General features: G+C 66.0%; 106 protein-coding genes and 1 pseudogene (1 of these 107 running past the window's edge). 81 read left to right on the top strand and 26 right to left on the bottom strand.

Annotated features, from left to right (window positions below; translation table 11 throughout):
• The 26 genes from ACYVGS_RS09685 to ACYVGS_RS09560 all read left to right on the top strand — a co-directional run.
• Positions 1–418: the 3' portion of a hypothetical protein gene (locus ACYVGS_RS09685; RefSeq protein ID WP_460588479.1), read on the top strand. It extends 11 nt beyond the left edge of the window; only the last 418 of its 429 coding nucleotides appear in the window; its start codon lies beyond the left edge, outside the window; its stop codon occupies positions 416–418.
• Between the two features lie 141 nt (positions 419–559).
• Positions 560–1,096 carry a DUF2238 domain-containing protein gene (locus ACYVGS_RS09680; protein ID WP_460588478.1) on the top strand — a complete coding sequence of 179 codons (537 nt, stop codon included), beginning with the start codon at positions 560–562 and terminating at the stop codon, positions 1,094–1,096.
• 12 nt (positions 1,097–1,108) lie between these two features.
• Positions 1,109–1,549, top strand: a complete 441-nt coding sequence (locus ACYVGS_RS09675; protein WP_460588477.1) for a YqaA family protein — start codon at positions 1,109–1,111, stop codon at positions 1,547–1,549.
• A 45-nt stretch (positions 1,550–1,594) separates the two neighbouring features.
• Complete coding sequence (locus tag ACYVGS_RS09670) at positions 1,595–1,972, top strand: hypothetical protein (RefSeq protein ID WP_460588476.1); 378 nt, start codon at positions 1,595–1,597, stop codon at positions 1,970–1,972.
• A gap of 39 nt (positions 1,973–2,011) precedes the next feature.
• Positions 2,012–2,416 carry a DUF2784 domain-containing protein gene (locus ACYVGS_RS09665; protein ID WP_460588475.1) on the top strand — a complete coding sequence of 135 codons (405 nt, stop codon included), beginning with the start codon at positions 2,012–2,014 and terminating at the stop codon, positions 2,414–2,416.
• 26 nt (positions 2,417–2,442) lie between these two features.
• A complete protein-coding gene (locus ACYVGS_RS09660) occupies positions 2,443–2,760 on the top strand; it encodes a Dabb family protein (protein ID WP_460588474.1) in 318 nt (105 codons plus the stop codon).
• Positions 2,761–2,839: 79 nt separating this feature from the next.
• The gene (locus ACYVGS_RS09655; RefSeq protein ID WP_460588473.1) at positions 2,840–3,502 is read left to right on the top strand and encodes a hypothetical protein; all 663 of its coding nucleotides are present in this window, start codon (positions 2,840–2,842) and stop codon (positions 3,500–3,502) included.
• A gap of 67 nt (positions 3,503–3,569) precedes the next feature.
• Positions 3,570–3,740 carry a hypothetical protein gene (locus tag ACYVGS_RS09650; protein ID WP_460588472.1) on the top strand — a complete coding sequence of 57 codons (171 nt, stop codon included), beginning with the start codon at positions 3,570–3,572 and terminating at the stop codon, positions 3,738–3,740.
• Between the two features lie 43 nt (positions 3,741–3,783).
• Complete coding sequence (locus ACYVGS_RS09645) at positions 3,784–4,197, top strand: cupin domain-containing protein (RefSeq protein WP_460588471.1); 414 nt, start codon at positions 3,784–3,786, stop codon at positions 4,195–4,197.
• 47 nt (positions 4,198–4,244) lie between these two features.
• Positions 4,245–4,970, top strand: coding sequence for an MBL fold metallo-hydrolase (gene bla, locus ACYVGS_RS09640; protein ID WP_460588470.1), 726 nt, complete (start codon positions 4,245–4,247; stop codon positions 4,968–4,970).
• 9 nt (positions 4,971–4,979) lie between these two features.
• Entirely contained in the window at positions 4,980–6,239 is a 1,260-nt protein-coding gene (locus ACYVGS_RS09635) for an MFS transporter (protein ID WP_460588469.1), read from the top strand.
• An 81-nt stretch (positions 6,240–6,320) separates the two neighbouring features.
• Positions 6,321–7,085 carry an exodeoxyribonuclease III gene (locus ACYVGS_RS09630; RefSeq protein ID WP_460588468.1) on the top strand — a complete coding sequence of 255 codons (765 nt, stop codon included), beginning with the start codon at positions 6,321–6,323 and terminating at the stop codon, positions 7,083–7,085.
• 27 nt (positions 7,086–7,112) lie between these two features.
• A complete protein-coding gene (locus tag ACYVGS_RS09625; protein WP_460588467.1) occupies positions 7,113–7,631 on the top strand; it encodes a P-loop NTPase family protein in 519 nt (172 codons plus the stop codon).
• Between the two features lie 4 nt (positions 7,632–7,635).
• Positions 7,636–8,100, top strand: a complete 465-nt coding sequence (locus ACYVGS_RS09620) for a YaiI/YqxD family protein (protein ID WP_460588466.1) — start codon at positions 7,636–7,638, stop codon at positions 8,098–8,100.
• Positions 8,085–9,104 carry a sodium:calcium antiporter gene (locus ACYVGS_RS09615; RefSeq protein WP_460588465.1) on the top strand — a complete coding sequence of 340 codons (1,020 nt, stop codon included), beginning with the start codon at positions 8,085–8,087 and terminating at the stop codon, positions 9,102–9,104. The genes ACYVGS_RS09620 and ACYVGS_RS09615 overlap by 16 nt, the downstream gene beginning before the upstream one ends.
• Positions 9,105–9,130: 26 nt before the next feature.
• A complete protein-coding gene (locus ACYVGS_RS09610) occupies positions 9,131–9,535 on the top strand; it encodes a YkvA family protein (RefSeq protein ID WP_460588464.1) in 405 nt (134 codons plus the stop codon).
• Positions 9,532–10,239 carry a ZIP family metal transporter gene (locus tag ACYVGS_RS09605; RefSeq protein WP_460588463.1) on the top strand — a complete coding sequence of 236 codons (708 nt, stop codon included), beginning with the start codon at positions 9,532–9,534 and terminating at the stop codon, positions 10,237–10,239. The genes ACYVGS_RS09610 and ACYVGS_RS09605 overlap by 4 nt, the downstream gene beginning before the upstream one ends.
• 5 nt (positions 10,240–10,244) lie before the next feature.
• A complete protein-coding gene (locus ACYVGS_RS09600; RefSeq protein ID WP_460588462.1) occupies positions 10,245–10,484 on the top strand; it encodes a hypothetical protein in 240 nt (79 codons plus the stop codon).
• Positions 10,485–10,514: 30 nt separating this feature from the next.
• Complete coding sequence (locus ACYVGS_RS09595) at positions 10,515–10,793, top strand: acylphosphatase (protein WP_460588461.1); 279 nt, start codon at positions 10,515–10,517, stop codon at positions 10,791–10,793.
• Positions 10,794–10,808: 15 nt separating this feature from the next.
• Positions 10,809–11,696 carry a beta-keto acid cleavage family enzyme gene (locus ACYVGS_RS09590; RefSeq protein ID WP_460588460.1) on the top strand — a complete coding sequence of 296 codons (888 nt, stop codon included), beginning with the start codon at positions 10,809–10,811 and terminating at the stop codon, positions 11,694–11,696.
• Positions 11,697–11,748: 52 nt separating this feature from the next.
• Entirely contained in the window at positions 11,749–11,946 is a 198-nt protein-coding gene (locus ACYVGS_RS09585; protein WP_460588489.1) for a CPXCG motif-containing cysteine-rich protein, read from the top strand.
• Positions 11,947–11,979: 33 nt separating this feature from the next.
• Positions 11,980–12,636: a beta-class carbonic anhydrase gene (locus ACYVGS_RS09580; RefSeq protein WP_460588459.1), complete on the top strand. Its 657-nt coding sequence runs from the start codon at positions 11,980–11,982 to the stop codon at positions 12,634–12,636.
• A 114-nt stretch (positions 12,637–12,750) separates the two neighbouring features.
• Complete coding sequence (locus ACYVGS_RS09575) at positions 12,751–14,055, top strand: ferredoxin reductase family protein (protein ID WP_460588458.1); 1,305 nt, start codon at positions 12,751–12,753, stop codon at positions 14,053–14,055.
• Positions 14,052–14,423, top strand: coding sequence for a cytochrome b5 domain-containing protein (locus ACYVGS_RS09570; RefSeq protein ID WP_460588457.1), 372 nt, complete (start codon positions 14,052–14,054; stop codon positions 14,421–14,423). The genes ACYVGS_RS09575 and ACYVGS_RS09570 overlap by 4 nt, the downstream gene beginning before the upstream one ends.
• A gap of 23 nt (positions 14,424–14,446) precedes the next feature.
• The gene (locus ACYVGS_RS09565) at positions 14,447–15,319 is read left to right on the top strand and encodes a DmsE family decaheme c-type cytochrome (protein ID WP_460588456.1); all 873 of its coding nucleotides are present in this window, start codon (positions 14,447–14,449) and stop codon (positions 15,317–15,319) included.
• A 12-nt stretch (positions 15,320–15,331) separates the two neighbouring features.
• Positions 15,332–17,362, top strand: coding sequence for a porin family protein (locus ACYVGS_RS09560; RefSeq protein WP_460588455.1), 2,031 nt, complete (start codon positions 15,332–15,334; stop codon positions 17,360–17,362).
• Positions 17,363–17,371: 9 nt separating this feature from the next.
• Here the strand turns inward: ACYVGS_RS09560 and ACYVGS_RS09555 are convergent, their stop codons facing one another.
• Entirely contained in the window at positions 17,372–18,130 is a 759-nt protein-coding gene (locus ACYVGS_RS09555; RefSeq protein ID WP_460588454.1) for an alpha/beta hydrolase, read from the bottom strand.
• A gap of 231 nt (positions 18,131–18,361) precedes the next feature.
• Here ACYVGS_RS09555 and ACYVGS_RS09550 point away from each other — a divergent pair, with 231 nt between their 5' ends.
• The 14 genes and pseudogenes from ACYVGS_RS09550 to ACYVGS_RS09485 all read left to right on the top strand — a co-directional run bounded on the left by ACYVGS_RS09550 (position 18,362) and on the right by ACYVGS_RS09485 (position 33,889).
• Entirely contained in the window at positions 18,362–20,365 is a 2,004-nt protein-coding gene (locus ACYVGS_RS09550; RefSeq protein WP_460588453.1) for an alkaline phosphatase D family protein, read from the top strand.
• A 142-nt stretch (positions 20,366–20,507) separates the two neighbouring features.
• Positions 20,508–21,386 carry a methylated-DNA--[protein]-cysteine S-methyltransferase gene (locus ACYVGS_RS09545; protein ID WP_460588452.1) on the top strand — a complete coding sequence of 293 codons (879 nt, stop codon included), beginning with the start codon at positions 20,508–20,510 and terminating at the stop codon, positions 21,384–21,386.
• Positions 21,387–21,446: 60 nt separating this feature from the next.
• Positions 21,447–22,478 carry a diguanylate cyclase domain-containing protein gene (locus ACYVGS_RS09540; RefSeq protein WP_460588451.1) on the top strand — a complete coding sequence of 344 codons (1,032 nt, stop codon included), beginning with the start codon at positions 21,447–21,449 and terminating at the stop codon, positions 22,476–22,478.
• 139 nt (positions 22,479–22,617) lie between these two features.
• Positions 22,618–24,051, top strand: a complete 1,434-nt coding sequence (locus ACYVGS_RS09535) for an amidohydrolase family protein (RefSeq protein WP_460588450.1) — start codon at positions 22,618–22,620, stop codon at positions 24,049–24,051.
• A gap of 55 nt (positions 24,052–24,106) precedes the next feature.
• Positions 24,107–26,023 (top strand): propionyl-CoA synthetase, encoded by a 1,917-nt coding sequence (locus ACYVGS_RS09530; RefSeq protein ID WP_460588488.1) that lies wholly within the window; start codon positions 24,107–24,109, stop codon positions 26,021–26,023.
• On the top strand, positions 26,016–26,816 hold the full coding sequence (locus ACYVGS_RS09525) for a DODA-type extradiol aromatic ring-opening family dioxygenase (RefSeq protein WP_460588449.1): 801 nt from the start codon (positions 26,016–26,018) through the stop codon (positions 26,814–26,816). The genes ACYVGS_RS09530 and ACYVGS_RS09525 overlap by 8 nt, the downstream gene beginning before the upstream one ends.
• A gap of 85 nt (positions 26,817–26,901) precedes the next feature.
• Positions 26,902–27,774 (top strand): phosphonate/selenate family ABC transporter substrate-binding protein, encoded by an 873-nt coding sequence (locus tag ACYVGS_RS09520; RefSeq protein ID WP_460588448.1) that lies wholly within the window; start codon positions 26,902–26,904, stop codon positions 27,772–27,774.
• An 81-nt stretch (positions 27,775–27,855) separates the two neighbouring features.
• Positions 27,856–28,590, top strand: a pseudogene (locus ACYVGS_RS09515) (phosphonate ABC transporter ATP-binding protein); the annotation flags it as partial.
• Positions 28,591–28,592: 2 nt separating this feature from the next.
• Positions 28,593–29,414, top strand: coding sequence for a PhnE/PtxC family ABC transporter permease (locus ACYVGS_RS09510; protein ID WP_460588487.1), 822 nt, complete (start codon positions 28,593–28,595; stop codon positions 29,412–29,414).
• The gene (gene phnE / locus ACYVGS_RS09505) at positions 29,411–30,178 is read left to right on the top strand and encodes an ABC transporter permease family protein (protein ID WP_460588447.1); all 768 of its coding nucleotides are present in this window, start codon (positions 29,411–29,413) and stop codon (positions 30,176–30,178) included. Before ACYVGS_RS09510 ends, phnE begins: the two co-directional genes overlap by 4 nt.
• 59 nt (positions 30,179–30,237) lie before the next feature.
• Complete coding sequence (locus ACYVGS_RS09500; RefSeq protein ID WP_460588446.1) at positions 30,238–30,594, top strand: DUF1622 domain-containing protein; 357 nt, start codon at positions 30,238–30,240, stop codon at positions 30,592–30,594.
• 64 nt (positions 30,595–30,658) lie between these two features.
• Positions 30,659–31,732: a radical SAM family protein gene (locus tag ACYVGS_RS09495; RefSeq protein ID WP_460588445.1), complete on the top strand. Its 1,074-nt coding sequence runs from the start codon at positions 30,659–30,661 to the stop codon at positions 31,730–31,732.
• Complete coding sequence (locus tag ACYVGS_RS09490; RefSeq protein ID WP_460588444.1) at positions 31,729–32,652, top strand: 2-keto-4-pentenoate hydratase; 924 nt, start codon at positions 31,729–31,731, stop codon at positions 32,650–32,652. Before ACYVGS_RS09495 ends, ACYVGS_RS09490 begins: the two co-directional genes overlap by 4 nt.
• Positions 32,653–32,791: 139 nt before the next feature.
• The gene (locus ACYVGS_RS09485) at positions 32,792–33,889 is read left to right on the top strand and encodes an alkene reductase (RefSeq protein WP_460588443.1); all 1,098 of its coding nucleotides are present in this window, start codon (positions 32,792–32,794) and stop codon (positions 33,887–33,889) included.
• 4 nt (positions 33,890–33,893) lie between these two features.
• Here ACYVGS_RS09485 and ACYVGS_RS09480 read toward each other — a convergent pair whose 3' ends face one another.
• On the bottom strand, positions 33,894–34,379 hold the full coding sequence (locus tag ACYVGS_RS09480; protein ID WP_460588442.1) for a DUF2165 family protein: 486 nt from the start codon (positions 34,377–34,379) through the stop codon (positions 33,894–33,896).
• A gap of 207 nt (positions 34,380–34,586) precedes the next feature.
• On the opposite strand from ACYVGS_RS09480, the gene ACYVGS_RS09475 reads away from it, so the two are divergent.
• The 4 genes from ACYVGS_RS09475 (at position 34,587) to ACYVGS_RS09460 (ending at position 37,666) form a co-directional block, all read left to right on the top strand.
• Positions 34,587–36,383, top strand: a complete 1,797-nt coding sequence (locus ACYVGS_RS09475; protein ID WP_460588441.1) for an SLC13 family permease — start codon at positions 34,587–34,589, stop codon at positions 36,381–36,383.
• 112 nt (positions 36,384–36,495) lie between these two features.
• The gene (locus ACYVGS_RS09470; protein WP_460588440.1) at positions 36,496–36,744 is read left to right on the top strand and encodes a GlsB/YeaQ/YmgE family stress response membrane protein; all 249 of its coding nucleotides are present in this window, start codon (positions 36,496–36,498) and stop codon (positions 36,742–36,744) included.
• 69 nt (positions 36,745–36,813) lie between these two features.
• On the top strand, positions 36,814–37,101 hold the full coding sequence (locus ACYVGS_RS09465) for an encapsulin-associated ferritin-like protein (protein WP_460588439.1): 288 nt from the start codon (positions 36,814–36,816) through the stop codon (positions 37,099–37,101).
• A complete protein-coding gene (locus ACYVGS_RS09460; protein ID WP_460588438.1) occupies positions 37,094–37,666 on the top strand; it encodes a lipocalin family protein in 573 nt (190 codons plus the stop codon). The genes ACYVGS_RS09465 and ACYVGS_RS09460 overlap by 8 nt, the downstream gene beginning before the upstream one ends.
• Positions 37,667–37,671: 5 nt before the next feature.
• Here ACYVGS_RS09460 and ACYVGS_RS09455 read toward each other — a convergent pair whose 3' ends face one another.
• On the bottom strand, positions 37,672–38,013 hold the full coding sequence (locus ACYVGS_RS09455) for a hypothetical protein (RefSeq protein WP_460588437.1): 342 nt from the start codon (positions 38,011–38,013) through the stop codon (positions 37,672–37,674).
• Between the two features lie 195 nt (positions 38,014–38,208).
• Entirely contained in the window at positions 38,209–39,636 is a 1,428-nt protein-coding gene (locus ACYVGS_RS09450; protein WP_460588436.1) for a Y-family DNA polymerase, read from the bottom strand.
• 168 nt (positions 39,637–39,804) lie between these two features.
• Here ACYVGS_RS09450 and ACYVGS_RS09445 point away from each other — a divergent pair, with 168 nt between their 5' ends.
• Entirely contained in the window at positions 39,805–41,706 is a 1,902-nt protein-coding gene (locus ACYVGS_RS09445) for a DUF885 domain-containing protein (protein WP_460588435.1), read from the top strand.
• Between the two features lie 83 nt (positions 41,707–41,789).
• On the opposite strand, the gene ACYVGS_RS09440 is transcribed toward ACYVGS_RS09445, so the two are convergent.
• Positions 41,790–43,766 (bottom strand): winged helix-turn-helix domain-containing protein, encoded by a 1,977-nt coding sequence (locus tag ACYVGS_RS09440; protein ID WP_460588434.1) that lies wholly within the window; start codon positions 43,764–43,766, stop codon positions 41,790–41,792.
• Between the two features lie 419 nt (positions 43,767–44,185).
• Between ACYVGS_RS09440 and ACYVGS_RS09435 the strand changes: the two genes are divergently transcribed.
• From ACYVGS_RS09435 to ACYVGS_RS09400, 8 genes are all read left to right on the top strand, one after another.
• A complete protein-coding gene (locus ACYVGS_RS09435) occupies positions 44,186–46,822 on the top strand; it encodes a TonB-dependent receptor plug domain-containing protein (RefSeq protein ID WP_460588433.1) in 2,637 nt (878 codons plus the stop codon).
• Positions 46,823–46,895: 73 nt separating this feature from the next.
• Positions 46,896–48,482 (top strand): flavin monoamine oxidase family protein, encoded by a 1,587-nt coding sequence (locus ACYVGS_RS09430; RefSeq protein WP_460588432.1) that lies wholly within the window; start codon positions 46,896–46,898, stop codon positions 48,480–48,482.
• Positions 48,479–49,168 carry a c-type cytochrome gene (locus ACYVGS_RS09425; RefSeq protein ID WP_460588431.1) on the top strand — a complete coding sequence of 230 codons (690 nt, stop codon included), beginning with the start codon at positions 48,479–48,481 and terminating at the stop codon, positions 49,166–49,168. Before ACYVGS_RS09430 ends, ACYVGS_RS09425 begins: the two co-directional genes overlap by 4 nt.
• A gap of 2 nt (positions 49,169–49,170) precedes the next feature.
• Positions 49,171–49,638, top strand: coding sequence for a RidA family protein (locus ACYVGS_RS09420; RefSeq protein WP_460588430.1), 468 nt, complete (start codon positions 49,171–49,173; stop codon positions 49,636–49,638).
• Positions 49,639–49,672: 34 nt separating this feature from the next.
• Positions 49,673–50,500 (top strand): sulfite exporter TauE/SafE family protein, encoded by an 828-nt coding sequence (locus ACYVGS_RS09415; protein WP_460588429.1) that lies wholly within the window; start codon positions 49,673–49,675, stop codon positions 50,498–50,500.
• A gap of 42 nt (positions 50,501–50,542) precedes the next feature.
• Entirely contained in the window at positions 50,543–51,697 is a 1,155-nt protein-coding gene (locus ACYVGS_RS09410; RefSeq protein WP_460588428.1) for a pyridoxal phosphate-dependent aminotransferase, read from the top strand.
• A 53-nt stretch (positions 51,698–51,750) separates the two neighbouring features.
• Complete coding sequence (locus tag ACYVGS_RS09405) at positions 51,751–52,812, top strand: efflux RND transporter periplasmic adaptor subunit (RefSeq protein ID WP_460588427.1); 1,062 nt, start codon at positions 51,751–51,753, stop codon at positions 52,810–52,812.
• Positions 52,809–55,901, top strand: a complete 3,093-nt coding sequence (locus ACYVGS_RS09400) for an efflux RND transporter permease subunit (RefSeq protein ID WP_460588426.1) — start codon at positions 52,809–52,811, stop codon at positions 55,899–55,901. The genes ACYVGS_RS09405 and ACYVGS_RS09400 overlap by 4 nt, the downstream gene beginning before the upstream one ends.
• A gap of 85 nt (positions 55,902–55,986) precedes the next feature.
• On the opposite strand, the gene ACYVGS_RS09395 is transcribed toward ACYVGS_RS09400, so the two are convergent.
• Both ACYVGS_RS09395 and ACYVGS_RS09390 read right to left on the bottom strand, forming a co-directional pair.
• On the bottom strand, positions 55,987–56,193 hold the full coding sequence (locus ACYVGS_RS09395; protein WP_460588425.1) for a DUF2788 domain-containing protein: 207 nt from the start codon (positions 56,191–56,193) through the stop codon (positions 55,987–55,989).
• 5 nt (positions 56,194–56,198) lie between these two features.
• Positions 56,199–56,633, bottom strand: a complete 435-nt coding sequence (locus ACYVGS_RS09390; RefSeq protein ID WP_460588424.1) for an OsmC family protein — start codon at positions 56,631–56,633, stop codon at positions 56,199–56,201.
• Positions 56,634–56,779: 146 nt separating this feature from the next.
• Here ACYVGS_RS09390 and ACYVGS_RS09385 point away from each other — a divergent pair, with 146 nt between their 5' ends.
• The 9 genes from ACYVGS_RS09385 to ACYVGS_RS09345 all read left to right on the top strand — a co-directional run bounded on the left by ACYVGS_RS09385 (position 56,780) and on the right by ACYVGS_RS09345 (position 69,725).
• On the top strand, positions 56,780–58,024 hold the full coding sequence (locus ACYVGS_RS09385) for a nitrate- and nitrite sensing domain-containing protein (protein ID WP_460588423.1): 1,245 nt from the start codon (positions 56,780–56,782) through the stop codon (positions 58,022–58,024).
• Positions 58,025–58,307: 283 nt separating this feature from the next.
• Positions 58,308–59,672 (top strand): CmpA/NrtA family ABC transporter substrate-binding protein, encoded by a 1,365-nt coding sequence (locus ACYVGS_RS09380; RefSeq protein WP_460588422.1) that lies wholly within the window; start codon positions 58,308–58,310, stop codon positions 59,670–59,672.
• 27 nt (positions 59,673–59,699) lie between these two features.
• Positions 59,700–60,692 (top strand): ABC transporter permease, encoded by a 993-nt coding sequence (locus ACYVGS_RS09375; protein WP_460588421.1) that lies wholly within the window; start codon positions 59,700–59,702, stop codon positions 60,690–60,692.
• A gap of 1 nt (position 60,693) precedes the next feature.
• Entirely contained in the window at positions 60,694–61,569 is an 876-nt protein-coding gene (locus tag ACYVGS_RS09370; protein WP_460588420.1) for an ABC transporter ATP-binding protein, read from the top strand.
• A gap of 11 nt (positions 61,570–61,580) precedes the next feature.
• Entirely contained in the window at positions 61,581–64,127 is a 2,547-nt protein-coding gene (gene nirB, locus ACYVGS_RS09365; RefSeq protein ID WP_460588419.1) for a nitrite reductase large subunit, read from the top strand.
• Complete coding sequence (gene nirD, locus ACYVGS_RS09360; RefSeq protein WP_460588418.1) at positions 64,127–64,510, top strand: nitrite reductase (NAD(P)H) small subunit family protein; 384 nt, start codon at positions 64,127–64,129, stop codon at positions 64,508–64,510. Before nirB ends, nirD begins: the two co-directional genes overlap by 1 nt.
• A 1-nt stretch (position 64,511) precedes the next feature.
• Positions 64,512–65,717: an NAD(P)/FAD-dependent oxidoreductase gene (locus ACYVGS_RS09355; protein WP_460588417.1), complete on the top strand. Its 1,206-nt coding sequence runs from the start codon at positions 64,512–64,514 to the stop codon at positions 65,715–65,717.
• The gene (locus ACYVGS_RS09350) at positions 65,714–68,434 is read left to right on the top strand and encodes a nitrate reductase (RefSeq protein WP_460588416.1); all 2,721 of its coding nucleotides are present in this window, start codon (positions 65,714–65,716) and stop codon (positions 68,432–68,434) included. The genes ACYVGS_RS09355 and ACYVGS_RS09350 overlap by 4 nt, the downstream gene beginning before the upstream one ends.
• 49 nt (positions 68,435–68,483) lie before the next feature.
• The gene (locus ACYVGS_RS09345) at positions 68,484–69,725 is read left to right on the top strand and encodes a hypothetical protein (RefSeq protein ID WP_460588415.1); all 1,242 of its coding nucleotides are present in this window, start codon (positions 68,484–68,486) and stop codon (positions 69,723–69,725) included.
• An 8-nt stretch (positions 69,726–69,733) separates the two neighbouring features.
• Here the strand turns inward: ACYVGS_RS09345 and ACYVGS_RS09340 are convergent, their stop codons facing one another.
• From ACYVGS_RS09340 to miaB, 10 genes are all read right to left on the bottom strand, one after another.
• On the bottom strand, positions 69,734–71,575 hold the full coding sequence (locus ACYVGS_RS09340; protein ID WP_460588414.1) for a GGDEF domain-containing protein: 1,842 nt from the start codon (positions 71,573–71,575) through the stop codon (positions 69,734–69,736).
• 136 nt (positions 71,576–71,711) lie between these two features.
• On the bottom strand, positions 71,712–72,500 hold the full coding sequence (gene imuA / locus ACYVGS_RS09335) for a translesion DNA synthesis-associated protein ImuA (protein ID WP_460588413.1): 789 nt from the start codon (positions 72,498–72,500) through the stop codon (positions 71,712–71,714).
• A gap of 199 nt (positions 72,501–72,699) precedes the next feature.
• Complete coding sequence (gene holA, locus ACYVGS_RS09330) at positions 72,700–73,734, bottom strand: DNA polymerase III subunit delta (protein WP_460588412.1); 1,035 nt, start codon at positions 73,732–73,734, stop codon at positions 72,700–72,702.
• Positions 73,734–74,234 carry an LPS-assembly lipoprotein LptE gene (locus ACYVGS_RS09325; protein WP_460588411.1) on the bottom strand — a complete coding sequence of 167 codons (501 nt, stop codon included), beginning with the start codon at positions 74,232–74,234 and terminating at the stop codon, positions 73,734–73,736. Before ACYVGS_RS09325 ends, holA begins: the two co-directional genes overlap by 1 nt.
• Before the next feature lie 17 nt (positions 74,235–74,251).
• Positions 74,252–76,699: a leucine--tRNA ligase gene (leuS, locus tag ACYVGS_RS09320; protein ID WP_460588410.1), complete on the bottom strand. Its 2,448-nt coding sequence runs from the start codon at positions 76,697–76,699 to the stop codon at positions 74,252–74,254.
• Positions 76,700–76,783: 84 nt separating this feature from the next.
• Positions 76,784–78,295 carry an apolipoprotein N-acyltransferase gene (gene lnt, locus ACYVGS_RS09315; RefSeq protein ID WP_460588409.1) on the bottom strand — a complete coding sequence of 504 codons (1,512 nt, stop codon included), beginning with the start codon at positions 78,293–78,295 and terminating at the stop codon, positions 76,784–76,786.
• A gap of 2 nt (positions 78,296–78,297) precedes the next feature.
• Positions 78,298–79,143, bottom strand: a complete 846-nt coding sequence (locus ACYVGS_RS09310) for an HlyC/CorC family transporter (RefSeq protein ID WP_460588408.1) — start codon at positions 79,141–79,143, stop codon at positions 78,298–78,300.
• Positions 79,140–79,610 carry an rRNA maturation RNAse YbeY gene (ybeY, locus tag ACYVGS_RS09305; RefSeq protein WP_460588407.1) on the bottom strand — a complete coding sequence of 157 codons (471 nt, stop codon included), beginning with the start codon at positions 79,608–79,610 and terminating at the stop codon, positions 79,140–79,142. The genes ACYVGS_RS09310 and ybeY overlap by 4 nt, the downstream gene beginning before the upstream one ends.
• Positions 79,607–80,656, bottom strand: a complete 1,050-nt coding sequence (locus ACYVGS_RS09300) for a PhoH family protein (RefSeq protein WP_460588406.1) — start codon at positions 80,654–80,656, stop codon at positions 79,607–79,609. The genes ybeY and ACYVGS_RS09300 overlap by 4 nt, the downstream gene beginning before the upstream one ends.
• Positions 80,657–80,688: 32 nt before the next feature.
• The gene (gene miaB / locus ACYVGS_RS09295) at positions 80,689–82,050 is read right to left on the bottom strand and encodes a MiaB/RimO family radical SAM methylthiotransferase (RefSeq protein ID WP_460588405.1); all 1,362 of its coding nucleotides are present in this window, start codon (positions 82,048–82,050) and stop codon (positions 80,689–80,691) included.
• A gap of 175 nt (positions 82,051–82,225) precedes the next feature.
• Here miaB and ACYVGS_RS09290 point away from each other — a divergent pair, with 175 nt between their 5' ends.
• Positions 82,226–82,573: a DUF1820 family protein gene (locus tag ACYVGS_RS09290; protein WP_460588404.1), complete on the top strand. Its 348-nt coding sequence runs from the start codon at positions 82,226–82,228 to the stop codon at positions 82,571–82,573.
• Between the two features lie 66 nt (positions 82,574–82,639).
• On the opposite strand, the gene ACYVGS_RS09285 is transcribed toward ACYVGS_RS09290, so the two are convergent.
• The gene (locus tag ACYVGS_RS09285) at positions 82,640–83,917 is read right to left on the bottom strand and encodes a PLP-dependent aminotransferase family protein (RefSeq protein ID WP_460588403.1); all 1,278 of its coding nucleotides are present in this window, start codon (positions 83,915–83,917) and stop codon (positions 82,640–82,642) included.
• Positions 83,918–84,060: 143 nt separating this feature from the next.
• Between ACYVGS_RS09285 and lon the strand changes: the two genes are divergently transcribed.
• Positions 84,061–86,472 (top strand): endopeptidase La, encoded by a 2,412-nt coding sequence (gene lon / locus ACYVGS_RS09280; RefSeq protein WP_460588402.1) that lies wholly within the window; start codon positions 84,061–84,063, stop codon positions 86,470–86,472.
• Positions 86,473–86,482: 10 nt separating this feature from the next.
• Here lon and ACYVGS_RS09275 read toward each other — a convergent pair whose 3' ends face one another.
• The 3 genes from ACYVGS_RS09275 to cmoA form a co-directional block, all read right to left on the bottom strand.
• Complete coding sequence (locus ACYVGS_RS09275) at positions 86,483–87,328, bottom strand: cupin domain-containing protein (protein ID WP_460588401.1); 846 nt, start codon at positions 87,326–87,328, stop codon at positions 86,483–86,485.
• Between the two features lie 150 nt (positions 87,329–87,478).
• Positions 87,479–88,456, bottom strand: coding sequence for a tRNA 5-methoxyuridine(34)/uridine 5-oxyacetic acid(34) synthase CmoB (cmoB, locus tag ACYVGS_RS09270; protein ID WP_460588400.1), 978 nt, complete (start codon positions 88,454–88,456; stop codon positions 87,479–87,481).
• Positions 88,457–88,507: 51 nt separating this feature from the next.
• Positions 88,508–89,239 carry a class I SAM-dependent methyltransferase gene (cmoA, locus tag ACYVGS_RS09265; protein WP_460588399.1) on the bottom strand — a complete coding sequence of 244 codons (732 nt, stop codon included), beginning with the start codon at positions 89,237–89,239 and terminating at the stop codon, positions 88,508–88,510.
• Positions 89,240–89,296: 57 nt separating this feature from the next.
• On the opposite strand from cmoA, the gene ACYVGS_RS09260 reads away from it, so the two are divergent.
• Positions 89,297–90,235 carry an aminotransferase class IV gene (locus tag ACYVGS_RS09260; protein WP_460588398.1) on the top strand — a complete coding sequence of 313 codons (939 nt, stop codon included), beginning with the start codon at positions 89,297–89,299 and terminating at the stop codon, positions 90,233–90,235.
• Positions 90,236–90,238: 3 nt separating this feature from the next.
• Complete coding sequence (locus ACYVGS_RS09255) at positions 90,239–90,988, top strand: sulfotransferase-like domain-containing protein (protein WP_460588397.1); 750 nt, start codon at positions 90,239–90,241, stop codon at positions 90,986–90,988.
• A gap of 8 nt (positions 90,989–90,996) precedes the next feature.
• On the opposite strand, the gene ACYVGS_RS09250 is transcribed toward ACYVGS_RS09255, so the two are convergent.
• The 3 genes from ACYVGS_RS09250 to ACYVGS_RS09240 all read right to left on the bottom strand — a co-directional run bounded on the left by ACYVGS_RS09250 (position 90,997) and on the right by ACYVGS_RS09240 (position 92,287).
• Positions 90,997–91,392, bottom strand: a complete 396-nt coding sequence (locus ACYVGS_RS09250; RefSeq protein ID WP_460588396.1) for a type II toxin-antitoxin system VapC family toxin — start codon at positions 91,390–91,392, stop codon at positions 90,997–90,999.
• A 14-nt stretch (positions 91,393–91,406) separates the two neighbouring features.
• Positions 91,407–91,637, bottom strand: a complete 231-nt coding sequence (locus ACYVGS_RS09245; RefSeq protein WP_460588395.1) for an antitoxin — start codon at positions 91,635–91,637, stop codon at positions 91,407–91,409.
• A gap of 86 nt (positions 91,638–91,723) precedes the next feature.
• Positions 91,724–92,287: a phosphoribosyltransferase gene (locus tag ACYVGS_RS09240; RefSeq protein WP_460588394.1), complete on the bottom strand. Its 564-nt coding sequence runs from the start codon at positions 92,285–92,287 to the stop codon at positions 91,724–91,726.
• Between the two features lie 188 nt (positions 92,288–92,475).
• Here ACYVGS_RS09240 and ACYVGS_RS09235 point away from each other — a divergent pair, with 188 nt between their 5' ends.
• The gene (locus ACYVGS_RS09235) at positions 92,476–93,672 is read left to right on the top strand and encodes an amino acid aminotransferase (protein WP_460588393.1); all 1,197 of its coding nucleotides are present in this window, start codon (positions 92,476–92,478) and stop codon (positions 93,670–93,672) included.
• Between the two features lie 30 nt (positions 93,673–93,702).
• On the opposite strand, the gene ACYVGS_RS09230 is transcribed toward ACYVGS_RS09235, so the two are convergent.
• The gene (locus tag ACYVGS_RS09230) at positions 93,703–95,634 is read right to left on the bottom strand and encodes an ATP-binding cassette domain-containing protein (protein WP_460588392.1); all 1,932 of its coding nucleotides are present in this window, start codon (positions 95,632–95,634) and stop codon (positions 93,703–93,705) included.
• Between the two features lie 97 nt (positions 95,635–95,731).
• On the opposite strand from ACYVGS_RS09230, the gene ACYVGS_RS09225 reads away from it, so the two are divergent.
• From ACYVGS_RS09225 to ACYVGS_RS09215, 3 genes are all read left to right on the top strand, one after another.
• Complete coding sequence (locus ACYVGS_RS09225; RefSeq protein WP_460588391.1) at positions 95,732–96,772, top strand: COX15/CtaA family protein; 1,041 nt, start codon at positions 95,732–95,734, stop codon at positions 96,770–96,772.
• Between the two features lie 79 nt (positions 96,773–96,851).
• Positions 96,852–97,880: an L-threonine 3-dehydrogenase gene (gene tdh, locus ACYVGS_RS09220; protein WP_460588390.1), complete on the top strand. Its 1,029-nt coding sequence runs from the start codon at positions 96,852–96,854 to the stop codon at positions 97,878–97,880.
• Between the two features lies 1 nt (position 97,881).
• The gene (locus tag ACYVGS_RS09215) at positions 97,882–99,069 is read left to right on the top strand and encodes a PLP-dependent aspartate aminotransferase family protein (protein ID WP_460588389.1); all 1,188 of its coding nucleotides are present in this window, start codon (positions 97,882–97,884) and stop codon (positions 99,067–99,069) included.
• Between the two features lie 10 nt (positions 99,070–99,079).
• Here ACYVGS_RS09215 and ACYVGS_RS09210 read toward each other — a convergent pair whose 3' ends face one another.
• The gene (locus ACYVGS_RS09210) at positions 99,080–99,298 is read right to left on the bottom strand and encodes a hypothetical protein (protein WP_460588388.1); all 219 of its coding nucleotides are present in this window, start codon (positions 99,296–99,298) and stop codon (positions 99,080–99,082) included.
• Positions 99,299–99,535: 237 nt separating this feature from the next.
• On the opposite strand from ACYVGS_RS09210, the gene ACYVGS_RS09205 reads away from it, so the two are divergent.
• From ACYVGS_RS09205 to ACYVGS_RS09155, 11 genes are all read left to right on the top strand, one after another.
• Positions 99,536–101,665, top strand: a complete 2,130-nt coding sequence (locus tag ACYVGS_RS09205; protein ID WP_460588387.1) for a type I secretion system permease/ATPase — start codon at positions 99,536–99,538, stop codon at positions 101,663–101,665.
• Complete coding sequence (locus tag ACYVGS_RS09200; protein WP_460588385.1) at positions 101,662–103,080, top strand: HlyD family type I secretion periplasmic adaptor subunit; 1,419 nt, start codon at positions 101,662–101,664, stop codon at positions 103,078–103,080. The genes ACYVGS_RS09205 and ACYVGS_RS09200 overlap by 4 nt, the downstream gene beginning before the upstream one ends.
• On the top strand, positions 103,080–103,709 hold the full coding sequence (locus ACYVGS_RS09195) for a response regulator transcription factor (RefSeq protein ID WP_460588383.1): 630 nt from the start codon (positions 103,080–103,082) through the stop codon (positions 103,707–103,709). The genes ACYVGS_RS09200 and ACYVGS_RS09195 overlap by 1 nt, the downstream gene beginning before the upstream one ends.
• Before the next feature lie 163 nt (positions 103,710–103,872).
• Complete coding sequence (locus ACYVGS_RS09190) at positions 103,873–104,481, top strand: GspH/FimT family pseudopilin (RefSeq protein WP_460588382.1); 609 nt, start codon at positions 103,873–103,875, stop codon at positions 104,479–104,481.
• Complete coding sequence (gene pilV / locus ACYVGS_RS09185; RefSeq protein ID WP_460588381.1) at positions 104,432–105,202, top strand: type IV pilus modification protein PilV; 771 nt, start codon at positions 104,432–104,434, stop codon at positions 105,200–105,202. Before ACYVGS_RS09190 ends, pilV begins: the two co-directional genes overlap by 50 nt.
• A 36-nt stretch (positions 105,203–105,238) precedes the next feature.
• Positions 105,239–106,264 carry a PilW family protein gene (locus ACYVGS_RS09180; RefSeq protein WP_460588380.1) on the top strand — a complete coding sequence of 342 codons (1,026 nt, stop codon included), beginning with the start codon at positions 105,239–105,241 and terminating at the stop codon, positions 106,262–106,264.
• Positions 106,264–106,764 (top strand): PilX N-terminal domain-containing pilus assembly protein, encoded by a 501-nt coding sequence (locus ACYVGS_RS09175; RefSeq protein WP_460588379.1) that lies wholly within the window; start codon positions 106,264–106,266, stop codon positions 106,762–106,764. The genes ACYVGS_RS09180 and ACYVGS_RS09175 overlap by 1 nt, the downstream gene beginning before the upstream one ends.
• A 58-nt stretch (positions 106,765–106,822) precedes the next feature.
• The gene (locus ACYVGS_RS09170) at positions 106,823–110,629 is read left to right on the top strand and encodes a pilus assembly protein (protein WP_460588378.1); all 3,807 of its coding nucleotides are present in this window, start codon (positions 106,823–106,825) and stop codon (positions 110,627–110,629) included.
• Positions 110,626–111,072 carry a type IV pilin protein gene (locus ACYVGS_RS09165; protein WP_460588377.1) on the top strand — a complete coding sequence of 149 codons (447 nt, stop codon included), beginning with the start codon at positions 110,626–110,628 and terminating at the stop codon, positions 111,070–111,072. Before ACYVGS_RS09170 ends, ACYVGS_RS09165 begins: the two co-directional genes overlap by 4 nt.
• A 25-nt stretch (positions 111,073–111,097) precedes the next feature.
• Positions 111,098–111,412 (top strand): hypothetical protein, encoded by a 315-nt coding sequence (locus tag ACYVGS_RS09160; RefSeq protein ID WP_460588376.1) that lies wholly within the window; start codon positions 111,098–111,100, stop codon positions 111,410–111,412.
• Between the two features lie 163 nt (positions 111,413–111,575).
• The coding region (locus ACYVGS_RS09155) for a retention module-containing protein (protein ID WP_460588375.1) at positions 111,576–113,420 on the top strand (1,845 nt) is incomplete at its 3' end.

Here is a 113,420-nt window from a genome sequence, read left to right as displayed (position 1 = left end):
CCGGCGGATCGAGACACACAGTGACTGGCTGGACGACGATGGCCTGAAGATCTACTGCATCTCGCAGAACGGAGACCCGGTGGAACAGGGCCCGTTCAGGCAGAGGCTTTGTGCCGTGAAGCAGGCGAGGGCGCTGTCCTGGGCCGAGAGGCCGGGCTTTGTCATCTTCCACGAGGGGGCCACCGCGCGTTATCTGGTCCTGGTCTATTGGGGCAATGACAACGAGCTTTTTCCGATTGTCTCCGTCGAGACAGAAACAGGCTGGGTTGAAGCGCCTGAGCGCTATTCCTTCTGCCTGTGGGATCTCGAGGTCATGTGGCAGGAGCGACAGCTGTATATTGAGCACTGCTACAGTGGCGCAAAGGATCTGGCTGCCTACCGCCGGGCAAGGCCGGCTATCTGGGTACACAGTAGTTAGAATGACAATCTATCGGCGCCTTGGTCTTGGCGCGTTTGTCAGGAGTACGCCGTCATCAAGCTTTTATGGATCGCGATTTTTCTGCTGACCCTGATCTGGTCCGGCATCAACCCGAAGGATCAGTTCACCTGGTTCCTGGAGGTGCTGCCCGCCATCATCGGCGGGGTGCTGTTGGCGTTCACTTACAAGACCTTCAGGCTTACCCCCCTTCTCTATGGCTTGATACTGTTGCACTGTGTCGTGCTCATGGTCGGTGGCCACTACACCTATGCCGAAGTCCCGCTGTTTGATGGCCTCTTCGGCTCGGAGAGGAACAACTACGACAAGGTGGGGCATTTTTTTCAGGGCTTCGTGCCGGCCCTGTTGGCCAGGGAGATCCTGATCCGGAAAGCGGTGGTCAACGGGCGTCTCTGGCGTGACCTTTTTGTCGTGTCGGTATGCCTGGCATTCAGTGCCTTCTACGAGCTGATCGAGTGGTGGGTTGCCCTCGCCAGTGGGCAGGGTGCGGAGGCCTTCCTGGGTACGCAAGGTTATGTCTGGGATACCCAGTCGGACATGGGCTGGGCTTTGGTCGGGGCGATCGGCTCACTGCTGTTGCTCTCCAGGCTGCACGACCGTCAGCTGGCAAATCTGCCGGCGGGCAGTGCGGTCCCCCGCGAAACGCGCTCTGCACCATAGGTCCCGGAATCCATGGAGTATCTTTCCGAATTCGGGTATCTGGGCCTCTTCACGGCTGCATTCCTGGCGGCGACGATCTTGCCCCTGAGCTCCGAAGTCGTGTTGACCGCCTTGCTCCTGAGTGGTTTATCCCCGGCAGCACTGGTGATCACGGCCACGGCCGGCAATGTCCTGGGCTCACTGGTCAATTATGCCCTGGGCTACTGGGGTGGTCTGCTGGTGGTAAAAAAGTGGCTGGGGATCTCCGAGGACGCGTTTGAACGCGCGGAGCAGCGCTTCGTTAAGTACGGCCTGTTTTCCCTGCTTTTTGCCTGGGTTCCCATTATTGGCGACCCGCTGACGGTTGTGGCCGGCGTTTTGCGGGTGCGGCTGTGCTGGTTTATTGCCCTGGTGGCCGTGGGTAAATGGCTGCGGTATGTTGTGATCAGCGATATGGTGTTGCGTGTCGCGTGAGGGGCTTGCCCTCGAACATTCCTGCCACGTCATGGAGGCCGCGCAATGCGAAAGACCGACAGGAAGACGGAAAACCTGATCATCAGGGCCCTGACCGAGGCCTGTGAGATCGCCCTGGAACGCTTTGATGGCTTCCGCTGGCTGACCCACTTCGTCGACTATCAACGTTTCCCGGCCTCGCTGACGATCGTCTGCGTGTATGACACCAATGCACAGCTCGCCCATGCCGACCGGGAGGCGATGTGTGAGCTGATCAAGGCGGAGCTGGCCGCTGTCGGGATACCCATCAAGGATATCCGGCGACAGGTGCGCTTCGACACCGAAGAGAACTGCCGGGACGAGAACCATGGCAAGTGGCGCGAGCGCTTCCGCGATGGTCACGGTGCGCCCCACGACGTTAGCGTCTCGTTGACCGATCCGTGAGCAGCGCCGGCCGTGCCCTTTAGCGCGAGGTGAAATGGCGTGTCGATACCGCTATTGTTGCTTCTGCTGGCAGATGCCATCCTGGTCCTGCACCTGCTATTTGTGCTCTTTGTCGTGCTGGGGCTCGCGGCCATCTACCTGGGTTACCTGTTCCGGTGGCAATGGATCAGGCAGCGGACGTTTCGCTTGCTGCATTTGCTGGCAATCGGCGTTGTGGTCCTGCAGTCCTGGCTCGGGATGATTTGCCCTTTGACACGCTGGGAAATGGCGCTGCGGGCCGAGGCGGGGGCCGAGGTCTACGCCGGCTCGTTCATCCAGCATTGGGTGCAGGCCCTGCTGTATTACCGCGCGCCCGACTGGGTGTTTGTGGCACTGTATACCGGTTTCGGCGCTCTGGTGCTTGCCAGCTGGTTTCTGGTGCGGCCTCAAGGCCGCCCGCGTTAACTGACTCACTGACGGTGTCATATTCCATGATCAAACATGTCGTCCTTCTGAACTGGAAAGCGGATGTCACGCCCTCCCAGGTCGAGGCCGTCAGCGCGGCTTTCGACGGACTTCGGCAGGAGATACCGGAAATCGTCAGCTACACCTTTGGACCGGATGCCGGTATCTACCGCGGCAATGCGGACTATGCCCTGATCGCCGAGTTTCGTACCGAGGCGGATCTGCAGGCCTACGTCAAACACCCCCGTCATCAGGCACTGATGGCCGAGGTGACCGGGCCGATCATGGCGTCGTTCCAGTCGATCCAGTTCAGGGACGCGAGCCAGGTGGCTGGTGACGCCTGACACAGAATAAATCGAGGCGCTGTCGTGAGCCTGAGAAGGTGTTCAGCGTTGCCAAAAGCGAGAGGGGGAGTAGGGGAAGATGAACAAACTGTCGTTATTGCTGGTTTTGGTGTTGCTGGCGGTGGTGGGGGCCGCGGGGTTCGGCTACGCGGAGATGCGTCACCGGGTGCAAGTTGCGGAGGAAACTGCCGAGCGCGAGATTTCTCTCAGGCAGATTAACGTCAGGAATTCGATCCCGTCGCAGGAAAGTGAATTCATTTTCTCCAGGGTTACTAATCACTACACGCACTACTACAACAAGGTGTTCACTGCCGCCGTGGTGAGTAGGGACACGGTCAAGATTGTCTACGAGTGGCCCTACACTTTCAGCTTTGGTATCAAGGTTCCGGACGGCTGGGACTGGTGCATTCAGCATGTCGAGGGGGAGCCGGGCTATGTGCAGGTAAATTCGCCGTTTCCCACCTTCATCAGTTCCAATCCACCCCGGCCGAAGGAAAAGGACATCATCAATGGCTCTGCCTATGCCGTAAACGACCAGACCCGGGCCGACGAGATGGAACAGTTGTCCTTGCAACGGGTCGAGGAGGATGCACAACAGTACCTCGCCGACGAGCATGTGCAGAAAAATATTCGGCTGGCCTTTTCCAAGCACCTGCAGGATGTCATGAACCTCAGTCACCCGGACTCTAATCCGGTCGCCGGGGTGACGCTGAACTACGTGGCGGAATCCGCGTGTTTGTGAGGGTATGCCTGGCTCCCCTCCCTCTTTCTGCGGTATTGTCGCCATCGCAAATTCCTGGAGAGTGACCGTGATGCAGAAATGGTTGTTGGCTGTGTGCTGTGTGTGCCTGCCCGTGCTGGGCGGCTGTGCCCTGCACGAGGTGAAGGGCGAAGTCGGTGGTGTGGAAGTCGAGGCTCGCACCAAATCCGGCAATGGTGATTTCTGCCCGCCCGGGCAGGAGAAAAAAGGCAATTGCTGAGCGCTGACAGGCGCTAATCGCGACGTAACAGGGAGGTTCAAGCGTGCGCACACTGGTGACCGGTATTCGCGATGGCAAGTCCTGTGTCGTCAGGGAGATTGACTGCAGGGTCCAGGGCGAGGGGCTTTCCATGATCCAGCTGCTCGACCTGGATCTCGCGGCGCTGCCGCCGCGACCGCCGGGCCGGGGCAACTTTGTCGATCTGGGCGTGCCCCCGGGCACCTTTCGCTGGTCGCGCCTTCGCTTCCAGGCGGGGCAGTCCTGGGCCATGCACCACACCGACACCATCGACTGCCACACGATCCTCTCGGGCACCATCGACCTGCTGTTGGACGACGGCCGCCACACCCTGGTGGCCGGGGATTGCGCGGTCGTGGCGGGGGTGGATCACGGCTGGCAGGTGGGGCCCAAGGGCTGCGAAACCTCGATCATCCTGCTGGGTACGCCAGCCCCCTAGTTTCTTCCCATCACAAGCGTTCCGTCCCATCACCAGGAGGACAGTGCATGAAGGTATTGATCGCCCTGTTGTGGCTTGCGCTGCTGCCGGTCGCCGGGGCTGCCGAGCCGTCCACCCTGCAGGTGGAGCCCCTGGGCGAGGGCCTGTACCGGCACATTTCCTACCACCAGGTCGCGGGTTACGGCCGGGTGGACAGCAACGGGCTGGTCGCGGTGTCGGCCGGGCGGGCGTTGATCGTCGATACGCCCTGGTCTGCTGCGGATACCGAGGCGCTACTCGACTGGATTGAGGCGCAGGACTACGAGCCGGCGGGCGCCCTGGCGACCCACTTTCACGACGACAGTGCGGTGGGTTTGGGCGTGCTGAATGCGCGGGGCGTTCCCACCTATGCCTCGCGGCAGACCAACGCGCTGCTGCTTGCCCAGGGCAGTGCCGTCGCCACGCAGGTGTTCGATGGCGAGTCCTTCACGCTGGGGCAGGGACTGCTGGAGGTATTCTTCCCGGGGCCGGGCCACTCGCGGGACAACCTGGTGGTCTGGCTACCGCGGCACCAGCTGCTGTTTGGCGGCTGTTTCGTCAAGGGCCTGGCCTGGAACAACCTGGGTTTCGTGGGCGACGCCGCCGTTGATCGCTGGGACGCCTCACTCGCCCGGGTGCAGGCTCGCTATCCCGAGGTTCAGCGCGTGGTGCCCGGGCATGGCGACGTCGGCGATGGCGGCCTCCTTGCGCATACCCGGACCCTGGTCCAGACTGCGGAGAAGGCTTCGAGGTAACCGGCGACTATGATGGCGCTCTCCAGCACCGGGTTTGCCGTATTCGGCGCCGCGCTGGTCGCCATCAGCTATGGCATTGCGCGTTTCGCCTTTGGTCTCTTTGTGCCCGCCATCCGCACCGACCTGGCCCTCACTCCATTCGAGATCGGCGTGGTTGGTGCCCTGCCGCTGATCAGTTTCCTTTTCGCCACGCTGGTGGCGCCCCTGGTCGCGGATCGCCTCGGCGCCCGCAATGCCGCCGTGCTCTCCAGCGCCTTCGGCGTTGCGGGGCTGGTCCTGATCAGTCAGGCGAGGGGGGCGACGTCCCTGGGCGCCGGCGTGATTGCCTGCGGCATCTGCACCGGCCTGATGATGCCGGCCCTCACCGCGGCCATGCAGGCCCTGGTGCGGCGCTCCCTGCACGGGCGGGTGAGTGCGGTGATGAATGCGGGCACCAGTGTCGGGGTGATGCTCGCGGTGCCGGCTGTGCTGTTCCTGGTGGGGGCCTGGCGCTTTGCCTACCTGTCCTTTGCCGTATTCGCTGCCCTCGGGCTGCTCGCCGCCTGGCTGCTGATCCCCTCGGTGTCGCGGGTCACACCGGCGGAGGCCAGCCCGCCGCCGCGCATCGCCGCGCTGCAGTGGTGGCGCCTGTTGCGGCTCGCGCTGTTTGCCGGGGTGATGGGTTTTATTTCCTCCGCCTACTGGATCTTCGCGCCGGACCTGGTGGTGCGCCACGGCGTGCTGGCCCCGAGCGCCACCGGCTGGCTGTGGCTGGCGGTGGGTCTGGCCGGCCTGGGTGGCGCGGTGGTGGCGGATCTGGCCGACCGCAACAACCCGCCGATTACCCACGCCCTGATGCTGACCATGCTGGCAGCGAGTCTGGCCCTGCTGGCCGCGAGCCCGGGGCAGCTGCCGCTGGCGGTGTTCTCCGCGCTGGTCTTTGGCCTGGCCTACATGAGCCTGACCGGGCTCTACCTGGTGACTAGCCTGCGCCTGTTGCCCGGGCGTCTGTCGATGGGCCCGGTGCTGCCGTTCATGGCGGTGTCCCTGGGGCAGGCGGTGGGTTCCCCGGTGGTCGGTGCCCTGGTGAACAGCTTTGGCTACGCCAATACCTTTGCCCTGTTCGCGGCGGTGGGCATCCTGGTGGCGGTCCTCTCGCCGCTCTACCCGCGCTATCTCGAGCAGCCCGTGGACGAGGAGCTGCAGGAGCAGACCGGCCTGCAGGCGGCCTGGGATAACCAGCTGCAGGTTGTGGAGGAGGAGCTGCCGGCGCCGCACCCCGATACCTGAGGCCCGTCGCGGCCGCGGATTTTTGAGTCCCGCCCGCGGGCGTGCTATACAGGGCGCCTTTCCCGACACCGGATGGAAACCATGCGAATTGCCTCCTGGAACGTCAACGGCATCCGCGCCGTGATGAAAAAGGATTTTGCCCAGTCACTGCACACCCTGGATGCGGACATCCTCTGCCTGCAGGAAACCAAGGCCCAGGACGACCAGGTGGTGACCGCGCTGGAGGGCGTAGAGGGCTACCACGTGCACAGCAACTCCGCGGAGCGCAAGGGCTACTCCGGGGTGGCGATCCTCACGCGCCGGGCGCCGATGCGGGTGTTTCCCGACATCGGCCTGCCCGAGCACGACGCCGAGGGGCGGGTGCTCACCGCGGAGTTCGACGATTTCTACCTGGTCACCGTCTACACCCCCAACTCCGGCAACGAGCTGGTGCGCCTGCCTTACCGGGAAACCTGGGACCGGGCCTTCCTCGAATTCGTGCAGGGCTTGCAGCGGGACAAGCCGGTCCTGATGTGCGGCGACTTCAACGTGGCGCACCGGGATATCGACATTGCGCGTCCCAAGCCCAACTACAACAAGAGCGCCGGTTACACCCAGAAGGAAATCGACGGCATGGACAGCATCGTCGCCGCCGGTTTCGTGGACACCTTCCGCCACTTCCACCCGGACACCGTCAAGTACAGCTGGTGGAGCTACCGCGCCGGCGCCCGGGCCAAGAATGTCGGCTGGCGCATCGACTACTTTCTCGGCAGCCGCGCGCTGGTCGAGGAGCGGGTGAAGGCGGCGGAGATCTGGAACGACATCCACGGCTCCGACCACTGTCCGGTTAGTGTGGATCTTGCCTGAGTGGGTGTCGCCAGGGCAGGGAGCAAGGTGAACCGCATTATCGTCTTCGGCAACTCCGGCTCGGGCAAGTCCACCCTGGCTGCGCGGCTGTGCCGTGAGCACGGCCTGGCCCACCTCGACCTGGATCCGTTGGCCTGGCTGCCCACTGAACCCCCGCAGCGCCGCCCCCTGGAAGACTGTGATGCCGCGCTGGAGCAGTTCCTGGCGGGGCACGCGAGCTGGGTGATCGAGGGCTGCTACGCCGACCTGCTGGCGCGGGTGGTGCCGCAGGCCACCCAGGCAATCTTTCTCAACCTGCCGGTGGCAGCTTGCCAGGACAACGCCCGGCGCCGGCCCTGGGAGCCGCACAAATATGCCTCCCGGGAGGCCCAGGATGCCAACCTGCCCATGTTGCTGGCATGGATCGCGGACTACACGCAGCGGGATGACGTCTTGTCCCTGCGCGCCCACCGGGCGCTGTTCGAGGCCTTTCCCGGGCGCAAGCGGGAAATCACCGACAATGATGCGCTCTGGGGTCTGAGCGACGATGAGCCGACAGGGAGATAAGGGCATGAGGATCTGGGTGGACGCGGACGCCTGTCCAGTGGTGATCAAGGAGATTCTCTACCGGGCGGCCAACCGCACCGGTACGCCGCTGGTGCTGGTGGCCAACCAGTCCCTGCAGACGCCGTCCTCGCCGCATATCTCCAGCCTGCAGGTGCCCAAGGGCTTCGACGTCGCCGACAACGAGATCGTGCAGCGCTGTGAGGCGGGCGACCTGGTGATCACCAGCGATATTCCCCTGGCGGATGAGGTGGTGAGCAAGGGGGCCCAGGCCCTGAGCCCCCGGGGGGAGCTGTTTACCCGGGAGAACATCAAGGCGCGCCTGAACATGCGTGACTTTCTCGACACCCTGCGCAGCAGCGGCATCCAGAGCGGCGGGCCCTCGGCCCTGTCGGCCAGTGAAAAGCAGGCCTTTGCCAATCGCCTGGACCGCTGGTTGAGCCAACGGGCCCGGCAATGTTCGACACCCTGACCGCCAGCGTCGTTGCCTTTGCTGCCGCGGCCCTGGTCATTACCCTGGCCGGCAGTCAGCTGGCCCGGGTCGCCGACGAGCTGGCGGATCGCACCGGCCTCGGCGAGGCGATGTTCGGCGTCCTGCTGCTCGCCGGCGCCACCTCCCTGCCGGACTTTGCCGCCACCCTGAGCGCGGCGCTGGATGCGCGCCCGGAGCTGGCCATGAGCAACATTATGGGCAGCATGGCGGTCAACCTGGTGTTCCTGGGGATTGCCGACATGCTCTACCGCCAGGCCAATCTCGAACACGCGGCGGCGTCCCCGGCCATTCTCATGCTCGCCGCCCTGTTGATCGTGCTGCTGAGCCTGCCCCTGCTGGCGATGGCCATGCCCCCGGTCAGTGCCTTTGGCGTCCACCCGGTGACGCCCTTGATTACCTTGGGCTATCTCTACGGCCTGCACCTGGTGCGGGGTACCCAGGAAAAGCCCATGTGGTTTCCGCGCCCCACTCGGCAAACCGTGCGCGACCGCCCGGCGCCCTATGCGCGGGAGGGGCTGGCGGCGGCCTGGGGCCGCTTTGTCGTCCTGGCGGCTCTCACCGCCCTGGCCGGCTGGATACTGATGGAGGCGGCCAAGGGCATCAGCGACCAGGCCGGGCTCTCCGATACCCTGGTGGGGGGGCTGCTGACTGCCCTGGCTACCTCCTCCCCGGAACTGGTCACCACCATCGCCGCCATCCGCCACGGCTCGCTGACGTTGGGCGTCAGCAATATCTTCGGGACCAACTGTTTCAACATGCTGGTGGTGGCGACCGCCGACATCGCTTATCCCGGCGGCTCGATCTACCACGACATCGCGCCCCTGCAGATGACCTGGGCCCTGGTCTGTATCCTGATGACCGCCATCCTGTTGATGGGTATGCTGAAACGCGAGGTATTCGGTATCGGTCGCATCGGCTTCGAGAGTGCGCTGATGCTGGCGGTCTACGCGCTGGCCGTCGCCGTGGTGGTGGCGGCCGCCTGATGGTCGAAGAGCCAGGGAGGCAAGGGATGCGCCCGGAGGTGAGGAAGGGCCTGTTTTTCCGCCGCGCCCGGCAGCGGGCGGAGCGCTATCTGCAGGAGCCCGAAAAGCTGCGCGGCCTGGTGGAACGGGCCTCGCGCAAGGCGAGCGAGCGGGTCTCGGCGCTGGACCCGCTGCGCGAGCGCCTGGCCGCCTGCTTCCGGCTGATCAAGGCCTACGGCCAGGGGCGCTACCGCACCATCCCGTGGAATTCCGTGCTGATCCTGGTCGCCGCGGTGGTGTATTTCGTGATGCCCATCGATGCCGTGCCGGACTTTATTCTCGGCCTGGGCCTGCTGGATGACGCGGCACTGTTGGGCTGGGCCCTGAAGACCTTCCAGTCGGATATCGACGTGTTTCTCGCCTGGGAGCGCGAGCAGGAGGAGCAGCCGTGAGCCCGCTGTTGATGATTGGCCTGGTGTCCTGGCTGGCGGGTATCGCCGCCTTCGTCGGCGGTTTTGGGGCGCAGCTGGAGGGCAGCGCCGAGAGCGAAGGCAAGCGCGAGCTGATCCACGGCATTGTCGCCTTCGGCGGCGGGATCCTGATCGCCGCGGTGGCCTTTGCCCTGGTACCGGAGGGGGTGGCGGCGCTGCCCCTGTGGGCGCTGGCCCTGGCCTTCTGCGGTGGCGGCTTACTCTTCTGTGCCCTGGATGCCCTGATTACCCGCCACGCGGGCAACCGTGCCCAGTTCCTGGCCATGCTGCTGGACTTCGTGCCCGAGGCCCTGGCCCTGGGGGCACTGTTCGGGCACGGGGGCGGCGGCATGCTGCTGGCGCTGTTTATCGGTGCCCAGAATCTCCCCGAAGGATTCAATGCCCACCGGGAGAACCTCGGCTCGGGTGTCGCCCCGCGCACCTCGCTGCTGGGGCTGCTAGGGGTGAGCCTATTGGGCCCGCTTGCGGCCTGCTGCGGTTACCTGTTCCTGCGCGACCAGCCCCTGCTCACCGGCACGATTCTGAGTGCCGCGGCGGGGGGCATCCTCTACCTGGTCTTCCAGGACATTGCGCCCCAGGCGCAAATGCGTCGACACTGGTCGCCGACCCTGGGGGCGGTGCTCGGCTTCGCTTTCGGCATGGTGGGCAAGGAACTGTTGGGGTAAGGACGATGCGACTGATTGCTGTGCTATTGAGTCTGCTGATATTCGGCCTGCTGATCTACCGGCAGTTGCAAAGTAATCCCGGCGCGGACTCAGCGGTGGACCCTGAAGCCGAACGCACAGCGGCACCCCGGGTGCCGACTGCGCCCAAGCAGTTGCCGGCCTTCGAGCAGCAGATGCAGGATTATGTGAAGGAGGCGGCGGCGCAGCGGGCCGCGGCCATGGACGCCGCCGAGCGTGGCGACTAGGGTGATGCCTTGCACAAGGATGGAGATGCCATGACAGAGAGCCGTTATTTTCGCGTGACCGGGCGCGTCCAGGGCGTGTTCTATCGGGCCAGCACCCAGGCGCGGGCAGAGGAGCTGGGGCTGACCGGCTGGGTGCGCAACTGTGCCGATGGCAGCGTCGAGCTCGAGGCGAGCGGCGACGCCGAGGCGTTGCGGCAGCTGGAAAGCTGGCTCTGGCAGGGCCCGGAGCGGGCGCAGGTGAGCGCAGTGGACGTAGCCGAGGGCGCGGGGGAGCCAGTGTCCGGCTTTGAAGTGCGACGAGACCAATAACAAGGGAGCAGCAGCATGGCGAAGGCAACCGGCCCGGTGATCATCGAGGCGGCCATCAACGGGGTGACGACCCGGGAGCAGAACCCGCGGGTGCCCATTACCCCCGAGGAGGTCGGGGCCGAGGCCCTGGCCTGTATCGAGGCCGGGGCGGCGGTGATTCACAACCACACCACGGTGTTCGGCCAGGGACCGGAGGCTTCCGCGGATGCCTACCAGGCCGGCTGGGAATCCGTCCTGGCGGCCCGTCCCGACGCGCTGCTCTACCCCACGGTGGACTACGACGAGAACGGTGTCAGCTACGAGCACCTGGCGGCACTGGCGCGGCGCGGTTGCCTGCGCATCGGCATCTGCGACCCCGGCTCCATCAATCTCGGCAGCATGGGCGAGCGCGGCCCCGAGGGCATTGTCTACGCCAACAGCTACGAGGCGATCGGCCGCTGCCTGGATATCCAGACAGAGCACGGCCTGGGCCCCAGCTTCGCCATCTACGAGCCGGGCTTCCTGCGCACGGTGCTGGCCTTCCAGCGCAAGGGGCGGGTGCCGCCGGGAGGCATGCTCAAGTTCTACTTCTCCACCGAGCGCGGTCTGTTCGGAGCGCCCTTCGGCCTGCCGCCCACCCTGCAGGCACTCGACATGTACCTGGATATCCTGGGTGACTGCCCGATGCCCTGGGCGGTCTCGGTGGTGGGCGGCGATGCCGGGCGCTCCGAGGTGGCAGCCGCGGCGCTGGAGCGGGGCGGCCATTTGCACGTGGGGCTGGAGTTTTTCCACGGCGAGCGACAGCCTTCCAATGTCGAGTTGGTGCGCGAGGCGGTGGCCCTGTGCGAGCAGCACGGCCGCCCGGTCGCCACCCCGGCGCAGGCGGCGGAGATCCTCGGCCTGCCGTCGCGGCCCCGAGGGTAATCGCGCGAGTGCCTGAGAAAAGGCGGCGACAAAGGCACAGGAGGAATCCGTGATGCATGAACTGGAAGAAAGCACGATTCACTGTCCATACTGTGGCGAACCGATCACGGTGCTGGTGGAGGACATCGGCGAGGACCAGGAATACATCGAGGATTGTCAGGTGTGCTGCCGGCCCATCGTGATCGGGGTGTCCGTCGCGCCGAATGGCGAGGCGAGCCTCTCGGCGCGCGCCGAGGACGACACCTTCTGAAGCGCCATTCGCAACCCGACAGGAGTGCTCTCCATGACAGATTCGATTATCGATCAATGCCTTGAATACAACCGGCGCTATGCCGCCGGTGAGGCTCCACATGTGGCGGCCTACCCCGGCAAGCAGCCGATCCGCCCGGCGCGGCAACTGGCGGTGGTGGCCTGCATGGATGCGCGCCTCGACGTGGAAGACCTGTTGGGCCTGCAGACCGGCGAGGCACATATCATCCGCAATGCGGGGGGCGTGGTGACCGAGGACGCGCTGCGCAGCCTGGTGATCTCGCATCACCTGCTGGATACCCGCGAGATCATGCTGATCCACCACACCCGCTGCGGCATGCTCGCCTTCACCGACGACCTCCTGCGTGCTGGGCTCGAGGGCGACGCCGGCGCGGAAAAACTGCTCGGTGACGCCACCGGCCGCAAGTTCACCAGCTGCGGTGCCGCGGCGAGCAGTCCGGCGGCCTTTCACGCCTTTCGCGGCGAGCTGGAGCCGCTGGACGCGGTCCCGAGCGAGCAGAGCCGCGAACGCCTGCGCTGGGATGTGCGCCGGGGCATGTCAGCCCTGTGCAATCACCCCTGGTTGCCGACCGAGGGTCCGGACGCGGTCAGTGTGCGCGGCTTTGTCTACGACGTGGACACGGGCGCGCTGGAGGAAGTGAACTATCCCGGGGCCATGGGCGGGGCCTGAGTTTGCAGTCCATCCGGGCGCGGCGAGAAGCCTGCCATCGACCGGGCCGGAAGCAGATGTAACCGCCCCGGGAAGCAGGTACTATGGCCTTACGGATTGTAGGAGTTTGCGGTCATGCCTGTGGGTCTTGCACATGGAGTGCTCTGGGCCGTCGGTCTGCTACCGGCTGCCATCGCCGTTCTGGCGCTGCCCGGAGAGAGTCTCGCCGGTACCTCGGCGGTGCTCAATGCGCTGGGGCGCGTGAGTGGTATCGCCGGGCTCGGCCTGATGCTGGTGGCGGCCATCTTCAGTGTGCGCATACCGGGCATCGACCGGCTCTTTGGCGGGCTGACCAGCCTCTGGCGCACCCATCACCTGATGGGGGGCGTGTCCTTCCTCCTGCTGCTGGCGCACCCCCTGTTGCTGTCGCTGGCCGCGGCCGAGGTTTCCATCGGCGCGGCGGTGACCGTACTGTTTCCCGCGACCGGGGGCCTGGCAACCTGGCTGGGCTGGGTGGCACTGTTGCTGATGATGATCTTCCTGGCGCCCAGCTTTGCCTTCTTTGGTCCCCCCCGCTACCAGCGCTGGAAGCACCTGCACAAGCTCTCGGGCGTGGCGGCGGTCCTGGCCCTGGTTCACACCTGGTGGCTGGCCCGCAGCATCCCGGCGCCCTGGTTCACGGTGATCTGGAGCACCCTGGCCCTGGCCGCGGTGATTGCCCTGGCCTATGCGCTGCTGCTGGCCCGTCGCGCCCACCGCTACCCCTACCAGGTGGTGGCGGTGGCCCACCCGGCCAACAACGTGGTGGAGCTGAGCCTGCGTCCCCTGGCTGAGCCCCTGCGCTACCAGGCGGGTCAGTTCGTCTACCTGACACCCCGCGACCGCACCCTGTCCGCCGGCCAGGGGGAGGAGCACCCCTACACGATCTCCTCCGCGCCGGAAGAAGCCAACCTGCGCATCGCGATCAAGGACCTGGGCGACGCCAGTCGCGCGATACAGTCGATCAGCGAAGGCAGCAGCGTCGACGTGATGGGGCCCTACGGCGCCTTCTTCCCCGCCCACGGCAATGAAGCCGAGCTGTGGATTGCCGGGGGCATCGGCGTCACGCCCTTCCTGGGGCGCGCCCGTCACCTGGCCTCGGCGGGTCATCCGGTCGACATACAGATGATCTACTGTGTGCAGGACGAGAGCCGCGCGCTGTTCGCCGAGGAGCTGCGCGCCTTGAGTGAACAGATTCCCGGCTTCCGTCTGACCATGCACTATTTTTATCAGGAGGGACCGCTGTCGGTCGACTTTGTCCGCGTCCACTGCGAGGACTGCGGCGAGCGCCAGGCCTACGTTTGCGGCCCCGGCCCCCTGAATGGCCTGGCGCGCCAGGTGTTGCTGGAAAGCGGCTTGCCGCGCCACCGTTACCACAGTGAGGAGTTCAATCTGCTATGAAAAAGCTCTGCTACTCGGCCTTTGTGGCCTTCTGGTCCAGTATTGCCACCTTGCTGGCGCTGCAGGCCGTGGCGACCGACAAGGCGCCGGATACGCAAGCGGGCGCCGCGGTGATCAGCCTGGAGGAGCTGGCGGTGCACAACAGCGAGGCCGACTGCTGGATGGCCATCGAGGGCAAGGTCTACAACCTCAGCGATTACCTGCCCAAGCACCCGACGCCGGCCAGCATGCTGGTGCCCTGGTGTGGCAAGGAGGCGACCGAGGGCATGCGCACCAAGGGCTACGGGCGCGATCACAGCCCGATGGCCTGGGAGATGCTGCAGGCCTATGAGGTCGGCACCCTGGCGGACGGGGCGTCCGCGGACTGACAGAGCGAACGGGGGGCAGGGGGATGCACAGTACATGGAGAGGGATCGTCGCCGGCCTGCTGGCACTCGCGGCCCTGGCGGCGACGCCCGCGCTGCAGGCGGATGACAGCAACTGCCTGATGTGCCACCGGGACCAGGCTGCCAAGGGCTTTGGCCTGCGCGCCCATGGTCTGGGGGCCGATCCCAGGGGGGAACAGGCGGCCATTGGCTGCACCGACTGCCACGGTGCCAGTGAGGCCCACGCCGCGAGCCCGGGCGCGGCACCGGACTTCACCTTCCACGGCGAGCAGGCGGGTGCCGGCGATGAAGCCTGCCTGAGCTGCCACAGCGATGCCGGCCTCGGCCACTGGGCCTTCAGTGAGCATGCCGGCAGCGACAGCGGCTGTGTGGCCTGCCACAGCCTGCATACCCCCACTGACCCGATCCAGGAGGCCGGCGGCGAGTTCGCGGTCTGTACCAGCTGTCACCAGCAGGAAAAGCACGGCCAGATGAAGTTTTCCCGCCACCCGATGCAGGAGGGCCTGGTGAAGTGCAGTGACTGCCATGCCCCCCACGGCGGCGCGGCGATGAATGGCCTGGTGCAGCCGACGGTCAACGAGACCTGTTACCAGTGCCACGCCGAAAAGCGCGGCCCCTTTCTGTTCGAGCACGAGCCGGTGCAGGACGACTGCACCCACTGCCACGACCCCCACGCCTCGGTGAATGACCAGCTGCTCACCGCGCGCCAGCCCTTCCTCTGCCAGCAGTGCCATATCGCCTCGCGGCACCCGGGCACGCTCTACGACGATGATCGCCTGGGTGGGCGGGACATCAATATCATCGGGCAGTCCTGCACCAACTGTCACAGCCAGGTGCACGGCGGCAACCAGCCCGTCAACAGCGCCTTTCGGCGCTAGGAGGGCAGATCCATGAGAGCCTTTCATCTGTTGTGTTGCCTGCCGGTCTGGGTTGCGGTGGCGAATGCCGAGGCGCCCCGGGAGGACCTGACCCAGCGCTGGATGAGCCTGGGCATCGGTGTCAGCGAAAATGCCAACGGCCGCTTTGGCGAGTACTCGCAGCTGTTGCAGACGGACCGCCTGTTTGGCCTCGGTGAACTGGGATACCGTTGGCGCAGCGGCGAGGACCCCTACCAGTCCGCACGCCTGGAGGCGCGCTCCACCCTGGAGCAACTGGGCGCCAGTGCCGAGCTGGCCCGCCAGGGGGATTACCGTATCGGCCTCGACTACCGTCAGTTCGAGTCGATCTCCCGGGAGGGCTACGATTCGGTCTACCGCGGGGACACCCTGCAGCAGTCGTTGCCGCCGGGCTACAGCGGGCCGGAAACGGCGACCGCCTTTCGCGCCGACGCCGGGCTGCAGCGCCAGCAGGGGGAGCTGAGCCTGATGCGACAGCTGGGGCCCTGGCAACTCTCCGCGGCGGTGGCCAGCGAGGACAAGTCCGGTCGCAAGGTGAACGGCTTTAGCGAGCGTTTTGGTGACGCCGCCCTGGTGGCGGTGCCCGTCGACCAGCGCCACGATACCCTGGAACTCACCGCGGCCCATGCCGCCGGGCCCTGGTCGAGCAACCTGGCCTGGTATTACTCGGCCCTGAGCAATGATGCCCGCGAGTTTGGCTTTGCCAACCCGGTCAATCTCGAGGCACCCCGGCGCGCGGTTGACCTGGGGCCGGACAACACCTTCCAGCGCCTGAGCGCCGATGGCCTCTACCGCGTGGCCGACAACCGCCATCTCTCCTGGTTCGCCAGCTACGCCGATGCCCGGCAGGACGAAGACTTCCTCGAGCCGGTGCTGTTGGAGGGGCAGGCGGTGCTGGACAGCCTGGATGCGCGGCGCGTGGACACCGACCTGCGCCTGGGCTTCCGTCACCAGCTGAATTCGCGCCTGGGCTACCGCCTGAAGGCGGACTATCGCGATCGCGACAATCGCACCGACGTCATCCAGCTCTCCGCGGAGGACTACAGCCACCTCTACGACCGCCGCCGCTACCGCGCCCAGGCGGACGCCCGCTACCGCCTCGGCGCGGGGATGAGCGTGAGCAGTGGCCTGGAATGGCAGCGCGTGGAGCGCACCACCCGCTCCCGGGAGTCCTACACCGATGACCGCGATACCACGCGCGTCTGGGCCGCGCTGCGCCTGCCGTCCCTGGGGCGGCTGAATACCTCCCTGCGGGTCGAGGGGGAGACCCGGAACAGCGATTTGTCGGCGGAGCGCCTGGCGCGGCTGGATGTCGCCGCACCCTCGGAGGCGCTGCCCCAGTACCTGCTCGAGGGGCGCAGCTGGAGCTACCAGTTGCGCGGGGACCTGCCGTTGACGGCGTCGCTGAGCCTGGCAGCGGACTACCGCCACACCCGTGACAGCTACGACAATGATTACTACGGCCTGCGCGGGCGCGACCGCGACGACGTCTCGGTCAACCTGAGCTGGCAGGCCAGCCGCGACCTGGCCCTGAGTGCCTGGGGCCAGTACCAGCACGATCGCCTGGATCAGCAGGGCTTCGAGTTCGGGCCGCCCGGGCGCACCACTTATGCCAATGCCCCCTGGCGCCAGCAGGTGCGCGACACCAATGCCGCGCTTGGCCTCAACCTGCGCTGGCAGGCGAGCGCGGCGCTGGAGGCCACCCTGGATATCAGCCACAGCGACAACGACAGCAGCTACCGCAGCCGCTGGCTGGACGACGCCGACAGCGGCGAGGCGGCCAACAGCGTGGACAGCCTGCCCGGCTACGGTGTCGATGTGCAGCGGGTGCGGGGCGAGCTGGAATATGCCTGGTCCCCGCAAACGGATATCACCCTGCAGTACCGTTACGAGCGCCTGGACGCGGGTGACTGGGCCTGGCAGCGCAGCGACTTCGCCGTGCTGGCCTTTGGCTGGGCTTCACCCGGCTACGAGGCCCACGCCCTGCTGCTCAGCGTGCATCACCGCTTCCCCGACCGGCCCTAGCGGGAGGGGCTATACGCCGGCGAGGTCTTCCGCCAATGCCTCGCAGAGTTGCAGCAGACGGCGGATGTCCGCGGGGCGGGACAGGCGGTGGTCGCCGTCGCGCACCAGGCTCAGGACCACGTCCTCGCTGGCGAGCTGCTCCACCAGGCGCAGGGCGTGGGTCCAGGGCACATCCGGGTCGCGCATGCCCTGGAGTATCCGCACCGGGACGTCGATGGCTATTGGCGCGTCCAGCAGCAGCCACGCTCGCGCATCCTCGAACAGCGCGCGGGTCAGGGGGTAGGGCGGGCCGTAGTCGGAGGCCATCAGCGTCACGCCCTGTTGCTGCACCTCCGCCTGTGCGGCCGGGGCGAGGTCCGGCCAGATCAGCCGCTCGGTGAAGTCGGGCGCCGGGGCCACCAGGACCAGCCCGGCGACGCGCCCGGGGCGGGCGAGGGCGGCCAGCAGCGCCAGCCAGCCGCCCATGCTCGAGCCAACCAGGACCAGGGGGCCCTCGGTCAGGTGATCGATGGCGTCCAGCGCGTCCTGCCGCCAGTCGCCGAGGGTGCCCTCGGCAAACGCTCCACCGGAGCTGCCGTGCCCGGAGTAGTCGAAGGCCAGGCAGCCGTGGCCCGCGTCCCGGGCCCAGTGCTCCAGTGCCTGCACCTTGCTGCCGCTGATGTCGGAATTGAAACCACAGAGCCAGACGTAGGTCATGCCGGGGCGAGCCGGCGGCGTGTAACGGTAGGCCAGGCGGCGCTGGTGGGGAGAGAGAAATTCCGAGCTCACGACGGGGCGGCTCCAGTGGCGGGTGGGTCGCTATTCTGGCACAGCCTGGGCGGGATTCCCGCGTGAAACCGGCTGCCCGCGAGCGGGGTCGCAAGCCCGAAGGGCGCCGGGACACCGTGGTATAGTGCCCGCGCACCCGCATGCGGGGGCGACAGACACGATGGCAATCGGGAGGCGAGGTGAGCGGCGGGTCCTGCAGGTGTGGAATTCTCGACGGGCGTACCGGCCGCCGTGTCGTCTGAGCAAGCGGATAGCAGCCTGACGGACCTGCCGCTGGTACTGGCCGGGCCGCTGTTGCGGCGGACGCAGGCCACGGAAATGACCCTGTGGCTGGCGGTCACTCAGCCGGTCGACTGGCAGTTGCAGATCGAGCGCGAGGAGGGCGCCTGGCATCCGCTTGCGGCGGATGACCCGGCGGGCAGCGCGCAACTGCTCACGGTCAGCCCGCGGCTGCACTACCTGCTCCTGCACCTGCCGCTCGACCCCGCCCTGCCCGAGGCGCGCTGGATCGGCTACCGCCTGGCCCTGCGCCCGCGCGGTGCGGCCGCGGCGGCCTGGTGCTACCTGGACGACCGCGTGCCGGGGCTGTGCTACCCCGGGAAACGCTCCCCGGGGGTGATACTGTCCTCCCGCGTGGCCAGCGTGCTGCACGGTTCCTGCCGCAAGCCCCATCATCCGGGCGGCGACGGCCTGGCCAGGGCGGACGCCTGGTTGCAGGACTGCCTCGATGCCACCTCTGGGCGCGATGCTGCGGTGACCGGGGAAGATGAGTTGGGCGCCTGGCCCTCACTGCTGGCCCTGACCGGCGACCAGGTCTATGTCGACGACGTTGCCGGCCCGATGTTGCACGCGATTCACCAGGTCGTGGCACTCCTCGGGCTGCCCGACGAAGCCCTGGACGGGGTCGAGACCAGCGGGGTGGACAGCGCCGCGAACCTCTACCGGCACCCGGCGAACTATTACCAGCGCGAGTCGCTGCTGCCCCAGCGCAGGGCCAATCGGGCCCTGCTCGAAGTGCTTTTCGGCGGGGTGGAGAAGCCGATCTTCACCACCGCCAACGCGCAGAATCACCTGATCACCCTGGGTGAGATGCTGGCCGCCTACCTGCTGTCCTGGTCGCCGGTGCTGTGGGACTGGGTGGACCTCGCGCCCCCCGAAGGTCTGAACGCCGAGCTGCGGGCCCGCTATGTGCGGGAACGGGAGGCGATGGAGGATTTCGTGTCCAGCCTGCCGGCGGTGCGGCGGCTGTTGGCCCATATGCCAGTGGCGATGATCTTTGACGATCACGACATCACCGACGACTGGAACCTGAGCCGGGAGTGGGAGGAGGTCGCCTATGGCCACCCCTTCTCGCGACGGGTCATCGGCAACGCCCTGCTGGCCTACCTGGTCCACCAGGGCTGGGGCAACGCCCCGGAGGCCTTTCCCGCCGACCTGATGGCGCAGGTCACTGACAGTCTGCGCGCCCCCGGCTCGGCGGTGCACGAGCAGACCCTGGACCGCCTGTTTGCCTTTGACCGCTGGCACTACAGCTGGCCTACCCAGCCGCCCCTGGTGGTGGTCGACACGCGCACCCACCGCTGGCGGGCGGAGCGCACCGCGAGTCGGCCCTCGGGCTTGCTGGACTGGGAGGCGCTGACCGATCTGCAGCAGAGCCTGCGCGGGCTGCCCGCGGTCCTGCTGGTGTCGCCGACACCGATCTTCGGGGTCAAGCTGATCGAGACGATCCAGCGTATCTTCACCTGGCTGGGGCAGCCGCTCATGGTGGATGCCGAGAACTGGATGGCCCACCCGGGCTCCGCCCACGCCATCCTCAATATCTTTCGTCACTCGGGCACTCCGGAGCACTTTGTGGTGCTGTCGGGGGATGTGCACTATTCCTTTGTCTACGATGTCGAGTTGCGCGGCCGGGTGCGTGGGCCCGACATCTGGCAGGTCTGCAGCAGCGGCGTGCGCAATGCCTTCCCCGGGCGCCTGCTGGCGGTTCTCGATCACGCCAACCGCTGGCTGTACTCGCCGCGCTCGCCCCTGAACTGGTTTACCCGCCGCCGTCACCTGCGCATTACACCGCGCAAGCCCGAGGGCACCCCTTCCGGGCGCCGCCTGCTCAACGGCAGCGGTGTCGGCCTGGTGGAGCTGACCCCAGAGGGCGTCCCCTGGCGCATTCGCCAGTTGCTGACGGATGGCGATACGGTTGTTTTCCAGCGCCGCGAGGCGGAGAGCCGCTGGGATTGAGGCCGCCCCCGGTGCGGGCTGGCAGCTGATGGGCCGGTGCCCCTCGCCGCAAAATTTTGCGCAAGATTCGGGTCGCGCCGGCACGGGCACTGGGCCAGACTGGGCGCATGGCATTTCAGCGGGCCCCTGCAGGATAAAGGCTGTGGAAACGACCGACTACAAGCGCATTGAAACGGCGATTGCCTACCTGGCGGCGCATGTCCGCGAGCAGCCGACCCTGGAGGTGCTGGCGGCCCAGGTGCACCTGAGTCCCTGGCATTTCCAGCGCCTGTTCTGCCGCTGGGCCGGCATCAGTCCCAAGCGCTTTTTGCAGGCATTGACGCTGGAGCAGAGCAAGGGACTGTTACAGACACCGCAGCCCCTCGAGGCCATTGCCGACGAACTGGGCTTGAGTGGCAGCTCGCGGCTCCACGACCATTTTGTGCAATTGGAGGCCCTCAGCCCGGGGGAGTATCGCAGGCAGGGCGAGGGCGTCGCGGTTGCCTGGGGTACGGCGATGACCCCCTATGGCGAGATGTTTCTGGCCAGCACGGCGCGCGGGATCTGTCGGGCCGGTTTTACCGAGGCGGTACCGCTGGACGAGCAACTGTCGGCCCTGCGCGGAACCTGGCCCCAGTGTCGCCTGGAACGGCGCCCCGCGATGGCCAGGGACCTGGTGTCAGCCCTGTTCGCCGCGGACGACGCGCGCGATACATCGCTGCCGGTCTCCCTGCACGTCTCCGGCACCAACTTCCAGATCGCCGTCTGGCGCGCCCTGTTGCAGGTCCCCGCAGGCAGGGCCGTAAGCTATGGCGAGCTGGCACGGGCGGTGGGACGCCCGGGAGCGTCCCGGGCCGTGGGCAGCGCCGTGGGCGCCAACCCGGTGGCCCTGTTGATTCCCTGTCACCGGGTGATCCAGCAGAGCGGGGCGCTGGGGGGTTACCGCTGGGGCGTGGCGCGCAAACGCGCTATCCGCGTCCGGGAGTGGTTGCGCGGTGGCGCGCACGATCCCGGCGCCCTGCGGGAAAGCGCCGAGATTTGACAGGGATTCTCCTGCTTACCAGTATGAGAATTGAAGTGTCACGAGCGGAGGCAATCGGCCGTGCCAGGTACCGGAGACGAGGCGTTGAACGACGAGCGGGAACTGGATGTCAGTCTGCTGAAACGCGTGATCGCGGTGCAGACCGGGGTGGCCCGCCTGGGCGTCGACTTCGAGGCGATTGCGACTCTCGTGGCCAGGGAGATTCTGGGCATGACCTCCGCGGATGCCGCCATCGTCGAGATGCTGGAGGGCGACGAGCTGGTCTATCTGGCCGCTTCCGGTTCGGCGGCGAGCAGCGTTGGCCTGCGCCTGTCTCTGGCCACCAGCCTGTCCGGCGTCTGTGTGACCCAGGCGCGCACCCTCTACTGTGAAGATGCCCACAGCGATCCCCGGGTGGACCGGGAGGCCTGCGATCGGGTCGGTCTGCGCTCCATGGTGGTGGCGCCGCTGTTCCATCGCGGCGCGGCGGTCGGCGTCCTCAAGATCCTTTCATCCCGCCCCTCGGCTTTCGGTTGGCGTGACCGCAAGGTGCTCACCTACATGGCGGAGGTGATTGCCGCCTCCATCCACACCGCCTCGCGCTATGCCGAGGACGCGCTCTTCCGCAAGGCCACCCGGGATCATCTGACCGGACTGGCCAACCGGGCCCTGTTCCACGACCGCCTGGAACATGGGCTGGAGCAGGCGGCGCGACATGGCGACCACCTGGGCCTGGTGTATGTGGATATGGATGAACTCAAGGCACTGAATGACCGGCACGGCCACCAGGCGGGGGACATTGCCCTGAGAACCCTTGGGGCGCGCCTGGTCTCCTGTGCGCGTCGCTCGGATACCGTGGCCCGGCTGGGTGGCGACGAATTTGCCGTCGTGCTGTCCCCGCTGCAGGACCGGAGCGCGGGCGAGGAGGTGGTGGCGCGGATGCAGGCCTCGCTGGAAGAGCGCATGCTGATCGGCGGTGAGCCGCGTCGCTTGCGCGCCAGCTTCGGCCTGGCGCTCTACCCCGAGGACGGTATCAGTCCCGATCAGTTGCTCGAGGCTGCCGACCGCGCCATGTACCGGGCCAAGCGCAAGCGTGTGCGTGAGTCGCAATGACCCTGCGCTATTTGCGCCGTATCCCGCGGGCCCCGCGGGGGCCTGTTCCCTTTCCGGCGCCTGTTTTTTGTCGCCTCGCGCCCGGACAGTGGCTGAATAGCGGGGTATGATCCCGTGGACAGCGGAAAAGGGCGCGACCATGACAAGTAGATTGCGACGCATGCTGACGGCAATGCTCTGGCTTTCTCTGGCCGGCCCCTGGGCAGCACTACAGGCGGCCGACGAAAGGGCGCCGACGCTGGTTATCGAGCATGTCGATGTCATCAGCATGGTGCAGGGCGCGCCACCAGTGTTGCGGGACCAGACGGTGGTGATTGCCGGTGGCCGCATCCAGGCGGTTGAAGCGAGCGCCTCACCGACGCCGGTGAAGGGCGCACAGCGTATCGATGGCCGCGGGCGCTATCTGCTGCCCGGGCTTGTGGACATGCATGTGCATGTCTGGGACGAGGCGGAGTTGCCGGCTTACCTGGCGTACGGGGTGACCACGGTCCGCAATGCGTCCGGCATGCCCTTTCTGCTGGCGTTCGCCGACGCCATCCAGGCGGGGCGCTTGACCGGCCCGGAGCTGATCACCACCGGGCCGATACTCAACGGCCGGGGCCACAATACCCAGGCCAATCATCAGATCGTGGAGACCGCGGCGGAAGCCCGCGAGGCGGTATTCGCCCACCATGCCCGGGGCTACCGCCATCTCAAGGTCTATTCGAACCTGAATCCCGAAGCCTACCGGGCCATTCGGCTTGCCGCGCGTGAGCTGGGCATGTCGATCATGGGTCACACCCCGGAGGGCGCCCGTCAGGTGGACGCCGCTGGCGTGCCGACCTTCGAGATTGCTTTCCGCGATATCCTGCGGGATGGCTGGCTCAGCATCGAGCATGTCGAAAGCATTGTCTGGCATGCCCTGGGCGACCGGCTTGACCCGCAGGCAATGTGCGCACTGGCGGCGGAGATTGCAGCATCGGGGGTGCCGGTGACACCGACGCTGCTGGCCCACCACAACCTGGTGCGGGTGGCGCGCAGCCAGGGGGCCTTCCTGCGGCGCCCCGGCGTGGAGACCATGAACCCCTTTATCGCCCAGCTGGAACAGCCGGTCTACCAGCACTGGGCGTCGCAGCCCCCGACCAGCCGCGATGCCCACGACGCCTTTTACGCCGAGGCCACGCGCTGCCTCCACGAGCAGGGTGTGACGCTGCTGGCGGGCTCGGACGCGGGCATCTTCGTCAATATCCCCGGCCTGTCCCTGCTGGAGGAGCTAGAGCTGCTGGGCGGGGCGGGTATTTCCCCTTGGGAGGTCCTCGCCACCGCAACGCGCAACCCGGCGCGGGTGCTCGGTCGCGCGGCACGAGCGGGGCAGATCGCGCCGGGATTTGACGCGGATCTCCTGCTGCTGGCTGGCAACCCGCTGGAAGACCTCGGTGCACTGCGGCAGCTGGAAGGGCTGGTGGTAGCCGGCGCGTGGCACGACCGGCAGGGTGTCGAGGCGCTGCACCGGCAGTCGCGGCAGGCATCCCTGGAGCGCAGTCAGCAGCGAATTCTCGCGGCCATGGCGGCTCAGGGTACGCCTGTTGAGTAGGCCCGCGCCGCCCGCATGTTGGCGGTGAGTACCGGGCTTCCGGTATCCTGAGGCGATACTAAGGAGGGCCGACATGAGCAGCAAGCGCGACTACCCCCAGGAGTACCAGCGATCCCTGGCGGACCCGGAGGGTTTCTGGGCCGAGCAGGCGGCAGCGCTGCCCTGGTATACAGCACCGCGCGACATCCTTTGCCGAAATGGCGACGGCACGGCGCGCTGGTTCGCCGACGGCGAGATGAATACCGCCCACATGGCCCTCGATCACCACGTCGAGACCGGGCGGGGTGAGCAGCTTGCCCTGATTTACGACTCGCCGGTCACCGGGCGCCAGCAGCGCTACAGCTACCGGGAATTGCGCGAGGCCGTGGCGCGCTTCGCCGGGGTGCTGCGCGACCAGGGCGTGGGCAAGGGCGACCGGGTAGTTATCTACATGCCCATGGTGCCGGAAGCAGTGATAGCCATGCTGGCAGTTGCCCGTCTCGGCGCCGTGCACTCGGTGGTCTTCGGTGGCTTTGCCGCCCACGAGCTGGCGGTGCGCATCGACGATGCGCGCCCGGCGGTACTGGTGACGGCCTCCTGCGGTATCGAGGTGGAGCGGGTCATTCCCTACAAACCCCTGGTGGACAAGGCGCTGCAGCTGTCGGCGCACCCGCCGTCCCGCTGTATTGTGCTGCAGCGGCCAGAGTGCCAGGCCGAGCTGAGCGCCGGACGGGACCTGGACTGGGAGCAGGCGGTGGCCGCGGCGGCCCCGGCGGACTGCGTGCCGGTACTGGCGACCGACCCCCTGTACATCCTGTATACCTCGGGTACCACGGGCAAGCCCAAGGGCGTAGTGCGCGACAACGGCGGCCACGCGGTGGCCCTGCGCTATTCCATGGCGGCGGTTTACGACATGGCGCCGGGGGAGGTGTTCTGGGCCGCCTCGGATGTCGGCTGGGTGGTCGGCCATTCCTACATTGTCTACGGCCCGCTGCTGGCGGGTTGCACCACCTTGCTCTACGAGGGCAAGCCGGTACGCACGCCGGACGCCGGCGCCTTCTGGCGGGTGGCGGCGGAGCACCGGGTCAAGGCACTGTTTGCCGCGCCCACCGCCTTTCGGGCGATTCGCAAGGAGGACCCGGATGGCGCACACCTGCTGGACCACGATCTCGGCGGGCTGCAGACCCTGTTCGTGGCCGGGGAGCGCCTGGACCCGCCGACCTACGACTGGCTGCGCGAGCACAGCGGCAAGCCGGTGATCGATCACTGGTGGCAGACCGAGACCGGCTGGGCGATCTGCGGCAACCTGATGGGGATCGATCCGCGGCCGACCAAGCCGGGCTCCTCGACCCTGCCGGTACCGGGCTTTGATGTGCGCATCCTGGACGACAGCGGCCACGATCTGCCCGCCGGCCAGCAGGGGGCAATCGCCCTGCGTCTGCCCCTGCCGCCCGGCTGCCTGAGCACCATCTGGGGCAACCACGAGCGCTTTGTCGCCGGCTACCTCTCCACCTACCCCGGGCATTACGTCTCCGGGGACGGCGGCTACCGCGACGAGGACGGCTACGTCTTCATCATGGGCCGCACCGACGACGTGATCAACGTTGCCGGTCACCGCCTCTCTACCGGCGAAATGGAAGAGATCCTGGCGGCCCACGCGGCGGTGGCGGAGTGCGCTGTCATCGGCGTCGAGGATGAACTCAAGGGGCAGCTGCCGGTAGGGCTGGTGATCCTCAAGGATGGCGCGAGCATCGCACCGGAGGCGCTCGAGCAGGAGTTGGTGACCCTGATTCGCGAGGAGATCGGTGCCATTGCCTGCTTCCAGCGCGCCCTGGTGGTGCCGCGCCTGCCCAAGACCCGTTCCGGCAAGATCCTGCGCAAACTCTTGCGACAGGTAGCCAACGGCGAGGACTACAGCGTGCCGTCGACCATCGACGACCCGGCCAGCGTGGACGAGGTCGCTGAACAACTGCGGCGACTGCGCGATGTCTGAGCCGGTGTTGCGCAGTCTGTATATCTCCCACGGCGGCGGGCCCTTGCCCCTGCTGGGGGACCCGGCCCATGCCGAGCTGGTGCGCACCCTGGGTGAACTGGCGGATGTTGTGCCGCGACCCGAAGCGATCATCGTGGTCAGTGCCCACTGGGAAGCGCCGGTGGCGACGGTGACCACGGCGGCCAGGCCGGCGCTCTACTACGACTATTACGGCTTTCCCGAGGCTTCCTACCGGATACGCTATCCGGCGCCCGGGGCGCCGGGCTTGGCCGGTAGGGTCCGGGACTGCCTGGCGGCCCACGGTCTGGCCCAGGCCGGAGATGCAACGCGGGGTTTTGATCACGGCCTGTTTGTGCCGCTGAAATTGATGTATCCCGAGGCCGAGATTCCCTGCATCCAGCTCTCCCTGCTGCAGTCCATGGACCCGGCGGCCCACCTGCGCCTGGGTGAGGCCCTGGCGGACCTGTCCAGCGAGCGGTTGCTGGTGCTTGGCTCGGGGTCTTCCTTTCACAACCTGCAGGCCTTCTTCGGCCAGCCCGGCCCTGAACTCTACGCACGCAACCAGGCCTTCGAGAACTGGCTGGCGGAGACGCTGACCGACACCGCGCTGCCGGAGGCGCAGCGCCGGCAACGTCTGCTGGACTGGGAGCGCGCACCGCATGCCCGCTACTGTCATCCGCGGGAAGAGCACCTCCTGCCCCTGCACGTATGCTACGGGCTGTCGGCGGCGCCGGCGAGTCGGGCCTTCCGCTTTACCATGATGGGTATGCACGGCAGCTGCTACCTCTGGTGAGCGGGCACTCCGCAGGGGTGCCTGCCCGGCCATTCGCGGGTAACATGGAGGCTGTTTTTTTTCCGCTATTGAACCGGAGAAGCCCATGTCCCTGCGTCGTCCCGCGCTGGCCCTCGGCCTGTGCCTTGCTTTCTGCCTGAGTCTGTTCGCCACAGCTCCAGTTTCCGCCGAATCCGAGCCCGAGGTGTTGCGCGTCTCGGCGATCCCCGACGAGGCGCCCACCGAGTTGCTGCGCAAGTTCGAGCCCCTGGGCGCCTACCTGGAAGACGCGCTGGGCATGACAGTGAGCTTCGTGCCGGTTACCGACTACGCCGCAGTGGTCGAGGCCCTGGCGGCGGAGCGCATCGACCTGGCCTGGCTGGGGGGCTTCACCTTCGTGCAGGCGCACCGGCGCACGGGGGACGCGGTGCCGCTGGTGCAACGGGAGCAGGATCAGAGTTTCACCAGTACCTTCGTCACCGCGCGTACGGATGTTGCTACTCTGGCCGATCTGAAGGGAGCGGCGTTTGCCTTCGGTTCCGTCTCCTCCACCTCGGGACACCTGATGCCGCGCCACTTCATGCGGGAACAGGGTATCGAGCCGGAAGACTTTTTCAGCCGCATCGCCTTCTCCGGGGCCCACGATGCCACCGCCGCCTGGGTTGCCTCGGGGCGCGTTGACGCCGGGGTACTGAACAGCGCGGTGTGGCAGAAGCTGCGGGACAGCTCGCCGACCTTGACCGGCAAGCTGCGGGTGATCGAGGTGACCCCGGGCTACCACGACTACAACTGGACCGTGCGCGGCAGTCTGGATAGTGACCTCCAGACGCGCATCCGCGAGGCCTTCCTCGCCCTCGATCCCGCGCAGCCCGCCCACCGCGAGATACTCGAGCTGCAACGCGCTTCCCGCTTTATTCCCACCCGGGTGGAAAACTACCGGGCGATCGAGGCCGCGGCGCGCGACGCCGGCCTGCTGTAAATGAGTTCGGGCACGCCCGCCGCTGTCCTCGACGCCGTCAGTCTGGCCCATCGCAATGGCGCCCGGGCCCTGCGCTCGGTCTCCCTGCGGCTGGCGCCGGGGGAGCAGGTGGCGGTGATCGGCCCGTCGGGCGCCGGCAAGACCACCCTGCTGCGGGTGCTGTCGGCCACGCTGGCGCCGCAATCCGGGGCTGTCACGCTGCTGGGGCAGTCCCCCTGGCAGCTCTCCCCGCGCGCCCGTCAGCGCCTGCGCGCCCGACTGGGCCTGGTACACCAGGCACCGCCCCTGCCGCCCGTGCAACGGGTGATCACGGCGGTGAGCGCGGGGCGGCTCGGGCGCTGGTCAACGGGGCGCGCGCTACTCAATCTGGCCTGGCCGCTGGATGCGGCGGGGATCGGCGAGGTATTGCGCCGCCTGGACCTGGAGGATCGTCTCTACAGTCGCTGCGACAGCCTGTCCGGCGGTCAGCTGCAGCGGGTGGGCATTGCCCGCGCCCTGTACCAGCAGGCGGACCTGCTGCTGGCGGACGAGCCGGTGTCGGCCATGGATCCGCGGCTGGCCGCACACTGCCTGCAGATCCTGCAGGCCGATGCGGCGTCCCGCGGCGCGGCCCTGGTGGTCAGCCTGCACGCGGTCGAGCTGGCGCTGGAGGCCTTTCCGCGGATCATCGGCCTGCGGGAGGGGCAGGTCCTGTTCGACAAGCCGGCCGCCGAGGTGAGCCCGGCGGAACTCTCTGAGCTGTTTGACAACGCGCAGCTGTCCGCGCCCGAGGCGACGCGGGCGGCCGAGCCGGCGGGGGTGATTCCGCGTTGCTGAGGGTGAACGACCCACAGCGCTGGCCGCGGCTGGGTTGGACCCTGCTTCTGCTGGTCCTGCTCTGGCCGGCCCTGCGCCTGAGCGAGCTGAACCCCGCGGGGCTGGTGGCGGGGGACTCCGCCCGGGCCATGGCGGGCTTTCTCGCCGGCTTTTGGCCCCTGGCCCACGACCCCGCCTTTCTCGCCCTGGTAGGACGCTCCACCCTGGAAACCCTGGCCATCGCCACCGCGGGGATGGCCCTGGCCGTGCTGCTTGCCGCCCCGGCGGCACTGGTGATCAATCGTGCGCTGTCCCTCTCGGCGCTGGCGGCGGAGGGCCGGCCGGGCCCCTGGGGGGCGATGGTGCGCTGGCCCCTGCGCGGCCTGCTGATCGTGCTGCGCAGTATCCCCGAGCTGGTCTGGGCCCTGCTGCTGGTGCGGGCCCTGGGCCTGGGGCCGACCGCCGGCGTGCTGGCCATCGCCATCACCTACGCCGGCATGCTGGGGAAAGTGTACGCGGAGATCCTGGAGTCGGTGGACCCGGCACCCGCCCGGGCCATTCTGGCTGCAGGCGGGTCGCGCCTGGCGGCCTTCGCCTACGGACTCCTGCCCAACGCCCTGGGCGAACTGCTGTCCTACACCCTCTACCGCTGGGAGTGTGCCCTGCGCGCCTCGGTGGTGATGGGCTTTGTCGGCGCCGGGGGCCTGGGTCAGCAGGTCGAGCTGTCCCTGCGCATGCTGGCAGGGGGCGAGGTGGCCACGCTGCTGCTGGTCTTTGTGCTGTTGGTGACCGCTGTTGACGGGCTTTCGCGCATCCTGCGCCGCAGCCTGGGGGTGGGGGCGTGACGGTGCGTCGGGCGGGACTGTTGTGGCTGGGGCTGGCCGTGCTGGCGACTGGCTGGGCCTTCCACTACCTGGCCCTGGACTTCGGCGGCCTGCTGGCCGGCGCCGGCTGGGACGCGATGCGCGACTACGCCCGCGGCTTCCTGCAACCGGATCTGAGCCCGGCGCACCTGGGCCGGGCCGGGCAGGCCCTGCTGGAAACACTGGCGATGTCGGCGGTGGGCACGCTGCTGGCGGTTGTGCTCGGCCTCTTGCTGGCCCTGGTTGCCGCCGGGGCGCCCGCTTGGCGGGCGGTCCCGGCCCGGGGCCTGGCGAATATCCTGCGCGCGGTGCCCGAGCTGGTGTGGGCGGCCCTGATGGTACTGGCAGTGGGGCTTGGCCCCAATGCCGGGACGCTGGCGCTGGCCCTGCACACCACGGGGGTACTGGGGCGTCTCTATACCGAGGCCCTGGAAAACACCCCCGCGACAGCCGCGGAGGCCATCCGTGCCGGCGGCGGCGGGCGCCTGGCCGCCTTTTGCTATGGCACCCTGCCGGGCGTGTGGCCGCAGCTGCTGGCCTATGGCCTCTATCGCTGGGAGAACAACATCCGCATGGCCAGCATTCTCGGGCTGGTAGGCGCCGGCGGGCTGGGTCAGATGCTGCACATTCACCTGTCGCTGTTCCAGGAGGCGCGCGCCTCGACGGTGATCCTCGCCATGCTGGGTCTGGTGCTGCTGGTCGATGCGCTCAGCCAGGTGCTGCGTCTGCGCTGGGTGCGGCGCTGACTCTCACGCCGGGCGCCGGAAGGGTGTAGGATCACAGCAGGCGTCATTCGGGGGGCAATATGACCACACAGATAGAATCCCTGGCGGTCTGGTGTGCGGTGCTGATCGAGGCACTGGGTATCGTGGTGATTACCGGCGTGGCGGTGTTTGCCCTGGGGCGGGCGGGTTACCGGCACCTGCTGCGGGACGACCGTGAAGCCATTTTCCAGGAGCTGCGCCTGCGCATGGGGCGGGGCATCCTGCTGGGGCTGGAAATCCTGATTGCCGCGGACATCATCACCACGGTGGCGGTGGACCTCACTTTCGAGGGGGTCGGGGTGCTCGGCCTGATCGTGGCCATCCGCACCTTCCTCAGCTTCAGCCTGGAAATGGAGCTGACCGGGCGCTGGCCGTGGCAGTCCGGGCCCTCGGTCTGAGGCTGGCGGGTGGCCGCGAGGAAGGCTACACTGTACTGTACATAAATCCAGTAGTGTGATGCCCATGACCATTCAGGACGCCCCGCTGGCCCGGCGCGGTCGCGGCGCCACCTTCGACCCCGCCAACCGCTATGCCCCGCGCACCAGTGTGGCGGAGGCCGACGGCTGGTGGCAGGAATTTCCCCCCGCGCGCCTGGCGACCACGGTACAGGACGAGGCGGCCAAGTCCGCCCTCAGCTGGAACCGCTCCCCGGATCTCGGCTTCGATCGCTCCCTCAACCCTTACCGCGGTTGTGAGCACGGCTGTATCTACTGCTATGCGCGGCCGAGCCACGCCTACTGGGACTACTCCCCGGGGCTGGACTTCGAGACCCGGCTGATTGCCCGCAGTGGCCTGCTGGAGCAGCTGGAGATGGAGCTGTGCAAGCCCGGCTATGTCTGCCGGCCCATCAATCTCTCCGGCAATACCGACTGTTACCAGCCGCTGGAAGCGGAGCGGGGTACCACCCGGCGCATCCTCGAACTGCTGCTGGCCTGCGGGCACCCGGTGACCATTGTCACCAAGAGCGCCCTGATCCTGCGCGACCGGGATCTGCTGGCGGCGCTGGCGGCACGGCGCCTGGTGCAGGTGTTCATCAGCCTGACCACCCTGGACGACGCGTTGAAACGCCGACTGGAGCCGCGCACCGCCTCCCCCCGCGCACGCCTGCGGGTGATCCGCGACCTGAGCGCGGCGGGGGTACCGGTGGGCGTGCTGACCTCGCCGATGATTCCCGGCCTCAACGACCACGAGCTGGAAGCCCTGCTGGCAGCGGGCCGCGAGGCGGGGGCCGACAGTGCGGCCTGGATGCTGCTGCGCCTGCCCCTCGAGGTGGCCCCCTTGTTTCGCGACTGGCTGGCCGAGCACTATCCCGAGCGCGCCGACAAGTTGATGAACCGCGTCCGCGACACCCGCGGCGGCAAGGACTACGATGCCCGCTTCGGGCAGCGCATGCGCGGCGAGGGGGTGTTTGCCGACCTGCTGGCCCAGCGCTTTCGCAAGGCCTGCCGGCGCCTGGCTTATCGCCAGGATCACCGCGAGAGCCTGGACTGTTCCAGTTTCCGGCCGCCTCGGGCACAGGGGGATCTGTTCGCATGAACCTGCCTCACTGGCACCGGCGTTTGGCGGCCGCCTTTGCCGGCGTGATACTCGCTACGGCGGCCACGGCGGCCACGGCGGCGAACTGTCCCGAGCGTGCCGCGGTGGCGGCTCACGTTGCGGCCCTGGCGCAGGGGCGCCCGGGGCCGGGCTTTGGCTTGCAGCTCGAGGCTGGACAGGTCGACTGCGCCCGGGCGGCCCTGGTTCGGGCCCTGCCCGCGGTGCTGGGGCAGCCGGTGGGCTACAAGGCCGCGTTCACCGGCGAGGCGGTGCAGGGGCGTTTCGGCATGCAGGGACCCGCCTGGGGCGTGATGTTCGACCGCCACCTCTTGCCCAGTGGCGCCAGCCTGCCCGCGGACTTTGGCGCAGTGCCGCGCTACGAGCCCGATCTGTTGGTCGAGGTGGGCAGCGCGCGTCTGGCGGACGCTACCACACCTGCGGAGGCCCTGGACGCGCTGCGGGCGATTATCCCCTTCATCGAATTGCCCGACCTGGTGCTGGAGGGGCCGGCCAATGGCTACGCCATTGCCGCCATCAACACCGGTTTTCGCGGTGGTGTGCTGGGCGCCTCCATCGCGGTCGCCGAACATCGCGAGCCGCTGCTGGCGGCCCTGGCGGACATGCGGGTGGTGGTACGCGATGCCGCACGCGATCAAGCGCTTGGGCAAGCCGCGGGCGAGAGCCTGATGGGGCACCCGCTGAATGCCGCCATCTGGGTGGCGCGTGCCCTGCGGGAAGCCGGTATCGAATTGCGCCCGGGCGATCTGCTCAGTCTCGGGGGCTTCCTGCCCCCCGCCAGGCCGGAACCCGGCCTGCAGCTCGAGGTTCACTACCGTGGCTTGCCCGGGGACCCGCGCTTGGCGGTCCGCTTCACCGGGCGTGGAACGCCGGGGAGCGCGGGGCCCGGCCCGGAAAGTTGAACCGGGGCAAGTCGCCGATCGCGGGGCGCTGTCGCCGGCCCCGGGTAGCGGTAAGATGGCAGGCCGATTGAGGGCCTGCTGCCGGCTTCGCCGCGGCTGCCGGGCCCGCGTCATTCTTCGACAGCAATAAGGAATTCGCATGTCAGCCACGCTGTTCAGCCCGGTCTCACTGGGTGCCATTGAGTTGAAAAACCGGGTCGTCATGGCCCCCATGACCCGGGCCCGCTCGCCCGAGAATATTCCCACCCCGTCCAACGCCACCTACTACGCCCAGCGAGCCGGCGCCGGGCTGATCCTGACGGAAGCCACCCAGGTGTCTCGTCAGGGTACCGGCACCATCGCCACACCGGGCATCTACACCGAGGCGCAGATCGCCGGCTGGCGGCGCGTGACCGACGCCGTGCACGCCGCTGGCGGGCGCATCGTTTGCCAGTTGTGGCACTCCGGGCGGGTCTCCCACACCTGCTTCCAGGAAAATGGGCAGCCGCCGGTTTCCAGCTCCGCCGTACGCGGTGACATCCGCACGTTTACGCCCGACGGTTTCACGCCCACCTCCGAGCCCCGCGCCCTGGAGCTGGAGGAAATTCCCGGTGTGGTGGAGCAGTTCCGCCAGGGCGCGCTGAACGCTATCGCCGCGGGCTTTGATGGCGTCGAACTACACGCGGCGAACGGCTACCTGATCGACCAGTTCCTGCGCGACGGCGTCAACCAGCGGACCGATGCCTACGGTGGGTCGGTGGAAAACCGTTGCCGCTTCCTGCTGGAAGTTACCGATGCGGTCGTCGATGCGGTGGGTGCCGAGCGCACCGGGGTACGCCTGGCACCTTTCTCGAGTGTCTGGGACTGCCACGACAGCAACCCCCGCCCGCTGTTCCTGCACGCGGTGGCGGAGCTGGACCGCCGCAAGCTGGCCTTCCTGGAAATCGTCGAGCAGATCAACGAATCCGACGTCTCCAAGAGCCAGGCGGCCGCGGTGGCGGACTTCAGTATCGACGACCTGCGGGCGGTCTACCATGGTGACCTGGTACTCAACGGTGGCTACGACGCCGAGCGCGCTGAGGCGGTACTGGCCGCGGGCGGTGCCGCAGCCATTTCCATCGGTCGTCCCTTTATCTGCAACCCCGATCTGGCGGAGCGCTACGCAGCGGGCGCCGAACTCACGCCGATGGGCGACCCCTCGGTCATCTACGGTGGCGGCGACGCCGGCTACATCGACTTCCCGACCATGGGCCAGTAAGGCCTCAGCGGTCCTCGGCGCGCAGCATGAGCCAGAGCAGAGCCAGCTGCGCCGAGTACCAGAAGGCTCCCTCGAGGGCGGCATGGCCCAGTTGTGTCTGCCACATCTGGAAATAGGCGCCGCCCAGTGCCGAGAACAGCCCGAACCACAGCAGCACGCCAAGCCCCAGGCCCAGCAGGGCCCATTGCTTGGCCGCGTTGAAGGCGTCGGGGCTGGCCTTGCGTGCTCGCCACAGTGACCAGCTTCCCCAGGCGAGCAGCAGGCCCGCGATTAGCTCCAGGGCAATGATGATGGCCAGGGCCAGCCAGGTCATCCAGCCGGCGGCAATGGCTGGCCCGATGCCGGCCGGATAGGCCTCGTGGCCCTGCATGCCGAAGACATGCACCACGAAGCCGTGGGCGGCCTCCAGGTTGGCCAGGTTCTGCAGGGCGTAAAGCAGGCAGAACAGGCTGGCAAAGGCGGTCAGGGCAATTTTCAGGATGCGCGACATTTTTTATTCTCCTGCCTGCTCGTGGCTTGTATGAAGGAGCGATTACCCTGAAAGTAGCAAAATCGGCGGGGCTCGCGCATTGGCCCGGGGTGTGACCACCCGCGCAACGGACTCTGTTCCGGGGGCGCCATCGGCAGGGGGTATGATGAATGTCGTTCGTGGTGTTTCGTCACTGGCTGATAGCCGTTCCGGCGGCGCCCGCGTTGCATGAGCACTGACCAGGGGCTGGTATTCGCGGTGCTGGCCGCGACCCTCGGCCTGCTGGTCTGGAACCGCTGGCGCTACGACATCGTGGCCCTGGGGGCGCTGCTGGCGCTGGTGTTGGCGGGGGTGATCCCTGCTGCCGAGGCGTTTAGCGGACTGGGTCACCCCGCGGTCATTACCGTGGCGGCGGTGCTGGTGATCAGTCGCGGTCTGCTCAACGCCGGGGTGGTGGATGTGCTGGCGCGGCGGCTAATGCGTCTGGGCGATCACCCGGGTCTGCACGTTCTGCTGCTGACAGCGGTGGTTGCCCTGTGTTCGGGTTTCATGAACAACGTCGGCGCGCTGGCGCTGTTCCTTCCGGTCGCCGTGTGGATGTCCCGGCAGTCCGGCTATTCGCCCTCCCTGACCCTGATGCCCCTGGCCTTTGGCTCTCTCCTCGGGGGCATGCTGACCATGATCGGCACCCCGCCCAATATCATTATTGCCAGCTACCGGGCCGAGGTGGCCGGCGAGGCCTTCGGTCTGTTTGCCTTTTTGCCCGTCGGCCTCGCCGTGACCCTGGCGGGGGTGGCTTTCATCGGCTTGTTGGGCTGGCGCCTGACGCCCCGCCGGCAGCAGGAGGAAAGCCCGGACCAGCTGTTCAAGGTCAGCGCCTACCTCACCGAAGTGCGGATTCCCGAGGGCTGCAGTCTGGCGGGCCAGACCACCTACGACCTGATGGCGGCCGTCAAGGACGACGCCGACGTGATGGTGGTGGGCCTGGTGCGCGGGGAACAGCGCCAGCAGATGCCCTCGATTTACAAAGTGCTGCAGGCCGAGGACATCCTGCTGGTCGAGGCGGACTCCGACAGCCTCAAGACCCTGCTGGATGTCACCGGCCTGGAACTGGCGGGGCGGCGCAGCGAGACGGACGACGAGGCCTCCGGGCATCGGGAGGATTTCGGTGAGCTGACGCTGGTGGAGGCGGTGATCAGCCCGGGGTCGCTGCTGGTGGGTACCTCCGCCAGCGCGCTCTCCCTGCGCCAGCGTCACAGCGTGAACATTCTCGCGGTCGCCCGGCGCGGTGCACGGCTGAAGGAACGGCTGGGTCGCATCCGCTTCCTGGCGGGTGACATCCTCCTGTTACAGGCGCGCGAGGACGCACTGCCCGGTGCCCTGGAGAGCCTCGGCTGCCTGCCCCTGGCCTCCCGGGAGCTGGAAATCGGCCGTCCGCGCAAGATTCTCCAGGCCAGCGCCCTGTTCGTGGGTGCGCTGGCCGCCATCGCCCTGGGGCTGGTCGACGCCGCGACGGGCCTGGTGGTGGCGGCGCTGTTGATGGTGCTCTCGGGACTGGTGCCCGCGGGCAAGGTCTACGACAGTATCGACATGCCGGTCATTGTGCTCCTCGCCGCGCTGCTGCCGGTGGGGCAGGCCCTGGAAACCACCGGTGGCGCCGCGCTGATCGCCGGGCAGTTGCTGGCAGTGGCGGAGCAGGTGCCGGCGGCGCTTACCCTGGCCCTGCTGATGATGGTGGTGATGCTGCTGTCCAATATCATCAACAATGCCGCGGCGGCGATTCTCGCGGCGCCGGTGGCCATCGACCTGGCCGCGGGCATGCAGGTGGCGGCGGACCCGCTGCTGATGGCCGTCGCCATTGCCGCCTCGAGTGCCTTCCTGACCCCGGTGGGCCACCAGTCGAACACCCTGGTGATGGCCCCGGGGGGCTACCGCTTCGGCGATTACTGGCGCATGGGCCTGCCCCTGTCACTGCTGGTGGTCCTGGTCTCGGTGCCGGTCCTGCTGCTGGTCTGGCCTCTCTAGTGGGCGATGGCGGCGGTTGGGCGCGCGGCCGTGGTGGTATCCCGCACGCGGCTCGGGCTAACATGGTTTACAGCTGCCACTCCGGCAGTTCAGGCAGATAAGGAGAACGAGAATGGAAGGCATGGGAATCATTGCGTTTCTGGTCATCGGTGGGCTGGCGGGCTGGATCGCCGGCAAGCTGATGAAAGGGCGGGGGTTCGGCCTGCTCGGGAATATCGTGATCGGTATCGTGGGTTCGGTGATTGGCGGCTTCGTGTTCAACCTGCTGGGCCTGAGTGCCGGCGGTTTCATCGGCTCGCTGGTGATGGCCACGGTGGGTGCGGCCCTGCTCCTGTATATTGTCAGCCTGTTGCGAAAATAGCGGGCCGAACTCGGCCCATCCATGCCGGTGAAGTGCCGGCACCTTTCAACCCTGTAGAAGGACCTGTCTATGTCGAGTGAAGGTTACCACGAGCCGGTTGCGGAGCTCAGCGATGAAACCCGGGACATGCACCGCGCCATTGTGTCGCTGATGGAAGAGCTGGAGGCCGTGGACTGGTACAACCAGCGCATGGATGCCTGCAAGGATCCGGAGCTGAAAGCGATCCTGCGGCACAACCGCGATGAGGAGAAAGAGCACGCCGCCATGGTGCTGGAGTGGATCCGGCGCCGGGACAAGGTGCTCGACGAGGAAATGCGCGACTACCTCTTTACCGACAAGCGCATCGCCCATGACTGAACGCCTCGGGGCGTTGCTGCTGACTCTGCTGTTGATGGCCTGTACCGCAGTGCCGGAGGGGATCGCGCCGGTGCCGGAACTGGACACCGAGCGCTACCTCGGGACCTGGTACGAGATCGCCCGCCTGGACCACAGTTTCGAACGCGGGCTGGACAGCGTCACCGCGCGTTACAGCCGCCACCCCGATGGCGGCCTGCGGGTACTCAACCGCGGCTATGACAGCGAGGCGGGGGAGTGGCAGGAGGCCGAGGGCCGGGCCCGTTACGCCGGTGACCAGCCCAGTGGCCATCTGGAAGTGTCCTTTTTCGGACCGTTCTACAGCAGCTATGTCATCTTCGAGCTGGATCCGGACTACCAGTACGCCTTCGTCTCCGGCTACAACCGCGACTACCTGTGGCTGCTGTCGCGCACGCCCAAGGTAAGCGAGGCACTGCGGGAACGGTTTGTCGACGAGGCTCGGGCGCGGGGTTTTGCCGTGGAGGAGCTACAGTTCATCAGTCAGGCCCGACACCGCTGTGGGGCTGGCGAGGCGGCGGCACACTGCGGCACCGTCGCCCCGGAGTGAAGTGATCAGGGCATGGCGACGCCAATCAGTCGCCATTCGCCCTGCTGGTCATCCTTTTCCGTGTAGCGATAGCGCACCTTGGAACCGTCCGGTGCGTTCTCGATCATCGCGTTCTTGGGCTCCTTGAACTGGATGCGGTTGCGTCGCTGCAGGTTGCACTCGCTGCCCCGCTCCGCACGGGCGGCGGAGTGAAACTCCACATAGACATCCCGGCCCATCTGTTCGGCCTTGCCCTTGTCGACAGTGCCTTCGAGGATGCAATCCTGGGTGACTTCGGCCCGGGCGCCGAGGGCGACCAGGGGCAGGGTGGCCAGCAGCAGGCTGCGGCGGATCGTGTGCGTTATCATGATAGTGACCTCCTGGGTGGGCGTCTCGCGACGCGTTGTCCGGCTATGGGTCGATCCTAGACCAGGCTTCTCCCCGCCATCCATCGCTGTCACGCCGATGTCACAATAAATTCACATTGTTCGTGTATGGCGCTGGGCTAGCGCATTGCGCTCCAGAGCCTGTCGGCGCCTGTGTGCGAGGGCCTTACAGACCCTTCAGGCGAAGATACCGTGCAGATACCAGCCGCCGCCCAGGCGGTCGCGGAAGACCCAGTAATACTGGCCGGCGCTGCCCCGGGTCAGGTAATAGTCCCGGGAAACCGGTGTCTGCCACCAGCCGTCCTCGATGCGCTCCGCCACTCCCAGCAGCTGTAACGGGCCCTGCCAGTAGAGCCTGCCCCCGCGTAGCGCCAGTGGCCGGGGGGCGGGCAGCAACCAGAAGGGGCGCGGGCCCGCTTCGCCGGTCGCTTCCGGCAGTGGCCCGGGAGCCGCATGGCCGAGGTGCAGGGCCAGCTCCGGCAAGTGCTCATCGCGACAGGCAATGCGGCTGATCGCCTGTCGGCCGAGGCGGCTGCAAAGCCGGTCCAGCAGGTCCTCGAGAGCCTCCCGCTGGCCGGGGGCGCCGAACAGGTCCCGGGGGGCATGAGCGAGGCTTTCCAGCTCCTCGCAGCGCAGTGTCAACTGGTCGGCGCCGTGTTTCAGTTGTTCGCGCTCCAGTTGCAGGCGGGTCAGTGACAGCCAGTGGCCGGGGTCCCCCTGGGGGCTGCTGCTGCGCACGGTAAAGACCAGGGCGCTGCCCTGGCGGCTGTCCAGCTCCCAGCGAATGGCCCGGGTAGCCAGCTGACACTGCTGCAGGAAACGGCCCAGGGACTGCAGCAGTTGCCGCATGGCCGGCAGTAGCTCCTCATTGACCTGGACCTCGTAATCGAACTGGCAGCTGTCGCGGAACTCGGCCGGAGGCCGATAGTCAGGGTGACGCTCGGTGTCGCGGCCCAGGACGCGGCGCAGGGCGCCGACGAAGTCCCGGCCACAGCGGCGGGCCAGGGCGGCTTCGGGCAGCGTCAGCAGGTTGCCCAGGGTCGTGCAGCCGGTGCGCTGCAGCCCGGCCACCGCCGCCGGAAAGGCCTCCGCCAGGTGCTCCAGGGGCAGGGGTGACAGGCGCGTTTCCAGGGGCTCGGACAAGTCGTCCAGGCCATGGGGGGCATGGGACAGCAACCAGGCTGCCCCGGCCGTGGCCGCCAGGCCGCTCGCCACCAGCAGGCCCCGCCGGGCCAGCTCCCGATGAACCCCCTCCAGCAGGGCCGGCAGGCCGCCAAACAGCGCCAGGCAGCCGCCGATTTCCAGCAGCAGGCTGTCGGGGGGGCGGGGGTGCAGGTGGGGCGTGATGCCGTAGGCCCATTGACAGAGCTGCTCCAGGTCGCGCTGCTCCCGCTCGGTCTGTCGTTCGAGCAGGGTCAAGGCCTCCTCGCCGGCGAGGGCGCGGGCCGTGGCCACGCTGTTTCCCCGGCGGATGCCCAGCGCCGCGGCGCAATCGTTGTGGCAGAGCACCCGCTGGCGCTCGACCACCGCGACTGGCCGGGACTCCTCCCGGTTCAGGCATTGCAGCGGCAGGCATGGAAAGCGCAAACACAGCCAGAGGCTCACGATCGGGCTCCGAAGAAAGGCAAAAAACTGTACATATATACAGTATCGGGGCGATCTCCCGGCGTGTCCAGCGCTGGAAATCTGCAGCCAGCTGGGCGAATATGCAGCGCATACATTGGTCGCCGGCAGCGCGGCCTGCATTTGCATGTGCCAAATTTCGAGGTATCTATGTTGTCAGCAAACTTCAAGCGATTGAGCCTGGCCTGCCTGGCCGCCAGCCTGCTTCTGGCCGGCTGCTCCCGGGAGGACAGTCAGCCCGATACGGCGGTGGTGGAGGACACGGTGCCCGCGGCGCAGGACAGCGCCACTGCCGGCAGCGACGCCGCGACGTCCCCGGCGGACCCGGCGGTTACCGACGCCTTCCGCACCTTCCTGGAAGAAAACTACGCGGTGGACATGGCCCGTTTCCCCATGAGCGCCAGCTACCGGGGCATCAAGACCAACCAGGACCAGTGGGATCCGGTCAACGAGGATTTCCAGCAGGAGACCCGGGAGATTCTCGAGGCCCGCCTGGCCCAGTTGCAGGCAATCGACCGCAGCGCCCTGTCACCGCAGGACCAGCTGTCCTGGGATCTCTACAAGCTGGACCTGGAGCGGCAGCTGGCGGCGGACGATTTTCGCCACCACCACTATGTCATCCATCAGTTCCGCGGCCCCCACACTCTGGCGGCGAGTGGCCTGATCAACATTCATCGCGTGAATACACTGGCGGATGCCGAGGCCTATATCGGGCGGCTCAACAACCTGGGCGACTGGTTCGATGGTGTGGTCGAACAGGTCCGCATTCGCGGCGAGAAGAACCTGTTGCTGGCGGACTGGCAGTACCCGCAGATGATCGAGTCGGCCCGCAACGTGATCAGCGGTGCCCCCTTTGACGACAGTGGCAGTGACTCCACCCTGTCGGAGGACTTCCAGGGCAAGGTCGCCGACCTGGAGGTGGAGCCGGAAGTGCGCGAGCAGCTGCTGGCGGAGGCCCGCGAGGCCCTGCTCGAGGTAGTGCAGCCCGCCTACCAGGAACTGATTGGCGCCCTCGAGGCGCAGTCGGAGGATGCGCCGGATGCCGATGGTGTCTGGAAGTTCGAGGACGGCGACGATTTCTACGCCGAGCGCCTGCGCTGGTTCACCACCACCGACCTCAGTGCCGACGAGATTCACGACATCGGCCTGCGCGAGGTCGAGCGGATTCACGGCGAGATGCGCGAGATCATGCGCGAGGTCGAGTTCGAGGGCGACCTGCAGGCCTTCTTCACCTTCCTGCGCGAAGACCCGCAATTCCTCTACCCGGATACCCCGGAGGGCCGTGAGGCCTACCTGGCCGATGCCCGGGCAGCGATCGACAACATTCGCCAGATCCTGCCCGAGTGGTTCGGCCTGCTGCCCGAGGCGGAGCTGGTGGTCAAGCGCGTGGAGGCTTTCCGCGAGCGCTCCGCCGGCAAGGCCTTCTATCAGGGTCCGCCACCGGACGGTTCCCGCCCCGGCATCTACTACGCCAACCTCTACGACATGACCGCCATGCCCACTTACCAGCTGGAGGCGCTGGCCTACCACGAGGGCATTCCCGGACATCACATGCAGCGGGCGATCTCCGTGGAGCTGGAGGACATCCCCGAGTTCCAGCGCTACGCCAGCTTCACCGCCTTTACCGAGGGCTGGGGGCTGTACTCCGAGGAGCTGGCCAAGGACATGGGCATGTACGAGGATCCCTATTCAGACTTCGGCCGCCTGGCCCTGGAGCTCTGGCGGGCCTGCCGCCTGGTGGTGGATACCGGCATCCACAGCAAGCGCTGGACCCGGGAGCGCGCCATCGACTACCTGGTGGAGAACACCCCCAATTCGGTGGGTGATTCCACCAAGGCGATCGAGCGCTATATCGCCATGCCCGGCCAGGCCACGGCCTACCTGATCGGCAAGCTGAAGATCATGGAGTTGCGCGAGCGGGCCCGCGAGGAACTGGGCGAGGCCTTTGACGTCCGCGACTTCCACGACGAAGTCCTCAAGGACGGGCCGGTGCCCCTGTCGCTGCTGGAGCGCAAGATCGAGGCCCTGATCGCCCGCGGCGGGGAAGCCTGACCACCTGCTCTGACCCGGCGGCAGCTGCTTGACCGCCGCCGGGGTGGCGCCGGTCCACCTGGGTTCGGCGCCTTTCCAGCCAATCAGCCCAGGGGGCTGCCCGGGAGTGGCCAGGCGTTGTTGCGGCTGAGGAAGCGCTCCTGCCGGTAGGCCTCGCCGGCTTCCGGGCTCAGGCCGACGCCGGTGATTTCCCGCATTGCCATCACCCCCTCCATCAGGGTGCGTTGCCAGGACAGCCCCAGGTCCAGGTATTCCAGCAGCTGCTGGTAGCGGGGGTGGTCGATGATGTCCGCGGGGAAGTAGCGCTCGCTGACGTGGATCATGTTCAGGGCCTTGCGTTTCTGCAGGGGTTCCAGCCGGGCCCAGAAGCTGATCCCGCGGTCCAGGTCGCCGAGGGTGAAGGCGACAACGCCGTTGTTGAAGAAGTAGTCCTGACCCCGCTGGTAGATGGCCTCCAGCGCCGGCCCGTCGACGGGCAGCTTGCCGGACAGCGCGGCGATAATTTGTTCGCTGTAGTCCAGGGTCAGGCCCTCGCTGTCTTCTTCGCGCAGCCGCTCCAGGTACCACCGCGCCTCCTGGGTGCGCCCCGCCGCGAACAGGTCCCGCGCCAGCGGCCCCAGCATGCCGATGTGCTTGGGGCGCAGCATCAGCTGGTCCTTGCGCAGGCGGATGGCCTGCTGCGGCTCGGCGATGGTTACCCGGTAGTCCCAGCTCTCGTCGGGGGTCAGCTCGTAGGGGCGCGTTTCCCGGGCGGCATTCAGAAAGCCCTCGGCCTCCTCGTAGAGGCGCGCGCCGATGAGGAACAGCGCATAGTGTGCCAGGGCGTAGCCGGGGGCATCCCCGGACAGGATCTGGCGACGCAGTATCGATTCCTGTCGCCGGTACTCGGAGCCGGCCATGCGCATCTCGATGGCGCGGATGGATTCCAGTACTGCGTGTTCGGGCGCGATCGACGCGACATCGCGGTGGACCTCGGAGACGCGCCGGAGCAGGTGACGCTGTTTCTCCAGGCGGCTGAATACCGAGAGATTGTTGGCGGCAGTGGCGATCCCCAGGTGGGCATTGATGAAATGCGGGTCCAGCTCGGTGGCGTCCTGGTATAGCCCCATGGCGCGTTCGAAATCCCGTGGGTTGAACTGGTTGTAGTAGAAGTCGCCCTTCATGAAGCGTTCGTAGGCGACGGCATTGGTGGTGCCCCAGTCGTACATCCGCGCCCGCTGTTCCTCATCCAAGTGAATGCTCAGGGCCGTGACGATATTGGAGACGATGTGGTCCTGTACGCTGAACACCCCGTCCTGACCCAGCTCAAAGCGTTCCGAGTACTCGTGGATACCGTCCCCGCTGCGCACCAGCCGCACCAGCAGGCGCTGCTTGCCGTCGGCCTGTAGCAGGGTGCCGCCGAGAACGTGGTCGACGGTATCGGCGACGTCCCCGGACTGCCCCGCATCCAGGGCCACCACCCGCACCGCGCGCAGGCGTGCCAGCTGGTTGATCAGGCTGGTGCGCAGGCCGTGGTGCAGGAGGCTGGTCTGTTCTTGCCCGCCCCCGGGTACGCTGAAGGGCTCCACCCCGATAGTCACGACACCGCTGCGGCTGGGCGCAGGCCGGTGCTCCAGGGCCATTGCCAACAGACCGACCATGACCACCAGCGTGCCCAGACTGACTGCCAGTTTGCGCGGGTCCAGACCGGCAGTGAGCTGGCGCCAGAGGCTGCGCCAGCGCTCGCTGGCGGGGTGGCGATGTTCCCGGGTCGTGGGTGTCTGCAGCATCCGGTAACCGCGACGCGGCAGGGTCTTGATGAACTGCTGGCCGCGGACACTGTCGCCCAGCGCTCCGCGCAGCTCGGAGATGGCCTTGTGCACCGCGTGGTCCGAGGCCACCGGGCTCCAGAAGCGTTCCAGCAGCTCCTGACTGGTGACGACGCGGTCGGCATTCTCCGCCAGGTACACCAGCACGTCCATGTTGCGTGGCGTGAGCTTGGTTTCCTGGCCCTGGCAGCGGAGCAGGCAGGGCTCCGGCAGTACCTCGTAGGGGCCGAGATAAAACGGGTCTACTGACATGCTGTCCGTTCCCCCTGCACTGAAAACTGGCACGCCTGCCCCGTCAGAGCGTCTTTTCTGGTGCAGCGCCAGTCCGCTGGTGCTGCAAACCCGGTGCATCCGGTCATGTGTTTCCTATGTTCACAATCCCGTGATGTCTGCAGCAAATTTGATGCCATCGGGGCTCCCAAATGCCGATCGGAAACCTCCGGGAGGTTTCGGGAGGAAAAAGAATCAAGAAAACAGCCCCCCGGGAGGACTTTCAGGTTACCCGGTCGTTACAAATGTTCACGTCAGGCACGACATCCCGGCTGGCCGCTGCCAATCGGGACGCAAAGAACCTTCACTGTTCTGGTGCGTGCCTGGGATGGGTCCGGTGCCGGCATACAGCCCGCTTCCACCCCGATCTTTGATCTAGGCATCTCAGGGGGAGATTGATCGTGAAAAAGATTCCAGGTAGCACCCGTTTTAGTAAAAGCCTGTTGGCAGTGTCCGTCGGCATCGCGGTGGGGGCAGCGCCTCAGGTCATGGCCGCGGACGACGTCTCACTGGTGGGCGAGCTCGAGGAGGTGATTATCACTGGTGCCCGAGGCAAGCCGCGCTCGGTCACCGATTCGCCGGTACCGGTCGATGTGTTTACGGCCGAGACCATTGGGGAAGTTTCCTACACCGATACCAACGATGTTCTCAAGACATTGGTGCCTTCCTTTAATGTCTCGCGACAGCCGATCAGTGACGGCGGCACCTTTGTGCGCCCCGCCCAGCTGCGTGGCATGCCCACCGACAAGACCCTGGTGCTGGTGAACTCCAAGCGCCGGCACCGTTCCGCGCTGGTGACCATCGGCGGCTCCGGTACCCAGGGCCCGGATATCGCGACCATACCGACGTCGGCGCTGAAGAGCGTGGAGGTACTGCGCGACGGCGCCGCCGCCCAGTACGGTTCGGATGCGATTGCCGGGGTGATCAACTTCATCCTCAAGGACAACCGCGAGGGCGCCAGCCTGACGGTGGAAAGTGGCGAATACTCCGAGGGGGACGGATTCCAGAAAACCGTCCAGGGCAATATCGGCTTTCCGCTGGGGGCCAGCGGTTTCCTCAGCATCTCCGGGGAAATGAGCGAGGCGGATGCCACCGATCGCAGCGAACAGTACTGCGGTTCCTGGTTCTGTCTCGACCAGGACAACCCGGTCTATGACTCCAACGCCTGGTACACGGCGTTCACCGAGGATCCGGAGTTCATGGCGGCGGCGCGCTCGAGCGCCAATATCGGCCCGGGGGACAATGTGCAGCCCTGGGGTCAGCCGAACACCGAGGCGAAGCGTGTATTCTTCAATGCCGGTTATGACCTCAGCGGCGACATGTCGCTCTACGCCTTCGGTAACTACTCCGAGAGCGAGGCGGATGGCGGCTTCTACTACCGCTACCCCTACAACGGCACCATCGAGGACCTGCGCGAGCCGGACGGTTCCATCTACTCCCCCCTGGAAAAATTCCCGGGCGGTTTCACCCCGCGCTTCTTTGGCAAGGTCTCCGATTACTCCCTGGTGGGTGGCCTGAACGGCACCCTGGACAACGGCCTGGGCTATGACCTCAGCGCCCGGACCGGCCAGAGCAAGATCGAATATACCCTGCGCAACACCGTGAACCCCTCCATGGGCCCCGATTCTCCCACCGCCTTCCGGCCGGGGGATCTGATCAACGAAGAGTCTCAGCTGCAGGCGGATTTCTCCTACGAGATCGACACCGAGGCCGTTGGCCCGCTGCTGGTGAGCTTTGGTCTCAGCTACATGGACGAGTCCTATGAAGTGTCGGAGGGTGGCGAGGCGTCCTATGTGGCCGGCCCCTATGCGGTCCAGGACCCCTGGGGGCTGTGCAACGCGGACGGCAGTGCCAGCGGCGCCGGCCTGAATGCCATCGCCGGTGGCTCCAGCCTCGACTGCGCCGATCCGGACGACCCGGTTTACCAGGTGGTGGGTGTGGGCTCCAACGGCTTCCCCGGCTATTCACCGGAGTACTCGGACACCTACAGTCGCGACTCCTATGCAGCCTTTGTCGACCTCAGTGCCGACGTCACCGACCGGCTCTTTCTGCAGGCGGCGGTCCGCTTCGAGGACTATTCCGACTTCGACTCCGAGGTGGTGGGCAAACTTGCCGCGCAGTATGACGTGACCGAGAACTTTGGCATTCGCGGTTCATTTGGCACCGGCTTCCGGGCGCCGACGCCGGGGCAGCAGGGGACCATCAACGTCTCCACGCGCCTGCCCGATGGCTTCCCCGTTGCCACCGGGCTGTTCCCCGCCGGTAGCGATGTGGCCCAGGCTCTCGGCGCCTCGCCCCTGGAGCCGGAAACCTCGACCAACTATACCCTGGGCTTTACCTACACCCTGGGCAACCTGGACATGACGGTGGACTTCTACCGCATCGACGTAGCGGACCGCACCTACGCGGTATCGGCGATGGATGTGTCGACCGACCCGAGCAGCGGTGTCGCCTATGACAACTACCTGGCGCTGGCCGGCGCCGGGGTGTCCGGGGCCGAGACCATTGGCGGGGTCTTCTACTTTGCCAATGCCTTCGACACGGTGACCGAGGGCGTGGACATTGTCGCCACCTATCCGCTGGAGTGGGGCAACGGCGGGGTGACCACCCTCACGGCGTCCTTCAACTACAACACCTCCGAGTTCGATTCCGATCCGAGCGCCTTCCTCAACGACGAGGACCAGTTCGATTTCGAGAACTTCGATCCCGAGTGGCGCGGTGTGTTCACGCTGCGACATACCCAGGGCAACCTGAGCCTGATGGCGCGGGCCAACTACTACGGCTCCTACGAGAACGCCGAGGGCAACGGCGCCGATCAGACCATCCAGGAGTACGGCTCCGAGGTGCTGGTAGACCTGGAGGGCCGCTACTACTTCACCGACCATCTCTCCCTCGCCCTGGGCGGTCGCAATGTCTTCGACACCTACCCCGACAAGGACGAACTCGGCGACATGTGCTGCGGTGCGGTGTACATGTCGGACACCGTGGTGAGCTGGCAGGGCAGCTACTACTACGCCCGTCTCAACCTGGACTTCTGAACCGTCTGATCAATGCCCCCGCCGCCAGGGGCGGGGGCCATCCACTCACTGATCGTCTTGGGAAGGGATTCGCGTGACTTCAACCATCAGCCGCAGGGATTTGCTTCAGGCACTGGGACTTGCCGCTGGCAGCGGTGCTCTGATCGCCGCCGGCGGCAGTCTCGGCATGCTGCCGACGCCGGCTGCCGCAACGGTTCTCGACCACGCCCGTCTGGGGCGCCAACCACGCCGGATCGCGATTCTCGGCACCGGCATCTCCGGCCTGGTGGCCGCTTATGAACTGCAGCGCGCCGGGCACGAGGTTACGTTACTGGAAGCCTCCCACCGTCCCGGTGGACGCGTCTTTACGGTGCGCCACGGGGATCTGATCGACGAGATTGGCAACCGTCAGTACTGCGAGTTCGACGATGAGCCCCACCTGTATTTCAATGCCGGTGCGGCGCGGATTCCCAGTACTCACCACAACATCCTGCATTACTGCCGCGAGCTGGGCGTGGAGCTGGAGGTTTTTGTTAACGAGAGCAAGACGGCCTGGGTACAGGATGACCGTCTGTTGGGCGGCAAGCCGATACGCAATGTCGAGTACACCACGCATTTGCGCGGTTTCATGGCTGAACTGTTTGCCAAGTCGATGACCCGTGCCGAGCTCGAGGCGCCGGTCTCCCGCGAGGATACCGAGCAGCTGTTGCAGGTGCTGCGGCGATTCGGTGACCTCGACGAGGATCTCATCTATCGGGGCAGTGTGCGCGCCGGCTATGCCAGTGGCGGTTTCCTCGAGCACGGCAGCTCGCGCGAGACGATCGGGCTCCATGCGCTCCTGCGATCTCCCTATGCGTCGCAGCTTTTGCAGGCCAGCGAGGGGGAGACCGGGCCCATTCTGATGCAGCCGGTGGGCGGCATGGACCGGATTGTCTCGGGCTTCGTGCGCGCACTCGGTGACCGCATTCGCTACCGGGCGCCGGTCCAGGCAGTGCTGATGCGCGATGATGGTGTCGATGTGGCCTACGACCAGGGCGGTCGCCGCCACTGGCTGCGGGCAGACTATGTGTTCAACTGCATTCCCAGTCACCTGCTGACGGGCTTGCAGAACAACTTTTCCCGCCCCTACCGGCGCGCCCTCGGGCACATCCGTCGGGGCGAGGCCTTCAAGGGCGCCTTCCAGGCACGCACCCGCTTCTGGGAAGCGCAGGACATCTACGGCGGCATCACCTGGGTGAACGCGCCGATACGCCAGATCTGGTACCCCGCGCACGGGATTCACCGCGCCAAGGGCGTGATCCTTGGGGCCTACGACTTCGGTCACGGCATGCACTTCACCAACCTGACGCCCGCTCAACGTATTGAGGCCATGCTGGCTCAGGGGCAGAAAGTCCACCCGGACTATCGCCAGCAGGTGGAGAAGGGCATCACCGTCGCCTGGCACCGGATGAATCACATACTCGGTTGCGCTGCCCGCTGGACCGACAGCTACCGCGCCCTGAATGCCACCGAGGAGCGACTGATGCATACCCTGGTCGAGCCGGAGGGGGGGCGCCACTTCCTGATTGGTGACCAGGTCAGCCAGCACGTTGCCTGGCAGGAGAGTGCCGTTCTTTCGGCGCATCGCGCGCTGGAACGCTTTGCACGGGACCAGGACGCGGCCGCGGAGACACCGGCATGAAGACTCGGCCACGGCGCGCTTTGTCCCTTTTCCTCCTTTGCCTGGGACTTGCGGGCCTGTCGCTGGAGGCGCTCGGGGAAGACGCCCGGGAGCCCTATGACGATTTCTACTGCACCACCTGCCATGGGGCCGACGGTCGCGGCAATGTCGGGGTACAGGCGCCGCGACTGGCGGGCATGGAGCCCTGGTATCTGCGCCGCCAGCTGGAGAAGTTTCGCGATGGCCGGCGCGGTACCCATCCGCAGGATGTCGAGGGCCGTGCCATGCGTCCCATGGCCACGCCGCTGAGCGACGACAGCATCGACGCGCTGGTGAACTGGGTGGGCAGTTGGCCCCAGGCCGCGGTTGCGAAAACCGTCGCCGGGGATGTCGATGCCGGGCGCCGCTGGTACGCCGGCTGCAGTGCGTGTCACGGCGCGGACGCCAGCGGCAACCAGGCCCTGGGGGCTCCCGCCCTGGCGGGTCAGAACGACTGGTATCTGCTTACCCAGCTGCGCAACTTCCGCCTCGGTTATCGCGGTCGGCACCCCGCGGACAGCGAGGGCGCCGCCATGGCCGCGGCGGCGCAGACCCTGCCCGACGAACAGGCCCTGGTGGATGTCATTGCCTATCTCAATACGCTCGCGCCGCCGGACACCGTCGCCGCCGGAGCAGCGAATCGCCATACCCAACTGCAAGGAAACTGACCATGAAAATGCCCATCACTGCCTCCCTGCTCACTGCGCTGCTGTGTGCCGGGCCGCTCGCCGCCGCCGACGCGATCAAACGCGAGGGGGAGGGCAAGCTCTTCTACACCACGATCGAGATACCCGCGGGTGCGGAAACCCTCTATCTCAGCGGTTCCGGCGCCTCCCCCGACGCCGATGGCAACTGGGGCGACATGGAGGCCCAGGCCATCGATACGCTGGCGAAATTCAAGGAGACCCTCGAGAGCCGCGGCTGGTCGATGGCGGATGTCGTGCAGGTGCGTGTCTTCGCGGTCGCGGGTGAGGACGGGAAGCTCGATTTCGCCGGCTTCAATCGCGGTTATATGCAGTTCTTTGGCACCGAGGAAAACCCCTCCAAGCCGGTGCGCTCCTTCGTGCAGGTCGCCGATCTGGTGGTCGACGGCTGGCTGGTGGAGATCGAGGTGCGAGCGGCCCGGATGCCCCAGTGAGCGTGGGCTTATTCCCGATCAATCCTGTGAGTGAATGGAACAGACAATGGGTGTCGATGTGTTGACCTTTATAGCACTACTTTCCGGGGCCGGAATCATTGCCGGTCTCACTGCCGGGCTGTTCGGGGTAGGCGGCGGTTTTGTGGTGGTGCCGGCCCTGCTGGCGGTATTTCCCTTCCTGACCGACAACACCGAACATCTGATGCTGGTGGCCGTGGGTACTTCTCTGGCCACCATTGTGGTGTCTTCAGCGCGGGCCATGTTTGCCCACGCCAAGCGCGGTGCCGTGGATTTCCAGGTACTCAAGGACTGGGCGGTGTGGCTATTGGTCGGGGTTGCCGGTGGCTTGCTGGTGGCTTCGCTGATCGACGGCAACCGTCTGATCATGGTCTTCGCGGTCGGTGTGCTGCTGTATTCCGTCTACTTCCTGTTCCCGGACGCCTTCGAGCGCTTCAAGGGCAAGCTGGAAATGCCCCACGGGCCCGGGCGCGCCGTGCTGGCCAGCGTCCTCGGCGGTTTTTCCTCCCTGCTGGGTATCGGCGGCGGAACGGTCACGGTACTCACCATGGTCCTCTGCAACCGGCCGGTGCACCAGGCCGTGGCAACCGCTTCCGGGGTAGGGGTGTTGATCGCGATCCCAGGTGCCATTGGCTTCATGTTGCTGGGCCTGAATGCCGAGAACCTGCCCCAGGGTTCCATCGGCTACATCAACATTCCGGCGCTGATGGCGGTGGCCGCCTTTTCGCTGGTCACGGCGCCGATTGGCGCTCGCCTGGCCCATAGCCTCGACGAGCGTCAGCTCAAGCGGGCCTTCGGTATCTACCTGGTTCTGGTGGCGGCGGCGATGTATGCCAAGGCCTGATTTTTTCGACCTCTTTCAGAACGTCTCATCAAGGAGAACGCCATGTCTGTTTCCATGAATCGCCGACTGTTCCTGGGTGCCGCCGCGGGCGCTGCTTCCCTGCTTGCCGGGGGGCGTCTGGCGGGCGCGGCGGGGCCCGCCGCGGCTGCGCCACTGCGACCCAGCGTGAGTTACGGCCCCGCTGCGGGAGTGGCCAAGCTCAACGCCAACGAAAACCCCTTCGGGCCGAGCAAGGCGGCGCTCGCCGCGGTACAGGAGGCCAGTGCCCAGGGCGCCTACTACGTCAATGACAGTGCCCTCAAGCTGCGCGCGATGATCGCCGAGTACCACGGTCTCTCACCGGAGTACATCACCCTCAGTGCCGGCTCCAGTGGCGGCCTGGTCGCGGCGGCGGTGTTGGCCGGACAAAGCGGCAATATCCTGGGGCCGGACCTGTTCTGGGACACGACCTCCTTGAGTATCGAGAATCAGGGCCTGGGTAGCATCGAGCGTTTGCCGAAGCGCGCCGACATGGCGATTGATCTCGATGCCATGTATGCGGCGATCGACGACAGTATCGCCATGGTGCAGGTGACCAACCCCAATAACCCGACCGGCATGTTGCTGGACGCCGGCAAGCTGCGGAGCTTCTGCACCCGCGCGGCGCAAAAGACCCTGGTGCTGGTGGACGAGGCTTACAACGAGCTCACCGATATGCCGGCAGCCAACAGCATGGTGCCGCTGGTCAAGGACGGGCACCGGGTGATCGTCGCGCGGACCTTTTCCAAGATTTATGGTCTGGCGGGGCTGCGGGTAGGCTATCTGATTGCGCCGCCGGATATTATCGAGGCGATGGGACGCTACGGACTGGGCTGGTACGGGCTGAACCAGGCGGGCCTTGCGGCGGCCATTGCCAGCTATGAGGACCAGGCCTTCATGGATATGTCCCGCAGCAAGATCCGCGAGGGCCGCGAGATGGTGATGTCGGCGGTCAAGGCCAATGGCCTGAGTGCGCTCCCCTCGCAGACCAATTTCGTCTTCGTCAACCTCGGTGATCTCAATGCCGAGGCTTTCCGCGCTGCCATGGCCGAAGAGAAGGTGCTGATTCGCGGTATTTACCGCGACTATACCCAGTGGTCGCGGGTCAGCATGGGCCAGCTTGCGGACGTGCAACGTTACGTCGATGCGCTGCCCCGGGTGCTGGAGAAACTGTCCTGACAGGGGACTGTCCGAGAGGCCCGGTCCCGCAGGGGCCGGGCAAGTGGGGAGTGATGAGGAAATACCGAATTCTGGTCGCGCTGCTGTTCGCGCTGCTCTGCACTGGCTGTGAGCAGGCGCGGCATCCCGCAGCTGCAGGAGCGCCGCGGGAAGTTGCCGTCGAGCTGTGGCATGTGCAGCAGACGACGGTCGCCGAACATATCGAGTCCGTGGCCACTCTCGCCGCCCGCGAGTCGGTCGCGCTCAGCTTGCAGGTCAGTGGCAAGGTCAGCGCATTGCACTTCGAGGACGGTGACACGGTGGCCGCGGGGCAGATGTTGCTGGAGCTGGATGCTACCGAGGCGGCGGCGCGCGTGGCCGAGGTCGAGGCGGCCCTGGCGCAGGCGCGACTGGAACTGCAGCGTTTGAGCAGACTGGGCGCGGATATTTCCACGCGCGCGGCGATCGACATCGCGCGGGCGAGCGTGGCGGCGGAAGAAGCCCGGCTGGCGCAGGCGCGGGCCATTCTGGAGGAGCATCGTCTGCGGGCGCCCTTTGCCGGAGTTCTGGGCTTTCGTGAGGTCAGCGTTGGCGCCCTGATCACGCCGGGTACCGAGGTGACCCAGCTCGACGCCATCGACCGTCTGAAGCTGGATTTCACTGTGCCGGAAGTGCACCTTTCGCGCCTGCGAGTGGGCGACAGTGTGGAGGGACACAGCCCGGCCTGGCCGGACCAGGTATTTGTCGGCAGCGTGCGCAGTATCGGCAGTCGGGTCGATCCGGTGACGCGGGCGGTGACAGTGCGCGCCACCCTGGACAATGCCAGCGGCGAGCTGCGGCCGGGCATGCTGCTGACGGTCAATCTGCTGGCGGGAGAGCAGACGGCGCTGGTCGTGCCCGAGCAGGCCCTGTTGCAGCGGGGGGGCAGCAGTTTTGTCTACAGCGTCGATGACGCGGGCCGTGCCTTGAGCGTGCCGGTGCGTATAGAGCGTCGTGTGGAAGGCGGTGTGCTGATCGAGGGCGAGCTCGTGCCGGGGACGCCGGTTGTGCTGCGCGGGCACCTCAACCTGCGCGATGGCACGCCGGTGCGCGCAGTGGCGCCGGGCTCCCAGCTGGCCGAGGGGCCCGCCGCGTGAGGCTCTCGGATCTGTCGGTGCAGCGCCCGGTCTTCGCGACCGTGCTCGCGCTGTTGCTCGCCGCCTTTGGTGCCATGGCCTTCTCCCAGCTCTCGACCCGGGAGTACCCGGATGTCGCCGCCCCCCAGGTGTCGGTGAGCACCAGCTACCGGGGAGCCGCAGCCGACGTCGTCGAGACGCGCATCACCCAGGTGCTGGAGGAGGAGCTGGGGGGTATCGAGGGGGTGCGCAGTCTCCGCTCCAGCAGCATCGACGGGCGCTCCAGCATCAACATCGAGTTTGACCTGTCGAGGGACATTGATGCCGCCGCCAACGATGTTCGCGACAAGGTGGCGCGCGCGCTGGATCGCCTGCCCCAGGAGGCGGAGAGTCCGACGGTTTCCAAGGCCGACAGCGATGCCTCGCCGATCATCTATATCAGCCTGGAGGCAGCGGACCTGCCACTGGTCGAGGTTACCGATTACGCCGAGCGCTATATCAAGGACCGTTTTGCCGCCATCAATGGGGTGGCGTCGGTGAACACTTACGGCGGTGGTGCCCGCGCCATGCGCATCTGGATCGACCGCCACAAACTCAACGCACGGGGCCTGAGCGTCAGTGACGTGCTGGAAGCCCTGCGCCGTGAGAACATCGAACTGCCGGCGGGTCTGGTCGAGTCGACCCGTATGGAGTTTCCCCTGCGCCTGCAGCGCGCCTACCGCAGTGAGCGCGAATTCCGCGAGCTGGTGGTTACCCGCGGTACGGACGGGCACCTGGTACGCCTGGGCGAGCTGGCCCGGGTGGAGATCGGCAGTGAGGACAGCCGCCGCCTGTTTATCACTAACGGCCGGGAGAGCATGGCCCTGGGGGTGGTCAAGCAATCCAACTCCAATACCGTGGAAGTCCTGGCTGCCATCCGTGCGGAGATCGAGTCGGTCCGCGCGGACCTGCCCGACGGTATGGAAATCTCCGCATCCGGCGACGCCTCGGCCTTCATTCGCGCCGCCATCAGCGGTGTGTACTGGACCCTGGGGATCACCACGGCACTCGTGGCCGCGGTGATTTTTCTGTTCCTGGGCGCCTGGCGGGCGACCCTGATTCCGGTGGTCTGCATACCCTTGTCCCTGCTGTCGAGCTGTATCGCCCTGCTGGCGTTTGGTTACTCGGTCAATTTGATCACGCTGCTGGCGATGGTGCTGGCCATCGGTCTGGTGGTGGATGATGCCATCGTGGTGCTCGAGAATATCCACCGGCGTGTGGAAGAAGGCGAGCCGGCGCTGCTGGCGGCGTCCCGGGGGGCGCGCCAGGTGGGCTTCGCCGTGGTCGCTACCACCGCCGTACTGCTGGCGGTATTCACGCCGATTGTCTTCATGCAGGACATGACCGGGCGGATATTCGCCGAGCTGGCGGTGGCGATTTGTGTCGCGGTCATCGCCTCGTCGGTGCTGGCCCTCAGCCTGGTGCCGATGCTGTGCAGCAAGCTGCTGCGCCCCCAGGCGCGGCGCTCGCTGCTTGATCGCAGTGTCGGCAGTGCATTGCAGGGCCTGTCACGCGGCTACCGCAGCAGCCTGCAGTGGACCTTGCGGCGACCGCTGTTGATGCTGATTCTACTCTCGCTACTGGCACTGCTCGCCTTCCAGATGCGCGACCAGCTGCACCTGGAGCAGGTGCCGGTGGAAGACCAGGATACGGTGCTTGTTCTGGCTCGGGCGGAGCAGGGCACAGGCATTGACAGCATGCGCCAGGTGATCGAGGCCTTGCAGGCGCCGGCGCTGCAGCGAGCAGCTGATGGCACTATTCCCCGCGTGCTGTTCGTGTCGCCCTCGTTTGGCACCACGACCCCCGATGGTGCCTTTTCGCGAATCTCCATGGTCAGTCGCGACCAGCGCGACTACTCGGCCTTCGAGCTGCGCGATGCGCTGATGCGCGAGTGGCGCGAGATTCCGGGTGTCCGCGTCATGGCATTCCTGCCCTCGGGGCTGGGGCAGGGCGGCGCCAATACGCCGGTGGAGTTTGTGCTGCAGGGACCCGATTACCGCAGCCTGGCGCAGTGGCGCGATATTGTGCTGCGCGAGGCCGGTAGCAGTGGTCTGTTCGGCAACCTGGACAGCGATCTGCGCGAAACCCAGCAGCAGCTGCATCTGCATACCGACCTGGACCGCGCGGCGGCGCTGGGGGTCAGCGCACGCGCCCTGGCCGAGGCTCTGCAGGCACTGATGAGCGAGCAGGAGGTGTCGACCTTCAGTGAACGCGGTGAGGAATATCCGGTTATCGTTCAGCTGGAGCGAAGCCAGCGCAGCAGCCCGGATGACGTGCGCAATATCTTTGTCCGCAGCGACAGCGGCGAGTTGATTCAGCTGGCCAACCTGGTGAGCCTGGAAAGTCGCGCCGGTATCAGTGCCTTGCACCGCTACAACCGCATGCGTGCGGTAACCCTGAGTGGCAGCCTGGCGCCGGGCGTTAGCCTCGGCGAGGCCCTCACCTTTCTCGAGGAGGTGGTCGAGCGCAAGTTGCCCCCCATGGCGAAGGTGGATTATCGCGGCGAGTCTCTCAATTACAAGGAGTCCACCGGCGCGCTCTACGCAACCTTTGGCCTCGCCCTGCTGGTAACCTTCCTGGTCATGGCGGCACAGTTTGAAAGTTTCGTGCACCCCACGGTGATCATGATCACCGTGCCGCTGGCCGTGGTCGGGGGGCTGGGGGGGCTGGTGCTGACGGGCCAGTCCTTCAATATCTTCAGCCAGATCGGCCTGCTGATGCTGATCGGAATCGCGACCAAGAACGGCATTCTTCTGGTGGAGTTCATCAACCAGTTGCGCGATGCCGGGCGAGCCTTCGAGGACGCCATCCTGGAGGGCTGCCAATTGCGTCTGCGTCCGGTGTTGATGACCACGGTCTCGACCCTGGCGGGGGCTCTGCCGCTGATGCTGATGAGTGGACCGGGCTCGGCCAGTCGCAATGTGCTGGGCGCGGTCATTCTGTTTGGTGTGGCGCTCGCCACGCTGTTTACACTCTACCTGGTGCCCGGGCTGTACTACCTGCTGGCGCGTCGCACCGGATCCCCGGAAACCATTGCCCGGCAGATGGCCGCACTGGAGCGCGCTCAGTGATGGGTGGCATCACCGTGAGGGCGGTGATAACCCGCGGGAAGAGGATCGGTATCCTGGGGGCGCGGGGGCGAGCACTGCCCGCGGCTCAAAGCCCGCCGTGTTCCATCAGGTAGGTGATTGCCACCTTGATCAGGAAGCCGAAGATCCCGAGTGCCAGGGCGATATAGAGAATGAAGGTGCCAAAGCGGCCGGCGTCGCTCCGCCGCGCCAGGTCCCAGACGATAAAGATCATGAACAGGATCAGGGCACCCACGCCCAGGGTGACACCGTAGTCGGTCAGCCAGCGGTCCATGCTGCTCAGGCGACTGTCACGTCGGCCTCGAGGTGGACCTCCGCGTTCATGGAACTGGTGATCAGGCAGGCGGCCTCGGCCTTCTCCAGCACCCGCCGCGCCTTCTCCGGGTCGCTGCCCTCGGGGACGCTGAGACGCGCGGCGACGGTGACCGCGGTAAACCGGGTGACGCGCTCGACTCGGTCCAGGGTGCCGGTAGCGTCGCACTCGAGACTCGTCCACGTCAGGCGGGAAGCGCTGGCCACGGCACGGAAGGTCAGTATGAAGCAGTCCGCCACGGCACCGAGGAGCAGGCTCTCCGGGGACCAGTAACCCTCGGGGCCGCCGAACTCGGGGGGCGGCGTGGTCTCCAGAACCGGCAGCTTGTCGCCCTCAAGCCTGACCGGGCCGTCACTGCTGCCCCGGGCGTGGACGCGGTAGTGGTGTGGGAAATCCTGCATACTCTACTCCTGCTGCGTGTCGTCAGGCCTGGACCTGACGCCATGATAACGCCGGCAGCGAGTCCAGGCCATCGGCATTGCCGTGTCGGTGTGCTGGCCCGCTCCTTGCATCGTCAAGAATATGTCCACTGTTTTGCGATGCCTCCATGTCCCAGTCCGCCGCTGATTTCCTGATTGCTGCCCGCCAGAGTGAGATACGCACCCTGCAGCATTTGCTGCCGCGGGTGCGCCTGGTGGTGATTGTCAGTGGCCTGGTGCATGCCCTGCAGCGCGAGCGTGGCGCCTCGGGCATTTTTACCGGCTCGAGGGGGCAGCGTTTCCGCCAGCAGCGGCGGAACCTGGTGAGCGCCACGGACCAGCAGGTGCTGGCCTTCGATCAGCTGCTGGCGGACCTGGAGCGCGACGAGGCCCTGCAGCAGGCGGGCAGCCACCTGCTCAGCCGGCTGGCGCGAGTGCTCCACCAGCTCGGTCGACGCGATGCGATTTTGCGCGGCACCGCGCGCCTGGAAATGGACGAGGATCGGATCTACGACTTTTACACCGGACTGATCCAGGACCTGCTGGGCGTGGTGTTTGACATCGCGGATACCGCGACCGATTCCGCGGTGACGCGGGCGCTGGTCGCGCTGCTTCACTTCATGCAGGGGAAGGAGCTTGCCGGTCAGGAGCGCGCCCTGGGTGCCTTGCGCCTGGCCAGCGGCCGGCTGTGTGCCCAGCGCAGCGAGAAGCTGGTCGTCTTGCAGGAGGGCCAGCGCCGCAGCTTGGAGGTCTTCTCGCGCTTTGCCGACGCGGGCAGCCTGGCGGTCTGGCAGTCGTGGCTTGCCGACGTATCCAGCCAGCAGGCCCTGGACGACCTGCGCGCTCACGTCGTGGCGCGGCAGTCGGAATCCTCGTCGGACGCCGATCTCAGTGAGACCTGGTTTGCCGTCTGTACCGCGCGCATCGATGCCATGAAGGCGGTGGAGGATCAACTGTCGCTGCATCTGCGCCACGCCGCGGAGGAGAGTCTGGCGGCGTCGCGCCGGGAGTTTGCCGCCTGCCACCGGGAGGTGCATGCCCTGGCCCAGCTGGACCGTCTGTCGGAGCAGCCGGAGGCGGCGCTTGTCGGCGACGGCGAGGCGCTGCGACCCGGCATGCGGCGCTCCCTGATTGATCTGTTGGAAGAGCAGACCAGCCGGCTGGCCGACCTGCAGGAAGCGCTCGAGCAGGCGCGCACGGCGCTCGCCGAGCGCCGGCTGGTGGACCGCGCCAAGGCCCTGCTGATTCGACACCGCGGCCTTTCGGAACACGAGGCGCACAGCCTGCTCCGCCGCATGGCGATGAACCAGGGCTGCAAGCTGCCGGAAGTGGCGCGGGCGGTCCTCAACCTGTCGGAGGTTTTCGGTGGCTAGCTGCGCGAATTTGAGGCGTCTGCACAGCGCTGGTGCGCACAGAGCGTGCGTGGCCGCACGTTCGGAGACCCCTGAAATAGGCTGATTTGCCGTTTTACGCGGCTTGTCGGGAATCTGGCACGCGCTTTGCTCGAACAAATGTGAATCCGGACAACGGCGTCCGGGCTTGCAGACAGACCGGGTCCCCAGGGGCCAGCGACCGAGCAATGGCGCTCACCACACGGAAAAACCTTCCGTGTCGTGGGCGCCTTTTTTTTGTGCCGAAAAAACCGAGGAGCATGTGATGAAGCGACCCCTTGCCACCCTGCGCATACTGCTGGCGACAGCGCTGTCCCTGGGCAGTGCTGCCCTGCAGGCGCTGGGTTATCCCGAGAAAGCGGAATTGACCTTCGGCTTCATCAAGCTTACCGATATGGCGCCCCTGGCCGTGGCGCGGGACAAGGGCTTCTTCGAGGAGGAGGGGCTGTACGTCACACTGGAGGCTCAGGCCAACTGGAAGGTTCTGCTGGACCGCACCATTTCCGGCGAGCTCGACGGCGCCCACATGCTCTCCGGCCAGCCCCTGGCGGCGACCCTGGGTTACGGCACGCAGTCACACATCATTACCGCCTTCACCATGGACCTGAACGGCAATGCCTGCACCGTGGCCAACGATGTCTGGGACGCCATGAAACCGCAGGTGCCTCACCAGGATGGCAAGCCGGTGCATCCGATCAGCGCCGCCGCCTTGCGTCCGGTCATCCAGGCTCACCGCCAGGGCGGAGAAACTTTCCGCATGGGCATGGTGTTCCCGGTGTCGACCCACAACTACGAGTTGCGTTACTGGCTGGCGGCTGGCGGCATCCACCCGGGCTATTACGCGCCCCGGCGCGGCGATACCGCCGGCACCCTGGACGCGGATGTGCTGATTTCGGTCACGCCGCCGCCGCAGATGCCGGCGACCCTGGACGCGGGCACCATCCACGGCTATTGCGTCGGCGAGCCCTGGAACCAGCAGGCGGTATTCCGCGGCATCGGTGTCCCGGTGGTGGCCGACCTGGCCATCCGCAACAACATCTCCGAGAAGGTCTTCGGCGTTACCCAGGCCTGGGCCGCGCAGTACCCCAACACGCACGTGCGGGTGGTGAAGGCCCTGATCCGCGCCGGGCACTGGCTGGACGAGCGCAATAACGCCAACCGCGAGGAGGCTGCGCGACTGATCTCCCGCTCGCACTATGTGGGCGCCGACTACGAGGTCATCGCCAACAGCATGACCGGGGTCTTCGAGTACGAGAAAGGGGATGTGCGCCCGGCGTCCGACTTCAATGTCTTCTTCCGTTATCACGCGACCTACCCCTACTACTCGGACGCGATCTGGTACCTCACCCAGATGCGCCGCTGGGGACAGATCAGCGACGCGAAACCAGACGACTGGTACCTGGAAACCGCGCGCAAGGTCTTCCGCCCCGAGATCTACCGCCAGGCGGCGGAGGCCCTGATCGACGAGGGTCTGATGTCGCCGCAGGACTTTCCCGATTTCGAGACCGAGAGCGGTATCCGGCCGGTGGCCCACACCACCTTCATCGATGGCATTCCCTTTGACGCCACGGCGCCGAATGCCTACCTCGACGCCTTTCCCATCGGCCTCAAGGGCGATCAGCAGCCCTGAGTCGACCCAAACGCTGGAGATGCATTCATGAATACTTCGCAACTTGTCAGTCAGCTGCATGCCCGCCTGCCGGATCGCGATCGCGAAGGGCTGCGACAGAGCGGGCAGTGGCTGCTGCGCACCCTGGGTGCACCCCTGCTGGGACTGGCACTGTTCCTGCTGCTCTGGCAATTCGCGGCGCAGCGGGTGGACACCTCCCTGGGCGCGTTTCCCGGCCCCGTGGCGGTGGCGGAGCAGGCGGCCAATCTGTTGCGGGAGCACCAGCGCGAGCGGGAGCGGGCCGCGGCCTTCTACCAGCGGCAGGAGCAGCGTATCGCCGAGCGCCTGCGGGACCAGCCGGACTGGCAGCCGACCTGGCGCAGCTACACCGGCGCACCGACCTTCCTGGATCAGATCCTGACCAGTCTGGGCACCGTCCTTGCGGGCTTTCTGCTGGCCTCGGTGATCGCGGTTCCCCTGGGCATCGTCATGGGCCTGAGCCCCTTCGTGAATCGCGCGGTCAACCCGCTGGTGCAGCTGTTTCGCCCGGTCTCGCCGCTGGCCTGGCTGCCCCTGGTGACCCTGGTGGTCTCTGCGGTCTACACCGGCGATGACCCGCTGTTTGAGCGCGCCTTCGTGGTGTCGGCGATCACCGTCACGCTGTGTTCCCTGTGGCCGACCCTGATCAACACCGCGGTGGGTGTGAAGGCCGTCAGTCCGGACCTGGACAACGTCAGCCGGGTGCTGCGGCTGGGCTGGTTCAGCCATGTGTGGCGGATCGTCCTGCCCTCGGCAATCCCCATGATCTTCACCGGCTTGCGGGTGTCCCTGGGCATTGCCTGGATGGTGCTGATCGCCGCCGAAATGCTGGCGCAGAACCCCGGGCTCGGCAAGTTCGTCTGGGACGAGTTCCAGAACGGCAGTTCCCAATCCCTCAGCCGGATCATGGTGGCGGTCCTCGCCATCGGTCTGATCGGCTTTCTGCTCGACCGGTTGATGTTGCTGCTGCAGCGCCGGGTCGACTGGCAACAAGGAGACTGAGATGAGTAAGTGCCTGCTGGATATATCCGCGGTCGACATGCGCTTTCCCACGCCCCGGGGCGAGTTCGAGGCCCTGCGCGACGTCAACCTGAAGATCCGCGAGGGGGAATTTGTCTCTCTGATTGGCCACTCGGGATGTGGCAAGTCTACGGTACTCAACCTGGTGGGCGGCCTGCTGCAGGCCTCCGCGGGGGGCATCATTCTCGACGGGCGCGAGGTGCGGGAGCCCGGCCCGGAGCGTGCCGTCGTGTTCCAGAACCATTCCCTGCTGCCCTGGCTCAGTGTGCGCGAGAACGTGGCACTCGCGGTGCGGCAGGTGTTCCGGCGCCGCAAGAGCCGCGCCGAGATGCGCGAGTGGGTCGACCACCACCTGGCGCTGGTGCACATGAGCGATGCCGCCGACAAGCGACCGGACGAGATTTCCGGGGGCATGAAACAGCGCGTGGGGATCGCCCGGGCCCTGGCGATGCAGCCGCGTGTGCTGCTGATGGACGAGCCCTTCGGCGCCCTGGATGCCCTGACCCGCGCCCACCTCCAGGACACGCTGATGGAGATCCAGCGCGACCTCAATAACACCGTGATCATGATCACTCACGACGTGGACGAGGCGGTACTGCTTTCGGACCGCATCGTGATGATGACCAATGGCCCCTCGGCGACGGTCGGCGAAGTGCTGGAAATCGACCTGCCGCGTCCGCGGGACCGCCTGGAACTGGCGGGCGATACGCACTACACCCGCCTGCGCCGCGAGGTCCTGCGTTTTCTCTATGAAAAGCAGCGCAAGGTGGAGGCCATGCCGGCGGCGTCAGGCCGTGCAGAGGCCGGGGCGTCCGCGGGCGCGACAGACCAACGCCGCGCCGTCGGCAGTGACTTGTGAAGGAGGCGAGCATGAACAAGCCCAGACTGGTAGTGATTGGCAACGGCATGGTGGGGCAGCGTTTTCTCGAGGAAATGGTGGAGCGCGGTCACCCCTACGAGATAACGGTTTTCTGCGAGGAGCCCGTGCCCGCCTATGACCGGGTGCAACTGAGCAGCTGGTTCAGCGGTGCCACGGCGGATGACCTCGCGCTGACCTCAATGGCATGGTTCCGGGAACAGGGAATCAAGCTGGTGATCGGCGAGGAGGCGACGTGCATCGACCGCGAGCGCCGGGAAGTCACCGGTAGCCGCGGCACTGTGGTGGCCTACGACGAGCTGGTGCTGGCGACCGGTTCCTACCCCTTCGTGCCGCCGATTCCCGGGAGCGAGCGCGAGGCCTGCCTGGTCTACCGCACCCTGGAGGACCTCGGTGCGATACAGGCGGCCGCTCAAACCAGCCGCGTTGGCGCGGTGGTCGGCGGTGGCCTGCTCGGGCTCGAGGCGGCCAAGGCGCTGCAGGACCTGGGCCTGGAAACCCATGTGGTGGAGTTCGCGCCGCAATTGATGGGCGTCCAGCTGGATGGCCCGGGCGGGGCGCTGCTGCGCCGCAAGATCGAGGAGCTGGGTGTGCAGGTGCATACCGGCAAGGCGACCCAGCACATCGAGGACGGTGCGGACTGCCGTCACCGCATGGTATTTGCCGATGGCGAGCTGGAAACCGACCTGGTGCTGTTTTCCGCGGGCATCCGGCCCCGGGATGTGCTGGCGCGTGACTGCGGGCTGCTGCTCGGCGAGCGCGGGGGTGTGGTGATCGACGACCGCTGTCGCACCTCGGACCCGGCGATCTACGCCATCGGCGAGGTGGCCCTGTGGCAGCAGCGCATCTTCGGCCTGGTGGCGCCGGGCTACGACATGGCCCGGCAGCTCGCAGCCGGGCTCTGCGGTGATGCCGACGCGGCGTTTCGCGGCGCCGACATGAGCACCAAGCTCAAGCTGCTGGGGGTGGAGGTGGGCTCCATCGGCGACGCCCACGCGCGCACGCCGGGCTCGCGCGCCTGCAGCCTCGAGGACAGCGTCGCCGGCGTGTACAAGAAGCTGGTCATCAGCGAGGACGGCAGCCGTCTCCTGGGCGCGGTGCTGGTGGGGGATACCGGCGACTACGGCAGCCTGCTGCAATACTGCCTGAACGGTATCGACCTGCCGCCGGCGCCCCTGAGCCTGATCCTGCCGGCAGGCGAGGACAAGCCAGCCCTGGGTGTGGATGCGCTGCCCGACAGTGCGCAGATCTGCTCCTGCAACAATGTCAGCAAGGGTGACCTGTGTGCCGCGGTGAGTGGCGGCTGCACCACGATCGGCGCCTTGAAATCGGAAACCCGCGCCTCCGCCACCTGCGGCGGCTGCAGCACCCTGGTCAAGCAGGTGCTGGACGCCGAACTCAAGCGCCAGGGGGTGGAGGTCACCAACCATCTCTGTGCGCACTTCCCCTACAGCCGCCAGGAGCTCTATCACCTGGTGCGAGTAAACGAGCTGCGCAGCTTCGACGCCTTGCTGGAGGCCCACGGCAGCGGCCTCGGCTGCGAGATCTGCAAGCCCGCCGTGGCCTCGATCCTGGCTTCCTGCTGGAACGACTACGTGCTCGACCCGCGGCATGTCGGCCTGCAGGACACCAACGACAACTTCCTCGCCAACCTGCAGAAGGACGGCAGCTACTCCGTGGTGCCCCGTGTGCCGGGCGGGGAGATCACCCCGGAAAAACTGCTGGTCCTGGGGGAGGTGGCGCAGCGCTACGATCTCTACACCAAGATTACCGGCGGCCAGCGCATCGACCTCTTCGGTGCCCGGGTGGAGCAGCTCCCGGCGATCTGGCGGGAACTGGTGGATGCAGGTTTTGAATCCGGGCACGCCTACGGCAAGGCCCTGCGCACGGTGAAGTCCTGTGTCGGCTCCACCTGGTGTCGCTATGGCGTGCAGGACTCGGTGGGCATGGCGATCTTCCTGGAAGAGCGCTACCGCGGTATCCGTTCGCCCCACAAGCTGAAGATGGCCGTTTCCGGCTGTACCCGGGAGTGCGCCGAAGCCCAGGGCAAGGACGTCGGCGTGATCGCCACGGAAAAGGGCTGGAACCTCTATGTCTGCGGCAACGGCGGCATGCGGCCGCGGCACGCCGAGCTGTTCGCCAGCGACCTGGACGACGCCACGCTGGTGCGCACCATCGACCGCTTCCTGATGTTCTACATCGCTACCGCCGATCGCCTGCAGCGCACCTCCGTGTGGCGAGACAACCTGGAAGGTGGCCTGGCCTACCTGCAGGCGGTGATCCTGGAGGATTCCCTGGGCATCGCCGCGGAGCTGGAGTCGCAGATGCAGGCCCTGGTGGACAGCTATGTCTGCGAATGGAAACGCACCATCGAGGATCCGGAGGCGCTGAAACGCTTCCGGCCCTTCGTCAACGACGAGCGCGGTGACGAGCAAATCGTCTACGTGCGCGAGCGCGGCCAGAAGCGCCCCGCCCGTCCCGAGGAAAAGGCCGAGGTCACCGCACACGAGCCCCAACGCGTACTCGAGGAGACTCTCTGATGAATAGTCCAGCTGCCCGTGTTGTGTCCACCGAGCCCGCCTGGCGGGGTGTCTGCAGGCTGTCCGACCTGGTGCCCGGCAGTGGCGTCGCCGCCCGGCTGGGTAGCGACCAGGTGGCCCTGTTCCATACACCGGAGGGCGTGTTTGCCATCGGCAATTTCGATCCCTGTAGCGGCGCCAACGTGCTTTCCCGGGGCATTGTCGGTGACCTGGACGGTCGCCTGGTGGTGGCCTCGCCAGTCTACAAGCAGCACTTTTGCCTGCGCACCGGTGAGTGCCTGGAGGATCCGGGGGTGCGTGTCCCGACCTGGCCGGTACAGGTCGCCGGCGAAGACGTCCTGCTGGCGGATCAGCCGCAATCGGCGGCGGCCCTGGAGCGCTGACATGTCGCGGCGGCAACGGCTTCTGGTGGTGGGCAACGGGATGGCCGCGACGCGGCTGCTGGACGAGTTGCTGCGGCGTGACGCCGGGCGCTTTCAGGTGACGGTGGTGGGTGCCGAAGCCGAGCCCGGCTACAACCGCGTGCTGCTGTCGCCCCTGCTGGCCGGTGAGGCGGCGGAAGCCGAGCTGATCACCCATGACCGCGACTGGTACCGCGAGCGGGGCATCGCCCTGCATTGCGGCGACTCGGTCACTTGGCTGTGCACCCGGGAGCGCCGTGCGCGCACGGCCAGCGGGCGGGAACTGGCCTGGGATCAACTGGTGCTGGCGACCGGTGCCCGCGCGGCGCGCCCCGCGGTGCCAGGTATCGCGCTGGACAACGTGATCGCCCTGCGCTCCCTGGCCGACGCCCGCTGGTTGGGGCAGCGTGCCGAGGCCGGCGGACGGGCGATTGTGGTCGGCGGTGGCTTGCTGGGGCTGGAGGCCGCCTGCGCGCTGCAGGCGCGCGGCATGCAGGTCAGCGTGCTGCAACGCGGACCGTGGCTGATGAACCGGCAGCTGGATGCCGAGGCGGGCAGCCTGTTGGCGGAGCGGCTGGCGCGGCGAGGGGTGGACTGCCAGACCGGTGCGCGCCTGTCCGAGCTGCTGGGAGCGGACGCGGTTTCTGGCGTGTGCCTGGAGGATGGCCGTCGCCTGGAATGCGATCTGGTGGTGCTGGCCGCGGGGATCGAGCCGCGCACCGAACTGGCCCGCGCCGCCGGCCTGCGCTGTGATCGGGGAGTGTGCGTCGACCCCTGGTTGCGTACCTCGGCCACGGGCGTCCACGCCCTGGGGGAATGTTGCCAGATTGGCGAGGAGCTTTTTGGGCTGGTGGCCCCGGTCTATCGCCAGGCAGAGGTGCTGGGGCGGACACTGGCGGGCGAGGCGGTCCCGGGCTACCGCAGCGAGCCGGCGCCCACGCGCCTCAAGGTCAGCGGCCTCGAGGTGTTTTCCGCTGGGCAGCCGTGCTGTGGCGAGGCGATTCGCAGCCTGGCCTGGCGCGACCCGGTGGCGGGGCACTACCGCCGGCTGTGGCTGCGTGCCGGGCGGCTGGTGGGCGCCGTGCTGCTGGGGGAAACGCGGGACGGACAGCAGTACTTCGATCGCATTCAGTCGGCGCAGGCAGTTGAAGACAGCGACCGTTTGTTGCTGGGCCTGGACGCGGCATGAGCGGCGCGGTCTGTACCACCTGCCCCTACTGCGGTGTCGGCTGCGGGGTCCGGGTGACCGTCGGCGAGGCTCAGTCCGGCCAGGTCGCGGTCAGCGGCGACCCCGACCATCCCGCCAATCTCGGTCGGCTGTGCGTCAAGGGCAGTGCCCTGGGGGAAACGCTGGGTGACGAGGGGCGCCTGCTCTACCCGGAAATCGAGGGTCGCCGTGCCTCCTGGGATCAGGCCTTGGACCAGGTCGCGGGCGCCCTGCGCCGCACTCTGACGCGCCACGGCCCCGAGGCCGTGGCGTTCTATGTTTCGGGTCAACTTCTGACCGAAGATTACTACGTTGCCAACAAGCTGATGAAGGGCTTCCTGGGCAGCGCCAATATCGATACCAACAGCCGCCTGTGCATGTCCTCGGCGGTTGCCGCCCACAAGCGGGTACTCGGCAGCGACTCGGTGCCCGGCAATTATCGCGATCTGGAACTGGCGGACCTGCTGGTGATTACCGGCTCCAATCTGGCCTGGGCCCACCCGGTCTTGTACCAACGTATCGCCGCCGAAAAGGCGCGGCGGCCGGGGCTGCGGGTGGTGGTAATCGACCCGCGGCAGACAGCCACCTGCGAGCTGGCGGACCTGCACCTGCCTTTGGCGCCGGGCAGCGACGGTTACCTCTTCGACGGTTTGCTGGCCTGGCTGGTGCGGCAGCAGGCGGTCGACCGCGACTTTGTCAGGCGGCACACCGAGGGCTTCAAGGCGCAGGCAGCGGCGAGTCTTACGCGCAACCCGGATCTCGCTGCGAGCGCTGCTGCCTGTGGCCTGCCAGCGGAAAAGCTGGAGCGACTCTACCGCTGGTTTGCGCAGACACCGCGCACGGTCACGCTGTTCTCCCAGGGCATCAACCAGTCGACGACTGGCGTCGACAAGGGCAGCGCGATTCTCCACTGCCACCTGGCTACCGGCCGCATCGGTCGACCCGGCGCGAGCCCCTTTTCGATTACCGGGCAGCCCAACGCCATGGGGGGGCGCGAAGTGGGTGGCCTGGCCAATCAGTTGGCGGCACACATGGAGTTGGACAATCCGCAGCACCGGGAGCAGGTGGCGCGCTTCTGGGGCGCCTCGCAGATACCCGCGCGCCCCGGGCTGCGCGCTGTCGAGCTGTTCGAGGCCGTGGCTCGGGGCGACGTGAAGTTTCTTTGGGTGATTGCCACCAACCCCGCGGTATCGCTGCCCCGCAGCGCCCGGGTGCGCGAGGCACTGGCCGGCTGCGAGACCCTGGTGGTGTCCGACTGTGTCGATGACACCGATACCCTGCGCCATGCGCGGATTCGCCTGCCCGCGGCGGCCTGGGGGGAGAAGGATGGCACGGTGACCAATTCCGAGCGCCGCATCTCGCGCCAGCGGGCGTTCCTGCCGCCGCCGGGAGAGGCGCGCCCGGACTGGTGGATGCTCTGCCAGGTGGCCAGTCGCCTCGGCCACGGCGGTGCCTTCGATTACCCGGGACCGGCGGCCATCTTCCGCGAGCACGCGGCGCTGTCGGCCTTCGAGAATGGCGGCCGCCGGGACTTCGATATCGGTGCCCTAGCCGAGCTCAGCGATACCGCCTACGACACCCTGCGGCCGGTGCAATGGCCCTGCCCGGCAACTCCGGTGGGCAGACATTCTGGCGCGGGCGCTGGTTCGGAAGACAAGGCAGGCGATGCCCTGGACCGGGACACGGGAGATGAGCTGGGCGAGCCGCGGGGAAGCGGGCGCCTGTTCGCGGATGGTCATTTCTTTACGCCCTCGGGGCGTGCCCGCTTTGTCGACTGCAGGCCGCGGCCGCTGCCGGTGGCTGTCGACAGTGAATTCCCGCTGATGCTCAACACCGGTCGCATCCGCGACCAGTGGCATAGCATGACCCGCACCGGACGCAGCGACCGGCTTCTGCAGCACATCGCCGAGCCCTTTGTGGAGATGCACCCCGATGACCTGGTGCAGTGCGGCCTGGAGGACGGCGAGCTGGTGGAGGTGCGCAGTGCCCTGGGCCAGTGCCGGGTGCGGGCCCGAGCGCAAATGGGACAGACCCCTGGCACGGCCTTCATGCCGATTCACTGGAGTGACGGCTTCGCGTCGGCTGCCACGGTCGACACCCTGGTGGCCGCGCAGGTGGATCCGTACTCCGGGCAACCCGCGTTCAAGCAGACGCCGGTTTCAGTGACGGCCCTGTCACCGTGCTGGGAGGCCCTCCTGCTGAGCCGGGAACGGCTGCCACTGCCGGATGTTGACTACTGGTGTCGCCGACCGCGGGGTGGCTGGCAGCTGGTCAATCTGGCTGCTCGTCTACCTCCCGGCATGATCGACTGGAAGCAGCTCTGGCAGGGGGCTGTGGAGAACTGGGCGGAGCTGGAGGACAGTGCCGGCGAGTTCCTGCGACTGGTGGGCTATCGCGAGGGGCGGCCGGTCTGCTGGCTGGCGCTGGGTGCCGGCCGCCCGAGCGTGGATGAGAGCTGGTTGCTGGATGCCCTGACGGCCGGCGAGTTGCCGGCGCTGAATCTGGCGCGGGGACGTCCCCTCGCCGGCGGCGATTGCAGCGCGCTGGTGTGCAGCTGTCATCAGGTCCGCGAGGCGGCCATACAACAAGCAATCGACGATGGCGCGCAGACTGCCGAGGCACTTGGCGAGCAGACCCGGGCGGGAACCAACTGCGGCTCCTGCCTGCCGGAGTTGCGCAAATTGTTATCGATGCGGTGATCACGGTTTCGGTGATGCGCCGCGTGGTGTGAAAAACAGGGGGACGACGATGAAGAAAAAGTGGGACAAGAGTGTGTGGTCATTGCTGGCCATCCTGGGGGGCGCCTCGGTGCAGGCCGGGGAGGCCGTCGGGGTCGACAGTTTGGCGGCGGCCCTGCAAGAGGGGGAGATCGGGTTGTCGTTTCGCCTGCGCCACGAGCAGGTGGCGGATGACGTCTTCGCCAGGGACGCCAATGCCTCGACGCTGCGGGGGCGCCTGAGCTGGAACAGTGCCCCTTGGCGTGGCTGGGAGCTGGCGGCGGAAGTCGATCACGTCGCTTACCTCTTCGACGGGCGCTACAACGACACACGCAACGGCAAGACCGGATTTCCGGTGGTGGTGGACCCCACAGGCACCGATCTGAATCGCTTCAGCCTGGGCTGGCAGGGGGAGCAGGTTTCCGTCGTGGCGGGGCGCCAGCGCATCCTGCTGGACAATCAGCGCTTTGTCGGCGGGGTGGGTTGGCGGCAGAACGAGCAGACCTACGATGCCCTGCGTCTTGCCCTGCAGCCGCTGACCGAACTTCAGATCGATTACACCTGGGTGGAGGATACCCGGCGTATTTTCGGCCCCGAGCGCGGAACACCGCCGGCGAGCCTGGACAGCGATCACCACCTGCTGAATATCGCCTGGCGCCCGGGCGAGGCCATCGGCCTGACCGGGTATGCCTACCAGCTGGATTTCGGCCGCGAGGCACCCGGGCTGTCGTCGCGAACGCTAGGGGGCTATCTGCTGGGGCGCGTGGCTCTGGACGGGCTGCTGGCCGACGAGCTGGTGCTGGATTACCGGCTGGAATTGGCGCGCCAGGAAGATGCTGGCAACAATCCGGTGAAATACAGTGCCGGGTTTTCCCATCTCGGGGCCGGTCTGAGCTGGCGGGGCTGGCGACTGGGTGTGGCGCGGGAAGTGCTCGGCGCGGACCGCGACGCGGGCGTGGCCCTGCAGACACCCTTGGCGACATTGCACGCCTTCCAGGGTTGGGCCGACAAGTTTCTCAGCACCCCCGCCGCGGGTCTGGAGGACCGCTTCGTCGGTGTCAGTGGGCAATTGGCCGGCGTCACATTGCAGGCCACCTGGCATCACTATCAGGCGGATACCGGGGACTCAACATTCGGCCGCGAATGGAACCTGCAGGCCAGCCGACAGTTCGCCGGGCGCTATACCCTCACCCTCAAGTACGCGGACTACCGCGCGGATGATTTCAGTCGCGACACCCGCAAGCTTTGGCTGGTGGCGGAAGCGGGATTCTGAGCCCGGGCTTACCGGTTACGAAACGGTGTCCTCGCCGCGATCTCCTGGTAGCGTGGCGGTATCCGGCGCCGGTCGATGAACAAGGCGTCGCCGTCTTGCTGCTTGGCCTGTGCCTTGGCCTCGCTGGCCATGGCGGCGACGTCGTGGTGCGAGCTGCAGCTGCCGGGGTGAGGGCTGACCACGCCGATGGAGAGACTCAGCAGCGGGTGAAATATGTGCTTGCCGCTGCGGTCCTTGCCCTGGATCCCCCCGCGCGCGAGATCGTCCGGCCGGTAGAAGTAACGCACCGCCCGGTGGAACTGCTCCAGCACCCTCTCGCAGCGCTCACGCCAGTTGCGACTGGTAAATATCAGGATAAAATCGTCGCCGCCGACGTGACCGACGAAGTCGTCTTCGGGGTGAACCGCCGCCGTCAGTAGCTCTGCCAGCTTCTGGATGACCTGATCACCCTGGCTGTAGCCGTAGGCGTCATTGAAGGGTTTGAAGTGATCCAGGTCACAGTAGGCCACGGCGAATGACTCGTTGTTCTCCAGCAGCTGATCCAACCGCTCGTAGATGGGCACGTTACCGGGCAGGAGCGTCAGGGGGTTGGCGTAGCGGGCGCTACGCACTTGCAATTCGGTAATCTTGCGCAGCAGGTCCACTACGCGGCCGATACCCGCGAAACGTCCCTGGTTGGTGATGATGAACTCCTCGTCGAGCCGCAGCTGCATGTTGTCGGTCACCAGCTGGCTGACCTGTTCCATACTCATGTCCTGCTCCACCACGACGGGTTCTGCCTCCATCAGTGCCACCACCGGCTTTTTGCCGTGTAGTGCACGCCCGAAGTTGCTGGCGTAGACGTCCAGCACCTGATAGCGCCGTACCATGCCGAGTGTCACGCCGTCCGCGCGCACAACCGGCAGTGACAGCAGTCCCGGGCTGTTGCTGAAAAGTTCGACCACGGTTTCCACCCGTGTCTCGGGGGCAACCTGGGGGGACTCCCGCATCAGACAGCTAACGCTCTCTCCCAGGCGGGTTCCCCGTTGCCCGCCGGTGCTCTGGTCAAACAGCTTGGGTGGCAGGGATACCGGCGGCAGGGTATGTGGCCGTGCAAAGTAGTAGCCCTGGCCGATACCGATGCCCAGGCTTCGAATGCACTGGTACTCTTCCACGGTCTCGATGCCCTCGGCGATAACCTGGCAGTTCAGGTCCCGGGCGATGTCCAGAATCGAACGCACGAAACCCTGCTTGACCGGATCCTCGTGGATGCTCTGCACGAAGTGTTTGTCTATCTTGACGTAGTCGGGCTGTAGTTCGGACCACATGCGCAGCCCGGCGTAGCCGCCGCCGAGATCATCCAGAGCGATGCGAAAGCCCAGTTCGTGGAAGTGACGAATGGCCTCGCGGACCAGGGCAAAGTCCTCCAGGGGGTGCTGCTCTGTCAACTCAATGACGACCTGCTCTGGTGACAGGCCAACCTTTTCGAGCAGCGCCAGGGTGTGATGCGCCGCGTGGCTTGCCTGAAAGAGGCTCATGGGAGTTGCGTTCAGGAACAGGGCCCCCGGTAGCCCCAGGTGCTGGAAGTGCTTCAGCGCTGTTTCGCGGCAGAGGAGCTCCAGCGTCGATAGCTGGCCTGAGCGGAAGGCCGTGTCGAACAGGGCGGTTGGATTGTGCAGGTGGCTGTCCGAGGGGCCCCGGCTCAGAGCTTCGTAGCCCAGTATCCTGCGCTGCTTCAGGTCGACCACGGGTTGCAGCAGCGTACTGATTTGTCGTTGTCTGAGAATATCTCCCAGGGCCTCGGACATGACCCCGGGGTCACTGGTCGAGTCTGTTATAGATGGAAAGTGCTGGCAGGGAGCAATCAGCATGCCATGGGACTCCGGGTCGGGTCGCGTGGTGACGTCTCCGAAGGTAGTGCACAGGAATACTTGCGCAGGTCTACGGAGCACGGCAGGTCAGTCTAGACGACCCATGTTGCACTTCCGTGAAGCCCGGACGGGACCCTCAGGCGCTACCTGCCAGCTCCCCCTTGCTAATCGCCGCTTGCGGCCAGGCCGGCAGCTCCCACAGTTGCGGGTGCTCGGGGTGCTCATCCGCGGGGGAGAGGTAGATGTCCTCGCCCTGACGGCCGCCGCGCTGCTTGAGCAGGTGCACGGTACGCCAGGCGCGCATCTGCAGTCGCAGGCCGGCGGGGCTGGACTCCGCGGCGGCGCTGTTGGGGCGAAACATTACTGCCAGCGTATCGCTGCCGGCGGCGGCAAGCTGTAGCTTGCGCAACTCGCTGTAGCGATACTGCCCGGCGCCCAGCCAGGCAAACACACTGGCGCTGGTGCCGCTGCGCAGGGCCTGCTCCACGCTCCACAGCAGATCTTCGCGATTGCGCGGGTGGACCAGCAGGACCTGGCGGGTATCGATGCCCCGCGCCGCCAGCAGGGGCGCATAGGGCGCCCAGGGCGGAGCGATGAAGACCTGCCAGCGGCGCTGCCCGCCGAGGGTGGTCATGGCCGGCAGGAACAGCCCCATGTTGCCCAGCCCGCAGCCGTCGCTGAGCACCTCGATGGTGGTGCCGGCGGGCCAGCCTTTTTGCTGCAGGGCCTGGTCCAGGTTGCCGTAACCGGTGGCCAGGCCGCGGCTGTGCCAGTCGCCGTTGGCGGGCTGCCGCCCGCCCTCGAAGCGGCCCGGCCGCCCGCGCCAGGTATCCGGGCGGCGAATAACCTGAGCCAGGGCCTGTTGGGCGAGCGGACCGGCATCATGCCCGCTCTTGTGGTGCTCGGTGTAAGTGGTGCTGTCCATGGTGGCCTTGCCTCCGCGGTTTGTCCCTTTTGCTGTATAGATATACAGTAGTTTGGCGGGTGGCGGATTGCAAGTGAAGGGAACAAGGGCGCAGGATGACCTGTCGCCTGAACGCACAGGTCCGCAGTCGCAAGCGGGGCCGCGGGGGTTTAGCAGGAGAGCGACCGCGGTATGGGCGCGGCAGAAGTGCTGTGGAGGTTTAGGCCAGACGGGCCGGAGCGGCTGGCAGTTTGACTCCGGCGAGTGCCAGCAGCAGGGCCTCCAGACGGTCCCAGGGTTTCCCGGGGGCAAAGCCCTTGATACAGGCATCCACCTGCTGGGCCTGGCGCAGCAGCTGCGCCAGCGAGGGACTGGCGTGGCGCTCCAGGGCCGCCTGGGTGGCGGCCAGCCGGCTCTTCCATACCCGGTGGCGCTGAAGTACCTGGCTGACCGGTGCCCCGGCCTCGCACTCGAGCTGGAGACCGTGCAGGGTGCGCAGCTCCCGCGCCAGTACCCAGAGGATCGGCATGCTGTCGCTGCCTTCGCCGCGGAGACCGCGCAGCATGCGCAGGGCCGCCTCCGCCTCCCCGCGCAGGGCGGTGTCCAGCATGGCGAAGAGGTTGTAGCGGGCATTGTCCAGGACGGAAGCGGTCACCGTGTCCAGGCTGACGCGGCCGTTCCCGGCCAGCAGCACCAGTTTCTCGACTTCCTGTACGGCGGCATAGAGGTTGCCCTCCAGGCGTTCCGCGAGCAGCTCCAGGGCATCGGCGTCGATCTCCAGCCCTGCTGCCTGCAGCCGCTGGCGCAACCAGCGCGGCATTTCCCGGGCACCCACCGGCCAGACCCGGACCGCGGCGCCGGCCTTGTCCAGGGCCTTGAACCACTTGCTGTTCTGGGACTGCTGGTCCACCTTGCCGCAGAGCAACAGCAGGATGTCGTCGCTGCCGCGCTCCAGGTACTCGCACAGCGCCTTGCTGCCGGCGGCACCGGGCTTGCCCGAGGGCAGGCGGATTTCGATCAGCTTGCGGTCGCCGAAGAGTGACATCTCGGCGGCACTGTCGCGCAGCTGGCCCCAGTCGAAGCGGTCGTCGTCCACTTCCAGCAGTTCGCGTTCGCTGCAGCCTTCGCGGCGGGCCGCCTGGCGAACCAGGTCGGCGCATTCCTGCAGCAGCAGCGGTTCGTCACCGTGCAGGAGGTAGGCAGGGAGGCACTGTTTCTCCAGGTGGCCGCGCAGTTGCTCCGGCTTGACCTGCATCAGCGGGCGGCGGCGTGGAAGCCGATACGGCGGAGGATCTGTCGGGCCAGTTCACCGCGCATCTCGGATTGCAGAATGCGGATTTCCTCGGCCTTGCCGACCACGTTGCGGGGGTCATTTTCCATTTGCTTCACCACCACGGCCTCGGTGGACGGCATGGCGATCTCCCCCTGCCGGTCGCGCACACTGAAATTGGCGCGCATGGTGAGTTCGAATTCGGCGGCCCGGGCCTGGTTGTTGAGGGACAGGTTGCGCTGCTGGAAGCGCTCGGGGGAGAGCTCCAGGATATAGGCGGCATCGCCGCGCTCCACCCACTCGACCCCGTTGGCGGAGAAGCGCGCCTGCAGTTCGCGGCTGAACTCGCTGTTCGGGTTGCCGGTCTCCAGCGCCATCTGCCGCCAGCTCTCCGGCAGGGCGGTGGCGCTGCTGTCACCGCGCAGCTGGAAACCGCAGCCCGCCAGCAGGCCGGCGAGCAGAAGAACGAGGGCAGTGCGCAGCATGGGCTTCTCCGGGGCCATCACTTGGCCACTATGTTAACCAGTTTGCCGGGCACCACAATCACCTTGCGCACCGTGACGCCTTCCAGGAAGCGCTGGGCATTCTCCTGGGCCAGGGCCGCGGCCTCGATGGCCTCGCGGTCGGCATCGGCGGGCACCGACATGGTGGCGCGCAGTTTGCCGTTCACCTGCACCGCCATGTCGATGCTGTCCCGGGTCAGAGCCGTCTCGTCGACGGCGGGCCAGGGCGCGTTGACCACCTCGCCACTGCCCCCCAGGGCCTGCCACAACTGGTGGCAGACATGGGGTACCACCGGGCACAGCATCAGTACCACTGCGCGCAGGCCCTCGTCCAGCACGGCCCGGGAGGCGGGGCTGTCGTCCAGCCGGCCCAGTTCGTTGCAGAGTTCCATCACCGCCGCGATCGCGGTGTTGAAGGTCTGGCGCCGGCCGTAGTCGTCGCCGACCTTGGCGATGGTTTCATGGGTCTTGCGCCGGGCGTTGCGCTGGGCGTCATCTAGGGCATCCAGCGCCAGCTCGGGTGCGGGGCCGGCGGCCACGTGGCCGGCGATCAGTTTCCACAGCCGCTTGAGGAAGCGGTTGGCGCCCTCGACGCCGGAGTCGGACCACTCCAGGGACTGCTCGGGCGGCGCCGCGAACATGCTGAACAGGCGCACGGTGTCGGCGCCGTAGCGGTCGATCAGGGCCTGCGGATCCACGGTGTTGCCCTTGGATTTGGACATCTTGGCGCCGTCCTTCAGCACCATGCCCTGGGTCAGCAGGCGCACGAAGGGCTCGTCGGAGTCCACCAGGCCCTCGTCCCGCAGCAGCTTGTGGAAGAAACGCGCGTAGAGCAGGTGCAGGATGGCGTGTTCAATGCCGCCGACATACTGGTCCACCGGGGTCCAGTACTTGGCTTCATCGTCCAGCATGGCCCGGTCGTTGCCGGGGCAGGCATAGCGGGCGTAGTACCAGGAGGACTCCATGAAGGTGTCGAAGGTGTCGGTTTCCCGCTCCGCTTCGCCGCCGCATTTCGGGCAGGTGGTGCGATAGAACTCGGGCATCTTCTTGATCGGCGAGCCGACGCCCTCGAAGGCGACGTCGGTGGGCAGCACCACGGGCAAGTCTTCCGCCGGCACCGGGACCGCGCCGCAGCTGTCGCAGTTGATGATCGGGATGGGGGCGCCCCAGTAGCGCTGGCGGGAAACCCCCCAGTCGCGCAGGCGGAAGTTGACCTTGCGCGTGCCCTTGCCCTCGGCTTCCAGGCGGTCGGCGATGGCGTCAAAGGCCGCGGCGAAGTCCAGGCCGTCGAATTCGCCGGAGTTGACCAGGATGCCCTTGTCGGTGAAGGCGGCCTGGTCGAGGTCACAGGGCTGATCGTCTGCGGGGCGCACCACCTGCTGAATCGGCAGGCCGTAGCGGGTGGCGAACTCCCAGTCGCGCTGGTCGTGGCCGGGCACCGACATGACGGCGCCGGAGCCGTAGCTCATCAGTACGAAGTTGGCGACCCAGACCGGCAGTTCCTCGCCGGTGATCGGGTGGCGCGCGGTACGACCGGTGGCCATGCCTCGCTTCTCCATGGTGGCGAGGTCCGCCTCGGCCACCTTGATATGGCTCTGCTCCTCGATGAAGGCGGCCAGCTCGGGGTTGCCCTCGGCGGCGGCGCGGGCCAGCGGATGCTGAGGCGCCACGGCGAGGTAGGTCACCCCCATCAGGGTATCCGGGCGGGTGGTGTAGACCCGCAGGGCCCCGTTATCCGGCAGCCCGAAATCCAGCTCGACGCCCTCGGAGCGGCCAATCCAGTTGCGCTGCATGGTGCGCACCTGCTCGGGCCAGTGCTCCAGCTGGTCGAGGTCGTCCAGCAGTTGCTGGGCGTAATCGGTGATGCGGATGAACCACTGGTCGATCTCGCGGCGCTCCACCGGGTTGTCACAGCGCCAGCACTTGCCGTCCACCACTTGCTCGTTGGCCAGTACGGTCTGATCGTTTTCACACCAGTTTACTTCGGCCTGTTTTTTGTAGGCCAGGCCGCGCTCGAAGAGGCGGGTGAAGAACCACTGCTCCCAGCGGTAGTACTCGGGCTCGCAGGTGGCGATTTCCCGTTCCCAGTCATAGGCAAAGCCCAGGCGCTGCAGCTGGGCGCGCATGTAGGCAATGTTTTCCCGGGTCCAGCGGGCGGGGGGGACGTTGTTCTTGATGGCGGCATTTTCCGCCGGCAGACCGAACGCATCCCAGCCCATCGGCTGCAGCACATTCCTGCCCTGCATGCGCTGGAAGCGGGCGATGACGTCGGCGATGGTGTAGTTGCGGACATGCCCCATGTGCAGCTTGCCGCTGGGGTAGGGGAACATGGCCAGGCAGTAGAACTTCTCGCGCTGGTCGTCCTGCTGCACACAGAAAGTGCGCTGCGTCTGCCAGTGGGCCTGGACGGCCTGCTCCAGATCCTGGGGTTGGTAGTGCTGTTCCATGAATGCTCGCGCCAGTCAGGGGCTCCGGGGCCGGCTGTGGCCGCGTCGGAGCGGGTCGGGAAAACCGCGCATTCTACCACACCGTCAGTCGTTCTCCCGCCAGAGCGTGTGATAGAGCACCAGCATCAGCAGCAATACCAGCAGACAGGCGGAGAGCACCGGACGCGAGCCGAAGCTGGCGAAGGGGGTGCTGCCCAGCATCACCTGGGCCTCGCCGGTGAGCACGACTTCCTCGAACTGCGGGCTCTGCGCCAGGATACGGCCGCGGTGATCGATAATGGCAGAGACGCCGTTGTTGGTGCCCCGCAGCAGATAGCGGCCGGTTTCCAGGGCCCGCATGCGCGCCATCTCCAGGTGCTGCAGCGGGCCGATGGAGGCGCCGAACCAGCTGTCATTGCTGATGGTCACCAGCAGGTCGGCCCGGCGCGCGCCCTCCGCCACCAGGTCGGGGTAGACGATTTCGTAGCAGATAAAGGGTGCCAGGCGGTAACCGTTCGCCACCAGCAGGTCCTGTCCCGGTGGCCCGGCGCTGAATCCGGACATGGGCAGGTCAAAGAAAGCGATCAGGCCCCGCAGCCAGCTCTCCAGGGGAACGTATTCGCCAAAGGGCACCAGGCGCTGTTTGTGGTACAGGCCTTCACCGGCACCCAGGGCCACGATGCTGTTGTAGTACTGGTCGCTGCCCGCTTCGCGCCAGGGAATGCCGGTAATCAGGGTCTCGTCCAGCAGGCGCGCGTGGCTGTCGATCGGGTCGAGGATGTCGCGGACCTGGTGATAGAAGCGCGGCAGGGCGGATTCCGGCCACAGGATGATGTCGTGGCCGTACTGTCGCGGCAGGGCGCGCTCGAACTGCTCCACGATGCGCGGAAACTCGCCCGGCGACCACTTGCGCTCCTGGGGAATATCCGGCTGGTAGAGGGCGACCGAGAGGGGCTCCGCGGCGCCGGGCACCACCCATTCGATGGGGCGCAGGATGGCGCCGCCGCCCCAGAGGGTGACCAGGATCACGGCATAAGTGGCCAGGGCGGCTGCCTGGCGGCTGCGCCAGGCGAGAAACAAACAGCTGCCGGTGAGCACGGTGGCAAAAGAGAGCGCATAGACCCCGAGGATGGGCGCCCAGCCGGCCAGCCAGTTGTCCAGGTGAGCATAGCCGAGGAACAACCAGGGGAAGCCGGTAAACAGCCAGCTGCGCAGCCATTCAAACAGCACCCACAGGGCCGGGAAGCCCACCAGCATACCCCCCGGCAGGGCGCGCACCCAGCGTACATAGACGCCGGCGAACAGGGCCTGCAGCAGGGCCAGTCCCGCGCAGAAGAGGACCGTGAGCAGGGCCGCCAGCGCGACACTGGCATAGCCGTAGACGTGGATGCTGACGTAGACCCAGGACACGCCCGAGCCGAACAGGCCCAGGCCGTAGAGCCAGCCCCGCCACAGGGCCTGGCGGGGTGTGCAGCGGGACAGCAGCCAGGCGTAGAGAGCGCAGCTGAGAATGCCCGCCGGCCAGAATCCGAAGGGCGCCAGAGACAGGGTGACCAGGGCGCCCGCGAGGGGTGCCAGCAGGACGACCCAGGCCGGGTGCAGGCGCGCCTCGTCCATAGTCAGCGCGCCGCGGGACGCATGCGCAGGCTGTGGATTTTGCGCTGGTCGGCGTTGATCACCTTGAACTCACAGTCGTCGATCCAGGTCACCTCGTTGCGCGCCGGCATGTGGCCGAAGGCCTGGATGACCAGCCCGCCGATGGTGTCGAACTCCTCGTCACTGAAGCGGGTGTGGAAGTAGTCGTTGAAGTCCTCGATCGGCGTGAGTGCCTTCACGAAGTAGTCGCCGTCGCCGATCTTGCGGATGAACTGGTCCTCTTCGACATCGGTTTCATCCTCGATGTCGCCGACGATTTCCTCTAGGACATCCTCGATGGTCACCAGGCCGGCGACACCACCGTACTCGTCAATCACGATGGCCATGTGGTTGCGGTTCTCGCGGAATTCCCGCAGCAATACGTTGAGCCGCTTGCTTTCCGGTACCACGACGGCCGGGCGCAGGAGGTTCTGAATGCGGAACTCCGAGTGGTCCTGGCTGAGGATCTCCGGCAGCATGTCCTTGACCAGCAGGATGCCCTGGACGTCATCGGGGCTCTCCCCCACCACCGGGTAGCGCGAGTGGGCGGAACGGATGATCTGCGGGAGCATTTCCTCCAGCGTGGCGCCCGCCTTGATCACCACCATCTGGGCGCGGGGGATCATGATGTCCCGCACCTGCATGTCGCTGACCTTCATGGCACCTTCCATGATGCTGCGCGCGTCCGGGTCGATCACCTCATTTTCGGCGGCGATGGCCAGCACGTCCTCCAGGTCCCGGCGATTGTGGGGCTCGGAGGAAAACAGCAGGGCGATCTTCTCGAGCCAGGAGCGGTCTCCTGACTCGTGACTTGATCGATCTTCGCTCATGGCGTTACGGGCTCCTCTTCATAGGGGCAGGGAAAACCGAGGGTGGCGAGCAGTCGGGTTTCCAGGGCCTCCATGGCCCGGGCTTCCTCGGGGTCAATGTGATCGTGGCCGAGCAGGTGCAGACAGCCGTGCACCAGCAGGTGGGCCCAGTGGGCCCGGGCCGGCTTGCCCTGGGCTGCGGCTTCCCGGGCCACGACGGGGCTGCAAATGACAATATCGCCCAGCAGTGGCAGCGCCAGCTCGGGGGGCAGGTCCGCGGGGAAGGAGAGCACGTTGGTGGGCCCGGCCTTGCCGCGCCAGGTGCTGTTCAGCGCCGTCATTTCGGTCTCGTCGACCAGGCGCAGGCACAGCTCGCTGTCCTGCCCCGGGCGCTCCCGGTCGAGTACCGCGCTCAACCAGCTGCGTATGTCATCCTCGTCGGGGGCGGGCTCGCTGCAGGCGCGCTGGATGTCGATCTGCAGGCTCATGGCTTGCTCTTGTCGAGGTGCAGGGCCTTGTCGTCGTGGGCGTCGTAGGCTTCCACGATGCGCTGTACCAGGGGGTGACGCACCACGTCTCGACTGCCGAAGAAGGTAAAGCCGATACCCTCGACGCCGGTCAGGATCTTGCTGGCATGGGTCAGGCCCGAGGGAATGCCCCGTGGCAAATCGATCTGGGTGGCATCGCCCGTGATCACGGCAGTGGAGCCGAAGCCGATCCGGGTCAGGAACATCTTCATCTGCTCCCGGGTGGTGTTCTGGGCCTCGTCCAGGATGATGAAGGCATTGTTCAGGGTGCGGCCGCGCATGAAGGCCAGCGGCGCCACTTCCACCACATTGCGCTCAATGAACTTGTTGACTGTCTCGAAGCCGAGCATCTCGTAGAGGGCGTCGTAGAGCGGGCGCAGGTAGGGATCGATCTTCTGGGTCAGGTCACCCGGCAGGAAGCCGAGTTTTTCCCCCGCCTCCACCGCCGGGCGTACCAGCAGGATGCGCCGTACCCGCTCTTCGAGCAGGGCCTCTACTGCGCAGGCCACCGCCAGGTAGGTCTTGCCGGTGCCCGCCGGGCCGATGCCGAAGTTGATGTCGCACTGCTTGATGGTGCGCACGTAGCCCTGCTGGTTCTTGCCGCGGGGTTTCACCGAGGCGCGCTTGGTGCGGATGACCTGCAGGGATTCCACGGCGCCGTCATCCACCGGCTCGGGAGCTTCCATACCGGTCTGCTGCAGCTGGAGGTGCAGGGACTCCGGGCTCAGGCCCACGCCCTGGCAGACCTCGCGGTAAAGGTGCTGCAACAGCTCGCGGCCCTGGGCCACGGCGGTCTCCGGACCCGTGAGCAGGAACTCGTTGCCCCGGTTGTGAATGCTGATGCCGAGACGGCTTTCGATCTGGCGCAAATGACTGTCCAGCTGGCCGCAGAGCAGGGCCAGATGGCGGGCATCATTGGGTTCCAGGGTAAAAGTCGTCCGGGCAGACGCTTGCGTGGGAGGTTCGCTGTTCAAGTCGCTCTTCGGCCCTCGTGGGCGTTTGTGCATGGAAAGACAGGATATACCGGATTGATCACTAGTCAACCAGTTGCCCGCATCGGATGCCCGGGCGCCAGCTGGCCGCGCAGGGAGTTGGGCAGGGCCTCGAGGATCTCCACGTCGACGAAATCGCCGATCAGGCCGTGATCGTCGCAGCGGAAGTTGACCACGCGGTTGTTTTCCGTGCGCCCCTGCAGCTGGCCTGGGTCCTTTTTCGAGGGGCCGCTGACCAGGATGCGCTGGGTGCTGCCGACCATGCGCCGGCTGATTGCCTGGGCCTGCTGCAGGATGCGGGCCTGGAGGATCTGCAGGCGCTGCTTCTTGACCGCTTCGTCGGTGTCGTCGGGCAGCTCCGCGGCGGGGGTGCCGGGGCGGGCGCTGTAGACGAAACTGAAGGAAGTGTCGAAGCCGATGTCGTCGATCAGCTGCATGGTGGCGGCGAAGTCGGCCTCGCTTTCACCGGGGAAACCGATGATAAAGTCCGAGGAAATGCTGATATCGGGGCGTATCTTGCGTAAACGTCGGATTTTTGACTTGTACTCCAGGGCGGTGTGGCCGCGCTTCATGGCCATCAGCACGCGGTCGGAACCGCTCTGCACCGGCAGGTGCAGGTGGTCCACCAGCTGGGGGATCTCGGCGTAGGCCTGGATCAGGGCGTCGGAGAACTCCACCGGGTGGGAGGTGGTATAGCGGATGCGCTCGATACCCGGAATGCGGGCGACGAAGTGCAGCAGTTCGGCAAAATCGACCGTCTCGCCCAGGTGGTTGTCGCCGCGGTAGGCGTTGACGTTCTGCCCCAGCAGGTTCACCTCGCGCACGCCGCCGGCGGCCAGGTGGGCGATTTCCGCGATGACGTCGTCCAAGGGGCGGGAGACTTCCTCGCCCCGGGTGTAGGGCACCACACAGAAGGTGCAGTACTTGCTGCAGCCCTCCATGATGGAGACAAAAGCGGTGGGCCCCTCGACTTTGGGCTCCGGCAGGCGATCGAATTTCTCGATTTCCGGGAAACTCACGTCCACCACCAGGGTGCCGCCGGGGCCGCGGGTGGCGCGCTCCGCCATCATTTCCGGCAGGCGGTGCAGGGTCTGGGGGCCGAAGACCAGGTCCACGTAGGGGGCCCGCTTGCCGATCTCGGCGCCTTCCTGGCTGGCCACGCAGCCCCCCACGCCGATGATCAGGTCGGGATTCTTCTGTTTCAGGTGCTTCCAGCGCCCCAGCTGGTGAAAGACCTTTTCCTGGGCTTTCTCGCGGATCGAGCAGGTGTTCAGAAGCAGGACATCCGCCTCCTCGGGCGTGTCCGTGGGCGTCAGGCCGTGACTGTCCTGGAGCAGGTCGCGCATGCGCGCGGAATCGTACTCGTTCATCTGGCAGCCGTGGGTCTGGATGTAGAGCTTCTTGCTCACGGGTCCTCTTTGCTCCCGGATCGGGGGCTGGTCAAAAAATGGGCGGCAATTATACCCATTTGACCCGCCGGCGCACAGGGGGCCGGTAGCTGGCGGGTGCCCGGAGTGGTAGTATTCGCCCCCTTTCCACAGCCACCCGCCGCCCCCTCCGTGGCGGCGACGCGAAGAGGTCGCAATGCCCAGCCAGCCCGTCTACAAGGTGATCTTCCACAACGCCAACCAGGTGTTTGAGGTGTTTGCCCGCCAGATCTACCAGAGCGACATGTGGGGCTTTATCGAGATCGAGGAATTCGTGTTCGGGGAGCGCTCACAGATCCTGGTGGATCCGGGCGAGGAAAAGCTGAAAACCGAGTTCGCCGGGGTCAAGCGCAGTTATGTACCGCTGCAGGCGATCATCCGTATCGACGAGGTGGAAAAAGAGGGGCCGGCCAAAGTTTCCGACGCCCCCGCCGGCAGCAGCCGCGGCAACGTCACCTCCTTCCCGGTACCCGGCATGCAGCCGCAGGTCGGCCGCGACGACTGAGGATGGGTCCCGGGGGCCCGGCGGGCCCCCAGTAGTGAAGGTATGACGCGTCTCGCGAGGGCGCCTTCAGGCGCCCAGTTTGTGCTTCACCGACGCCAGTTTCACGCACACCACGAAGGCTTCCATGCTCGCTTCCAGGTCCTCGAGAGAGGGAAAGCTGGGCGAGATGCGGATATTGCGGTTCTCCGGGTCCTTGCCGTAGGGGAAGGTGGCGCCGGCCGGGGTCAGCTTGACGCCGATCTTGCCGGCCAGGTCGACAATTTCCTGGGCCAGCCCGGGCAGGGCGTCAAAGGAAACAAAATAGCCTCCCTCGGGCGCGGTCCAGCTGCCCATGCCGGTGTCGCCGAGCTCGCGCTCCAGGGTATTCAGTACGCAGTCGAAGCGCGGTTTCAGCAGCTCCGCATGGCGCGCCATGTGGGCGGCCAGGGTGTCGCTGTCCTTGAGGAAGCGCACATGGCGCAGCTGGTTGACCTTGTCCGGGCCGATGGTCTGGAAGGCCAGGTGGGCCTTGAGGGCGGAAAGGTTGCGTTCGGAGCTGCCGACGAAGGCGACGCCGGCGCCGGCGAAGGTCACCTTGGAGGTGGAGCCGAACTGGAAAATGCCGTCCATGGTCTCGAAGCGCCGGGCGTATTCGCTGATGGAGGCCAGCGCCGTGGCATCCTCGCGCAACTGGTGCACGGCGTAGGCGTTGTCCCACATGACGATGAAGTCTTCCGAAGCCAGTTTGGGCAGCCGCGCGAGGCGTTCCACCGTGGCGTCGTCGTAGACGCAACCGGTGGGGTTGGAGAAGCGCGGCACGCACCAGATCCCTTTGATCGCAGGATCCTCCGCCACCAGGCGCTCGACTTCATCCATGTCCGGCCCGGTGTCGAGCATCGGCACGTTGATCATTTCAATGCCGAGGTACTCGCACACAGAGAAGTGGCGGTCGTAGCCGGGCACCGGGCAGAGAAACTTCACCGTGTCGAGGTTGGCCCAGGCACTTTCCTGGCCGCGCAGGCCTTCGCTGAGGGCGAAGTCCATCACCTGGTACATCAGGGTCAGGGAGCTGTTGCCTCCCACCAGGGTCTCTTCGGGGCGGGTGCCGAGTACCTCACCGAACAGGGCGCGGGCCTCGGGCAGGCCATCCAGGCCGCCGTAGTTGCGGGCATCGGTGCCGTCGGCGGCGCGGTAGTCGCCGCCCAGAATACCGTCCAGCGCATCGGAAAGACTGACCTGGGCCGCACTCGGCTTGCCGCGGGTGATGTCCAGATTGAGTTTCCGCGCCGCCAGTTGATCGAAGCGGTCGTAGAGATCCTGGAGTTGTTCGCGCAGTTGGGGCTCACTGGCCTGGTCGATGTGCAACGTGGTGTCCTCGCATAAGGCGTGGGTGAAAAACGTCGAGTATAACGCGAGCACGGGCACGACAGAACCGGGGCGCGGCTTGAAATGGGGTATGGCGCACCCATATCCCCTGACAGTGCAGCCACAGTCAGGAAGCGGAAGTTATGAGTGATGACCAGGTCTATCCCGAAGGTGAATCCCGACACGCCCCCGCGGTGGCGGAGGACGTGCTGCCCGAGACCCTGCACCTGATCCCGATCCCCAACCGGCCGTTTTTCCCCGGCCAGATCCAGCCGGTCATCATCAACCCCCGGGAATGGGGGAGCACCCTCGAGGCTGTCGCGAAGGACGGCCACGGGCTGGTCGGGCTGTCCTATGTCGAGCAGCACGAGGCCGGCAACAGCCGGGCCTCCAGCTTCCCGCAAATCGGTTGCGTGGTGCGTCTGCACCGGCCGCCCTCGGGCGGTGGCGACAACCCGGGTCAGTTCCTGGCCCAGGGCATCAAGCGTTTTCGCATTGTGCGCTGGCTGAACGACGAGCCACCCTATCGCGTGCAGGTGGAGTATCCCCGCAGCCAGGGGGACCGCGACAGCGACGAGATCAAGGCCTACGCGATGGCCCTGATCAAGGAAATCAAGGAGTTGCTGCCGCTCAACCCGCTCTACGGCGAGGAGCTGAAGCAGTACCTGGGCAATTTCAGCCCCAACCAGCCCAGCGTCCTGACCGACTTTTCCGCAGCCCTGACCTCGGCCAAGGGCGATGAGCTGCAGGAAATCCTCGATACCCTGCCGCTGCTGGCGCGCATGGAGAAGGTCCTGCTGCTGCTGCGTCACGAGCGCGAGGTGGCGGAGCTCCAGGGCAAGATCACCAGCCAGGTCAACGAGAAGGTCTCGGAGCAGCAGCGACAATTCTTCCTGCGCGAGCAGCTCAAGGTGATCCAGAAGGAGCTGGGCATCTCCAAGGATGACCGCAGCACCGACGTCGAGCTGTTCGAGGAGCGCATGGACGCGCTGACGATGCCGGAGCCGGTGGAAAAGCGGCTGCGGGACGAGCTGCAGAAACTGTCCATCCTGGAGACCGGCTCCCCCGAATACGGGGTCACCCGCACCTACCTCGACTGGGCCACCCAGGTGCCCTGGGGGGTGACCAGTGAAGACCACCTGGAGCTGAAGCACGCCCGCGAGGTGCTCGACGCCCACCACGACGGCCTGGAGGATGTGAAAAAGCGCATCCTGGAGTTCCTGGCGGTGGGCGCCTTCAAGGGCGAGATCAAGGGCTCCATTCTGTTGCTGGTGGGGCCGCCCGGGGTGGGCAAGACCAGCATCGGCCGCTCGGTGGCGGATGCCCTGGGCCGCGAGTTCTACCGCTTCAGCCTCGGCGGCATGCGCGACGAGGCGGAGATCAAGGGGCACCGCCGCACCTACATCGGCGCCATGCCCGGCAAGTTCGTGCAGGCCTTGAAGGAGGTCAAGGTCGCCAACCCGGTGATCATGCTCGACGAGATCGACAAGATCGGCGCTTCCTTCCGTCGCGACCCCGCCTCGGCCCTGCTGGAAGTGCTCGACCCCGAGCAGAACAGTGACTTCCTCGATCACTACCTGGACCTGCGGGTGGATCTGTCCCAGGTGCTGTTCGTCTGCACCGCCAACCAGCTGGACACGATTCCCGGCCCGCTGCTGGACCGCATGGAGATCCTGCGCCTGTCCGGTTACGTGGCCGAGGAGAAGCTGGCGATTGCCCGCAATCACCTGTGGCCCAAACTGCGCAAGCGCCACGGTCTGAAGAGCGATCAATTGAAGATCAACGACCCGGCGCTCAAGTACGTGATCGAGAGCTACTGCCGGGAAGCCGGGGTGCGCAACCTCGAGAAGCAACTGTCCCGGATCATGCGCAAGTCGATCGTGCGCCTGGTCGAGGGCGAGGCCGAGCGCATCCGCATCGGCAAGAAGGATATCGAGTCCCTGTTGGGCAAGCCCGTGTTCCACGCGGAAAAACTCCTGCGCGGACCGGGCGTGGCGACCGGCCTCGCCTGGACCGCCATGGGCGGTGCCACCCTGGCCATCGAATCCTCCCAGGTGCACACCCTGAACCGCGGTTTCAAGCTCACCGGGCGCCTCGGCGACACCATGAAGGAGTCGGCGGAGATCGCCTACAGCTATGTGGTCTCACACCTCAAGGACTACGGCTGCGACCCGGACTTCTTTGACACCAGCATGGTCCACCTGCACGTGCCCGAGGGTGCCACGCCCAAGGACGGCCCGAGTGCCGGCATTACCATGGCCACGGCGCTGATTTCCCTGTCCCGCCAGGAGCGCATCCGGCGGCCCCTGGCGATGACCGGCGAGCTCACCCTGACCGGGCAGGTGCTGCCGGTGGGCGGGATTCGCGAGAAGGTCATCGCGGCCCGCCGGGTGAAGATCATGGAGCTGATCCTGCCCGACGCCAACCGCCGGGACTTCGAGGAGCTGCCAGACTACCTGCGCGAGGGAATGGATGTGCACTTCGCGCGGAACTACCGCGAGGTCTTCGAGATCGTGTTCCAGGATCACCAGCGGGGGAAGAAGCCGCTGCACTGAGCGGCGCCCCTCACCAGGGAACTGGCATGGGCAGCGCCTTGGCATCCTCGCGCAGGGGTTCCGGCAAAACCGGACGGTAGGGGCGCGAGTAGGTGAAGGGCTGTACGTCCTCGGTCCAGACATTTTCATGAATGCCGCCGACAAAACGGATCAGTGAGAGCGATCCGGCGCGGGACCCAAAGGGCCCGTGGGGAATGTGGGGTGGTCGCCAGAAGTAGGCGCCCGCCTGCATGGTGCCCTGGGGCCCGGTGAGGTCGCCGGCGATCAGGAAGGCTTCCTCGGGGGTCGGGTGCGACTCCTCAGGGCCCGCCCAGTTGGTGGGGTGGGTTTGCGGGGCCGTCATGAAAAGGAAGGTTTTCTGGCCGTCTACCGGATCGATGCGCAGTATCTTGCGCGCCGGCAGCAGGTGCGCCAGCCGGTGGTCCAGCATGCTGCGGTCCCAGACCATGCGGTAGGTATCGACAAAGGGCACCGCGGGCCGGTTCACGGCTCGCGCCTGGGTGTCCGGGTCATCCTCTGCGTCGATGGGGTCGGCATCGAACATGCGCAGCAGCATGGCGCCCCGGGGCGAGTAGCAATCCCGGCGTTCGTGTCCGGCGGGAAAAAAGCCGTAACAGCCGGCTGAATACTCGTATCCGTTGAGATAATAGCTGCCGGCCAGCACGTAGAATTCCTCGCCGGCGGCGATCGGGCGGGCGTTTTCGAAGTGAAAGTCCGGATCGAGACGCTGCAGGAGCGTCAGCGCGCCGCTCTCCTGATCGTGGCTGAGCACTTTTCGCCAGGCCTTGTCGATATTGGGCTCGGCTTGCCAGCTCAGGCACTGCGCCTGGATAAACTCGATATGTGGCCGCCCCATGCGCGCTCCCTTATCGCTGATTGCGGTCTGTCGTCCGCCGGTGTGGTCGAGGGACCTAGCCTAAAGCAAGTGCCGCGGGGCGACCTTGATTAGTATCAAGGGTCAATGGCGCACGAGGCCCCACGGGGGGTGGCGGGGCGGGCTGGCCTTTTACCCCGGTGCCCAGGCCGTCACCACCGCCCGCCGCGGCGCCGGGTAGCCTTCCAGGGTGCGGCTGGGGTCCTCGGGGTGGAGGAAGTCTGCCAGCGACTGAAAGCGCATCCACTCTGTACTGCGCTGCTCCTCGGTCGAGGTTACGCTGACGTCGACCACTTTCGGCTCGCGGAATTTCAGCTTGCGCAACCAGCCCAGCAGGCTGTCGCAACTGGGCAGAAACCAGACATTACCCATGCGCGCGTAGCGGCCCTGGGGCACCAGGGTGGCGCCGGGGCCGCCTTCGATGACCAGGGTTTCCAGCACCAGCTGGCCACCGGGTCGCAGACAATCGCGCAGTTCCTGCAGGTGGTCCATGGGTGAGCGGCGGTGATAGAGGACGCCCATCGAGAACACTGTGTCGAAGGCCTGCAGCCTGGGCGGGACATGCTGAATGCCCAGGGGCAGGACCCACACGCCGGGCTGCCGCAGGTACTTCTGCAGAGCTAGAAATTGCAGCACGAAGAGGGGCGTGGGGTCGATGCCGATGACTTCGCTGGCCCCGGCGCCGGCCATGCGCCAGCAGTGGTAGCCGCTGCCGCAGCCCACGTCCAGCACGCGCCGGCCGTTGAGGTCATCCAGGTGGGGCGCGATGCGCTCCCATTTCCAGTCCGAGCGCCACTCGGTATCGATTTGCACGCCGAACAGCTCGAAGGGGCCCTTGCGCCAGGGGTGCAGCCCCTGGAGGGTGTCCCGCAGGCTGGCGCGTGCGGTTTCCGATAGCGGTGGGTCGCAGTCGGCGCCCACCCGGGCGCGGTCCAGGTGGCGCTGGCTGACGGGGAGTTCGGGCAATGCCTCCAGGACCGCCTGCCAGCGCGGCAGGTCGCCGTAGCGCTCCACGGAGAGGCCGCGCTCGACCTGGGCCGGCAGTTTTTCCGCCCAGGCGGCCAGCGGGCCCTCCCGCCAGCGTTCCAGCAGAGTTTGCAGATCGATCATCTCAGCGAGCGTTCCCATACCTGTTGCTGTGCTGCGGGCTGTGGACAGGTCTCACTTCAGGGCCACCAGGGAGGCGAAGTTGAAGCACTGGAACCACACCTCGCAGCTGCTGAAACCGACGCGGCGCGCGCGCTCGCGATGCTGGTTGAGGGTTTCACGGCGCAGCACGCCCTCCAGGGAGTCGCGCTTCTGGGCAATCTCCAGGTCGCTGTAGCCATTGGCGCGCTTGAAATCGTGGTGCAACTCGATGTTCAGGGCGTCGAGGCGCGGGTCCTCGAAGACCACTTTCTCCGAAAGGACCAGGATACCGCCGGGGCGAAGGCCATCGAAAATGCGCTGAATGACGGCGTCGCGGGCTTCCCGCGGGATGAACTGCAGGGTGAAATTGAGCACCACCACCGAGGCGTTCTCGATCGGCACGTCCACCAGGTCGGCGCAGACCAGTTCCACCGGGAGCTCGTGGCTGTCGGTATCGATCACCGTGCGGCAGCGGATCAGCATGGCGTCCGAGCTGTCGACCCCGACAATCACACAGTCCCGGTGCTGCACATTCTGGCGCATGGCCAGAGTGGAGGCACCCAGGGAGCAGCCGAGGTCGTACAGGCGGCTGCCGGGGGTGGCAAAGCGCCCCGCCAGCAGGCCGGTCATGGCCACGATGGTGGTGTAGCCGGGCACGGAGCGCTTGATCATGTCCGGGAAAACCCGGGCCACGCTGTCGTCAAAGCGGAAGGCGCTGGGTTCGGGCACTGGCTTTGCGTATAGTGTGTCGCGGTCGTCGCTCACGCGGAATATCCCTGCTGAAACCGCCGGCCAGTTTACCACGCAGCAGCGGAGCCCGGCATGCAAGGTACCCATGAAACCGCGGGTGATGCCCGCAACGCCGACATCCTCATTGAGATCAACGGTGAACATTTTCACCGGGATCAGGCGCGCATCTCGGTGTTCGATTCCGGCTTCATTCTCGGTGACGGAGTCTGGGAGGGCCTGCGGGTGGAGCGCGGTACCGTGCTCTTCCTGGAGCGCCATCTGGAGCGCCTGTACGAGGGCATGAAGACCCTCGACTTCCAGCCGGATTTCACCCGCGAGGACCTGGCGCGGCGGCTGTACCGCTTGTTGGCGGCCAACGGCATGGACGACGGCGTGCATGTCCGCCTGATGGTGTCCCGGGGCGTGAAAGCCACGCCATACCAGGACCCGCGCATGACCATCACCCCGCCCACGGTGGTGATCATCCCCGAGTACAAGGCGGCCCTGCCGGAGGTCGTGGAGCAGGGCGTACGCTTGTACACGGTTTACGTGCGCCGGGGCTATTCCGACGTGCAGGATCCCAGCCTCAACACCCACTCCAAGCTGAACTGCATTGGCGCTTGCATCCAGGCAGCGAAGGCCGGCGCGGACGAGGCCCTGATGCTGGACCCCCACGGCTTTGTCGCCACCTGCAATTCCACCCACTTCTTCATTGTGCGCCGCGGCGAGCTGTGGACGTCTACCGGGGACTATTGCCTGGATGGCATCACCCGGGAGAAGGTATTGATGATGGGGCGCGAACTGGGCATGACCGTGCGCGAGACCAATTTCACCCTGACCGATGTCTACAATGCCGAGGAGGCCTTCGTCACCGGAACCTTTGCCGGTCTGGTGCCGGTCACCGAGGTGGATGGCCGGGTGATCGGCGAGCCCGGGGGCGAGAAACCTGTGGTCAGGCGCCTACAGGCCCACTATCGCGAAGTGGTGGCGCGCTACATCGACGGGCCCGGTCGCGAACACCCGAGGGGCTGAGCCGTGGAAATACTGCGCATCGCCATGTGGTCGGGGCCGCGGAACATCAGCACGGCGCTGATGCGCGCCTTCGAGAACCGCCCCGACTGCGCGGTGGTAGACGAGCCTTTCTATGGCCACTACCTGAGCGCCACGGGGCTTGAGCACCCGGATGCGAGGGCAATCATGGCCAGCATGAGCTGTGATTGGGACGAGGTGGCTCGCCAGCTCTGCGAGGACCTGCCGGCGACGGCGGATCCGGCCAGCTGTCGGGTGTTCTATCAGAAACACATGACCCAGCACATCCTGCCGCACAGGGACATGGGCTGGACCGATGCCTTGAGCAACTGCTTCCTGATCCGTGAGCCGCGGCGCATCATCGCCTCCTATGCCAGGGTGCGCCCGCACTTCGCGGTGGAGGAGCTGGGCTTTCCCCAGCAATGGGCGCTGTTCCAGCGGGTGGCGGACCGCCTGGGGCAGGCGCCGCCGGTGATCGACTCCGCACGTACGCTGGAAAATCCGGAGCGGGTGCTGCGGGCCCTCTGTGGGCGCCTGGGTATTCCCTTCGTCGAACAGATGCTGCACTGGCCCGCCGGGCGCCGGGACAGCGATGGTGTGTGGGCGCCCCACTGGTATGCGGCGGTGGAGGCTTCCACCGGCTTCCAGCGGGTTAGTGAAGTGCCGCTGGCGGAGGTGCCGGTGCCGGCGGGTTGCGAAGCCATGTGTGAGCAGGCGGAGGTGATTTACGCGCGCCTGTTAGAGCACGCGCTGTAGAGGGTCGTTTACCCGCTAAGCCAATTTTCCAGTTTCAATTGCGGGATTCGACCAAACTCCCGGGTATTGTTTGTCACCAGTACCAGATCAAGTTCGAGTGCGTGAGCGGCAATCCACAAATCATTGCCCCCGATGATATTGCCGGCCTTTTCCAGTGCGCTGCGGATGCCGCCGTAGTGTATCCCGGTTGTGGCAGGTAACGGCACGACGGGAAGCAACTCCACCAGGCGTTGTAGATTGCTCAATGCGGCGGCTGCCTCGCGACTTTTCAAGGCGCCGTTGTATAGCTCGCCGTAGGTGATGGTTGAAATGACCACCTCTCCGGGACGCAATTGGCGGAAGCGTTCCTCAACGCCCGGCGGGCGCCGTTTGCGGAGATAAATGCAGGTATCCGTATCCAGCATGTAGCACGCTGGCATCAGTCGAAGTCCCGTTCCTGAGCGGGTAGATCCTGGCGGCCTTCGGCCATGAAGTCCTCAGGCATGCCGGCAAGGATATCCAGAACCTCCGCAAGGTTCTGGCGCTTCGGGCGCAGGACCAGCTCGTCCCCGCGGCGGAATATCTCCACTTCGGACACATCCAGCTGAAATTCACGGGGAATGCGGACCGCCTGTGAATTGCCGTTCTGGAAGACGCGTGTTGTCGTCATGATGAGTCCCAATGTAGATACTTTAGCGTGTGTACTTTAGTTCGCTCCGCGGATAATGGCAAGGATAGATCAGGGCCGACACAGATTCACAGGAATGGCTGCATTTGCTCGAGTATTGCCGTCAGTTCGGGCTTGTGGGCGCGCAGTTCCTCTACCGTGAGGCCATGCAGCTCGTGGGGAAAGACCAGCCAGTCTTCGGTTTCATACAGGTAGAAGTCGGGTCTGCGGCCGCTGCGGTTGCTGTTCGGCTTGTAGTAGGGGGTGGCGATACGGATCTGCGGACAGTGGCGGCCGCAGCGCCGCTGCAGCTCGGCGATGACCTGCGCCAGTGACAGCCCCGAGTCATGGACATCGTCCACCAACAGCAGTCCCTGGTCGGCGCGCAGGCGGTCGACCAGGGGCTCGAGTCCCTCGACTTGGACGTGATTGCCGCGCTCCCCGATTCCCGTGTAGGAAGCGGTGCGGATGGCGCTGTGGTCAGTGTGCACACCGAGGACGTCCAGCAGCTCGTGCACCGCAATGCCCACCGGCGTGCCACCGCGCCACACTCCCACCACGTGGTCCGGCCGAAACCCGCTCTCGAATACCTGCCAGGCCAGGCGAAAGGCGTCCTCGAGAAGTTGCTGCGGGCTGATGAAATGCTTGCGCATGGGAGTATCCCTGGCCTGAAAAACGCGCAGACTAGCACAGGCCAGGGTGGCGCGGGGGCCGGCGCGCGCTATGGCCTGCCGGTTGGCGATTGCGTACACTGCGCTTCTTTCCCGCGTTTCCGCTCCGTTGCCCACCCGGTTCGACGGGCATCCGGGCGCGCAACCTGAACCTGTGAGGACCCTTTGCCATGCTGGACGCACTGGACAAGCTGCCCGACGACCCGATTCTCGGCCTGGCTGCCGCCTGTCGGGCGGACCCGAACCCCCAGAAGGTGGATCTGACGGTCGGCATTTACATGAACGAAGAGGGTGTGTGCCCGGTCTTCGATGCCGTGCAGCTGGCCCAGCGGGCGCTGATAGAGAGCGAGACCACCAAGGCCTACCTGCCGCCGGCCGGGGACGCCGATTTCAATCGCGCCATGCAGGCGCTGGTGCTGGGCGCGGGCAGCACTGCCCTGGCAGCCGGGCGCGTGACCAGCATCCAGACCCCCGGGGGCTGCGGCGCCCTGCGTATTGGTGCCGAGGTGATTCACGCCGCCGCGCCGGGCGCGACGGTCTGGGTGTCCGACCCGACCTGGCCGGTGCATATCCCCCTGCTGGGCAGTGTCGGCCTCAAGTTCGAGACCTACCGCTACTACGAGCCCGCCAGCCACGGGGTCAATTTCAGCGCCATGCTGGAGGACATCCGGCGCGCCGGTAAGGGCGATGTGGTGCTGCTCCACGGCTGCTGTCACAACCCCTGCGGCGCCGACCTGTCCCTGGAACAGTGGGCGGAAGTCGCCACCCTGGCGGAGCAGCAGGGCTTCACGCCCATGGTGGATATCGCCTACCAGGGCCTGGGGGATGGCCTGGAGCAGGACGCCGCGGGTCTGCGCCTGCTGGTTGAGCGCCTGCCGGAGGTGATCATCGCCGCCTCCTGCTCGAAAAACCTTGGCCTCTACCGCGAGCGCACCGGCGCGGCCCTGTTTGTTACCGACAGTCCGGCACGTGCGGACGCGGTGCTCAGCCAGGCCCAGGTCGCGGCCCGCCGGGTCTATTCCATGCCCCCCGCCCACGGCGCCCTGCTGGCCGGGCGGGTGCTGAATGACCCCGACCTGCGGGAAAACTGGGAGAGCGAGCTCCAGGCCATGTGCCGGCGCATCAACGGATTGCGCACCAGCCTGGTGAGCAAGCTGCAGCAGTGCACCGACCGCGACTTCGGCTTTATCGAGCGGGAGAAGGGTATGTTCTCTTTCCTCGGCCTGACCCCGGAGCAGGCCCAGTGCCTGCGCCGGGAGCACAGCGTTTACATGCTGGACTCCTCGCGCATCAACGTGGCGGGCGTCAATGGTGCCAACATCGACTACCTGGCGGAGGCGGTTGGCAAGGTGCTGCAGGGGCACTGAGACCTGCAGCGAGGCGCAGGAGGGCGTTCCTCAGCCCTCCTCGAGTTCCGCCCAGCGTTCAATGGCCGCTTCCAGCTCGGCCTGCACCCCTTCCAGCTCCGCCAGTACCGCCTCCACGGTTTCCCGATCCTGTTGGTAGAAGGCCGGATCCGCCGTGCGGGCTTCCAGGGCGACCTGCTGCTCTTCGAGGGCTTCAATGCGCCCCGGCAGGGCGTCCAGTTCGCGCTGTTCCTTGTAGGAAAGCTTGCGTTTTGCGGACGACGGCGGCGTCGGTGCCGCGGCAGCTTTCTCCGCGGGTGCCGCCGACTGCGGTGCGGATGAGTCCGCCGCCGCTGCAGTGGAGGCGGTATCCGGCTCGCCGGGGGGTCGCGGGGCGGCGAGGCGGCCGCCGCGGGCCTCCCAGTCGCTGTAACCCCCGGCCTGCTCGTCGACACTGCCATCGCCGCGCAAGACCAGGAGCTGGGTGACCACGTGGTCCATGAAGTCGCGGTCGTGACTGACCAGGATCAGGGTGCCCTGGAAGTTGAGCAGGATGTCCTCCAGTAGCTCCAGGGTTTCCACGTCCAGGTCGTTGGTGGGTTCGTCCAGGACCAGCAGGTTGGCGGGCTTGCTGAACAGGCGCGCCAGAATCGCCCGGTTTTGTTCGCCGCCGGAGAGTGCCTTGACCGGGGTGCGCACCCGGTCCGGGGTGAACAGGAAGTCGCCCAGGTAGGAGATGGCGTGGCGGCGCTTGCCATTGATCTCGATGAATTCCTGGCCGCCGCAGACGTTGTCGATCAGGTTCTTCTCCGGGTCCAGGGTGTCCCGCAGCTGATCGGAGTAGGCGATCTCCAGCTTGCTGCCGAGGCTGACCGTGCCGCTGTCCGGCGTGAGCTGGCCCAGCAGCAGCTTGACCAGGGTCGACTTGCCGGCGCCGTTGGCACCGACAATGCCCACGCGGTCACCGCGCTGGATAATGGTGGAGAAGTCGCGGATGATCTGACGCCCCTCGAAGGCCTTGCTGACGTGTTTCAGCTCGGCCACGATCTTGCCCGAGCGCGAGGCGTCCTCCACTGCAAAATTGGCGCTGCCGACCTGTTCGCGGCGCTGCTGGCGCTCCCGGCGCATCGCCTGCAGGGCGCGCACCCGGCCCTCGTTGCGCGTGCGGCGGGCCTTGATCCCCTGGCGAATCCACACCTCCTCCTGGGCCAGCTTCTTGTCGAACAGCTCGTTGGCGCGCTCTTCCGCCTCCAGTTCCTGTTCGCGGTGGCGCAGGAAGCCCTGGTAGCTGCCCTGCCAGGTGCGCAGGTGGCCGCGATCCAGCTCGGCGATGCAGGTGGCCACGTTCTGCAGGAAGCGGCGGTCGTGGGTGATCAGCACGATGGCACCGCGAAACTGGCGCAGCTGCTCCTCCAGCCATTCGATGGCGGGAATATCCAGATGGTTGGTGGGTTCGTCCAGGAGCAGAAGATCGGGGTCGGAGACCAGTGCCCGGGCCAGGGCCACGCGCCGCCGCCAGCCGCCGGAGAGTTCGCCCATCGGCGTGTCCTGGGGCAGCTGCAGCTGGGTCAGGGTGGTTTCCACCCGCTGTTGCAGGTTCCAGCCGTCGACGGCCTCCAGTTGCTGCTGTACCCGCGCCAGCTGGTCCAGGTCCGGGTCGCCGTCCTGCAGCAGGTGATGATAGTCCCGCAACAGCTGGCCGGCCTCCGCCAGGCCCTCGGCGACCACGTCGTACACGCTCTTGTCGTCGGCTTCCGGCAGCGTCTGCAGCAGGCGCGCCACCTTGATGCCCGGGCGCTGCCAGCACTCGCCGCTGTCCGGCACCTGCTCTCCCGCCAGTACCCGCAGCAGGGTGGTCTTGCCGGCGCCGTTGCGGCCGAGCAGACCCCAGCGCTCGCCGCGGTGGATGTCCAGGCTGACCCCGTCCAGCAGAGCGTGGGTGCCGTAGTGCAGTTGCAGATTGTCAAGGCGTAGCAGTGGCATGGGTATCGGCGGTTCAGGGTGGGCGCGCAGTGTACGCCTTTCCGCGGTATTTCCGCTATCATTGCGCCCCGTCTGAACCAGCAGCGAGGGCGACAGCGTGCTCTACCAGCAAACCCAGCATGACCGTCAGGTGGCCGCCTGGCTGATTTTCTGTGCCGCGGTGATCTTCGGCATGATACTGCTGGGCGGTGTCACCCGGCTGACCCACTCGGGCCTGTCGATGGTCGAGTGGCGGCCGCTGATGGGGATTATCCCCCCCCTGACCGAGCAGGCCTGGCTGGATGTCTTCGAGAAGTACCGGCAGTTCCCCGAGTACCAGAAAATCAACCGCGGCATGTCTCTGGACGCTTTCAAGTCCATCTTCATGTACGAGTACCTGCACCGGGTGCTGGGGCGCCTGATCGGGGTGCTGTTCTTTTTCCCCATGCTCTATTTTGCCCTCAAGGGACGTATCCGGGCCGGAATGATGCCCAAGTTATGGGGCCTGTTCCTGCTCGGTGCCTGCCAGGGGCTGCTCGGCTGGTACATGGTCAAGAGCGGACTGGTGGACGATCCCCACGTCAGCCAGTATCGCCTCACGGCGCACCTGGGGCTGGCGGTGCTGATCTACGCCTGGATGCTGTGGTTGATCTACGATTTGCTTACCGCCAGCCCGCGAGCGGGGCAGATGCGGGGCGGGGTGGCGCGTTGGGGGCTGGTGCTGGTGGGCCTGGTCTACCTGATGATCCTCTCCGGCGGCCTGGTGGCGGGCACCCGGGCCGGCTTTGCCTTCAGCACCTGGCCGCTGATGGGCAGCAGTTTCATTCCCCCCGGTCTGTACAGCGGGGATCCGGCGTGGCTGGATGCCTTCGAGGACATCACCGCGATCCAGTTCAATCACCGCATGTTCGCCTACCTCTTGTTCGTGCTGATTCACGGCTTTGCCTTTTTCCTCTGGCGCCGTTTGGGCACCTTCCGCGCCAAAGCGGCCTGCGTGTGCCTGGTATTGGCGCTCTGGCTGCAGGTTACCCTCGGCATCAAGACCCTGCTCCTGCATGTGCCGGTCAGCCTGGCGGCGGCTCACCAGGGCGGCGCGGTCCTCCTGCTCTCTGCTATGCTGTTTGCCGCACACACCGCGAGGCGCGCCCCGGCGCGCTGAGCGCAAGTGCCTCGGCCCCGCCGAGGAAGTCGGGGCGGGCAACGCGGGTGAACCTTTGCCCCTGCACAAGGGAGGCGTCATGCTGGCACTGGTCAAGAAGGAGGCCGCGCCCGGTCTCTGGCTGGAGGAGGTGCCGATTCCGGGCATCGGCATCAACGATGTGCTGATCCGCGTGCTGCGGACCGCCATCTGCGGCACCGACATGCACATCTACCACTGGAACAGCTGGGCCCGGAAAACCATCCCGGTGCCCATGATCGTCGGCCACGAGTTCGTCGGTGAAATCGTTGAGGTGGGTTCCAACGTGGTGGACTTCCACGCCGGGCAGATCGTTTCCGGCGAGGGCCACGTGGTCTGCGGCCGCTGCCGCAACTGCATGGCCGGCCGCCGCCACCTCTGCGCCCATACCAGCGGCGTCGGGGTAAACCGCCCGGGGGCCTTTGCCGAATACCTCGTCCTGCCCATGTCCAATGTCTGGGAGCACAGCGAAGGCATTGACCTGGATGTTGCGGCCCTCTTCGACCCCTTCGGCAACGCGGTGCACACGGCCCTGCAGTTCGACCTGCTGGGCGAGGATGTGCTGATCACCGGCGCCGGGCCGATCGGCGCCATGGCGGCGGCGGTCTGTCGCCATGCGGGTGCCCGCCACGTGGTGATTACCGACTTGATCGACAGCCGGCTCGAACTGGCTGCGCGGCTGGGCGCGACGCGCACGGTCAACGTTCAGCGCGAGTCTCTCGCGGAGGTCCAGCGCAGCCTGGGCATGCGCGAGGGCTTCGATGTCGGGCTGGAGATGTCCGGGAACCCGGCGGCCTTCAATGACCTGCTGGCCAACATGTGCCACGGCGGCAAGGTGGCGATCCTGGGCATTCCCTCGGAGAATACGGCGATCGACTGGAACACCGTGATCTTCAACATGCTCACCCTGAAGGGGATCTACGGCCGGGAAATGTATGAAACCTGGTACAAGATGTCGGTGATGATCGAGTCTGGCCTGGACATCTCCCCGGTTATCACCCACCGGATGAGTTTCCGCGATTTCCAGCGCGGCTTTGATGTGATGAGCGACGGCGAGGCCAGCAAGGTCGTCCTCAACTGGGAGGGTTAGCATGAGTACCGCATTCCGTGCCCACCTGGCGGCGCAGCTGGAGGAGATCGAGGCCGCCGGGCTGACCCGCCACGAGCGTTTGATCGATACGCCCCAGGGGGCGCACGTCGGGGTCGCCGGTCGCGACCTGCTCAACTTGTGTGCCAACAACTACCTGGGCCTGGCCCAGCACCCCGAGGTCAACCGGGCCGCGGCGGAGGGCCTGGCACGCTGGGGCTACGGCATGGCCTCCGTGCGCTTCATCTGCGGCACCCAGACCCTGCACCGGCAGTTGGAGGAGCGCCTGTCTGCCTTCCTGGGCATGCAGGACACGATCCTCTACCCATCCTGCTTTGACGCCAACGGCGGCCTGTTCGAAACGCTGCTCGGGGAAGAGGATGCGGTGATCTCCGACGCCTTGAACCACGCCAGCATCATCGACGGTATCCGTCTGTGCAAGGCGAAGCGCTTTCGCTACCGCAACAGTGACATGGCTGACCTGGAGGCGCAGCTGCAGGCCGCGGACGCGGCGGGTGCGCGCTTCAAACTGATCACCACCGACGGCGTGTTTTCCATGGACGGGTATATCGCCCGCCTCGACGACATCTGTGACCTCGCCGAGCGCTACGATGCCCTGGTGCATGTCGACGACTGCCACGCCACCGGTTTCCTGGGTGCCACGGGACGCGGCACGCATGAACTGCGCGGCTGTATGGAACGGGTGGATGTTCTCACGGGTACCCTGGGCAAGGCCCTGGGCGGGGCCAGCGGTGGCTTTACTGCAGCGCGGCAGGAAATCGTTGCCCTGCTGCGCCAGCGCTCCCGGCCCTACCTGTTTTCCAATACGGTGGCGCCACCGGTGGTGGCCGGCGCATTGCGTGCGGTCGAGCTGGTGGAGGAGGAGCCTGCCCTGCGCCAGCGGCTGACCGAGAATACGCGGCGTTTCCGGGCGGGACTGGAAGACCTGGGTTTTGAGCTACTGCCGGGAGAGCACCCCATCGTGCCGGTGATGCTGCACGACGCCGCCCTGGCGGCGCGCTTCGCCCGGGAAATGCTGGAGGAGGGGGTCTACGTGGTGGCCTTTGCCTACCCGGTGGTGCCCCGCGGGCAGGCACGAATTCGGACACAGATGTCCGCGGCCCTTTCCGGGTCGGATATCGATGCCGCGCTGGCGGGCTTCGCGCGGGTCAAGGCGCGGTTGAACATCTAGGGAAACGAGATCACCAGAACTTGGGGGCCTTGTCGCCCTCGCGTCGGCCGGGCTCCTGACGGCGGTCATCCTTGCCGAACTCGAAGCGGACTTCCTCGCGGCGGTCGCGACCGTCGCGCCGGTTTTGCCGGCGGCGCTCGGGGCCTTTATAGACCGGCTTGCCGTCGCTATCGTAATCGATGGGAGGGGACAGGTCCCGGACTTCAAAATGTGCGCGTTTGTCTGACATGGCCAGCCTCCCGTGATACAAGTTTTTGGCGGGCAAGGGGCGGCATTTTGCGCCATGTGTCGCGCCAAAACAATTGCAGGCGGTGACCGACGATCCGTTTCTGTGGCCAGGGTCCCACTGTCTGCTGGCGTGCATGGTAATTGAGGGTGGTCTGACTTATGCTCTGACTGCTTTGCAAGGTGGTGTTTTTGCGACTTTGCAGAATAAAGACCCGTGACCCGGCCCCGAGGGGAGTGAATGACCGCAAGACAGGATGATCCGCTGCTGCAGTGTCTGCTGGCGCTGTGCCGCTATCACGGCAGTGCGTCGACGCCCGAGGCCCTCGCCAGCGGTTTGCCCCTGGACAGCGAGGGTCGCCTGACGCCCGGGCTGTTTGCCCGCGCCGCCAGTCGCGCAGGCCTGGTCAGCCGCACGCGGCCGGTGGCGGTGGAGGATCTGGAGCCCGAGCTTCTGCCCGCGGTGGTGCTGCTCAAGAATGAGCGCGCCTGTCTGCTGATGGGCTGGAGCGAGGACGGGCAGACGGCGACGGTGATTTTCCCCGCCCTCGGTGAGGCGGCAGTGGACGTGCCGGCGGAGAAACTTCGCAGCCAGCAATCCGGGCACGTGATCCTCTGCCGGCCCCGCTATCGCTTCGACCAGCGCACGCCGCGTACCGGCACCTCCAATCGCGGCCACTGGTTCTGGGATGCCATCCGGGCCAATGCGCCGATTTACCGCGATGTCCTGCTGGCGGCGTTCTTTATCAACGTATTCGCGCTGGCGCTGCCCCTGTTTACCATGAACGTCTATGACCGCGTGGTGCCCAACTATGCAGTCGAGACCCTGTGGATGCTGGCAGCGGGCGTTGTGATCATCCTGCTGGCGGACATTGTCCTGCGCACCATGCGCGGTTACTTCCTCGACCTGGCCAGCCGCCGGGTGGATGTGGACCTGTCGTCCAAGATCATGGAGCGGGTATTGGGGGCGCGGCTGGAGAACCGCGCCCAGTCGGTGGGCTCCTATGCGGTGAACCTGCGCTCCTTTGAAACCGTGCGCGACTTTATTACCTCCGCCACGATTACCACCGTCATTGATATTCCCTTCGCGCTGCTGTTCATGGTCGTGATCGGCTGGATCGCCTGGCCCATTCTGATTCCGGTGCTGCTGGGACTGTCCGTCGTGGTGGGCTACGCGCTGGCCACCCAGGGCAAGCTCAAGGCGCTCTCGGAAACCACCTATCGCGCCGGGGCGCAGCGCAACGCGACGCTGATCGAGAGCCTGAGCGGACTCGATACCCTCAAGGCGATGGGGGCCGAGTCGCGCATGCAGCGCAAGTGGGAGGAAGCAACCTCTTTCCTGGCCCATGTCGGGGTGCAGTTGCGGCTGGTCTCCAACTCCACCATCAATGTGACCCAGTGGGGCGCGCAGATGGTCACGCTGTTCGTGATTGTCACCGGGGTCTACCTGATTACCGCGGGGGAACTGAGCATGGGCGGGCTGATTGCCTGCACCATGTTGAGTGGCCGCATCATGGCGCCCTTCGGGCAGGTCGCCGGCCTGATCACCTCGTGGCACAACGCGGATATCGCGCTGACGTCCCTCGACGACATCATGGACAAGCCACTCGAGCGCGCCGAGGGTGCACAGTTCCTGTCCCGGGAGCTGTTCCGGGGTGAGATCGAGTTTCGCAATGTCTCCTTTGCCTACCCGGGCAGCGAAATCCCCTCCCTGCACAATGTCTCCTTCAAGATCAGCCCCGGGGAGCATGTCGCCATACTGGGCCGAGTGGGCTCGGGCAAGTCGACCCTGCAGAAACTGGCCATGGGGCTCTACCAGCCCATCGAGGGGGCGGTGATGATCGATGGCGTGGATCTGCGCCAGCTCGACCCCGGCGAGTACCGCGCCCGGGTCGGCTATGTGCCCCAGGATGTGACCCTGTTCTTCGGCAGCCTGCGCGACAACATTACCCTGTCCCATGCCAACGTTTCCGACCACGACCTGGTGCGGGCGGCGGAAATCGCCAATCTGGACGACTTTATCAACCGCCACCCCCAGGGTTTCGACATGGTGGTCAGCGAGCGCGGCGACTCGCTGTCCGGGGGGCAGCGCAAGTGCGTCGCCCTGGCTCGGGCGGTGATTCACGACCCGCCGATCCTGTTCATGGATGAGCCGACGGGGTCGATGGATCACTCCACCGAGGTCGCGGTCAAGAACCAGCTCAAGAGCTATCTCAAGGGGCGTACCTGGCTGGTGGTGACCCACCGCAATTCACTGCTGGAGATGGTCGATCGCATCCTGGTCGTCGACAACGGCAAGGTGGTCGCCGACGGTCCACGAGACAGCGTGATCCAGGCCCTGCAGCAGGGCAAGATAGGGGCGGCGCGATGAGTGACGAGCAGCCGGTACCCATCCGTCAGACACAGCCCGATGCCGAGCCGGCGCCCCGTCGGCGTTTCCTGGCCGATTTCCTGTTTGCACCCTGGTTGCGCGACCCGGCGGATGCCCCGCGCACCTGGGATCAGGACGCCCATCGCAGCTACATCGAGCAGCAGCCCCTGCGGGCGCGGCGGCTGCTGTACGTGCTCGCCGCAATCGTGGTGGCCCTGGTGGCCTGGGCGGCGGTTGCGGAGATCGATGAAGTCACCCGCGGTGACGGCAAGGTAATACCTTCGCGTCAGATTCAGGTCCTGCAATCCCAGGATGGCGGGGTGATCCGCGAAATCAATGTGCGGGCAGGCGACCGGGTGGAAGCCGGGGAGTTGCTGGTGCGCCTGGACCGCACCCGGTCCGAGTCCAACCTGCGGGAGAACCAGGCGGAGTTGATGGCGCTGTCGGTGCGGGCGGCCAGGCTGGCGGCGTTGATGAACCGCAGCGAGTTCCTGCTGGAACCGGAATGGGAAGAGCGGGTTCCCTCCATTGTTGCCCAGGAGCGCGCGCTCTACGAAACCGCCCGCGAGCAGCTGGAGCTGCAGGTGCAGATTGCCTCCGAGCAGCTGGAGCAGCGTCAGCAGGAACTGGCGGAAATCAGTGCCCGCTCCCGCCAGTTGTCACGCTCCCTGGCCCTGGCCCGAGAAGAGCTCAGTGTTACCCGCCCGATGGTGACTTCCGGTGCGGTGTCCCGGGTGGAAATCCTGCGACTGGAACGCGAAGTGAACCAGCTTGGCGGGGAATTCGAGCAGTCCGAGGCACAGATCCAGCGCCTGCGCTCCGCCATCGAGGAGGCCCGGCGCAAGTTGACGGAAGTCGAGGTGGAGTTCGAGTCCACCGTGCGTGAAGAGCTCACTGATACCCTGTCGCGCATGAACGCGCTGCGTGAGGCCGGAACCGGGCTTACCGATCGCGTTCAGCAGACGGAGCTGCGCTCGCCGGTTGACGGCACCGTAAAGCGCCTCTATTACAACACGCTGGGCGGGGTCGTTCTGCCGGGCAAGGAGGTGGTCGAGGTGGTGCCTGCCGATGACACCTTGCTGGTGGAGGTTCGCATCCGGCCCAAGGATATCGCCTTTCTGGTGCCTGGGCAGGAGGCACTGGTCAAGTTCACCGCCTACGATTTTGTGGTCTATGGCGGCCTCGAGGGGACGGTGGAATACATCAGTGCCGACACCATCCTGGACGAAGACGGCAATCCGTTCTACGAGGTTCAGGTAAGGACCCGGGAGGCCGGCTTTGGCAACAACGGGGACATGCCGATCATTCCCGGCATGACGGTTCAGGTGGATATCCTGACCGGCAAGAAAACGATACTGGCGTATCTGATGAAGCCGGTCTTGCGGGCCAAGCAATATGCGTTGACGGAGCGGTGATGGAGCAGATATTTGTCAGTCGCGGTGGCGTGGTTCGAGGCCGGTGGCGGGAAGCCTTTCCGGGGGCCCGCGTGGTCGCGTCCATGGACGGCGAGGCCTCACTGCCCGATGCCCGGTCCTGCATCCTGTGGCTGGATGTAAGCCTGCTGGAGGAGCCCGAGCGGGTGGCCTCCCTGCGCCAGGCGGTTACCCACGGCTATCGGGTTGTGGTGATGACGCCCAGCCCGGCGGAAGCCAATGCTTTCCGCGCGCTCAGTCTCGGCGCGGTGGGTTACTGCCACCTCGAGGCCGCTCCCGAGCAACTGCGGGAGATTGCCACGGTCGTCGAGCACGGTGGCATCTGGATGCTGCCGGAGCTGGTCAAGCGCTTGATGGGCCTGTCCCTGCGGGTGGTGCCCACTCCTGCACCCGAGCGGCCCGAACTGGATTCCCTGACTGCCCGTGAGCTGATGGTGGCCCGGTTGGTGGCCCAGGGCGAAAGTAACCGCGAGATTGCTGAGGCCCTGGAAATAACCGAACGCACGGTGAAGGCGCATCTGACCGCCATATTCGAGAAGCTGCAGGTGCGCGACCGGGTGCAGCTGGCGCTGGCGATGAACAATATCGTCACGCACCCCACGATTAACTGAAGGCATAGGCCGGTAAAGCTACCGTTTTGTGATTCGGCTCACAAAACGGCAGATTGGTGTGGCCATAAATGCGTGCTAATGCGCGAAATGTCCAGATAGGTCAACAAGCCCGTTGCCTGCTTCGGCATAATCCCCTGTGGAGTCGAATTGCCGAGAGGCTGATATGTGGTGGTCTAGGGGCCAGGTTGGGCGCCGCGGGCCCGGAAATACGGGCACCCGGGGCTTCACCCTGCTGGAGTTGATGATCGTGGTGGCACTGCTGGCAGTGTCACTGTCTCTGGTTGCCCCCTCCATGAGCGGCCTGATCCAGGATAACCGCCAGGTCTCTGCGGTCTACGCCCTGCGCGCCACGCTCAACCTGGCGCGCTCCGAAGCGCTGGCACAACGACAGTTTGTCGAGGTGTGCGGTACCGACACCGCCGGTACCGGCTGCAGCGGCGACGCCGACTGGAGTCGCGGCTACTTGGCCTTTGTGGACCTGGATGGCGATGCCACTCTGGATGCGGGTGAGCTGCTGCACCACGAGCCCCTCGAGGCCACGACCGTATCGATCACCTTTGATCGGCCCCGGGTCCGTTTCGACACATCGGGCACCTCCCTTGCGGCCGATGGCACCTTGGCGGCAGGCACGTTCGTGTTCTGCGACCAGCGCGGTACGGCTTCGGCGCGGGCCTTGCTGATACAACCCTCCGGGGCCGTGGTTTCCGCGGTGGACGGTGGCGATGAGGGCGACATCGTGGACGATGTCGCAGGCAATGATGTCTCCTGCTAATTCAGTGCCCCGGCTGCGGCGCCATCAGCGCGGCGTAACCATGATCGAGGCGCTGATTACCTTTTTGATCCTGTCGGTGGGCCTGCTGGGGGCTGCCACCCTGCAAACACTGGCCAAGAGTGCCCAGCACGAGGTTGTTCAGCGCAGCCGTGCGATCACCCTGGGCAACGATCTGGTGGAACGTATTCGTTCGAACCCCGCAGGCATGGCGGTCTACAGTGACCGCGGCAAGGGCAGGGGGCTGGGGCGCGGCAGTGTCGTGGCGGAAACGATCAAGAACTGCCGGGCAGCGGGGGAGTTCTGCAACCCCAGCGAATTTGCGCGCTATAACCTCTATGTCTGGGAGCGCCTGCTGGACGGGGCCAGCGGTGCGCCGTTTGAAGGCCCGCCAGGGCAGGACCCGGGTGGTCCGCCCGGGCAACAGAAGAAGACCGGGGGGCTGAAGGGGGCGACCGGGTGCATTCTCTTTGAAGCCGATACGGGCAAGCAGAATACTGGCGTGCTCGAAGTGGTCGTCGAGTGGGAGGCGATCGGCCGATCCGCGAATAGCCTGGCGGCCAGCGAGAGCCTTTGTTCCGATTCCAACGGCAACGGCAACGGCAACGGCAACNCAATGGCAATGGCAATGGCAATGGCAATGGCAATGGCAATGGCAATGGCAATGGCAATGGCAATGGCAATGAAGAGGGTGACGTTCAGCGCCTGCACCGTGTCGTGGTGAGGGCCTTTGTGATCGACCAGAATGAGGTATGACAGCGTGAGTGGCGTAGCAGTGGCATCGGGCGCGCGCGGGTTTTCCCTAGTGGAGTTCATGATCGCCTTGCTGCTAGGCACCATCCTGATTGCCGGTGCCGTCGCCGTCTACCTGGCCTCCAAGACCGCCTTCCTGGAGGTCGAGCAGGTGGCCGAGCTGTCCGAGAATACACGCTTCGCGCAGCAGGTCCTCAGTGACTCGCTGCGCCATGCAGGCTTTTTTGGGGGCGTGCATCCGCGGGATATCCGCGGGCATTCCGGGCTCTCCGCTGTTACCGGTGATTGCAGTTCCGGGGGAAGCGTCAACCCGGCTGCCTACGCGCTGGGTGACTACCTGCTGGCGACAACGGCGGACGGCAATGGCGATGCCTTTGCCTGTGTCGATGATGCCGTCCCGGGCAGCGATGTACTGGTGGTCAAACAGGTGCAGCCCCTGCCGCTCTATGACAGGGACCCGGATGATGCCTCGGCCGCTGCGGATGGGGTCATCAGCTGGCCCCAGGGGCTGCGCAACGACACGCTCTACATCGTGGCCAACAGCGAGCGGGGTTTGCTGATGGAGGGCAGTGATACGCCACCGAATGTCGGTATCGGCTCGGAATTTGCACTGGCCGGGGCCTGGCCCTATCGCACCTACATCTACTACGTCCGTGACCTGGCTGTTCCCTCCCTGGCGCGGCGGGAATTGCGGCTCGTCGGAGGGGCGCCAACACTCGCGGGAGAGCCGGTGACCCTGGTGCCGGGGGTGGAACAGTTCCAGGTGCGTTTCGGCGAGGACCCGGACGGGGACGGTAATGTGGACCAGTTTTCCCCTCCCGCGGCGGTTGCCGATTACGACAGTGTGCAGTCGGTCCAGGTCTACCTTCTACTGCGCAGCACCACGCAGGATCCGGACTTCGAGGATGATCGCAGCTACGACCTGGGGGGAGTCACCGTGACACCGGGCGCAGACGATCACTGGCGTCGGCAGCTGCTGGAATTTTCGGTCCTGTTGCGCAACCCGCAGCTGCGGGTTCTGGGAGGTCTGTAATGCAGAGTCGACATCATTCGGCCCAACGTGGCGTGGCCCTGGTCGTGGCGCTGTTGTTTCTTCTGGTGGTGACCGTGATCAGTATCACCGCAATGGTTAACAGCAATCGCGGCCTGCAGATGGTGGGCAATCAGCAGGATGCCACGGCCTCGTTCCAGTCAGCGGAATCCGGTGCCTATGCCTTGATGAGTCTGGCTGGCACCGCGGAGGACCCTTTCCGTCGGGAAGATATTGTGGCCCAGGACCCTTTTGCCAATGTGGCAGAGGGTTCGCACCCCTTGCGGCACCTGCCCGGTCAGGGTAGTGACGTCGATGTCAATGTGGGTCTGGTTGCTCCTGCTCGCACCTGTCCCCGCACGGCTGGCGAGTCCGGCGGCAACAGTGTCGGTGTTCTCGATTGTGATTACTACCGGGTGGTATCCGAGCACGCCGAACCCGGACGTGCCCGCAGCCGTGTGGAACTGGGTGTGGTGAAAACTGTTATCGGCGAGTCCGGCTAGGCGCCTGATTTTTGCGAATGTATTTCCGTCTGGCCGCACCGCGGGAGGTATCGAGACGATGAACATCAATCTTTGCAGGGCTCTGCCCTCGCTGCTCTTCAGTCTGACGCTGTTTGTGGGCCTGCTCCCCCATGCAGTCAAGGCCGACGATACCGAGATTTACCAGGCCGAATTCAGTGTCAGCACCGGCGCCCGCCCCAAGGTACTGATTGTCTTCGACGACTCCGGCAGTATGGCGACGATGGTGGATCAGCAGCGGCCGGCCTACGACCCCGAGGAAGATTACGAGCGGAGTGTGCCGAACAACCGTATTTACTGGTCCACGGATGGCTCCGTGCCCAGTCGCAATAGTGATAACTGGTTCTCCGCCGATCGAAACCGCTGCGCCAGTTCCTGGAGCCTGCTGGAAAGTGAAGGCAAGTTTACGACGGATCGCGCGCGGCGCTGGGTAGATTCTCGCGTCGAGGAGGGAGATTGTTATTGGGGCTGCCCTCAAGGACAATCTTACCGGCGCGAAAACAGGCGCTGGGGCTGTTATGAATACGTGACGACGACGGAAGAGCAAACGAGCTGTGTCACGGATGAACGGCGTGTTTCCGAGCAGGAGTATGACGCCTGGCTGGCGAATGGAGGTGAAGGCGAGAGACGCTGTGTCCGAGGCTTTCTGTTCTTTTGCCTGGAATACGGTTACTTCATCAGAGAGGAATCGTGTACCACGGAAACTGTTACCACATCCGAGTGGGTCTATCGCCAGGACAGGCAGTATATCTGTGAAAGTAACACGGTCATTCCGGGCGCCTGGCAGGCGCTGAGTGATGATGTCAACAATCCAACCCATGTCGAATGTCTGAACGATGTGACGGGCGGTTTGACCGATAATGGTTCCGGGGTGGGCTCCGGGTTCCCGCAGGCCGGTGTTGCCAACGGCAGTGAGTTTGGTCCATCGCCGGATCCCTCGGTCGAGTGGGGTGGGCAGGCCTATACTTTCTATACCTCCCATTACATGAACTGGTACCACGACGATTCGCTGGTTGAAGCGCGCAGCCGCCTGGACATTGCCCAGGACGTGATCAGCGGCATTATCCGCACGAATCCCGGCATCGATTTTGGCTTGATGGAGTTCAACTACGATGATGGTGGTCGAGTCGTTCGGCGCATCATAGAGGATATGAGCGCCGATGAACGCAGTCAGCTGGTCGATATGGTCAATCGTATTGACCACGCGGGCAGTACGCCGATCTGTGAGTCGATGTATGAAGCCTACCGCTATCTTTCTGGAGACACGGTTTACTACGGCAATGACTCACGCAGTGGCGGTGATGGCAATGGTGTGTATGACGTATTGTCGCGAGACACACGCGCTGAGAGAAACGGTCGTTACCTCTCCCCCACAACCGATTGTGCCTATACCTATGTCATTCTGATGACGGATGGCTTCCCACAGCGGGATACCGGCGCCAACAACAGGATCGAAACCCTGACCGGCAAGCGGTGTAAGCGCTATCGTGATGCCGATGGTGATAACACCACCAACTGCCTGCCCGAGCTGGCCGAGTACATGGCCAACACCGACCTGGATGGCGACGACACCAACGGCAACCAGTTCGGTATTACCTATACCATCGGCTTCACCACCGACCAGGAGCTGCTCAGCGATGCCGCGGAGAAGGGCAAGGGTGAATACTACACGGCCAACAACGCCCAGGAGCTGACCGAGGCCTTCCAGGGCGCCATCGTCAGTATTCTCTCCACCGATACGACTTTCACCTCGCCTGCGGTAGCGGTGGATACCTTTACCCGCACCCAGAGTCGCGACGAGATTTTCTATGCGATGTTCAAGCCCGGCGACAGCGTGAACTGGCCCGGTAATATCAAGAAGCTCAAGTTGCAGACCACCGATGGCGAGGCGGTACTGGTCGATGCCAATGGCGCGCCGGCGATTGATCCGTCGACCGGCTTTATCAAGGACACCGCGGTCACCTTCTGGGGCAACTCCCAGGATGGCGGTCTGGTCGAGGAGGGCGGTGTCGGTGCCCTGTTGGCGGCCCGCGACCCGGCCAGTCGGAGCCTCTACATCAACACCGGCAGTGGCGGCGATCTGGAGTCACTGGTGCCCGACAATATCACCGCCGATGCCTTTGGAGTGGGCTCGGATGCGGAGCTTTATGCCCGCTTTGGCGTGTCTTCATCCGGCGCCCTGACGCGTCAGATCAACTGGGCCCGGGGTTATGACGCCTATGATCAGGATGGCGATGGCAATACCGATGACCGCCAGCGCTGGGTGCTGGGGGATATCCTGCACAGCCAACCATTGGTGCTGAACTATGGGGCCCGGGGCGGTTTTACCGAGGACTCGCCGGATTTGCGGCTGGTTGTTGGCACCAACGCGGGTTTTGTCCATATGTTCGGTGCCGATGATGGGGCCGAGGACTGGGCCTTCTTCCCGAAAGAGCTGGCACACATCCTCCAGCTGCGCCGCCGGGACGCCCTGTCGTCAGACAATATCTACGGCATGGACCTGACGCCGACGGCCTACACACTTGATGTGGACGCCGATGGCACCCTGGATTCCGGGGACGGTGACAAGGCCTGGGTTTTCCTGGGGATGCGCCGCGGTGGCTATGCCTACTATGCACTGGATGTCTCCAACCCGGAGTCACCGGAATTCCTGTGGACCATCAACCCCGACAGCAGCGGCTTTGCCGAGTTGGGCCAGACCTGGTCGCAGCCTGTGGTCACTCATATTCCGGGGTATGCCGACAACGATGGCGTCGCCAAACCCGTGCTGATCTTTGGGGCCGGCTACGATACTGGCAAGGATGGCAGCGGGCCCGCCAGCCCGGACAGCCGCGGTCGCGGTCTGTACATTGTCGATGCGGAGACCGGCAGCCTGGTCTGGAGCGTGACGCCGGCCGCCAATAGCGCCACCAACCTTAGGGAGACGGGGCTGGTGCATTCGGTCGCCGCGCCGGTGACCACGCTTGACAGCAATGGCGATGAGCTGACCGACAGGATCTACTTTGCCGATACGGGCGGTAACGTCTGGCGGGTGGATCTGGCGGGCAATGCCCTGCCTACGGGCAGCCAGGAGACCTGGCAGATCAACAAGCTCGCCAGCCTCAATCGCGGCGGTACCAGCACCGACCGGCGCTTCTTCAACGCGCCGGATGTCGTTCGCATACGCTTTGACGGCCGCCCGGTCGACGCGGTGCTGATCGGTTCGGGGGATCGCACCAACCCCAATGCCACGGACGTGGATAACCGCTTCTACATGATCCGCGACTACCAGATCTCGCCCTATACGGGGGCGAGGCCGAGCACGGCCGACTGTGGCGGTGACAGCGCGGGAGACAACCGTTGCCTGCTGCCCTATACCGACACCAGCTTCTACGATATTACGTCAAACTTGCTCAACAGTGAGCAGGAGGACGAGCAGACCGCGGCTCTTGAGGGGCTGCGCTCGGCCAACGGCTGGCGACTGGACCTGGGTGGCGACGGGGAAAAAGTCCTCGCCAAGTCACTGACCCTGGATGGCACGGTGTATGTGACAACCTTTACGCCGAACAACCTCCTGGATGACATCAATGTCTGCGAGCCCAATTCCGGCAGCGGGCGCCTGTATGCCATCGATCTGTTCAATGGCGGGCGCTACGTCATGCCCCTGGGGCCGATCATTCCCGATACGCCGTCGGTGCATTTTGGGGACGACGGTCGTATTCGTTTGCTGTTGCCACCGGGTGCACCTCCGGGCGGCCCGGGCGGTGACGACCCCGGCGGCGACCGCTGTGAGGGCGGCGTGTGCGATATCGACCTGGTATTGCGCCCGCCCTATGGCATCCACTGGTTCCAGGAGCAATATCGGTGATCCCGGCGAGGCGGCAAGCGAGCGCCCGTAGCCGGGGCTTTACCCTGATCGAGGTCATGATAGTGGTGGTGATCGTGGGTATTCTGCTGATGGTGGCCCTCCCCGGTTACCAGGGTGTGATGCAGAAGGGGCGTCGTGGCGACGCGCGTGCCGCCTTGCTGGATGCCTCCAACCGTCAGGAGCAGTACCAGCTGGATTTCGGAACCTACACGGCGGATATGACTGATCTGGGCTATGCCGCAGACCCCTTCACTTCAGAAGAAGGCCTGTACCGTATTGATGCCGTCAGCTGTGCCTCCGGTACGATAGCCACTTGTTATGTGCTTACCGCGACTCCGGTGGCAGGGGCCCCGCAGAGCAAAGATACGCGCTGCACCACTCTGTCACTCGACTCATTCGGCAACCGCACGGCGACCGGTACGCATCCGGCAGAGTGCTGGTAACTCCTTGTAGCCCGGAGGTTTTTTCATGTTGAAAATCCTGGTATTGCCCTGGCTGGCCCTGATCATGTTGACGGGAGCGGCCAACGCGGATGCGGCGCCGCGACTGCCCGAGCGGGTATTCGCCTGTCATATCCTGAACGGTGAGGGTGAGACGGCGATCGTCCATGTGCAGGCTGACAATGCCGAGCGGGCGCGCATCGTGGCGGCGGGTACGCCTGACTCAGGACCCGCTTCGCATCCGTCCGCTGTGCAGGTGGACGTGGTCGAGTGCATCGAGCCGGGCCGCGAGCGTTTTCGCGACAAGGAAGCGCGCAAGAAGGCAGATTCCCTCCTGCAGTAGCCGACTCGACAGTTTTCTGACAAAACTGTGATCCACCTCACGATCACCGGCCCCCTTACTGTCCTTTAGTACAATGCGCCTGCTTGCTCCCGGGCGCATCATCGGGACAGATAGTCAGAAAACCGCGCAGCGGACCGAGTCCGCAGCCTAAGGGAGCGAGAAAATGGCAGATCAAGCAATCGCCACTGTTGTGGCCGTCCAGGGCAAAGCGTATGCCCGTGACGAAAATGGGCAGCTTCGTGAACTCCAGCCCGGTGATGTGATCCGGGAGGGCGAGACCGTAGTGACGCCAGAAGGCGGATCGGTGGAGCTGGCGCTCGCGGACGGTACGCCCTTCGCGGTTGTCGATGTTCCGGAGATGACCCTGACCCGGGATATCATCGCTGAGCGGGCTGCCGGTGCCGACGAGAGCGCTGTCGAGGACGAGACCGTGGAGGCCGTACTCGCGGCCCTGGAAGAAGGCGAGGGGGATATCCTCGAGGATCTGGAGGCCACGGCCGCCGGTGCCGGTGGTGATGGTGGCGAAGGCGGCGGGCACAGCTTCGTGCGCCTGGCGCGGATCGTCGAGGAGACCGACGATTTCCACATCCAGGCCAACCTGGCCGCCCCCGAGGCCGCTGCGCCTGTCGATCAGGATCCGCTGATCACCGTTGATGCGATCGATGACGAAGCCACCACCGAGCCGGGTGAAAGTGTGGTCATTCCGGTCCAGACCAACGACGTATTCATTGAGGGCTCGATAGTGACCGCGGTCACTCAGCCCGAGAACGGCACCGTCGTGATCAACCCGGATGGCACTGTCACCTACACTCCGAATGAGGGCTTCTTCGGCGAGGACACCTTCACCTATACCGCCACGACGCCCGATGGCAATGCCGAGGATACCGCGACTGTACGCGTGACCGTTCCCGAACCTGCGCCCGAGCCGATTACCATCAGCATCGACGATGTCACCGTGGTTGAAGGCGAAACGGCCGAGCTGACCGTTTCACTGTCGGGCCCCAGTGACCAGCCGGTCACGGTGCAGTTCGGCACCCTGGACGATACCGCGACGGTGTCTGGCGCCGACTACGACCCCGAAACCGGTACCCTGACCTTCGCTCCAGGTCAGACCAGTGCGGTCATCCAGGTCCAGACCAATGAGGATGCGATCCTCGAAGGGACCGAGCAGTTCCTGGTCAATCTTAGCAACGCCACCGGTGCGACCATCGCTGATGGTCAGGGTGTCGTAACGATTATCGATGGTTCCCTGCCGACTATCTCCATCAATGATGTGACGGTAACCGAGGGGCAGACGGCGGAGCTGACCCTCAGCCTGTCGGAAGCTGTTGACGGCCCCGTCTCTGTTCAGTTCGGTACCCTGGATGACACGGCGACGGTCATCGGTGGTGACTATGACCCCGAGACCGGCACTGTTACCTTTGCTCCGGGTCAGACCGCAATCACAATCCAGATTCAGACCAACGAAGATGCGATTGAAGAGGCCACGGAGCAGTTCCTGGTCAACCTGAGCAATGCCAGTGGCGCGACCATTGCCGATAATCAGGGCGTGGTGACGATTATCGATGGCACGGAGCCGCCGCCTCCGCCGCCCCCCCCGCCGCCGCAGCCGGAGCCCCAGTTCGCCAGTATCACTGGGCCCGCCACCGTGGTAGAGGGCAATGTCACGGGTGAATACACGGTCAGCCTCACGGATACCGCGAATACGCCGGTAACTGTCACCCTGACCTATACGGGAACTGCCACTGACGGCTCTGACTACACCAGTCAGGCCCAGGTCGTGATTCCGGCTGGACAGTCTTCCACGACCTTCACTCTGCCCACGATCGATGACTACATTGCCGACAATGGCGAGACCATCGTCATCACCATCAGCGGGCTCTCCGGTGGTGGTTTCGATTCGTTGTCCCCCGATCCGGCAAATAACAGCGTGACCACCACGATCCTCGACGACACGGTCCCGAACACGGAGCCGGATCCGGACGTGGTGACGCTGCAGGTAATTGCG

Source organism: Haliea atlantica, from assembly GCF_054779855.1.
The sequence above is the reverse complement of the archived record's forward strand: the minus strand, read 5'-3'. Positions and strand labels throughout refer to the sequence as shown.

What these genes read in the sequence shown, in the direction of transcription:
- ACYVGS_RS09675 (WP_460588477.1), top strand. Translation starts at nt 1,109, where the DNA reads ATGGAGTATCTTTCCGAATTCGGGTATCTGGGCCTCTTCACGGCTGCA.
- ACYVGS_RS09670 (WP_460588476.1), top strand. Translation starts at nt 1,595, where the DNA reads ATGCGAAAGACCGACAGGAAGACGGAAAACCTGATCATCAGGGCCCTG.
- ACYVGS_RS09660 (WP_460588474.1), top strand. Translation starts at nt 2,443, where the DNA reads ATGATCAAACATGTCGTCCTTCTGAACTGGAAAGCGGATGTCACGCCC.
- ACYVGS_RS09655 (WP_460588473.1), top strand. Translation starts at nt 2,840, where the DNA reads ATGAACAAACTGTCGTTATTGCTGGTTTTGGTGTTGCTGGCGGTGGTG.
- bla (WP_460588470.1), top strand. Translation starts at nt 4,245, where the DNA reads ATGAAGGTATTGATCGCCCTGTTGTGGCTTGCGCTGCTGCCGGTCGCC.
- ACYVGS_RS09635 (WP_460588469.1), top strand. Translation starts at nt 4,980, where the DNA reads ATGATGGCGCTCTCCAGCACCGGGTTTGCCGTATTCGGCGCCGCGCTG.
- ACYVGS_RS09630 (WP_460588468.1), top strand. Translation starts at nt 6,321, where the DNA reads ATGCGAATTGCCTCCTGGAACGTCAACGGCATCCGCGCCGTGATGAAA.
- ACYVGS_RS09620 (WP_460588466.1), top strand. Translation starts at nt 7,636, where the DNA reads ATGAGGATCTGGGTGGACGCGGACGCCTGTCCAGTGGTGATCAAGGAG.
- ACYVGS_RS09615 (WP_460588465.1), top strand. Translation starts at nt 8,085, where the DNA reads ATGTTCGACACCCTGACCGCCAGCGTCGTTGCCTTTGCTGCCGCGGCC.
- ACYVGS_RS09610 (WP_460588464.1), top strand. Translation starts at nt 9,131, where the DNA reads ATGCGCCCGGAGGTGAGGAAGGGCCTGTTTTTCCGCCGCGCCCGGCAG.
- ACYVGS_RS09600 (WP_460588462.1), top strand. Translation starts at nt 10,245, where the DNA reads ATGCGACTGATTGCTGTGCTATTGAGTCTGCTGATATTCGGCCTGCTG.
- ACYVGS_RS09595 (WP_460588461.1), top strand. Translation starts at nt 10,515, where the DNA reads ATGACAGAGAGCCGTTATTTTCGCGTGACCGGGCGCGTCCAGGGCGTG.
- ACYVGS_RS09590 (WP_460588460.1), top strand. Translation starts at nt 10,809, where the DNA reads ATGGCGAAGGCAACCGGCCCGGTGATCATCGAGGCGGCCATCAACGGG.
- ACYVGS_RS09585 (WP_460588489.1), top strand. Translation starts at nt 11,749, where the DNA reads ATGCATGAACTGGAAGAAAGCACGATTCACTGTCCATACTGTGGCGAA.
- ACYVGS_RS09580 (WP_460588459.1), top strand. Translation starts at nt 11,980, where the DNA reads ATGACAGATTCGATTATCGATCAATGCCTTGAATACAACCGGCGCTAT.
- ACYVGS_RS09575 (WP_460588458.1), top strand. Translation starts at nt 12,751, where the DNA reads ATGCCTGTGGGTCTTGCACATGGAGTGCTCTGGGCCGTCGGTCTGCTA.
- ACYVGS_RS09570 (WP_460588457.1), top strand. Translation starts at nt 14,052, where the DNA reads ATGAAAAAGCTCTGCTACTCGGCCTTTGTGGCCTTCTGGTCCAGTATT.
- ACYVGS_RS09565 (WP_460588456.1), top strand. Translation starts at nt 14,447, where the DNA reads ATGCACAGTACATGGAGAGGGATCGTCGCCGGCCTGCTGGCACTCGCG.
- ACYVGS_RS09560 (WP_460588455.1), top strand. Translation starts at nt 15,332, where the DNA reads ATGAGAGCCTTTCATCTGTTGTGTTGCCTGCCGGTCTGGGTTGCGGTG.
- ACYVGS_RS09535 (WP_460588450.1), top strand. Translation starts at nt 22,618, where the DNA reads ATGACAAGTAGATTGCGACGCATGCTGACGGCAATGCTCTGGCTTTCT.
- ACYVGS_RS09525 (WP_460588449.1), top strand. Translation starts at nt 26,016, where the DNA reads ATGTCTGAGCCGGTGTTGCGCAGTCTGTATATCTCCCACGGCGGCGGG.
- ACYVGS_RS09520 (WP_460588448.1), top strand. Translation starts at nt 26,902, where the DNA reads ATGTCCCTGCGTCGTCCCGCGCTGGCCCTCGGCCTGTGCCTTGCTTTC.
- ACYVGS_RS09500 (WP_460588446.1), top strand. Translation starts at nt 30,238, where the DNA reads ATGACCACACAGATAGAATCCCTGGCGGTCTGGTGTGCGGTGCTGATC.
- ACYVGS_RS09495 (WP_460588445.1), top strand. Translation starts at nt 30,659, where the DNA reads ATGACCATTCAGGACGCCCCGCTGGCCCGGCGCGGTCGCGGCGCCACC.
- ACYVGS_RS09490 (WP_460588444.1), top strand. Translation starts at nt 31,729, where the DNA reads ATGAACCTGCCTCACTGGCACCGGCGTTTGGCGGCCGCCTTTGCCGGC.
- ACYVGS_RS09485 (WP_460588443.1), top strand. Translation starts at nt 32,792, where the DNA reads ATGTCAGCCACGCTGTTCAGCCCGGTCTCACTGGGTGCCATTGAGTTG.
- ACYVGS_RS09480 (WP_460588442.1), bottom strand. Translation starts at nt 34,379, where the DNA reads ATGTCGCGCATCCTGAAAATTGCCCTGACCGCCTTTGCCAGCCTGTTC.
- ACYVGS_RS09475 (WP_460588441.1), top strand. Translation starts at nt 34,587, where the DNA reads ATGAGCACTGACCAGGGGCTGGTATTCGCGGTGCTGGCCGCGACCCTC.
- ACYVGS_RS09470 (WP_460588440.1), top strand. Translation starts at nt 36,496, where the DNA reads ATGGAAGGCATGGGAATCATTGCGTTTCTGGTCATCGGTGGGCTGGCG.
- ACYVGS_RS09465 (WP_460588439.1), top strand. Translation starts at nt 36,814, where the DNA reads ATGTCGAGTGAAGGTTACCACGAGCCGGTTGCGGAGCTCAGCGATGAA.
- ACYVGS_RS09460 (WP_460588438.1), top strand. Translation starts at nt 37,094, where the DNA reads ATGACTGAACGCCTCGGGGCGTTGCTGCTGACTCTGCTGTTGATGGCC.
- ACYVGS_RS09455 (WP_460588437.1), bottom strand. Translation starts at nt 38,013, where the DNA reads ATGATAACGCACACGATCCGCCGCAGCCTGCTGCTGGCCACCCTGCCC.
- ACYVGS_RS09445 (WP_460588435.1), top strand. Translation starts at nt 39,805, where the DNA reads ATGTTGTCAGCAAACTTCAAGCGATTGAGCCTGGCCTGCCTGGCCGCC.
- ACYVGS_RS09440 (WP_460588434.1), bottom strand. Translation starts at nt 43,766, where the DNA reads ATGTCAGTAGACCCGTTTTATCTCGGCCCCTACGAGGTACTGCCGGAG.
- ACYVGS_RS09425 (WP_460588431.1), top strand. Translation starts at nt 48,479, where the DNA reads ATGAAGACTCGGCCACGGCGCGCTTTGTCCCTTTTCCTCCTTTGCCTG.
- ACYVGS_RS09420 (WP_460588430.1), top strand. Translation starts at nt 49,171, where the DNA reads ATGAAAATGCCCATCACTGCCTCCCTGCTCACTGCGCTGCTGTGTGCC.
- ACYVGS_RS09415 (WP_460588429.1), top strand. Translation starts at nt 49,673, where the DNA reads ATGGAACAGACAATGGGTGTCGATGTGTTGACCTTTATAGCACTACTT.
- ACYVGS_RS09410 (WP_460588428.1), top strand. Translation starts at nt 50,543, where the DNA reads ATGTCTGTTTCCATGAATCGCCGACTGTTCCTGGGTGCCGCCGCGGGC.
- ACYVGS_RS09405 (WP_460588427.1), top strand. Translation starts at nt 51,751, where the DNA reads ATGAGGAAATACCGAATTCTGGTCGCGCTGCTGTTCGCGCTGCTCTGC.
- ACYVGS_RS09395 (WP_460588425.1), bottom strand. Translation starts at nt 56,193, where the DNA reads ATGGACCGCTGGCTGACCGACTACGGTGTCACCCTGGGCGTGGGTGCC.
- ACYVGS_RS09390 (WP_460588424.1), bottom strand. Translation starts at nt 56,633, where the DNA reads ATGCAGGATTTCCCACACCACTACCGCGTCCACGCCCGGGGCAGCAGT.
- ACYVGS_RS09385 (WP_460588423.1), top strand. Translation starts at nt 56,780, where the DNA reads ATGTCCCAGTCCGCCGCTGATTTCCTGATTGCTGCCCGCCAGAGTGAG.
- ACYVGS_RS09380 (WP_460588422.1), top strand. Translation starts at nt 58,308, where the DNA reads ATGAAGCGACCCCTTGCCACCCTGCGCATACTGCTGGCGACAGCGCTG.
- ACYVGS_RS09375 (WP_460588421.1), top strand. Translation starts at nt 59,700, where the DNA reads ATGAATACTTCGCAACTTGTCAGTCAGCTGCATGCCCGCCTGCCGGAT.
- ACYVGS_RS09370 (WP_460588420.1), top strand. Translation starts at nt 60,694, where the DNA reads ATGAGTAAGTGCCTGCTGGATATATCCGCGGTCGACATGCGCTTTCCC.
- nirB (WP_460588419.1), top strand. Translation starts at nt 61,581, where the DNA reads ATGAACAAGCCCAGACTGGTAGTGATTGGCAACGGCATGGTGGGGCAG.
- nirD (WP_460588418.1), top strand. Translation starts at nt 64,127, where the DNA reads ATGAATAGTCCAGCTGCCCGTGTTGTGTCCACCGAGCCCGCCTGGCGG.
- ACYVGS_RS09355 (WP_460588417.1), top strand. Translation starts at nt 64,512, where the DNA reads ATGTCGCGGCGGCAACGGCTTCTGGTGGTGGGCAACGGGATGGCCGCG.
- ACYVGS_RS09350 (WP_460588416.1), top strand. Translation starts at nt 65,714, where the DNA reads ATGAGCGGCGCGGTCTGTACCACCTGCCCCTACTGCGGTGTCGGCTGC.
- ACYVGS_RS09345 (WP_460588415.1), top strand. Translation starts at nt 68,484, where the DNA reads ATGAAGAAAAAGTGGGACAAGAGTGTGTGGTCATTGCTGGCCATCCTG.
- ACYVGS_RS09340 (WP_460588414.1), bottom strand. Translation starts at nt 71,575, where the DNA reads ATGCTGATTGCTCCCTGCCAGCACTTTCCATCTATAACAGACTCGACC.
- imuA (WP_460588413.1), bottom strand. Translation starts at nt 72,500, where the DNA reads ATGGACAGCACCACTTACACCGAGCACCACAAGAGCGGGCATGATGCC.
- holA (WP_460588412.1), bottom strand. Translation starts at nt 73,734, where the DNA reads ATGCAGGTCAAGCCGGAGCAACTGCGCGGCCACCTGGAGAAACAGTGC.
- ACYVGS_RS09325 (WP_460588411.1), bottom strand. Translation starts at nt 74,234, where the DNA reads ATGCTGCGCACTGCCCTCGTTCTTCTGCTCGCCGGCCTGCTGGCGGGC.
- leuS (WP_460588410.1), bottom strand. Translation starts at nt 76,699, where the DNA reads ATGGAACAGCACTACCAACCCCAGGATCTGGAGCAGGCCGTCCAGGCC.
- lnt (WP_460588409.1), bottom strand. Translation starts at nt 78,295, where the DNA reads ATGGACGAGGCGCGCCTGCACCCGGCCTGGGTCGTCCTGCTGGCACCC.
- ACYVGS_RS09310 (WP_460588408.1), bottom strand. Translation starts at nt 79,143, where the DNA reads ATGAGCGAAGATCGATCAAGTCACGAGTCAGGAGACCGCTCCTGGCTC.
- ybeY (WP_460588407.1), bottom strand. Translation starts at nt 79,610, where the DNA reads ATGAGCCTGCAGATCGACATCCAGCGCGCCTGCAGCGAGCCCGCCCCC.
- ACYVGS_RS09300 (WP_460588406.1), bottom strand. Translation starts at nt 80,656, where the DNA reads ATGCACAAACGCCCACGAGGGCCGAAGAGCGACTTGAACAGCGAACCT.
- ACYVGS_RS09290 (WP_460588404.1), top strand. Translation starts at nt 82,226, where the DNA reads ATGCCCAGCCAGCCCGTCTACAAGGTGATCTTCCACAACGCCAACCAG.
- lon (WP_460588402.1), top strand. Translation starts at nt 84,061, where the DNA reads ATGAGTGATGACCAGGTCTATCCCGAAGGTGAATCCCGACACGCCCCC.
- ACYVGS_RS09275 (WP_460588401.1), bottom strand. Translation starts at nt 87,328, where the DNA reads ATGGGGCGGCCACATATCGAGTTTATCCAGGCGCAGTGCCTGAGCTGG.
- cmoB (WP_460588400.1), bottom strand. Translation starts at nt 88,456, where the DNA reads ATGATCGATCTGCAAACTCTGCTGGAACGCTGGCGGGAGGGCCCGCTG.
- ACYVGS_RS09260 (WP_460588398.1), top strand. Translation starts at nt 89,297, where the DNA reads ATGCAAGGTACCCATGAAACCGCGGGTGATGCCCGCAACGCCGACATC.
- ACYVGS_RS09250 (WP_460588396.1), bottom strand. Translation starts at nt 91,392, where the DNA reads ATGCTGGATACGGATACCTGCATTTATCTCCGCAAACGGCGCCCGCCG.
- ACYVGS_RS09245 (WP_460588395.1), bottom strand. Translation starts at nt 91,637, where the DNA reads ATGACGACAACACGCGTCTTCCAGAACGGCAATTCACAGGCGGTCCGC.
- ACYVGS_RS09240 (WP_460588394.1), bottom strand. Translation starts at nt 92,287, where the DNA reads ATGCGCAAGCATTTCATCAGCCCGCAGCAACTTCTCGAGGACGCCTTT.
- ACYVGS_RS09235 (WP_460588393.1), top strand. Translation starts at nt 92,476, where the DNA reads ATGCTGGACGCACTGGACAAGCTGCCCGACGACCCGATTCTCGGCCTG.
- ACYVGS_RS09230 (WP_460588392.1), bottom strand. Translation starts at nt 95,634, where the DNA reads ATGCCACTGCTACGCCTTGACAATCTGCAACTGCACTACGGCACCCAC.
- tdh (WP_460588390.1), top strand. Translation starts at nt 96,852, where the DNA reads ATGCTGGCACTGGTCAAGAAGGAGGCCGCGCCCGGTCTCTGGCTGGAG.
- ACYVGS_RS09215 (WP_460588389.1), top strand. Translation starts at nt 97,882, where the DNA reads ATGAGTACCGCATTCCGTGCCCACCTGGCGGCGCAGCTGGAGGAGATC.
- ACYVGS_RS09210 (WP_460588388.1), bottom strand. Translation starts at nt 99,298, where the DNA reads ATGTCAGACAAACGCGCACATTTTGAAGTCCGGGACCTGTCCCCTCCC.
- ACYVGS_RS09205 (WP_460588387.1), top strand. Translation starts at nt 99,536, where the DNA reads ATGACCGCAAGACAGGATGATCCGCTGCTGCAGTGTCTGCTGGCGCTG.
- ACYVGS_RS09200 (WP_460588385.1), top strand. Translation starts at nt 101,662, where the DNA reads ATGAGTGACGAGCAGCCGGTACCCATCCGTCAGACACAGCCCGATGCC.
- ACYVGS_RS09195 (WP_460588383.1), top strand. Translation starts at nt 103,080, where the DNA reads ATGGAGCAGATATTTGTCAGTCGCGGTGGCGTGGTTCGAGGCCGGTGG.
- ACYVGS_RS09190 (WP_460588382.1), top strand. Translation starts at nt 103,873, where the DNA reads ATGTGGTGGTCTAGGGGCCAGGTTGGGCGCCGCGGGCCCGGAAATACG.
- ACYVGS_RS09175 (WP_460588379.1), top strand. Translation starts at nt 106,264, where the DNA reads ATGCAGAGTCGACATCATTCGGCCCAACGTGGCGTGGCCCTGGTCGTG.
- ACYVGS_RS09170 (WP_460588378.1), top strand. Translation starts at nt 106,823, where the DNA reads ATGAACATCAATCTTTGCAGGGCTCTGCCCTCGCTGCTCTTCAGTCTG.
- ACYVGS_RS09160 (WP_460588376.1), top strand. Translation starts at nt 111,098, where the DNA reads ATGTTGAAAATCCTGGTATTGCCCTGGCTGGCCCTGATCATGTTGACG.